Raw genomic sequence first — 114,111 nt, forward strand, 5'->3', positions numbered from 1 at the left:
CTGCTGGCCACAACCGCCAGCACCTGCGCCGCAAGGTTTTCGGCGATACCGTCCTTCAACGATGCGCCGTCGGCGTGGACGACCCTGGCCACGCCAGCAATCTGCGCGGCCGCCCGAGCAGCGGCTTCGGCGCCTTCACCGGCCACCAGCACATGGATGTCGCCGCCACAGGCTGCGGCTGCTGTAACCGTGTTCAGGGTGGCGCTCTTGATGGAGGCGTTGTCGTGTTCTGCAATTACGAGTGTGGTCATTTCCATCGGCTCCTTAAATCACTTTGGCTTCGTTTTTGAGCTTGTCGACAAGCGCGGCCACATCGGCTACTTTGACGCCTGCCTTGCGACCTGCGGGCTCGGTTGTCCTGAGCGTCTTCAGGCGAGGCGCCACGTCGACACCGAGGTCCGCGGGCTTGACGGTGTCCAGCGGCTTCTTCTTCGCCTTCATGATGTTGGGCAGCGTCACGTAGCGCGGCTCGTTCAGGCGCAGATCGGTGGTAACGACTGCAGGCGTGGAAAGCGACAACGTTTCGAGGCCGCCGTCTACTTCGCGGGTCACATCGACCCGGTCGCCGGCGACTTCAACCTTCGAAGCAAAGGTCGCCTGCGACAGGTCGGCCAACGCCGCAAGCATTTGGCCGGTCTGGTTGGCGTCGTCGTCGATGGCTTGCTTGCCGAGGATGATGAGGCCGGGCTGCTCCTTATCCACAAGGGCCTTCAGAATCTTTGCAACGGCCAGCGGTTGCAGTTCGACATCGGTTTCGACCAGAATGCCGCGGTCCGCGCCGATAGCCATGGCCGTGCGCAGGGTTTCCTGGCAGTGCGCCACACCGGCGGAAACGGCGATGACTTCCGTGGCCACACCCTTTTCCTTCAGGCGCACAGCTTCTTCGACGGCGATTTCATCGAAGGGGTTCATGCTCATTTTGACGTTGCCGATGTCCACACCAGTGCCATCACCCTTGACGCGGACTTTGACGTTGTAGTCCACCACGCGCTTGACGGGTACGAGAATCTTCATTGCTCAGTATTCCTTTTCAGTGTTAGTAGGAACGCGGAAGCTGCAGCACGTGTTCGGCCACATGTCCCAGAATCATGTTCGTGGAGATGGGCGCGACCTGGTACAGGCGCGTTTCGCGGAACTTGCGCTCCACGTCGTATTCGCAGGCAAAGCCAAAGCCGCCATGTGTCTGCAGGCAGGCGTTGGCAGCTTCCCAGCTCGCCTTGGCGGCGAGGTACTTGGCCATATTCGCTTCCACGCCCGCGCTCTGGCGCGTATCGATCTTCTCGCAGGCACGCCAGCGCATCAGGTTGGCCGCTTCGAGTTCGATAAAGCATTCGGCCAGCGGGAACTGGATGCCCTGGTTCTGGCCGATGGGGCGGCCGAACACCTTGCGCTCGCTCGCATAGTCGCGCGCCTTTTCGAGGAACCAGTAGCCGTCGCCGATGCACTCGGCGGCGATCAGCGTGCGCTCGGCATTCAGACCGTCGAAGATCACTTTCAGGCCCTTGCCTTCGGTGCCCAGCAGTGCATCTTCGGGCAACTCCAGGTTGTCGAAAAACAGCTCGTTGGTCTCGTGATTGACCATGTTGAGAATGGGTCGCACCGTGAGGCCGTTGCCGATGGCCTTGTCCAACTCGACGATGAAGCACGAAAGGCCGTCGCTCTTCTTCTGCACCTGGTCGATCGGTGTGGTGCGCGCTAGCAGGATCAGCAGGTCGCTGTGCTGCACGCGAGAGATCCACACCTTCTGGCCGTTGACGACCCAGCGGCCGTCCTTTTTCACTGCCGTGGTCTTGAGCCTGGTGGTGTCGCTGCCCGTAGTGGGCTCGGTCACGCCCATGGATTGCACACGCAACTCGCCCGCAGCGATACGAGGCAGATAACGCTGCTTCTGTTGTTCGGTACCACTAAAGACGATGGTGTTCATCACATACATCTGGCCGTGGCAGGCGCCCGAGTTACCGCCCGAACGATTGATCTCTTCCATGATGACCGAGGCCTCGGCCATCGAAAGCCCCGGGCCGCCATAGTCCTGCGGGATCAACGCGGCGAGCCAGCCGGCCTTGGTGAGTGCGTTGACGAAAGCCTCGGGGTAGCCGCGCTCCTCGTCGATCTGGCGGTGGTAGTCGGACGGAAACTGGCCGCACAGAGCACGTACCGCGTCGCGGATCTCCTGGTACTGGTCGGGGGCAGAAAAAATGGAAGCGCTCATGAAGGAAGTCTCGTTAGTTGCCTGCGTGATTCCATAGTAATATTTGATGGATAGAGAGAAAAATAGAATTCTTTGATTGATGCATCAGTTTTCGGTATCGAGGTATCTGCGATGGATCTCAAGCAACTCCGCGCCTTTGTCACCGTGGCCGAGACCGGCAACGTCACGCGTGCCTCCAGCCTGCTGAACCTCGTTCAGCCCGCCGTGTCCCGCCAGTTGCGCCTGCTCGAAGAGGACATGGGCACGGAACTGTTCGACCGCAGCCGTCACGGCATGCAGCTCACGCCTTCTGGCAAGACCATGCTCGAATACGCGCACCGCATCCTCAATGAGGTGGCGCGCGCCAAGGCCGAGATCCAGCCCACCGAAGGACCGGTCGCGGGAATCGTGAGCATCGGGCTCCTGGCCAGCACGTCGGATCTGCTTGCCACGCTGCTGGCTGGCGAGGTGGCCAGGCGCTACCCGCATATTCGGCTGCGGCTGACCATCGGCTACGCGGGGCATCTGCAGAACTGGCTCGAAGCAGGGGACGTAGACGCCGCCCTGCTCTATGGCCAGAAGGAAACGCCCGCGCTGCATGTCAAGGCACTGATCGAGGAGAGTCTATGGGCGGTAGCCGCGCCATCGGTGGGGTTGTCGCACAAGCGAGCGCTCGCGCTCTCGCGCGTCGCGCGCGAACCGTTCGTTCTGCCCGCCGCCCCACAGGGCCTGCGCGCCATGATCGAACACGCCGCGGCCGAGGCCGGCGTGACGCTGCGCGTCTTTGCCGAAACCAATTCGCTCAGCGTGCAGAAAGAACTGGTCGCACAAGGCCATGGCTGGACGATTCTTCCCGCCGTAGGCGTCACGCACGAGGTCGAACAGGGGCTCCTCAGTGCGGCACCGCTAACGTCTCCTGGGCTGCGGCGCACCATCGTGCTGGCCGCGCCCACCAGCCGGCAAGCCACGGCGCCGGTACGCTGTGTAGTCGGTGCGCTACTGGACTGCGTCAGGAGTACGTTCGAACAGGGCCGCTGGCCCGATGCGCGCTGGCTGGGATAGAGACGCTCCGACTCCATACGAAATCCTAAACAATTTCCCGCAGCCGCAGATCGGCAATGACTTGCGGGTCGAGCCCGATACCGGCCAGGATTTCGTCGGTATGCTCGCCGGCAAGCGGCGCACGCGTATGGATCTCCGGCGGCGTGCGTGACAGCGACACGGGCGTAGCAAAAATCGGTACCTTCTTTGGTGCACCTGGGTAGTCAATCCAGTGAATCAGGTTGGCGGCCTTGATGGTCTCGTCGTGCAACGCCTGGCGCGGCGAGTTGACGGGAGCGGCGGGAATGCGCGCCTCCTCCAGTTGCGCCAAAGCCTCGGCCTGCGACAGGTTCCGGCACCACGCCGACATGACGTCGCTCAGAAACTCGCCGTTCTCGCCGCGCAGCCTGTCGTCGGCGAAGCGCGGATCGTCGACCAGTTCGGGGCGCCCCACGAGTCGCGTCCAGCGCTTGAACATGGGGCGGCCGATTACCTGCGTGATGAACCAGCCGTCGTTGGCCTTGAAGATATCGGAAGGGGCATAGCTGGGCGCGCGGTTCAGCATCGCCGCGCGGTCGAGGCCCAGCAGCGCTTCCTCGATAAGCGCGCCGCTGGCCATGTTCAGTCCTGTACACAGCAGCGATGCGCTGACCTCCTGACCCACGCCGCTGCGCTGCCGCTCGTAGAGTGCGAGCATGGTGCCCAGTGCGCAGGAAAAGGCCGTGGCGAAATCCACCACGGGCACCATGGCTTTTTGCGGTTGTTCCGGTGTACCGGCGATGTGCACGGCTCCACTCAACGCCTGGCCCACCCCATCGAAGCCCAGCCGGTCGCGCACGGCCTCGCTGTTGCCGAAAGCGTTGGAGGCCACGAGAATGATGTCGGGCTTGATGCTGCACAGGCTCTCATAATCGAGCCCCAGACTTTTGAGCGTACGTGGCGGCATGTTGGCGATCACCACGTCGGCTTCGGCAACCAGCTTGCGCACGATCTCGCGCCCTTCTGGGCTGTCCAGGTCCAGCGTCATCGAACGCTTGTTGCGGTTGACCTGCAGAAAGAGCGCGCCCTCGCCCTGCTCCGTCACGGGCACGATGAAGCGGTCTTCGCCGCCGCCCACGCGGTCTACACGGATCACCTCGGCGCCATAGTCCGCCAGCAGCGCCGAGCAGAATGGACCTGCGATGAAGCGGCCGAAATCGAGGACCTTTATACCTTCAAGCACTTTCATTTTTTTCTCGCATGAGAATCGATCGAACGCGTTGTCACTGACCGATCACGTTGAATTCCGATTGCAACTCATAGGCCATCGCCAGCAGGCGCGGCCCCAGTTCGCGCTCCAGGCGCGCGCGCGTCATGGCATGGCTGCCGCCGATGCACACCAGCACGAAGGGTGCATTGCCTTCCAGCAGCACGGAAGCGGCAAGGATTCCTAAATCCGGCTCCCATTCGCCGATGGCGGTGCAATACCCCTTCTCGCCAACCTGCGCCATGCCTTCCAGGACTCGGCGGCGCAGCCGGCCCCAATCGCGCGACATGCGCCGCTCGACGTTCTCGAGCAGATAGGTGCGCTCCAGATCAGGCAAAGCCGCGAGCAGCGACCAGCCCATCGGCGAGAGCGCGATCCCTACCCGCATACCCACGCGCAGCGGCAGCGTCACGGGCGATTCGAGGCTACGGCGACATTCGAGCACAACGAGGTCGAGCCGGTCGCGCACCGCGAGGCACACGTGCAACTTGTGCTGGCGCGCAAAGATCGCCATGCGCTCGCCCGCCAGACCCTGAATGGCCGAATGGGCGATGGCTGCGTAGCCGAGGCCCAGCACGGCCGCGGAAAGCCGGTATTTGCGTTGCACCCCGTCGTACAGCAGATAGCCGAGATGCACTAGCGAGCGTGCGATGCGCGACACCGTGGACGGCGGCAGCCCTGTGCGCTGCGCGAGTTCGCCGTTGCCGAGCCAGCGCTCCTCGGGCGCAAAGGCCGAAATCAGCGCTAGCGCACGCACCAACGGGGTAACCATCGTTGCCCCCGGCTCAGGCCGCAGCGAAGCGGCGAGCCGCCCTGCAGCCCGCTCCGGCGGCTCGGGATGGACAGCAGCAAGCGAGCGGGCGGTGGTCATGACAAGGGGCGCGTCAGGCAGCGGGCGCGACAGCGCGCACTTCGTCAAGCGCGGCAGGATTGTCCAGCGACGACAGATCGCCCGGCGGCAAGCCGCAGTACACGCTGCGGATCACCCGGCGCATGATCTTGGAGCTGCGCGTCCTGGGCAACTGCTCGACCACGTGCACATTGCCAGGCCTGAAGGGACGCCCCAGTCGCTTGTCCACATGGCCGGACACGGCGGCCGCCAGATCGGCGCCCTCCACCGTCGATCCGGGCCTGGGCACCACGAAGACCACGAGCTTCTGCCCCTTCTCGGCATCGGCCACGCCGATCGCAGCGGCTTCGGCCACGTCGTGCAGTTCAAGTACCACTTCCTCGACCTCGGCCGGCCCCAGCCGCTTGCCGGCGACCTTAAGCGTGTCGTCGGAGCGTCCCATCATGAAGTAGTCACCCTCGGGCGTGCGCAACGCCAGGTCGCCATGTACCCAGATGCCGGGAATGGTCTGCCAGTAGGTTTCCAGGTAGCGCTCGTCGTCGCGCCAGAACGATTGCGTCATGCCCACGAAGGGCGCGCGAATCGCCAGCTCGCCGATTTCGCCGGTCACGCTGTTGCCCGCAGGATCCACCACGTCCGCCGCCACGCCCGGCGAGACGGTGTTGAAGCCGCTGGGCGGAATCGGTCGGATCGGCACGCTGGCCAGCAGCGCGCCCGAAGCCTCGGTGCCGCCCGTGTAGTTGATAACTGGCGCCGTACCGTCACCGAAGCGCTGCAGAAACCAGTTGAAGTGCTCGGGCGCAATGCCCTCGCCCGCCGTGATGAGCAGACGCACGGTGGAGCGGTCGCCCGCGAGCGCCAGTTCTTCGTGGCTCGCCATGCCGCGAATCAGCGTGGGCGCGGACCCGAAGTGCGTGACCTTGTGGCGCTCCACCACCCGGGACATGCGCGACCAGTCGGGGTAGTCGGGCGCGCCGTCGTAGCACACGAGCGTCGCGCCGCGCAGCAGCGCGCAGCCCAGCACCAGGGTGCCCGCGATCCAGCCCATGTCCGCGGGCCAGCAGTACACGTCGCCGGGATGCACGTCGAAGTGGATCAACGAGTCGTGCGCGATCTTGATCGGGAAGCTGCCGTGCGTGTGCACGACACCCTTGGGCTTGCCCGTGGTCCCCGAGGTGTAGATCACCATGAAGGGCGTGTCGGGCGTAGCGGACACGGGCGCCGTGCCCTGGCCGCGGGCCATGGTAGCGGTTTCCTGCCAGTCCAGGTCGCGCACATCCTGCGCGGCTTCGCCTTCGGCGCGCTTCCAGATCACGTGTTCGACGAGCGGCAACTGGCGCCACGCGTCGCGCAGCGCGCCCTCCACATCGACGCGCTTCGTGCGGCGCGAAAAGCCCGTGGAAGCGATAACCATGCGTGCCTCGGCGGCCGACAGACGGGCCACGATGGCATCGACCCCGAAGCCGCTGAAGAGCGGCACGACCAGCGCGCCCAGATGCACGATGGCCAGCAGCGAAATGGTGGCCTCGACGCCGTTTTCCATCAGCAGGCCGATGCGGTCTCCCTGCTTGAGGCCGCGCTGCGCGAGACCCGCCGCGAAATCGCGCACACGCGCTTCCAGCTCCGCATAGGTCAGTGCGCTTACGCTGCCGTCCTCGCGCTCTGCTACCACGGCCTTTTGCTGTGCGGTGGCCGGATTACGGGCCCACGCATAGATGGTGTTGACCCAGTTGAGTCTGCCGCCGGGGAACCAGCTGGGAAACTGCGGGCCGCGCGACAGGTCCGCGTAGCCCGTGGGCGGCTCGTCCCAGGCAATGGCGCATTCGCGCATCACGGTATTCCAGTAGCGCTCGGGTTCGTCTATCGACACGCGCATCAGCTCTTCATACGACGCCACATCCAGCGCGCGCATCAGCTTCACGATGCCGGCGCTCTGTAGTTCACGCTGGCCGGGCCGCCACACCTGGTTTAACTCAGGATTGCTCATTATCTGTCTCCGGTCTTCCATGTCTTATGCGGCGCGTTCGAAAATCATGGCGATGCCCTGGCCGCCGCCGATGCACATTGTCTCCAGACCATAGCGGACCTTGCGACGCTGCATCTCGTGCAACAGCGTGCTCATGATGCGCACGCCCGTGGCACCCACCGGGTGGCCGAGCGAGATACCCGAGCCGTTGACGTTGAGCCTGTCTTCCAGCGCTTCCATGGAACTGCCCCACCCCTCGACGCATGCCAGCGCCTGACAGGCGAAGGCTTCGTTGAGTTCGATCAGGTCCATCTGGTCGAACTTCAGGCCCGTGCGCGCCAGCAGCTTCTGCACGGCTGGCACGGGACCGATGCCCATGCGCGCCGGATCGCAGCCTGCGGCGGCCCAGCCGACGACCCAGCCCATCGGCGTGAGGCCCAGCTCTTCGACCTTGTCCTCGGCCACGATCAGGCAGGCCGCGGCGGCGTCGTTCTGCTGGCAGGCATTGCCTGCCGTGACCACGCCATCCTTCACGATTGACCTGAGTTTTGCCAGACTCTCGGCCGTCGTTTCGCCGCGTACCCCCTCGTCCTTGCTCACGAGCACCGGGTCGCCCTTGCGCTGTGGCACGGAAACCGAAACGATTTCTGCGTCCAGCCGGCCCGCCTCTTGCGCCGCGGCGGCGCGCTGGTGGCTGCGCGCGGCAAAGCGGTCGGACGCCTCCCGCGTGATGCCATACTCGCGCGCCAGTGTCTCAGCGGTTTCAATCATGCCGCTGATGCGGCCAAAGCGCGCCTCGGGCTGTGAGCGCTCACGGCCTCGGTCCAGACGGTCGTGCATCTTCACGGTGCCCGCGCGTTTGCCCCAGCGCATATCAGTGGTGTAGTACTCGACGTTGCTCATGCTTTCCACGCCGCCCGCCAAAACAACGTCGGCCGCGCCGGTCTGCACCATCATGGCTGCCGTGGCGAGCGCCTGCACGCCGCCGCCGCAGCGCCGGTCGAGCTGCATGCCCGCGACCTCGATCGGAAAGCCTGCCTGCAGCGCCACCCAGCGGCCTGTGCAAGGCGTTTCACCACTCGCGTAGCTTTGGGCGAAGACCACGTCGTCGATACGCGCCGGGTCGAGCCCCGTGCGCTCCATGATGGCGCGCGCCACAGTGGCGCCCAGCTCTTCGACGGGAACCCCTTTCAACACCCCGCCGAATGCCCCCACCGGTGTGCGAAGCGGCGAGACGATGGCTGCTCGTTTCATTTTGAATGCCTCTTGAACTTCATGAATAGTCCGCCGCCGCCATCGCCTGTCTGTCACGCGCTGGCAGCGATCACCTATGATTCCGCCCTGGAATCAGCCGTAGCGCCCGCCCGTCACATGGAGGACTTCACCGCTGATGAAGCCGGCGCGCTCGCTGGCCAGGAACGCGACGGCATCGGCGATGTCCTCAGGACGCCCCACGCGCTTGACGGGCTGTGCATTCACGGCGCGCTCCTTGATGGCTTCGTAAGTTGGCAGTGCCTGCACCATTTCGGTTTCCATGAAGCCCGGCGCCACGCAGTTCGCAGTAATACCGTAGCGGCCCTCCTCCATGGAAAGCGCCTTCGCCATGCCGATCAAGCCCGCCTTCGCGGCCGAATAGTTGGCCTGCGTGGGATTGCCGAAGTGGGCGCGCGAGCTTATGTTGATGAGCCGGCCCCAGCCGTGGTCGATAAAATGCGGCATGACAGCCTTGGCCGCCAGGAAGGCGCCCTTGAGCATCACGGTGATGACGAAGTCCCAATCGTCCTCGCTCATCTTCACGAGGTACTTGTCGCGCGGCGCACCGGCATTGTTCACGAGAATGTGCACGCCGCCGAAGTGGGCCACGGTCTCATCGACGAGGCGCTGCACGTCCGCGGCTTTGGTTATGTCGCCCACCACACAGTGCGCGGCCAGCCCCTCATCCTGCATCGTCATAGCAGTAGCTTGCGCCAGTTCGGCGTTGATATCCGTGATGACGACTTTGGCGCCCTCTTGCGCGAGCCGGCGTGCCGTAGCGGCTCCCAGGCCGCGTGCCGAGCCGGTGACGATGGCAACCTTGCCGGTCAAACCCAAATCCATTTTCTACTCCTGATAAATTGAAGTTCAGGTCAGATCGACCCGCGCATTATTCAGAACCACCACGCCGCGCTCCATCGCCGTAGTGCGCAACGACACCGTGCTGCCGCGCACCCACATCTCAGTGCGCAATGTGTCGCCGGGCCAGGCCGGCGCCGTGAAGCGCACGCGCATGCCCGTGAAGTGGGTGTTGTCGTAAGCCAGCACCGTGCGCAGCACGGCGTGCGCTGCCACGCCCATCAGGGCCATGCCGTGCAGAATGGGACACGAAAATCCCGCCGCGGCCGCAACGGCCGGATCGGCATGCAAGGGGTTGAGGTCGCCGCTCAGCCGGTAGATCAGCGCCAGTTGCGCAGGCGTTGTCAGATCGCACACGAAGTCGGGCTCGCCCTCGGGCACAGCGTGAGGTGCGGGCGGCGCGCCAGCGCTCCCCCCTTCGCCAAAGCCGCCGTCGCCGCGTAACAGGCTCAGTTGCGTCACCGTGGCCAGCAACTGACCCGTTTCGGCATCGGTGATCTCCCGCGTTTGCTGCAGGAAGGCGCCCTTGCCCTCCCCTTTGTCCCATAGGCCGGTGATGCGGGTCGCGCCCTTTACGTGGCCGCTAGCGGGCAACAGCGTATGGATACGAATCTCCTGCTCGGCATGCAAGAGTTTTTGCCACGTGATGCCCGTATCTGGTTCGCGTGCCCAGAAGCCGGGGTACGCCAGCACGTTCGCCATGGTCGGCATGGCACGCAGCAATTGACTGTCCGTCCCCTCATAGACATAGCGCAATTGCCCCGCATCGAGCGGGTCGCTTCCCAGGCCGAGGCCAAGGGCGTAAAGCTGCGTATCGCGCTGAGAAAACGCGTGGTCGATGACTGGAAATGGACGTGCCAGCAGTTCAAAGGGATTGATGGGCATGGCGGGCATGAGGCTGTGATGACTAGCCCACACGATGAAACCAGCCTTGCCCCCGGTCAACGGATTTGCGTAGCCTGTTCCGTACCTTGGCAGGAACTGCTTCATCGGAATTATCGGTGTGTGCCTATGCCTGTCGGCGAGCGCCAACGGCATCCAGATAAACGGAATTCCATTTTCCGGAACGCGCGAAGCAAATCCGTTGCTTCACGCCTCGGGCTGACGCAGCATGGGCCATCTTCATCGACTGATTGACACGCTGACATGATTCGCGACCAGGAAACGCTCAACGGATTACTCGACTCCATCTCCCGCTTCGTGCGCGAACGCCTCGTGCCTAACGAGGAGCTGGTCGCAGATACCGACGAAATCCCCGACGACATTGTGGCCGACATGAAGGCCATGGGCTTGTTCGGCCTCACGATTCCCGAGCGCTTCGGGGGGCTCGAGTTGACCATGGAAGAAGAGGTGCTGGCCGTCTTCGAGTTGTGCCGCGCCTCGCCCGTATTCCGCTCCCTGCTGGGGACCACGGTGGGCATCGGCTCGCAGGGCATTCTGTTCGACGGCACCCCCGAGCAGCAGGAAAAGTACCTGCCGCGGCTCGCAACGGGCGAGCTGATCGCTTCGTTCGCGCTGACTGAGCCCGGGTCCGGCTCCGACGCCGCCTCGCTGCTCACTACAGCCGTCAGGGACGGCGACGACTATGTGGTCAACGGCACCAAGCGCTTCATCACCAATGCGCCGCATGCCGGCATCTTCACGTTGATGGCGCGTACCAATCAGGACGACAAGGGTTCGGGCGGCATCTCGGCATTCATCGTCGATGCCAAGACGCCTGGCATCAGTTTCGGCAAGCGCGACAAGAAGATGGGACAAAAAGGCGCCCACACTTGCGATGTGATCTTCGATAACGTGCGTGTACCCGCCGCCAACCTCATCGGCGGCAGAGAAGGCCAGGGCTTCAAGACTGCGATGAAGGTGTTGGACAAGGGCCGCATTCACATCGCTGCCGTCTGCGTCGCCGTGGCCGAGCGCATGCTCTCCATGGCCCTTTCCTACGCCATGGAGCGCAAACAGTTCGGCGCGCCCATCGCCGACTTCCAGCTCGTGCAGGCCATGCTGGCCGACAGCAAGGCAGAGATCTACGCGGCCCGCAGCATGGTGCTGGACGCCGCGCGCCGGCGCGACGCCAAACAGCCCGTAAGCACCGAGGCTTCGTGCGCCAAGCTGTTCGCTTCGGAAATGTGCGGACGTGTGGCCGACCGCGCGGTGCAAATCTTCGGCGGCGCGGGCTACATGGCCGAGTACGGTATCGAGCGCTTCTACCGCGATGTGCGCCTGTTCCGCATTTACGAGGGCACGACGCAGATCCAGCAGATTGTCATTGCCCGCAACATGATCCGCGAGGCACAGTAGCCCGCCGCGTGAAACCGTTGATCATCGGGCCCTTACAGCGGTCACGGCCCGGCGTCCAGCCAGGAAGGCGTAAACCCCAATCGACATGGATCGGCGCTCGAATTCTAATGATCGTTAGTTTGGTGAACGTGTTTCGTCGAGACGCCCCATGTATCGTTCGTACTCCCCCGACGCCAGTGCATTGCCCAAAGCGGGGGCTGTCAAACACGGCCCGGTGGTGACACCCTTTGCTCGCGCCCTTGCCATTCTTTCCGCGTTCACAGCCGACGATCGCTGGCTCTGCAACAGAGACCTCTCCGAGCGCGCGCGCATCCCGGCATCGACCGTGACACGCCTCACGCGCACCCTTGTCGCATTAGGGTATCTGTGTTGTGACAGCGGCAAACGGCGCTTTCGCCTTGGCCCTTCGGCGCTGGCGCTGGGCTACCGCGCAGCGGCCGACATCGAAATCCACGACGCCGCGCATCAGCGCATGCATCTCTTTGCCGAGCGCCATCACGTGCACGTTCATCTCTGTACCCGAAACCGGCTGGACGTGGTCGTCATCGACAGTTGCTGCACCAGCACAATCCCCGCCTCGCTGCAGCCTGCGATTGGGACTCGACTGGGTCTCGCATCGTCCGCCGCCGGTTGGGCGCTGCTGGCCGGCCTGCCCGAAGCCGAGCGCGACTATCTGCTTAGAAATGCTGAACGTATGCCATCCTGTGACTGGAGCGAGAAGTGGGGACACCTGGGCCGCCGCCCCAGCGAGGCCATCGGGCAAGTGCGAGAGGGCGGATTCTGTGTGGCGCTCGGGCAATCGGGCCAACCCATGACCATAGTGGCCGCCCCGGTGCCGTTGCCCGGAGAGGCGCCCCTGGCCGTAAGCTGTATGGGGCCGGCCATGCTCGTCGGCCGTGCGCGCAGCGAGCGTGAACTGGGGCCGGCGCTGGTGCGCATGGCGCAGGAAATCCAGCATTCGAGGACGCTGTCATGAACCTGTCTGGAGATCCTGCATCCGATAATGCGACGCTGATGACCGTGGAGCGCGGACTGGAGGTCTTGCGCGCGTTCCGGTCGAATCGTGCGCCGCTGACCAACGCGGAACTCGTGCGGCGCACCGGACTCTCCAAAGCCACGGTCTCGCGTTTGACCTCCACCCTGATACAGGCGGGTTTCCTGCGGCTCGTCCCCGGCAAGCGTGAATTCGAGCTCTCCATCGGTGCGCTCGGGATAGGTCACGCTTACCTGGCGACCAACGACCTGCTGCAAGCGGCGCAGCCCCTCCTGCAGAACCTGGCCGACCGTCTCGATGTTTCGGTCGCCCTGAGCATCCAGGACGGCATCGACATGCTCTACGTCGATTACCGTGTCAGCCGCAAGGTTGCCACGCTGCGGCTCGGCATCGGTTCCGTGCTGCCGATGAGCACCACTTCCATCGGGAGAGCTTATCTTTGGGGATTGCCCGATGAAGAACAGCGGCGCTTGATCGAAGAACACAAGCGTCGTGCGGGACCGCAAGGCGAGGCACTGGAGCACTCCATTCGCGCCTCTTTCGACGAACTCGAAGCCACCGGCACCTGCGCGGTGCTGGGCGGCTTCCAGCGCAGCACCTTTGGCGTGGCACTGCCTGTGCGCCTTGGCCGCGAGGGCACGCTCATGAGCATGAGTTGCGGCAAAGCGGACGTCGATTTTGATCTGCAGGCCGAGCGCGAGCGCATCGCGCCTGCGCTCAAGGAAGCGGCCGCGCGCCTGCAAGTGGAGTTGGCAGATTGCGCGAGCGGTCTCTAGCGGTTATCGGAGATGCCGCTTCGCAGAGCGGCTGAACCTCAGTCCCCGCCAGTCCCGACAAAACCATGCACGCCCGCCTCCAGCGACGGCGACCGCGTGCGATAGCAGTGCTGCATCCAGCGCTCATAGCGCAGTCCATCGGAGAGGGGCAACTCCATCGAGCGTCGCGCCAACTGCTTCATGGAGGCGAGCGCCAGCGCATCGGCCTGGGCGATTTCCCCCGCCAGTTCCAGCGTGGCAGTCTCCAGTTGCAGGGCAGGCACGGCCTGCACGGCGAGGCCCATTTCCACCGCCTCGCGGCCGGTCATGCGCCTGCCCGTGACGAGGTAGTACAGCGCGCGCTGCAGGCCCAGCCTGCGCGGCAGCCGCTGCGAGCTGCCGCCGCTCGGCAGCAGGTTACGGCGAATGTGCTCGTCGCCCATCTGTGCCGCTTCATCGGCGATGATCAGATCGCAGGCCAGCGCCAGTTCGAAGCCCCCCGCCAGGGCGAAGCCGTTGACGCTGGCCAGGACAATCTGCGGAGCGGCCTCGAGGCGCTCGTAGGTGTCCTGCATCAGGTCCTGGTGACGCATATGGGCGCAGCGGTCCGCCAGCACGCCGCTCGCGAGCCACTTGAGGTCGTTGCCCGCGCAGAAAGCACGCCCACGGCCGCTGATCACGAGCACTTTGACCTCGCTGCCCGCCGCCACGCAGTCGCGCACCGCGTCGTTGAGGGCCTGCAAGGTGTGCCCGTCGAGCGCATTCATCCGCTCCGGGCGATTCAGCGTGAGGCGGCGCACGCGCGGCGCTGGTTGGTCGATCAGCAATGTCATGGCGCTCCCCTCCTCGTTTGTCTGCCTGCAACCGTCAGGCGAAGCGCGCCAGATCGTCTACGCCGGCACGCGTGGTACGGAACTGGTTGACGGGATGCTCGACCTCGGCGTAGCCAAACGAGATGCCGCAGATCATGTGCTGCGTATCGGGAATGCCGAAATACTCGCGCACGAAATGCGCGTGGCGGGAAAGCGCCCCCTGCGGCGTGGTGGCCACGCCGTGGGCGTAGGCCGCGAGCAGGAAAGAGGCAATGAAGCCGCCCGCATCGACGAGCGCATAGGGTCCCAGTTCCGCCGGCACCGAGACGATGGCGACGTGCGGCGCATCGAACATGCGGAAGTTGCGCAACGCCTGCTGCGTGCTGCGCTCGGTGTCCTTCGGGCCGATGCCAAGCGACGAATACAGGGCAATGCCTGCGCCGCGCCGACGCTCGCCGTACACGCCCTCATAGCTTGGCGGAAACGGCAGATCGGACTCGTTTTCCCGGTGGCTGCGCGCGCGCTCCATCAGCGCCTCGCGGAAACGCTCCGTGCTCTCCAGCGTTTCGGTGATGACCAGTTGCCACGGCTGTACGTTGCACCAGGAAGCCGAGCGGCCTGCCATGGAGACGATGCTTCGGATCAATCCCGCATCCAGTGCCTTGTTTTGGTAGGCGCGGCAGGTGGAGCGGCCGTTGGTCAGGCGATCGAGCGCGGCAAGATCAGGTGTTTGCGATGTCATTTCAGAGGAATCCTTACTTATTCTTCAATCCTTGCCCGACGGATATTTGTGCCCGCGGCCTCAGATGAAGGTGCCCTGAGCGCGCCAGGCCTCGATGCGCTCCTCGGGCAGCCAGCCTTGCAGCGCGGCAATGGCGTTGTCGGTGCTAAGTGCGGCGGGCGGTTCGGGCATCGCGGCGGGCGTGCGCGAAAAGCGCGGACCGGGAGCGGGATGCGACACGCCGTCGAGATCGATAAACGTGCCGCGCGCCTCGAGATGCGGGTGGCGTGGCGCCTCGTCGAAGTCGAGCACTGGCGCGAGGCACACGTCGAGTTCGCCGAGTTGCCGCGCCCATTCGTCGCGCGTGCGCTCCTTGAATTTGGCGGCCAGCACCTGCTTGGCCTCGGGCCAATGCATACGGTCCATCTGCTTTTGCAGCAGCGGGTGGTCCTTCAACTCGAGCTTTTCGAGCAGCAGCCCGAAAAACTTGCTCTCGATGGGAGCGACGCTGACGTACTTGCCGTCTGCGCAGGCATAGACTTCGTAGAACGGCGCGCCGGTGTCGAGCAGATTGGTGCCGCGCTCCTTGCTGAGCATACCCGCCGCATGCAGGCCCAAGGTGACCGTCATGATGGAGGCCACGCCGTCCACCATGGCGGCGTCCACCACCTGGCCGTAGCCGCTGCCGCGTGCTTCCAGAATGCCCGCGAGCAGGCCGAAAGCGAGGTATAGCGAGCCGCCTGCGTAGTCGCCCAGAACATTGAGCGGCGGTGTGGGCGCCTGCCCTGCGCGGCCCATAGCATGGAGGGCGCCGGTGATGGCGATGTAGTTCAGATCGTGCCCGGCCACTTGGGCGAGCGGCCCGTCCTGTCCCCAGCCGGTCACCCGGCCATAAACGAGACGCGGGTTGTGCGCGAGGCACACATCGGGCCCGAGGCCCAGACGCTCCATCACGCCAGGGCGAAACCCTTCGATCAACGCGTCGGCCTCTCCGATCAGCTCCATCACCATTTCGACGGCGGCCGGATCTTTCAGGTCCACGCGGACGGACTTGCGATTTCGCAGCCCCAGATCGAATTGCACCGGCCTCGGCGCGCCGAGGCCCGAGGGCTCCTTGCGGTCGACACGGATTACGGTCGCGCCGAGATCGGCCAGAAACATCGCGGCCAGCGGCCCGGGGCCGATGCCCGCGATCTCGACGACCTTGATGCCCGCGAGCGGGCCGCGGCGGGAGGGTGCGGTGGACATGATCAGATCACTCCCTCGTCACGCAGCCGCTGCAACCGCTCGTCCGGCAGCTTGAGCAGGCTGCGGTAGATCTCGTCGTTGGAGGCACCCAGTTCCTGTGCGGGCTGGTCGAACTGCACTGGCGTCTTCGAAAACTTGATCGGCAGCCCCATGCCCATGGCGTCGACGTCAGCGAGTCCAGCGTGTTCCAGCTTCACCACGGCGCCGCGCGCCTGCAGCACCGGGTCCTTGAGGACATCGAGCGGCGAACGAACAGGCGCGGCAGGCACGCCACGCTTTTCCTGCAGTTCGCAGATGACCTCTTCCGTGCTGCGTTGCCGCGTCCATTCCTCGATGATGGCGTTGATCTGCGCCGCGTGCTTCATGCGCGGGCCGCGCGTGGCATAGCGCGCATCGCTGGCCATCTCCGGCCGGCCGACCGCTTCCATCAGGTTGCGGAACCAGTCGGGCTGGAACGCCACCATGGCCACGTAGCCGTCGCGCGTGGCGTACACGCCGAACGGCACGAGGCGATCCTGGAAGTTGCCCGAGCGCTTCGGATATCCGTGCCCGAGGAAAACGTCAAAATGCTCCTCTGCCACCATCGAGGAAAGGCAGTCGAGCATGGACACCTGCACCAGTTGCCCCTCGCCCGTCTTGCCGCGATGGATTAGCGCGGCAAGGATGCCGTTGACGGCGTACAGCGGCGCGATCAGGTCGGCCATCGGAAGGCCCGAGCGCGTGGGCGGGCCGTCGGCGAAACCGGTCACGTCCATGATGCCCGACAGCGCCTGTACGATGATGTCCATGCCCTTGAGATTGGGGTACGGACTGGGTTCCCCAAACGCCTTGATCGAGGCATAGACGATCTTCGGGTTGGCGCGGCGCACGCTCTCGTAGTCCACGCCGAGGCGCGCCGTAGCACCCTCGCTGGCGTTTTCGATGACCACGTCGCACTCCTTGGCGAGTTCCATGAACAGCGCCAGGCCTTGCTCCGACTTCAGATCGAGCGTAATGCTCTTCTTGTTGCGTGCGCGATTGAGAATCGTCAGCGATACTTCGTCCTCGCGCTTGACGCCGAAGTGCACGCCCTCCTTGCCGACATAGGGCGGGTTGTTGCGCGCGATATCGCCGCCGCCGGGCGATTCGACCCGAATGACTTCGGCGCCCAGACCGCCCAGCAACAGCGACCCGTAGGGTCCGGCGAGCGCCACGGTCAAATCGAGAACCCGAATGCCTTCCAGGGGTCTTGTAGCCGACATGCCTGTCTCCTGAATCTTCTCTGCCTCAATATGACTTCGGCAAGCCAAGCTTGCGCTCGGCGATGTTCGACAGAATGAGCTGTGGAGTGACCGGCGCGATGTAGCCGATCCAGGCCTCGCGCATGAACCGCTCCACGTGATACTCCTTCGCGTAGCCGAAGCCGCCGTGCGTGAGAATCGACGTCTGGCAGGCATTCATACAGGCCTCGGATGCCAGCAGTTTCGCCGCGTTGGCTTCGGAACCGCAAGGCAGCCCCTTGTCGTACAGATCCGCTGCCGCGAAGATCATATGATTGGCCGCCTCCAGCTCCGCCCAATTGCGCGCCAGCGGGTGCTGAACGCCCTGATTCTGGCCGATCTGACGACCGAACACCACACGCTCCTTCGCATATTGCGTGGCCAGCTTGAGCACGGCGCGGCCGATACCGACCTGCTCGACTGCGACCAGCACGCGCTCTGCGTTCATGCCGTGGAAGATGTAGCTCAGGCCCTTGCCTTCCTCGCCGATCAGCGCGTCCTTCGACACCGGCAGGTTATCGATGAAAAGCTCGTTGGTATCGACGGCGGCGCGGCCCAGCTTGTCGATCTCACGAATGTCGACGTAGTCGCGGTCGAGCTTCGTGTAGAACAGGCTCAAGCCCTCGCTATGCTTCTTGACCTCCTCGATCGGCGTGGTGCGCGCGAGGATCAGCATGTGGTCGGCGACCTGCGCGGTCGAGATGAATACCTTCTTTCCCGAAATGAGGTAGTTGCCGTCGGCCTGTTTCTTCGCCACCACCTTGAGCTTGGTGGTATCGAGCCCCGTGTCCGGCTCGGTGACCGCGAAGCACGCCTTATGCTCGCCGCGCGCAAAGGGCGGAAGCCACGCCTTCTTCTGTGCGTCCGAGCCGAAATGCACGACCGGCTGCAAACCGAAGATGTTCATGTGGATGGTGGACGCGGCCGCCTGTCCGCCGCACTCGGCAACTGTACGCATGAAAAGCGCCGCCTCAGTCACGCCCAGGTTCGCGCCGCCCACATCCTCGGGCATGCAGATGCCGAGCCAGCCGCCGCTGGCAACGGCTTCGAAGAACTCGTGCGGGAACGCGTGGTTCTTGTCCTTGTTGCGCCAGTATTCGAGCGGAAAGTCCGCACAGATTTTTTCCGCTGCATCAACGATGGCATGTTGATCGGCGCTCAGTTGGTAGTCCATGGCTTCGCTCTTCCTGCAAATAGGTAATCAGGCCGCCTCGGCGGGACGCAGCATCATCAGGCCGGTGCGAACCGCGGTGCACACGATCTCGTCGCGCTGGTTCTTCGCAACGTGCCGGAAAGTGACGATGCCCGAATCCTTGCGGCTCTTCGAGAGACGCGTCTCGAGAATCTCGGTCTCGACACGGATGGTGTCGCCGTGGAACGTGGGCTTGGGGAAGGCGATTTCGCCGAAACCCAGGTTGCCGAGCGTGGTGCCCAGCGTGGTTTCATACACGGTGATGCCGGCCACCAGCGCGAGCAGGAACATACTGTTCACGAGGCGCTGGCCGTAGAACGTGTTCTTGCTGTACTCGGCGTCGATATGCAGCGGCGCGCAGTTATAGGTCATGGCCGAGAACAGGACGTTGTCGGTCTCGGTCACGGTGCGGCGGATGGCATGCTCGATCACCATGCCGGGCTTGAATTCTTCGAAGTAAAGGCCTGCCATTTGTCTTCTCCAGAGATTTTGATTAGCCGTTGAACGACTGCGCGAGTTCGATGATTTCACGCGCCGTCTTCACGTGAGCAATGTCGATGTGCTCGCCGTCGTAGATGCACGAGGCACGGCCTTCGGCCTGGGCCTTGTCCAGCGCGTCGATCATCCCCTGGTAAAAGGCCACTTCGTCCTCGGTGGGGCTATAGGCCTTGTTGACGATCTCGACGTTGGAGGGATGTAGCACCAACTCGCCGCTCATGCCCAATTGGCGATCGTTGGCCGTCGAGACCTTGAGGCCGTCGAGATCGTGTACCTGCTGCCAGACACCGCCGATGGGCAGCTTGCCCGCGGCGCGTGCGGCCATGACGACACGCGACTTCAGGTACTGGGTTTCACGACCGTTCAACGACCAGACAGTCTTCAGCGCACGGGCCACGTCGGCGTTCTTCGCTGTCGCACCCACGATGGCGGGCACGCGCTCGTGCTGGGCAATTTCGTAGGCCAGTTGCAACGAACGGGCGGTCTCCAGCAGCGGGATCACTTTTGTATGTCCCACCTCGACGCCCGCGCGGTACTCGGCCTCGGCCAGCATCGACGCAACGGTATGGATATCTTCGGGACCGCAGGGCTTGGAGATCACGATGCCCTCGACCACAGGGCTCACGATCGCGAGGATGTCGTCGAAGTCGTACAGGTGCGCGCTGCGGTTGATGCGCACCCAGACGCGCTGCTTCTGTTCGGCCAGCCAGGCCAGCTTCGACTTGACGATCTCGCGCGCCTCCACTTTCTGGGGCGGCGGCACGCTGTCCTCCAGATCCAGGATCAGCGCATCGGCCCTGGAGGTGATGGACTTCTCGATCCAGGTTGGCTTGTTTCCCGGAACAAAGAGGAAGGAGCGTATGGGTTTCATCTGCGTCGTCATGTCTATCCAGGCCTGTCGATGGTTTCAACTGAAAGCCGTCAGGTTTTACCTAACAACTGGTAGTTAGTTTCTGCGCAAACAGCAGCGCTGTCATTGAGGGTTTACGCCAACACGGAAACTGGCGCGAAATTTGCATCACGTCCGCTACGTGCCGCGCATTTTGTCGGCTCATGGATAACACTCATGGAACAACACCTTCTCTCGCACCAAACTACCTCGCAAACCTATCGAACATTAGGTAGTTAATGTCGCACGATATCCGAACAACCGTCCCGGAGGAGAAATGAGCAACACCATGAACGACATGCCGTCCAAGGGCGCCTGCCCCAGCGAACAAGCGCTAGCGCAGGGCGCCTCCCTTCGGGTAGTCCACGATAGTGGGCGGGCCTGGTACATACTGGCAGTGCTAACGCTCGCCTATTCTCTCGCTTACATCGACCGGCAACTCCTCAACCTGCTGGTGGAGCCCATCAAGCATTCGCTGGTCATCTCCGACACGCAACTCAGCCTCGTCCAGGGTATCGCGTTCATTTCCGCGTACCTGGTCGCATCGCCGCTGTTCGGCCGGCTCGTCGATCTGACCAACCGGCGCAACCTTCTCGTGATCTGCATCTGCCTGTGGTGCGGTTTTACTGCGCTGTGCGGCACGGCCAATACGTACGAAGGGCTCTTCATCGCCCGCCTTGGCGTGGGCGCCAGCGAAGCGTGCGTATTCCCCCTCGCGCTCTCGATGATCGCCGATTGCTTTTCGGCGGGAAAAATGGCGCGCGCGATGAGTATCTTCATTCTCGGGCCGATGCTCGGCGGCGGGCTCTCGCTCGTGGCCGGCGGCTTCGTGATCGAGTTTGCGCGCGCGCTTCATCAGCAACTCCCGATCCTCGCGCAGTTCCAGACCTGGCAGCTCGCATTCGTACTGATCGGACTGCCAGGTATTCTCTTCGCTCTACTGGTGGTGGCCACCGTGCGCGAGCCCGTGCGCAGCAGCGTGATCAGCGAGCGCGAGGACGACCGGCAATTCACGACCGGCGATTCAGCCTCGTATATCTGGCAGCGACGCGGGTTCTATCTCCGGATCCTGCTTGGCGTCGGCATGCTGGCGATCGTCGTGCTCGGCATGCCAGCGTGGATGCCCACGTATCTGATCCGCACGCGCGGGATGCCGACCGCACTCGTCGGATTCCGCTTTGGCGTACTGGTGGTCAGCTTTGGCATTGCTGGCGCGCTCACCGGACCCTGGATTGCCCGCCAGCTCGAGAAGCGCGGCTATACCGATGCGCCGCTGCGCACCGCCGCGTTCGCCACGATTCCGATGCTGCTCTGTTGCGCGAGCATTCCGTTCGCCCCCGGCGCGACGGGCGCGCTGGCCGCGGCTTCAGGTACCGTCTTTTTCTTCAGCCTGCCCACGGGCTGCATGGGTGCCGCACTGCAGCTCGTCGCGCCGAGCCGGATGCGTGGCACCGTAGGCGCGCTCTATTCGTTCGTCGCCCAATTAATCGGTTTCGGCGCGGGCCCCACGCTGATTGCGCTGATGACCGACCACGTGTTCAGTAATCCGAAGATGGTTGGGCAATCCATCGCCATCGTGTGCACGATCGCGTCAGCACTCGCAGCGTGGCTGCTCTTTACCGCGCTGCCTCACTATCGGCGCTTGCTGGCAGAGGCTGCATAAAAGCTTGCGTAGAAGCTTGTGGGAGTGCGTGCAGGAACGGAAATCGGCCTGCGCGCCGCTCTCGCGGCGTACAGGTCCGGTGTGCGTGCCTACAGATCGAGTACCAGCCGCGCCGACTTCGAGCGCGAACAGCACGGCAGGAACTGATCATTTGCCGCCCGTTCATCGGGCGTAAGGTAGGCGTCGAAATGTTCCGGCTCGCCGGTCAGCACGCGCGTCAGGCACGTGCCGCACACGCCCTGTTCGCAAGACGTTTCGATCCGGATACCGGCCTTCGCCAGCGCCGCTACGACGGACTCATCTTTCCCGACAACGACCACCTGCCCCGAACTCGCGACCTCCACTTCGAAACGCTCGTCGCCAGTCGTTTCGCGCCCGTCGACCGCGAAGAACTCGTAATGCAGTCGAGCGTCCGGCCAGCCGGCCTTTCGTGCAGCACCCAGCACGACGTCCATGAAACCCTTGGGCCCACACACGTACAGATGTGTGCCCGAGTCCGGCTGCGCGAGCAGCGCCGCGAGGTCGAGTTTCTGGCTCTGGGTGCCGTCGTCGAAATGGAACTGGACACGCTCCGAGTACCGCGCATGGCCAATGCGTTCGGCGAACGCTGTGCGCGCGCGCGAACGCGTACAGTAGTGCATCGTGAACGACGCGCCGATCGTTGCCAGCCGTTCGGCCATGCAGAGGATCGGCGTCACGCCGATACCGCCCGCGAGCAAGAGGTGATGCCGTGCCTCATGCGCGAGCTGGAAATGATTCTTTGGATGGCTTATCGTCAGTTCGTCTCCGACCCGCAGGCGATCGTGCATCCCGGCCGAGCCACCGCGCGATTGTGGATCCCGTAGCACCGCGATCTGATAGCGATGGCTTTCGTTTGGGGCGTTACACAGCGAATACTGACGCGTCGGGCCACCCGGCACAGCGACGTCGATATGCGAGCCCGCCGAGAATGCCGGCAGCGACCCACCGTCCACGCAAACCAGCTCGAAGCTGCAAATATCCACGGCCTCGTCATGCTTCGCCGCCACGCGGACCTTCAACCTTCCCAACCCACTCGTCATCGTTCCTCCCGCACCGAACGCGCGATGCGCGCGTGATCGATCAATTTCCTGCGGCTTGCGGCGGCGTCGCCAGACAACAACGACGCCGCGCCCGCAGCTAGCCCAATGCGTCCTTCACCGACGTCGCCGAAGTCCACTTGACGACCTGCTCCAGGCCGTGACGGCACAGGATTTCGCTCTCGTTGAAATGGACGAACGGCTTGGCGCCCGTTTCCATCCCGACCTGCATGGACTCGATGTTCCCGAGATCCTCGAGCATCCCGTCTGTGATATGCGCGGTGAAATGTTCGAGCTGAAGGCGTTCTCGCACCGAGCCCGGCTTCTTGTTGTAGAAGCGTGCTTCCCACAGCGTCGTATTCGCCGAGGTTGGCCAGAACTCGTGTGTCCAGAACTGGTTCGCCGAGATTTGCAGGTGCCAGTTCGGGAAGAACCAGTTGACGTCCTGCGACCACTCGGCGAATTTTTGCGGATTCACCGACTTGTGCTCGACGATCGAATTGGTTTCCGTCCCTTTACGCGTACCGGTGACCGTGTGACCCGCCGCGTAGAGCCAGCGCGTGACCTTCGCGTTTTCCGGGGGCTGATTTTCCTGATTCAGCCACAGAGAAAACGAGCGGTGAATACCATAGAGATTCGCACTGAGTGGCCGGCCGAACGGATTCGCTTTACCCGTGTAGATCGGCCCGAAGGTCTTAGGGTGAATCGACGCGATGTGATAGATCTCGCTAAAGTTCTCGGCAACCGCTTTCCAGTTTGCCTTGAACTCGCCGCGCAACACGATCGCGTTGTCCGGGTTCGGATAGTCGATACCAGCCAGCGCATCTGCGACCGGTCCGAGAAATTCCGTGAGGCCGACTTCCGGCACCGGCGCCGTGTTGATGAAGATCCAGCCCTCCCAAACGTCCACGGCGACCGGCGTCAGCCCGCACTTCCTTTTGTCGAGATGGAAGAAGGCGGCTTCGTCCGGCACGTGCGCGAGATCGCCCTCATTGTTGTAGCCCCAACTGTGATAACGGCACACGAAGCGCTTCGCGTTGCCACTCGGACGATGCTCGACGATGTTCGCGCGGTGCGAACAGACGTTGTGGAACGCACGGATCTTGCCGTCGTCGGAACGAGCAACGATCACCGAAGCCTTGAAGATTGCCAGGTCCTTGACGAAGAAGTCACCCGGTTTCGGAATGCGCTCGACTCGCCCAACCATCAGCCACGCGCGGCGGAAGATTCGCTCACGTTCGCGCTCGTACTGGGTGGGATCGGTATACAGGGAAGTCGGCATCGGCTCGGTGGACAGGCCGATGGACCCGGTAAGGCTCACTTTGACTTCGGACGGATGATTCATATGACCTCCGGCACATCGCAATTGGAGAACGTGGGTATTCGTGGCCTGCGGTTCAGCCGTGCGGCTGGAAACCAACCTCGATTTTCAGCGCATGCTGGGGCGGTGCATGACGGATCGTCGGCGCCTGGTGCATTTCGACGGCGATCGCCGCCTGGCACATCGCCAGTAGCAACTTGAACAAGTTTTGCGCCTGATCCGGCATGTCATTCAGTGGGAACTGTTCCAGATAAACCGTCGCTTCTTCCGCGCGCGCAAACATCGCCTCGTAAAACTCGACGATCTCGGGATATGGGGTGAGCGCGCGGCGCATCCACCGCTCGTGAGATGTCGCCGCGCTCCATTGGTCGACGAAGGGTTCGAGTTCTTCGAAGCCCGCGGGCAGGCGGCCCGAACTGCTTGAAACATCTTGAATCATCGCGCTCCTCCAGATTGGCTCGTCAAAAATGCAATTCCGCATCGCTGAAAATTCGTGGCAACGCACCTAACGAACGGTAGATTGGTTTACAAGATGCATTATCTCCATCCGGTCTAACCCGAATGCGGATGCGGACGTCATGCCAGCAGCAAGACGCGGCGCAGTGCGTAAGAAGCGGGATTCAAGACGATCGCGGCCGGCGCGATGAGGCACGGCGACCGGCGCGGGTCACCGTGCTGCAATCAGGATCAGTGCGGAGGGGCAGGCGTCGCCCGAAGAATCTGAGCGACGCGAAATACGACAGCCGGTCAGGACGAAGCGGCCAGTTCTTTCTTGCGGCCACTGCGCCGCGGCTTGGCCGCTGGCGCGGCACCCTCAAAGAACATCGTGATGAATTGATCGGCGATCTTCTCGAGCGATCCCTTCTTCGGATCGAACCAGGTCTGCACCGAGTTGATGAAGCCCAGGACGTAGACGCGGGCGAGCGCCATATCGACGTCCTCGCGCAGATAGCCCTCCGCACGCAAATCGTCGAACACGGTCGTCCACATCCGCTGGTGCCGCTCGCGTCGCTTGATCTGACGCTCGCGCACCTTGTCCGGCAATTGGGTCAGAAGCCGATTGTGGGCTAGCGCGTAGTCGCCGAATTTGATCAGGGCGCTCATCTGGCCGACCAGTGCCGCTTTGAAGCGGTCTTCGGCATTCGCAGTCGCGGGCAGCGCGTTGAAGTGCTCGTTGATGTGCTGAACGATGCTCTCCGCGCCGTGCTCCATGACGACGTCGACGAGTTCTTCCTTCGACGAAAAGTGATAGTAGATGCTCGCAGCCTCAATACCGGCCTGGTCGGCGATCACGCGCATTGTCGTGGCCGTATACCCCTGCGTTGCAAACGAGCGCGCGGCGAGCCGCAGCAAGGTCTCGCGGGTATCCGCACTAGGATTTACATTTCGCTTTCGCACTTGTGTTTATCAGCCTTTTGCTGCCCTGTCTTTCGCACCCGGAGCGCGAGTGCGCTGCGCAATCTAACGGTTATTTGGAAGGTTACCGTATTTTTTCCGCCTGGCAAAGCAGGGGCTGCCATTGTACGGAACCCGGCGCCGGGACGTGTTGACACGGCGCGCCCCTTCGGCGAAGTTCGAAACTGATGTTCCGTACGCCGCAGCGCGGTCTTCGCGCACGGTATCCACCCGCAATGAGGCCCCGATGAAAGCAGCAAGCCGCCTGCCAGGTACACCGCAACCCATGCACATGTGGAAAGGTTCCAGCGGGGTTCGGTTAGCCGGCGATACATGGGGCAATCCCGCCGGTTCGCCCGTCGTCTTACTGCACGGCGGCGGCCAGACGCGTCACGCGTGGGGTGGCACAGGCGAGCGGCTCGGCCATGCCGGCTATTTCGCCGTCGCCTACGACGCGCGAGGACACGGCGACTCGGATTGGAGCGCCGATGGCGACTACAGTCTCGACGCGCTTGCCGCCGATCTCCGGTGCGTGCTCGCGGCAATCGGCATAAGGCAGCCCGCGCTTGTCGGGGCGTCGCTAGGCGGCGCTACGAGTCTCGTTGCCATCGGCGAACGACAGGTGGACGCGCGCGCACTGATCCTCGTCGATATCGTGCCGTACACGGAACCAGCCGGCGTCGATCGGATCCGCGCGTTCATGTCACAAAACCCGGACGGATTCGCTTCGCTCGACGAAGTAGCTGACGCGATTGGCCGCTATCGCCCTTCGCAAGCGCGCCCACGCAATCTGCAAGGTCTCGCGAAGAACGTCCGGCTAGGCGCCAACGGCCGCTACCGCTGGCATTGGGATCCACGATTCCTCGCGGGGCAGATCGATCTGCACGGACGCCATTCACGCCTCGGCGCCTGCGCCCGCAACCTGACGCCGCCGACGCTGCTCGTACGCGGCGGCAGTTCGGACGTCGTCAGCGAGGCTGGCGTGCAGGAGTTCCTCGAATTCTGCCCGCATGCGGAATACGTAAACGTCGCGCAGGCTGGCCATATGGTGGCCGGCGACCGCAACGACGTGTTTGGCGAAGCGGCTTTGCAGTTCCTCGCGCGTCATGTGTGCGCGACGTGAGTCCGCGCATGGGCCGGGTCGCCACGCGTTAGATGGGCGGAGATTCCGGCGTAGACGAAAAATGGTGTTGGCGGATCTTCCATTCGCCTTGCTGCAGCGCGACGACGAGCGTCGTGCGCAAACGAGAGCGTGACTGCCGGTCACCACTCAAGACGAACGAGAATTCGCCGTAACCTTGCGCAAGAAAGCAGTCGTCCGTGAGACGGATGAAGTGCTGCTCCACGAGCGCCAGCGTGGCCGATTCGATCACGCCTTCGTACGAAGCAAAATACTCGCGAATCGCGCCCGCGCCGACCGAATGACCTGGCCGGCCGCCGAAAAACAGCGCGTCGTTCGTGTACACAGCCGTCAACATGCCCGCATCCCAGCGGCGCGCGGCCGTGTTCCACGCAAGCTGGACCTGGGCGAGCGCAGCACAGGCTGCATCGGTCGTTCGGTTCATCGAATGCTTCCTCATCGGTCAGGACAGACCCGCACGGGCCTCTCTCGCGTCGTCGCGACATACAGCACCACCTCATCCTAACATTCGTTAGCCTTCAATACAAATAGCCCCTGCGGCGCGAAAATTCGATTAGCTCTACGAGCATAGGGATTAATACGCATGGTGATTCACTACACCTTCCATAAAACTAACATTCGTTAGCCTAAATCAGTTTTGATGCTTTCAACTTCGACGACCGCGCAGCGTGTGAGGACGCCTTACCTGCGTCCGAAACGGTCACGCGCCAACCGCCGACCGCCGCTCTTCAGACGCGTTCCATTCAGGACCCTGCCATGCCCGCCACCATCGTCGAACAGCTTGCCAGTTTCACCATTGATACCCAATTCGACCGAATGCCTCCGCCCGTTGTTCAGGAATGCAAACGGATTCTTCTTGATTCGATCGGCTGCGCCGTGGCTGCCACCGGTGAGCCCAAAGGTCGCATCGGCATCGACTACGCACGCGCGATGGGCGGCAATGGCGACGCGACCATCATCGGCACGGGGGAGAAAGCGTCGATTTTCGGCGCTGCGTTCGCGAATGGAGAACTGATCAACGCTCTCGACATGGACGCGGTCGTGCCTCCCGGCCACGTCGCACCCTATGTGCTGCCCGGCGCCCTGGCCGTCGCAGAGGCGCACGGCGCGTCCGGCACGGCGCTGCTCGAAGCGATCGCGCTTTCGCACGAAATGTCGTATCGCCTCGGCAAAGCCATGGACTATTTGCGCGACACCCGGGACGGCAAAGTCTCGCCGCCGCCCGTCTATGGCTACAGCAGCACCGTGTTCGGCGCGACCGCTGCGATCGTCAAGCTCAAGGCGCTCCCGAGCGCCGTGCTCACCAACGCGCTTGGCATCGCGGGCAGCATCTCACCCGTGAATTCGCAGGTCGCGTGGTTCCAGCATGCGCCCAGCTCCACGATCAAGTACCTGCTGGCCGGCGCGCTGGCGCAGACGGCGATGACTGCCGCCCATATGGCCGAATTCGGCCATCGCGGAGACGTTCAGATTCTTGACGACCGTGAGTACGGTTTCCCGCGCTTCATCGGCACGCGCCGCTGGGAACCCGAGCGCATCACAGCGGGCCTCGGCGTCGACTGGCTCTTTCCCGCCGAGCAAGCCTACAAACCCTACCCGCACTGCCGCATCCTCCATGCACTGCTCGACAGCCTCACCGAGATCGTCGACGAAAACGATATCGCGCCCGCGGAGATCGACGGCATCAAGGCCTGGGTCGAAGGGTTTGTGGAGCAGCCCGTGTGGCTCAATCGCGAGATTGCGCACGTTCACGACGCGCAGTTCAGCATTGCACACGGGCTTGCACTCGGTGCGCACCGCGTACCGCCGGGCAGAGGATGGCAGGACCCCGAACTCGTCTTCGGCGCGTCGGTGATGAACCTGATGAGCAAGGTCACGCACGAAGTGCATCCGAACTACGTGGAATTATTGAACGGTCACGCCGCCAGTCGCCCCGCGAAGATCGAGGTGCAGGCGCGCGGCAGGACGTTCATCGGCGAGCGGCGCTATCCGAAGGGCAGTCCGTCACCGGAGCCGTCCAGCTTCATGACCAACGACGAGCTCGCCGCCAAATTCCGCCGCAACACCGAAGATGTGCTGTCCACCGCGCGGATCGACGACGTAATCGACACGGTCTTTCATCTGGAAAAGCTCGGCAATGTCGCGGCGCTCATGCGCTTGCTAGGTCGGACGGCCGACCGGGCAAGCCCGCACATGGCCGACGAGGCACTTTGAAGCGACCGGGCAGTTCAACCACCTTAAGAAGCAAGGCTGCGCTCCTCACGCTAAGCCGCCAGATGGCACACGAGTGGGCGGCATATGGCGTGCGCGTGAACGTCGTGCTGCCCGGGGTCATCGACACGCCCATGGCGCGCGGATCGGTACCGCGGAAAATCCTCGACCAGCTCGCTTCAATGCTACCGATGAGCCGCATAGGACAGCCCGAGGAAGTGGCGGATCTGATCGTGTACCTCGCGTCACCCGCGGCAGGCTACATCACCGCCCAGTCCATCGCGTGCGATGGCGGCATGTCGCACATGATGTTCGCGAAGCCCATGGGAAAGTGAGGTAGCAGCGCTCACGCCCCCTCTTTGTCGGCTCACCCGTTCGGAGTACGGAACGTGGGGGCCGTCTGCATTGACGCAATCCGGCCACGCGCGGAATCTATGCTGAAGCTTCCGCACCCTGATCTTGACGCAGCGTCGCGGAAAGTCCGAATTGACGGGTTGCGATACTCCCGCAGCATAAGACAGGTTCGATCGTGATGACTTTGACGCAAGCCCCAGCGCGTGTGCGCGACATGCCAGTCCCCATGTGCGTACGTAATAGCGCAGACGGCACACGCCTCGCCGGTGAAGTCTGGGGTGACCCGGATGCAACGCCAGTGATCCTGCTGCACGGTAGCGGCCAGACCCGTCACGCATGGAGTCGGACAGCCCGCGCGCTGGCCGCTGCAGGGTTCTACGCAATTACCTTCGACGCAAGAGGACACGGTGATTCTGACTGGTCGCCCGTTTGCAACTACAGTCAAGGCGCAATGGCCCGCGATCTCGAATGCGTCGCGGCCATGCTCGACGGACGCACGCCGGCGCTCGTGGGGGCTGGCATGGGGGGCAGCACGAGCCTGCTCGCAGTAGGCGAACGGTATTTAGACGCGCACGCCCTCGTGCTCGTCAACATCGCGCCGCAAACCCAAAGCGCGGCTGTCACACGGCTCCAATCGTTCATGCGGCAGCCCGGCGGATTTACTGCGCTAGACGATGTGGATGCCGCACTCCAGGGCATTCGAGACCGTCCGGCGCGATCCTTGAACGCCGAGGGCCTCATGCGGAGCGTGCGCCGATGCGACGATGGGAAATACCGCTGGCACTGGGATCCGGGCTTCGCCGCATGGCCGCGCGACCTCGCGCGCCGCGAGTCGCGCCTCTCAAAGTGCGCGCGCAACCTGAGCCTGCCGACGCAACTCGTGCGTGGCCAAGGTTCGGAGGTCGTTAGCGAAGCGGGCGTGCAGGCCTTTCTGCGCCTATGCCCGCACGCGGAATACGCTAACGTGAGTGGCGCCGGACACCCAGTCGCTGGGGAGACCAACGACGCGTTTGGCGACACGGTGCTGCGCTTTCTGTTGCGGCATGCGCGTACCGACTGGACGCCTTCGTATCGCACAACGGCCTGCGCGTAGTTGCCGGATTTCCAGTTAGCACACCGAAACTCCAGACTGATTTGCGCCATTTTTCAAAGCACGGAACCTTCACCGTGCCGCGCTTGCGTACGTCAAGGCCGACGCAGTACAACGGCTGGACAAACACCACACACTGGAGACACGTCAATGAAGCCCTTTCCCCTTCCCTTCGTGCGTCCGCGGATCGGCTCCGCGCTGCTGGCTCTATCGTGCTGTTATGCCAACGTCAACGCACTGGCCGCGCCGCCCGCGAAGATCGTCGCATCGCTCGACCTGAGCGGCCCCGCCTCCGCGCTCGGCCAGCAGTCGCTCGCCGGTATCCAGTTCGCGCTCGACAGCCTGAACCAGCACGGCGGCGTGCTCGGCCAGCCCGTGACGTTCGACCAGCAGGACAACGGCACGAACCCGCAGCGGGCGATCACACAGGCCAGCGCGCTCGTGCAGTCGGGCGCTTCGCTGCTGCTCTCGCCGATCACCTCGGGTAGCACGCTAGCCGTGAGCAAGATGGTCTCCGCGAAGTTCAAGGTGCCAATGTGCGTTGCCGTTTCGGCGGCCGAAGAGATCACGATGAAGGACTACCAGCCCTACGTTTTCTCGATGGCGCCGACAACCTACATGCTGATGCGCGCCGTCACCACGCGTCTCGCGAAAGCGCCGTACAAGCGCTATGCCCTGCTGGTGCCCGACTATGCGGGCGGACGCTCGGCGGCCGAGCGTTTCAAGACGTTCATGAAAGAGCTGAATCCGCAAGCGCAGATCGTGGTCGAGGAATATCCGAAACTGGGCGCAATCGACTACACGGCCAGTATCAACAAGATACTCGCTGCCAAGCCGGACTACGTTTGGGCACAGATATTCGGCGCCGATCTGGTCACGTTCTCGAAGCAGGCCAACGCGGTGGGCTTCTTCAAGCAGATCAACAACCACTTCATGACAGTGCTCGACACGACCACGCTGAAAAATCTCGGCAGCGACGCGCCCATCGGCACCGAGGGGTATCAGTACGCGCCTTTCAACGAGATCGAGAAGACGCCGCAGGGCAACGCGTTCGTCACCCAGTTCAAGGCGCGCACCGGCAGCTATCCATCCGACTGGGCCAGCGTCGCCTACGACTGCGTTACGACCTGGGCCCAAGCGGTGGCCGCTGCGCACTCGACGAGCCCCGACGCAGTGATGCATGCGCTCGAAACGAATACGTTCGACACGCTACGCGGCAAGCTGCGCTTCGGCCACGATGACCACGAGGCCGAGGTGCCGGTGTATATCGGCAAGATCGCGAAGAGCGCGCAGTACGGACAGCCCGTGCTCGACGTCGACGACGTGGTGTCCGCCAGCGTGACGCAACCGTCCAGGGCCATTGTCGACGCCGCACGCCAGTAATCGCCGCACGCGCCCCGATGCCGACACGCCAGGGCTGTCGGCTTCTCGATGCCCGAATCCGCCCGACGGCGGATTCATGGTCCGCGCGTCCGTTGCGACAACGATCAGGTCTTGTGCGGCCGGTGGAAATCCGGCCAGCGCTGCAAAACGAGCTCGCGCGAGACGCCGTAGGCATAGCAACTGTCGATCTTGAGCGGCTTGCCGTTCGCATCGGTTGCGTCCAGCAGACTTTGTGACCGTAGCGGATTGACGGCCTGAATCGCCGCCGTCGCCAGCGGAATCAGAATCTCCCGCAGGTGTGTACAGGTCTCCCCGGCAGGCAGACGCTTGCGGACTTCGCCGCTCCACCCCGAGCCGATACGCAGCCCCACGAGCGCCTGCAACGACTCGCCACCGCCCGAGCAGTCGCGATACGGATACGCGCGCATCGTGGTGGTGACGGCGTGGATGACCATGTCGAGATCGAAGAGGACATGCACCGCGATGTCATGAATCGGCTCGTTTGCTGGTACCACGCGCGGGCCGCTCGGCGGGGCAAAGTCGTACGGCTTGCGGTCGGCAAGCTGGCCGACTATCTCGAACAGGCCATCGCTGCGCCGGAAGCCCTCGAAGCTGATGTGTCGGGTATGTATTGGCTCGCGGGTCACTTCATCCGTCGCGATCGGTAACGTTTCAGTCATACTCTCCAACCCTCGTGTATACGCAGCGCGAATTTCAGGGCGCCGCTTCGTCGCGCGGCCGGTCCAGCAGTTGCCGTATCAGCGCGGACGCAATGGGGTTCATCTCGCGACCACGCGCAGTCGCAATATGAATATGCCGTATCGCCCAAGGCTCGGCGAGTTCCAGCACGGTGACGCGGCCGAACAGTTCGTGACTCACCAGACATTCGGGCTGAATGGTCACCCCCAGGCCGGCCTCGACGAGACTCACGGCTACACCCGCGCTGCTCACTGTGTAAGGCGGCTGGAATTCGGCGCCAAGACGCCGCGCCGCGACCCGCAACGCGCTCTGCATGGCGTTGACCGCGATGAGGTTCTCCGGCAGCAGGTCAGCGAACGAGACACTCGTGAGGCCGCTCAGCCGGTGTCCTTGCGGAACAACGGCGATCAGGCGGTCGGTGCGGTACGGCGTCACGTCCACTCCGCCCAGATCGAACTCATGCGCGGCTGCGAACACGCCAACGTCGGCCTCGCCGCGCGAGACCGCCTGCACGATGTCGGCGTTCTCCATTTCGCGCACCACGAGATCGACAAGCGGATAGTCGCGCTTGAAGTCGCCAAGCTCGCGCGCGATGAACGGCACGATGATCGTACGCGCCGACGCGATCGCCAGCTCACCGCGCATCCCTTCGGTAAACGCCGCGACTTCGGCACGCATGTCGTCGAGATTCTCGAAGATCCGCCTGATGTAGCGCACGAGCACGGCGCCCGCCGGACTCGGCAGGACGCCTTTCGGGCCACGCTCGAGGAGCTTGATGCCAGCGATGTCTTCGAGGTCCTGAATGCGCTTGGTTGCTGTCGATGCGGCGATGTTCTCGCGAATGGCGGCCAAGCCGATCTGCTGCTCCTCCACAGCCGAAACGAAAAGCTTCAGCGTGAACAGATCGACCTGCCGGATCAGATGCAGCCGGTTGAAGGTGCTCATGTCTCCTCTCTTGCCCGCCCTCCCTGGCTCGCTTCGCGACGTCGCACGGGCCGGACGGGTTCATCGTACACCGTCTGCCCCTGTGCGGCGCCCGGGGTCGAGCCTGCCGCGGCTTCTAATGTGGCAACTTCAGCAGGCGTTCGAGCTGGTCGTTGTCGGCGCCGATCTCCCGCGCGGCATGCAGCGGCGGTGGACGCTTGCCGTCGAACGACAGCGGCAGGCCGACAAGGCCGATCTCGTCGTCCGATGGCGTCTCGATGATACCGAGCGCGCACGTCTGCTCGTGCCCGACGAGCTCGGCCGTCGTCTGGATAGGCGCGACAGGTATGCCGGCCGCCTGCAGCCGCGCCTGCCAGACCGCGCGCGTGTCCGTCGCAAGGCGCTCGCCGATCAGGCGGTCGATTTCCGCGCGGTACTTCAGTCGTCCGGCGTTCGTGGCGAAGCGATCGTCGTTTGCCCATTCGGGATGATCGAGCGCCGCGCAAAGCTTCGCGAACAGCACGTCGTTGGCCGCGCTGACGATCATATGACCGTCAGCAGCGGCATACGCGCGATGTGGGACGATGAACGCCACGCCCGACCCGTGCCGGCCGCCCTCCTCGCCATCAGCGCTATAGTTCGCGATGCCAACCGACATCCACGCGATCGCCGTCTCCAGCAGCGAGCTGTTCACGGTTGCGCCGCAATGCTTGATCTGCCGGCGATACAGCGCGGAGAGAATGCCGATCACGGCCCACATGCCGGTGCCGAAGTCGACGATCGACACGCCCGCGCGCACCGGCGCCTGCCCCTCCTCGCCGGTAATGCTCATGATCCCCGAGAATGCCTGCATGAGCGGATCGTAGCCCGGCAGCGTATTCATCGGCCCCGTATGGCCGAACGCCCCCACCTCGCAGTAGACGAGTTCGGGCTTCGTGACACGCAGGCTGTCCGCGTCGAGTCCGTACCCGGCACTGGAGCCAGGCCGCAGATTGTGGATGAACACATCCGCGTGCTCGGCAATCAGCCGATGAAGCGTCGCAAGTTGCTCCCGGTCCTTGATGTCGAGGCAGATCGTGCGCTTTCCGCGATTGAGCGCGTGATACGCGGCGCCGCTGCCTTTCCATTTGCTCGGGCCCCAGCCGCGCGCCGAATCGCCCGCTGGCCGCTCGATCTTCCATACTTCTGCGCCCAGCGCTGCGAGTATGCGCCCGCTGAACGGCGCCGACGCGCTGTCGCTCAGTTCCACCACCACGACGCCCGCCAACGGTAAATCACGCAACATGGTTGTTCTCCCTTGCATAGTTTTACGCGGCATCCGTGCCGGGCGTCCATGCGCCGCCCGAGTGGATCATCGCATCGATCTCGTCGCGGCCGAAGCCGTACTCGGCCAGCAACTGCGCCGACTGCTCGCCGAGCCGCGGCGCCGGATAGCGCAGCTCCGGCGCGCTTTCGCTCCATTGCTGAGGAATCCCTAGTGTGCGGATGGTGCCTTCCGACGGATGCTCCTGTTCGGCGAAGAAGCCCACCGCTTTCATATGTGGATCGTCGAGCAGCGTTTCCGGCGTGTTCATCTCGATGACGGGAATGTCCGCCCCGGTCAGAAGCCCGAGCCATTCCGCCGATGTCTTCGTTTCGAAGACTTGCGCGAGAAACGCGTACAGATACGCGATATGCTCGGTGCGCGCACCGATCGTCGCGAAACGCGGGTCGTCGGCCATTTCGGAATGCCCCGACAACAAGAAGAAACGCCGCCAGTGATGATCGGCATACACGTTGACGCCGATATAGCCGTCGCGCGTGCGATAGGGGCGGCGGTCCGGATTCATCATGCGCGCATAGCCCCAGTCGCCGATGGGAGGCACGAACGTATGACCGTAGAGGTGGTCGCCGAGCACGAAATGCGCGAACGTCTCCATCATCGGCACGAACACCTGCTGGCCCACGCCGCTCTTCTCGCGCCGGTAAAGTGCCATCGCCACCGCGTTGCTGGTGGCCATGCCGACGACGCGATCCGCGACTGCCGTCGCGACGTAATTGGGCGGCCCCGACTTGCGGCTTTGCAGCACCGGCATGCCGACCGCCGCCTGGATCAGGTCGTCGTAGGCGGGACGCGTCGCATAGGGGCCGTTCTGGCCAAAGCCGAACGCACCGCAATAGATGATGCGCGGGTTGAGGCGCCGAACGTCTTCGTACGCGATACCGAGCTTCGCCATCGTGTGCGGACGCATGCTGTACAGCAAAACGTCGGCACGCTCCGCCATGCGCCTGAGCGCGCCAATCCCGTCTGGATGCTTGAGATCGAGCACGAGGCTGCGCTTGTTGCGATTCAGGTGCAGGAAGATCGGCCCCATACCGGGATGGCGGCTCGGCCCGATATTGCGCGTCGTGTCACCCTCGCGCGATTCGATCTTGCAGACGTCGGCGCCCATGTCGGCCAGCAGCAACGAGGCGAATGGCCCCATGAAGTTGGACGTCAGATCGAGAATACGAACGCCATCAAGCGGTCCGGCCACGATGCCTCCCGCTGGCGCGTACGCCTTGAATAAGTCTCACGGTGTCTCCTCCGCTTTTTACGGCTATGCCGGCACGTGGCCGGCTCACCACCGATTCTTTACCGGTCGCACGGCACGAACAGCGGCAGTTTCTGCTCACCGCGTTGCACGAAACGCACTTCCACGCGTTGGCCGATCGCAATGGCATCCGGATCGGCGTCGATCTGCGAAAACAGGAAATAGCCTTCGTCCATCTGGATGAAGCCGACCGTGTAAGGCACGATAGCCGCCCATACCGGGGTCGGGCCGCGCATGATCGTGCTGTACGACCACACTGAGCCGCGGCCGCTCGACTGCCGCCAGTCGAGCGATCGTGACCCGCAGTGGGTGCAGAACGAGTGCGCGGGCCACACGGCCTGCGCGCATTCGTTGCAGTGCTGGAAAGTCAGCCGGTTTTCCGACAACGCGGACCAGTAGGGCTCGGCATCCGGCAAGCGGTAAGGCTGCGGCCAGCTATTGAGCGAATGAGTGTCTGTCATGGAATGCTCTCAATCGGATTTCATGTCGCGGACGACAACAGGAGCACCGCGCCAGCCGCCAGCATCCCGCCCGCACCTTGCACGAGCACTGTCTGCGGGCGACGCACAGGTGCGAGTCCCAAAGGTTCACCGCGCAACTGGCGCACGGCCTCGACGATGCTGTCCATATTGCACGATATGCCTGGCTGTCCGAAAGACAGCCAGCCGCCATTGGTATCGGTTGGCAGATCGCCGTCCACGCCCGTTCGGCCTTCGCGATAGAGGTCGATGCCGCGCCCCTTCTTCGCGAAGCCCAGATCCTCCATCACCATCGGCCCCATGTGGGCGAAGTTGACCGAGATCTGCGCCATGTCGATATCCTCGGGACCGAGACCCGACATCGCATAGGCCTGACGTGCCGCCTCCGCAGTCGCCGTGGTGGTCAGGTTCGGAAACGCGCCGAGACTGTCGAACCGGCACTGACGCATGTTCATGCGGTCGGTCAGGTATTCGTGCGTAGTGGCCGATCCGTAGCCCATCAGGTACACCGGACTGCGCGCGGCGCGCGCGTTCTCCGGCGACGTGATGACGAGGGCACCGCCCGTACCACCGCCCCATGTGGAGCACATCCAGCGGCGCAGCGGCGTCGCCACATACGGCGACGACAGCACCTTGTCGCGGTCGATCTCACCGAACTTCGCTTTCGCCGCGTGAGGATGATGACGCCCCCAGCGCTGATTCGCGACGGCGACATCGGCAAGATCCGCTTCGGTGATGCCGAATTCGTGGAAGTATCGATGCGCGGCCTGCGCGTAGAGGGCCGGAATCGTCGGACCGTAGGGAATCTCGAACTGCGGGTCGGCGTCGGCCTCCGCACCCATCGCGACCGCGTCGACGAACAACTCGGTTGCGTCGCTCTGCAGGCATAGCACGTACTCGGCGCGTCCCGCTACGATCATCTGCGCCGCAATCGCCAACGTAGAGGTCAACCCCGCGCCGTGCATCGTCAGTTCGCTCGTTATCGTCACCGGCATCTGCATGTGCGAGATGAAGATGTTGCTCCACTGCGAACGCTTGTCGGCCCACGGCGAGCGGCCCGTAAACACCGCATCGACCTGGTTCTTGCGTATGCCCGCGTCGGCAAGCGCACCCTGCGTCGCCTCCGCGGCCAACTGCAACGGATCTTTCCTGTTCGCGAGCGAGGCGTACGCATCGCCCATGCCAATGATCGCCGCTACCGGTTGGGGACTCATGCCGGTGCTCCTCAGACCTTGAAGTCGGGCTGCGCTTCGGCGACCAGCGCTTCGAGGTCCGCGCGACGGCGCAGCATCAGCAGGCTCCATTCGCTACGCTGCACGACTTCGCCGCGCTGGTTGTATGCCTGGATCAACATCGTTCCCACGCCAAACTTGTCGTCCTTTTCCTTCTTCGCGATCACTTCGGCGCTCGCGTAAACCGTGTCGCCGATCTTCACCGGATTCAGGAAGCGCATCTTGTCCACGCCGTAGTTCGCCTGGATCGCCGGGCCGAACTGCAGCAAGCCCGAGATCAGCGAGAACGTCAGCATGCCCTGCACGATGCGCTCGCCCCAGCGGGTCTTCTCGGCGTATTCCTTGTTCGAGTGGATCTCGATCCAGTTGCCGGTGAACATGCAGAACATCACCACGTCGCTTTCCGTCACTGTGCGGCCGGGCGAGCGAAATTTCTGCCCGACTTCGAGTTCGTCCAGCGGGATGTTGATGCTGTTGTTGACTACGCTCATTGCCACGTCTCCTGAAAATTTCGTAAGCGAGACGGCGTTCCCTGCCCGTCTCGTTGCTGTGCCCAAGTGGGACCGCGCACCCTTATTGGCGCATCGACTTCGCGATGATCGTGCGCTGGATCTGGGAGGTGCCGCCGCCGATGGTCGACTGGATGCTCTCGCGCAGATAGCGCTCCATGTCGGCTTCGGGCAGGTTCGCGTAGCCGCCCAGGATTTGCATGCCCGCGAGCGCGCACTCCTTCAGCGTTTCGGAGCCGTACAGCTTCGCCATCGACACTTCGCGGCTGCATGGCACGTGCGTCGCGGCCATCTGCGCGGCGCGGTAGCAGAGCAGGCGCGCGGCATCGACCTTGGTCTGGCAATCGGCCAGCAGGTGGCGAATCACCTGGAAGTCGTAGAGCTGATGGTCGAACTGGATGCGCTCGTGCGCGTAGCGTGTGGCCGTCGTGACGGCCTGCTGCGCATTGCCCGTATAGGCGGCTGCCACGGCGCAGCGCTCGAGTTCGAGGTGCTCGGTGATGATCTTCCAGCCCTGGCCCTCTTCGCCGAGCAGCGCGTCGCCCGGCACGCGCACTTCGTCGAGGAAAATTTCCGTCGTGCCCGTGGCGTGCCGCGAAAGCGTGGGCAGGCGATTGATCACCATGCCGGGCGTGTCGTTCGGGATAAGCAGGACAGAGAGGCCCTTGTGCTTGTCGTCGGTGCTCGTGCGCACGAGCATCGCGATGACGGTGTCGTTCGCCGCCGCGCCGCTGCACCAGAGCTTCTGGCCGCTCACGATCCAGTCGCCGTTGCTGTCCCGGCGCGCACGCGTTTTCGTATTCGCGGCATCCGATCCCGCATCGGGTTCAGAGATCGACACCGAGAAGCGGATCTTGCCGTCGATGAACGGCTGCACGTACTTCGCCTTCTGTTCGGGCGTGCCGAACTTGATGATGTTCATCGCCGTGAAGGTCGGCACAAGGACCGAGCACGCGAAGTCAAAGCCGAACTTGCCGAGTCCTTCGGCCATCAGCGAGTAGTCGAAAATATCGCCGCCCGAACCGCCCTCTTCTTCCGGGATCAGGATACCCAGCCATCCCTGTTTCGCGATCTTCTCGTAAGCCTCGTACGGATAGTCGCGATTCATGTCGCACTTGCGCACGTACTCAACGGTGATCTCGTTGTCCATGAACCGGTTGACGGTGTCGAGCCACATCGTCTGCGATTCGTCCAGAAAATTCGCTTGCATTTGTCTTCGCTCCAGTTGACGTGTTTGCCTCGTTCTTCTGCCGGGCATCACTGTTTGTAGATTAGGGCGATGCTTTTCTCGATCCAACTGGTCAATTACGAAACGACGATTCGAATATTTCGAAGATCGATTCCGCGTTCGTAACCATCAGCACTCCGATTTAAAATACTAGCTGCGATGCCGCGCACGGCATCGATTCACACGATGACCCGCGACTCGCGCAAAGCGTCGAGTTCCGCCACGCTGAATCCCCAGTCCCGCAAAGCCTCGTCGGTGTGCTCGCCGGGTTTCGCGGGCGGGCGCTGGATCGCGCCGGGTGTGCGGCTGAAGCGAGGCGCTGGCGCCGGCTGGACAACGCCATCGCGCTCGACGAATGTGCTCCGCGCGCGCAGGTGCGGATGTGCAGGCGCTTCCGTCATCGAAAGCACGGGGGCGAGGCACACCTCGCGGCCCTCGGCCAGCGCGCACCATTCGTCGCGCGTGCGTGTGCGGAAGATCGCGGCAAACCGTTCGTGCACCTCGGGCCAGCGTGAAGCGTCGTGCTGATCGGGCATGTCGGCTTCGGAGAGTCCCAGCAGCGCGAGCGTGTTGCGCCAGAAGCGCGCCTCATTCGAGGCAACGCTGATCCAGCGCCCGTCCTTCGTCTCGTACACGTTGTACCAGGGTGCACCCGAATCCAGCCGGTTGCTCCCGCGCTGGTCCTTCCAGTAGCCGCTCGCGAGCAACCCGTAGCACAGCGTCATCAGCGAGGCCGACCCATCGACCATCGCGGCATCGACGACCTGGCCTTCGCCGGAGCGGCGGCTCTCCAGAATTGCCGACACCACTCCGAGCGCGAGATAAAGTGAGCCGCCGCCAAAGTCGCCGGCGAGATTGAGCGGAATGGCGGGCGGCCCGTTGATCGGGCCGATGGCATGCAGCACGCCCGTCAGCGAGATGTAGTTGAGGTCGTGCCCCGGCGCCTGGGCGAGCGGGCCGTGCTGCCCCCAACCCGTCATGCGGCCGTAAACCAGCGCGGGATTCGCCGCGAGGCAGGCGTCGGGGCCGAGGTTCAGCTTTTCGGCCACGCCGGGTCGGAATCCTTCGACAAGCGCGTCGGCCCGGGCAACTAGCTTGAGCACCGCGGCTGCAGCCTCGGGCTGCTTCAGGTCGAACGCGGCGCTTCGCCTGCCGCGATGCAGCAGGTTGAAACGCGGGTCGACAGATACTCCGCCATCGTATCCGGCGGGCCGGTCGATGCGGATGACGTCAGCCCCGAGATCCGACAGCAGCATGCAGCAGAAAGGCACCGGGCCGACACCGCCCAGTTCGACAATCCGTACGCCCGCAAGCGGGCCTTGAGTCTCGCGCATAGTCTTTACAGTCCCTGATCGGAATCGCCTCAGGTTACTGCTCGCCAGCCGCGCGTCCAATGTCGAAAATTCGAATCGCCACTTCGCTTTCCGCGAAGCGCTCCAGCATGGTTACCGTCGGCCCCTCTTCCGGGTTCCGGAACGAACAGCACCGCAACGTTGACAGCGCACGGCGCGCCGCCATAGGGTCTGAATATCAGATGGACGTGCGAACCTCAACGCACAGGTCCAGGGGAATCAAGGGTTCGCCTCGCTCCCCGACAAGGCGCGCAGGAGACAACAATCCCAATCAACGACAGCGTGCATGCGTTCACGACGCAGGCACACGTCGACCGCATGCAGAATCGCCATGGATCCGCTCTCGGACGTTCTATCGCTTCTGAAGCCGCGCAGCCAACTCTTTGCCGCGTTTGACACCGCTGGTGCGTGGTCCTTCTCTTTCCCGGCCTATGACGGCATCAAGATCGCCGCCGTCCTGCAAGGTGGATGCTGGGGGATCGTCTCCGGGATGAACCGCCCCGTTCGTCTGGAAGAAGGCGACTGCTTTCTGCTGAACAGCGGCTACGAGATCGTTTTGTCGTCCGATCTGTCGCTGTCTCCGCAAGATTCTTCGCTCATCATGGATGGGATCGCTCGTGACGGCATCGCCGTGCACAACGGCGGTGGCGAGGTCCTGCTGATAGGCGGCTTCTTCACGTTCTCCAGCGAACACGCGGCGTTGCTGCTTGATGCATTGCCGCCGTTCGCCAATCCGCCTCGCTCGTCGAATCAGGCGGACGTGCTGCGCTGGTCGCTCGATCAGTTGAGGTCAGAATTGCGTGACCCGATGCCGGGAGGAGTACTGGTGTCGAACCACCTGCTGCATCTGATGCTGGTTCAAATATTGCGCCTTCATATGACGGCGGCGTCCACGGAGTGTCCCGCGGGATGGCTCGCCGGTCTCTCCGATCGCAGGATCCGGGCCGCAATCAGCGCCATGCATGCGGAACCTACCCGTCACTGGTCGCTGGAGGAGTTGGCTCGTATCGCCGGGTTGTCACGAACAATTTTTGCGCAGCGTTTTAAACGACTGGTCGGAGAAACGACCATGAACTATCTGATGCGCTGGCGCATGCTGATGGCAACGGATCGCCTTCGCCACAGCGAGGAAAGTATTACATCGATCGCTTTCGCGCTCGGCTATGAGTCTGAAAGCGCATTCTGTACCGCATTCAAACGGGCAATGTCCTGTTCGCCGACACAGTATCGGCGGCGCTCGTCTGTGTCGGCGGAAGATACACAATCCGTACGCCCTATAAGAAAAACCGAACTCGTACGAAATACCCGTTCCCCGACGCAGATCTAATATTTTGCTGCATCCAGCGCCATTGCCGAAGCGGGTCGCCATCGACGATCTGCTGGCAGATCACCGCTCGTTGTCGATTCGTGATCCACGCAATCGTCGCCGAAGTCGGCTGCCATCGTCGCGCTTGTCGGCGATGCCTGTAGCGATACAAGGCGATGGGATGGATGCTATGTTGCCGACCCACAAGAAATGACGTCTGCGTATTCACCAGGCGAAGACATATTGGAGGAGCACAATGACTCAGGCTGTATCCGTCAAATCCGGCCGGCTGCCGGAAGGTTTTGAAGAACTCGAACCCTACCTCGACAGTTGGAGCGCACCGACTTCTCATGAGCGGTGGATCAATCGCGCTGCGACGCCGTACCCGGAAATCGTGAAGTTCTATGACGCGATGTTCGCTCGCGCCGAAGAAGCGACCGTCTACCTCGAAAAGCTCCCGCTCGACGACATGCCCGAACCGGCACAGAACCTGTTTCGGCTTCTGCTTTCGATGTGTCATGCCGCGATCGCGGTGGAAATGCATCAAGCGCCAACCATCCGCCATGCGCCGCCGGTTCATGCGCTGAAAATCGCGACTGGCTTTCAGCCGCACGGCTAGGCGCCGACGCTTCGACACCGATCGATTTGCAATCCTACCCATTCGCAGGAGCCGGCATGAACCACCCTTCCGAACTACCCGCCCAACTGACCGAGTCTGCAGGCCTTAACACCGAAGCGATGCCCGTTTCGCTCTATACCAATCCGGCGCAATACGAGATCGAACGCGAGCGGGTCTTCCGCCGCGCGTGGTTGATGGTCGGCCGTGTCGAACGGATTCCAGAGCGCGGCGACTTCTTCGTCAAGGATATCGCAATGCTGAAGACGTCCATCATCGTCGCGCATTCAGAAGACGGGGAAATCCGCGCATTCCACAACGTTTGCGCACACCGTGCGAACGTCGTCGAGCATCGTTCGAGCGGCAACGCAAAGCGCTTCGTGTGCCGCTACCATAGCTGGGGCTATAACAACTCCGGCGAACTTTCGCACGTACCCGACGAACCTGGCTTCTTTCATCTGAACAAGAAGAAGTGCGGGCTGACACCGGTTACAGTAGCGCTCTGGGAAGGCTGGATCTTCATCAACATGGCGCCGGCGCCGGAGGTCAGCCTGAAGGAGTTTCTCGGGCCAATGGCGGACGCGCTCGCTGGCATCGAATATCCGAATCCGGACCACGCGCTCGTGCTACGCGGCGAGTTCAGGGCAAACTGGAAAGCCGTGGCCGAGAACTTCAGCGAGGCCTATCACATCTCATCGATTCACCCGAAAACGCTCGGCCCCATTTACGCCGGGCCGCTCAATCCGTTCAGCAGGCCGATCAGCGCGAATGTTTACGGCGCACATCGATCGATGTCGACATGGCTGAATCCGGCCGCGGCGCCGTTCGCAAGCGCAAAAGTCGCCCAGTGGCTCTTCACGGCCGATCACTCGGTCACCGGCACGCGCAAGGAAGGTCAAACCAATTCGCTCGTCGAGCACAAGGCGATCAACCCGACAAAGAGCGATCGCTGGGCAAGCGACGTCAACTGGTTCTTCCCGAACTGGCATCTGCAGATATCGGCGAACCAGTTCTGGACGCACGAGTTCTGGCCGACGTCGGCAACGTCGACGATCTGGGAAGCGCGCTTTTACTTCAAAAAAGCGGAGACGGTGCGTGAGCGTCTGCAGCACGAGCACTTCACATCGCATATCACCGACACGATGCTTGAGGACCTGGGCAATATCGAAAGCATGCAGCGCGGCATGGAATCGGGCGCCAAGCCATTCATCCACTTCAACGAAAGCGAGATCCTGTGCCGTCATGGGCTCGAGCAGGTCATCAAGTGGTCGGCAGCGACGACCGCCAGAGATGCACTGATCTAAGCGGCGCGGCCGATCCCGTATCCCGCTGAGCAGTCCGGCAGACAGCCCTGCTATTTTTACATCGAGGCGTCCATGACCCACGAATCTCGCGCGGCGCTGCCGCGCTACGAACATCTGTATATCAATGGAGAATGGGTCAAGCCGCTCGACGGCGAACTCATCGAGAGCATCGATCCGGCAACCGGCAGGCCGTGGGCCATCGCGCCGATGGGCGGCCCCGCGGACATCGACCGTGCCGTGGCGGCCGCGCGTGCAGCCTTCAACGGCCCGTGGCGACGCATCCCCGGTCACGACCGAGCAGCGTTGCTGCGCCGCTTCGCCGATCTCTTCAGCGCGGCAATTCCTGAACTCGCGGTGATCGAATCGCGCGACAACGGCAACCTCGTGCGTGAGCACCGCGCCAGCCTCACCGCGCAGGTCCACTGGTATCAATGGTTCGCCTCCCTCGCGGACAAGGCGCAGGGCACGACGATCCCGATCGACGATTGCGTGCATGCGTTCACGTCGCGCGTACCTGTGGGTGTCGTCGGAGCGGTCATCCCGTGGAATGCGCCGCTGCTCGCGACCTGCCTGAAGATTGGCGCCGCACTGGCGGCGGGCTGCACGCTGGTCGTGAAGCCCGCCGAGCAGACGCCGGTATCCGCACTTGAGCTAGCGCGCCTGATTCATGAGGCCGGATTCCCGCCGGGGGTGTTCAATGTGGTACCGGGCTTCGGCCGCACGGCCGGCGCGCATCTCGTGATGCACCCCGACGTCAACAAGATTTCATTTACGGGCTCGACCCAGACGGCGAAGCACATGCTCCGCGATGGTGCCGACAACCTGAAGCGTTTCACGTTCGAGCTCGGCGGCAAAGCACCCCACATCATCTTTGCAGACGCCGATCTCGAGAACGCGATAAACGCCGCGACGGCGTCCGCCTGGCGACTCACGGGACAAAGCTGCGCACTCGGCTCGCGCGTGCTGGTCGAGCGGCCCGTGTACGAGCGCGTGGTCGAGGCGTTTCGCACGCGCGCGCGTTCCGTGCGCGTAGGCCTGCCTTCGGTCGACACGAATCACATGGGCCCACAGGCGCACAAAGAACAACTGAAGAAGACGCTTTCGTATATCGAATTCGGCAAGGAGGACGGCGCCGAACTCGTCACCGGTGGGCATCGTATCGCGACGCCGGAGCTCGCCTCGGGCTACTTCGTCGAGCCGACCGTGTTCGCGGGCGTGAACAACGGCATGCGGATCGCGCGCGATGAGATCTTCGGGCCGGTCGCATCGCTGATTCCGTTCGACGGCGAGGACGAGGCCGTCGCCATTGCGAACGACACGCCGTACGGCCTCACCGCCGGCCTGTGGACGCGCGACGTAGGGCGCGCCCACCGTGTCTCGAACCGCATCGATGCCGGTATGGTTTGGGTCAACACCTACTCGTTCCTGCGCTGGTCCACACCTTATGGCGGATTCAAGTCGAGCGGCTGGGGCCGCGAGAACGGCATCGACGCGCTCGACCCGTACCTCGAGACCCGCACGACCGTCATCAGCACAACCGGGCAATTCCCGAATCTTTACGCGAGCTGAACGCGTTGGACGCGGGCTCTGTCGCAAGGGGCGGCTCGGCATCAAGCCCGAGCGGCTCTTTACCGAGCGGCTCGATCTCCCCCTTGTCGATCGAATACCAGCGCTGGCAGATCAGATCGGCAAACTTCGCGTTCTGCTCGGCAATCAGCATCGCCATGCCGTTCGCACGCAGCCTGTCGATGGCCTTCGCGAGCCTCAGCACGACGACGGGGGCGAGCCCTTCGCTGGGCTCGTCGAGCAACAGCAGGCGCGGCTCGAGCATCAGCGCGCGTGCGATCGCGACCATCTGGCGCTCGCCGCCGGACAGTTTTCCGGCGTAGCGCAGCCGCAGCTTGTGCAACTCCGGGAAGAGATCGAACACGCCTTCAGGCTGGCCCGGTGCGGACGTCTTCACACCGATGGTCAGGTTCTCCATGACCGTGAGCGACCGGAACAGACGGCCGCCACTGGGCACGAGCGCGAGACCCGCCGCCACGCGCCGGCTCGGTGCGAGCGTGGCGATATCCATGCCGTCCAGCACGATCCGCCCGGCGGTCGGCATGACAAGTCCCGCTACCGATGAAATGAAGGTCGTCTTGCCAGCGCCATTACGCCCGATCAATCCGACTACCTCGCCGTGCCTGACCGAAATCGCGCCGTCGCGTATCACTCTCACGTGGCCATATCCCGCATCCAGTCCCGCGACGCACAGGGCTTCGTCAGATCGCTTCTCCAAAATAGGCCTCCTTGACGCGCTCGTCCGCCCGCACCGTGTCCGGTGTGCCGTCTACCAGCACGGTCCCGGCCACCAGCACCATCACGCGGGTCGCAAACGAAAAAACGATATCCATATCGTGCTCGACAAACACCATCGGCATTTTCTCTTCGGCGGCGATCATGTGGATCAGGCTCAGGCAGTCGCGCGACTCGTCGCGCCCCATGCCGGCTGTCGGCTCATCGAGCAGCAGCAGTCGCGGGCGGGTCGACAACGCCACGGCCAGTTCCAGCTTGCGCTGGTCGCCGTACGAAAGCTCGCCGGACAGTACCTCGCGTTTGCCCGCGAGCCCCACCTTTTCGAGCAGAGCGTGTGCTTCGTCCCGCTTCGTGCGCGTTGCCGGCCGCAGCAGGTTCCACGCATGCCCCTGAGCCAGCATCAGCCCAATCTGCACGTTTTCGAGCGCGGTGTAGCCCGGGAACACGCTGCTCACCTGAAACGAGCGTCCGATGCCGTGCTTGGCGCGCAGCCACGGCGGCTGACGCGTAACAGGCGCACCGAACACACGCACCTCGCCGCTATCGGGCAGCTTGCGTCCGGTGAGCAAGTCGAAGAGCGTGCTCTTGCCCGCGCCGTTCGGACCGATGATCGCCACGGCCTCCGCCGCGCCGATGGAGAACGACACATCGTTGACGGCTGTGAAGCCCGCAAACGACTTGACGAGGTTCGACGCCTGCAGCGCCAGTTCGACGTTCTCTTTCATCGTTGCCCCTCGACGCCCCGTTGCGACGAAGAAGTCGTGCCGGGCATGCCGCGTCTTGCGCGCAGCGGCGCGGCCAGCATCGCGGCGAGCTTCGACGCGATACCCTCGGGAAAAGCCAGCGCGCAGAAGATCACGAGCGCGCCCACCACGAGGTCCGCGTTCGACGAGTGGATCTGCACGTAAGCGCGTGGAATCTCGAGTACCAGCGTGCCCACGACCGGCCCGAGAAAGACCGAGCGGCCGCCCAGTGCGATCATCATGAGCAGCATCGCGCTCGTGATCCACGAGAACAGATGGGGATCCACGCTGCCCTCCACTGCCGCCAGAACCGCACCGAACAGCGCGCCGAACGCGCCAGCGATCACAAAGGCGACCAGCTCGAAGCGTTTGGGATTACCCCCGAGCGAAGCAACGCGATCGGCATTCTCGCGCACAGCGCCTAGCATCGCGCCGAACGGCGAAGAAACAATCTTCAGCAGTACGAGGCAAGCCGCAATGCTAACGATGGCCGCGAAGCGAAACTGCGCCGCGCCGCTGCCGAGCCAGTCGGGCAGCGTCACGCCCACGAGACCGTCGTCGCCGCCCGTGAGGTTGTAGCTCGACACGACGAACACGAATGCGACCTGGCCGATGGCGAGCGTCAGCAGGCCGAAGAACAGATGCCGCGCACGCAGCGAAATCAGCGCGCTCAGCAACGACACCGGCACGGACAGGACGATCGCGAGCGCCGCCCCGCTCCAGTATGAAAGGCCATAGCGGATCGTCCCGATCGCCACGACGTAAGCGCCGAGTCCAAAGAAAAGCCCCTGCCCGAGTGACAGCAGCCCCGTGGTACCGACCAGCAGATTCAGGCTCATCGCCGTGCCGGCCAAAATCACGAGGCGCGTGACTTCGGGCATGTACGCTGCCGAAATCACATAAGGGAGTAGACATAGCACGCCGGCCGCGAGCAACGCCACCAGAACGGTTTTTGCGGTGAACTGCTTCATCTCACTCCCTCCCGACAATCGTGCGCAAGCCTGTCGGCCTGAGCATCAGCACGACCACCATCACGGCGAAGATCACGATTTCGCTGCCATGATCGAGCACCATCGTCGAAAGCGCTTCGGCCACACCGATCAGGAGTGCCGCTGCGAGCGTGCCCCAGATCGCCCCGAGGCCGCCGACGACGATCACCGCGAACGCAATGACGACGATCTGCACGTCCATACCGGTATTGATCGCGCCACGCGGCACTGCCACGACACCCGCGATGCCAGCCAGCAAGGCGGCAACGCCCATCACCGCCGTGCGCAGCCGCTTCACGTCGATACCAACCGCTTCGAGCATCTGCGGATCGTCCACCGCCGCGCGTATCAGCCGCCCTGTGCGGCTTTTCGCGAGCAGCAGCCACAGGAACACAGCGACGGCGCCTGTCACGCCCAACACCGCGAGCTGATAGCTGGCGAGGCGCACGCCGCCGAATTCGACGAAGCCCGTTAGCTGCGCAGGCACCGACATCGAGAGCGGCTCGGTGCCGAACACGATGCGAGCGATATTATTCAGCACCAGCATGAGCCCGAACGAGACGAGCAGTTGCCCCCACATTCCCGCGGCATAGACGCGGCGAAACAGCGACAGTTCGAGTGCCGACGCAAACAGCGCGACGACGACCGGCACGGCAACGATCGCCACGACGAAACCGGCTCCTGGACCCAGCAGCCGGATGCAGGTTGCGCCGGCAAACGCGGCGAGCATGAAAAACGAGCCGTGCGCGAGGTTGACGACGCCCATCGCGCCCCACAGCAGCGTGAGCCCCGATGCGACAAGAAAGTAAAGGCCGCCGTTCGCGACGCCAGCCAGGAGCTGCGCTCCCAGTAATTGCCAGTTCATTGACCGTGCTCCTCCAGATCTCCATGTTGCGGCCCGGTTCGGCGTGGTCTTGTTATATGTTCCGGCGCGCCGCTGTTATTCCTCCTGTCACCGCTTATCGATTCATGCGCGACTCCTGCTCAAGGCGCTCGCGATGAGCGGGATGTGCGATGGCAATCATTCTCGGGACACGTTGCGCGAGCGACAGGCCGCGCAGGTCCGCCACGCCGTATTCGGTGACGATCACGCAGGCGTCGCTTCGCGGTACGGTCACGGGTCCCGAAACGCGCGAGACGATGCGGCTGTGCGCACCCGCCTGCGAAGGCAGCGCCACGATAGGCACGCCGCCGGGGCTCGACTGCGCCGCACGCAAAAAATCGCCTACACCGCCAACGGCTCCCACGTAGGTACCCGCCACCATCTCGGCATTCACCTGGCCGGTCAGGTCGACTTCGACTGCCGAGTTGATAGCAACAAAGCGCTCGATCCTGCCGAGCACCGCAGGGTTGTGCGTGTATTCGGTGCCGCGTAGTTCAAGCGCGGCGTTGCGGTGCGCGAACCGGCGTATGCGCTCCGAACCGATGATGACGCCGCCTACCGTGATGCCGGCGTCGATTGTCTTTCTCGCATTCGTGACGACGCCTGCCTCGCACAGCGCAGCAATGCCGTCGCCGATGCTGCCCGTGTGGACGCCAAGATCGCGCCGGTCGCGCAACTGCGCCAGTACGGCGTCCGGAACCGCGCCGATCCCCGTCTGCAGCGTCGCGCCGTCCTCCACGAGCGTCGCGACGTGCCGGCCGATAGCCTGCTCGGTCTGGCCCGGTGCCGAAACGGGTAGATCGGCAAACGACGAGCGGGATGCTACGAGCAGATCGATATCGGCGGCCTGGAGCCAAGGACCGCCATAGGTCCAAGGGACATCCGGATGCACTTCCGCGATGATGGTGCGCGCATGCTTCACGGCTTCGGTGAGATATTCGCGCGCTAACCCGAGGCTGTAGCGGCCGTGTTCGTCGGGCGGCGAAACCTGCAGCATCACAACGTCAATACGCAATGTGCCGCCGCCTATCATCGCCGGCAGTTGCGAGTAATGCGCAGGAAGAATGTCGAGCACGCCGGCGCGGGCGAGCTTGCGATTCGTGCCGCTGCCGCAATATGCGAGAAAGTCGAACGCGTCTGAGTGCTCCGGCTCAAGCACATCGGCAAGACCGATGCCGAGAAAGAGACGGACACGCCGTAGCCGCTCGCGCTGCGCCACCAATGCACGCATGAGCGTCACAGGCTCGGCGTGGGACTGGCCCCACATCACAGTGTCGCCAGGACAGATCAGGCCGGACAGGTCAGGGACGTGGGCCGTCGATTCCGAAGCGCCAGCCTCTATCGAGGATTCCAGAGGCGAGAATTCGTCTTGTTTCATGCGTGCGGGGAATTGGAGGGCGCGGTACAGCGAGTAATTACACAGGAATCCGATTTATTTAGATCGATCCGGAGTAGTGTCGCGACCATTGCATCATCGGTCGACGCGAGCGTCAACGCGGTCTCGACGGTCGTTCCGTACTTCGGCCAGACCGCCGATTCGGCCATCCAGAGATTCCGTCAGCGCGCACGGAGACGTCAAAAGGCTCGGCAAGCCGCTACTTGCTCCGCGTGGGCGAGTAATGCAGATCGTCGAACTGCGACGCGGTCGGAACAGGAACGCCGATTTCGAGCGCGAGTTCCTGATCGCCGAGCACGGGTCACACGGCGAACCGCCGCGAGAATCGCAAGGCAAAGTGCGAACGGATTGACGATCGCGCCGCTCACGCCACGCGCATCGTCAGACGGCGCGGCAACGGCGGGAAAACTCGCCATATACCATCTTCATGTCTGAAGAAGCAAATGGTGATATCGCCGCGCGGTGCACGCGCCTCTACCCGAACACAGCGGCCACGCCCCGCATTGCGCAGCGGGCGAACCCGGAACGGCACCGCGTGGCCAGGCATCAGCCAACGCTCCACGACCTCGCGCAATGACATTCGAACCGTTTCCATCTACGTCTCCCTGCTCTCCACCACCCTGCCAAAACCGCAGGTTCGTTGATGGGTTCATCGTGCGATTTGCCACCTGCCAACGTCAATGCTGTTCGCGCAGCCGTTCCGTACTTCGAAAGGAGCACGGGGCGCTTCCCACTGCCGGTAATTGCACCCCAAGCCCACGCAAGTCAGACGTCCGCATAAGACATTCGCGATGGCGCTGTCTCCTGAATCTGCGCGACAACTACGGCCGCCAGCACCGCAGGCACCGCGAATGCATAGAAGTTCCATTGCGCCCCCAACTTCGCACCGATGATCCAACTGCCGACCATCGGTCCCAGAATCGACCCAATACGTCCCAGGCCCTGTGCGATGCCGATGGCCGAGGCCCTGCACGACGAGGGGAAGTAGGCGGCGATATAACCATAGCTGAGCGTAGTGGACCCAATGGAACCCAGTCCTGCACCGAACACACCGAGCATCAACCATACGTAGGGCGGCTTCTGACTCAGCACGAGCAAGGACAGCCCGCAGACGAGGAAGAACGGAATCAGAACCTTCCTCGATCCGACGCGGTCGGCCAGCCATGCGCCGAACAGGTTGCCCGACACCGCGCCGAATTGCATCACCAGCAGAAACTGCAGCGAAGAGCCCAACGGATAGCCGGCTTTGCGCATCAATAGTGGCAGCCATACATTGAGCCCATAGACGACCAGTTGCACACAGAAGGCCATCAGCGCAAACAACAGCACCGCCGTACGCCATTCCGACGACATCATGAGCCTTAGGCCGCGCACGCGAGGGACGGCCGTATGCGAATGTGGCGCAAGCGATTGTTCCTGCAGAACCTGCTCGAAGTCGACGGCATAGCGGTACGCCAGTGCACGCGCCTCATCAGTGCGGCCGCGATCGACGAGGTAATTGATGGACTCGGGCAAGAGGAAATACATCGCCGGCAGGATCAGAACGTAAAGCGCACCCACGGCGTAGAGAATGCGCCATCCGTGGCTTTCGAGCAGTGCGATGGCGAGCAGCGCGCAGATCACGCCGCCAACTGCGTAGCCCGTAAGCGCAAGCGCGTTGTAGATCTGCCGGCGATTGCGTGGCGCGTACTCGACGCAGAGCGCTACCGACGACGGCACCACGCCGCCCAGCCCTACGCCGGTCGCGAACCGTGCCACGCCAAAGTCGAACGGCATACGCGCGAGCGCGCAGAAGAGCGCACCGGCGGAAAACCACAGCACGCCCAACATAATGAGCCTGCGACGGCCGATGCGGTCCGCAAGCGGGCCGGCGCCGACGAGGCCCACCATCAGCCCCGCCAGCGTCCAGCTACCGATCATGCCAACGCCCCTTGCGTCGAGTCCCCAGCCGGGTTCCGCCAACAGGCGCGGAACGGTCGCACCGTAGACGATCAGATCGTAACCATCGACGGCAATGGTCATGAAGCAAAGTAGCACTACTAATAAACGTCTTCCGGTTTGCACTGACGAATCGCTCACGTTGTCTCCTTGCCTTTGACGGCCGCGCCGGCCATCGGGCTTTAATGGTTGTAGGCCGCCCCACTATAGGGAGACGAAATCGCCCGACCAAGTGACGGATTTCGAACCGGCGCTTTCCAGATTTCGAATTGCGCGTTGAGAAGCACAGTCAAGAAAAGCTGCGCCGCCTGCTAGAGATCCGTCAACCGCGCAATGAACGCACGCGCTGCGGCGCTCGGCGACTCGCCGCGCTTCGTCCCTATACAGAGCCGGCGTAGCGCCCAAGGCTCGTCGAGCGCCACAAGGACCACCTTGTTGAAGTCCTCGGTGGGCAGCATGCTTTCCGGCTGGATCGTCACACCCAGCCCCGCCTTGACGAGACTCCGCGCCACCTCGATCGTGTTCACCCGGAATTTGACGCGCAGTTCGCCGCCGAGCGCGGAAGCGGCGTTGCGCAACTGCGTCATCATCGACGTATGCGGCGCAATGCCGATCAGGTCCTCTTCGAGGAGATCCCGCGTCGTTATGCTCGCGCGCCCAGCCAGCGCGTGGGTACGCGGCACGATCGCAACGAGCCGGTCGGTCCGGAACTCCACGATGTCCAGCGATTCACTGCGGATATCATCGGTGGCGTAAAACATCGCCACATCGGCTTTGCCGGACGCCGCGGCGTGCACGACGTTCGCATTCGCGTCTTCCTGCAACTCGATATCGACGAGGGGAAAATCCCGCGCGAATTCGGCGATCTCACGCGCGAGAAACTGCACGATGATCGTGCTCGTGCTGCTGATGATCACCTGCCCGCGTACGCCCTGGGAGAATTCGGCCATCTCGCGGCGCATGACGTCCAGATTCGCGAACAGGAGACGCACGTGACGCGCGAGTACATCGCCGGCCGGAGTCGGGGTCATGCCGCCCGGGAGACGGTCGAAAAGATCGACGCCCGCAACCTCCTCCAGCTCCTGTAACCGCCGCGTCGCCGCAGACGGCGTAATGTTCTCCCTCAACGCCGCGCGCCGCATCTGCTGCTCTTCAACTACGGTGAGAAACAGTTTGAGCGTAAAGAGATCGACACGGCGCGTCAGATTGTGAACACTTAACTCGGTCATGGTGAGGTTCCATCCTAACCGCCCAGCGCGCAGGTCGGCCGGACTCACCTTCGAGACTAAGCCGGGCTTCGGGCGCCGTCAATTCCTCGTACCGTGGAGCCCGAAGACCCCGGTGAAGCGAGCCATCGTGTCGGCCTGATGCGTCATTGTCAAGCATCGCAACTAGAACCTGTGGAGGATGCCTATCCCACCGCCGACCGTCGTGCCTTCGACCCCTTGCATCGCGCCGTCCACGTCGAGACCGAGCGTGGACCTGCCGTGGTTGTTCGTCACGCCAAATTGTGCGTACAAGGAGGTGCGCTTCGATATCGAATACTGTGTGCCCAACGCGAAAAGCAGCCCGTGCGTGCTCGAGTCGTGCGGGTCTCGCAGGTACCAGACGCCCGAATTGACGTTAAGCGTCGGCGTAACGAAATAATTGAAGCCGAGATTCCAGACGTCGTGATCGCCTCCACCCACGAGACCATTGAGCGTAGTCTCCGGCGCCTTGTAGTTAGTGTACGAGCCCTTCACCGTAAAGGACGAGATGGTGTAGCCCAGACCAAAGCTCTTCGCGATCAGCGGTACCTCGAACAGCGAGTTGCCCAAGGTCGCATCGTTGCCCGCGCTGGCGTCGTAGACTGCCGCGTTAACCAGCAGCCCCGCGCCCTCGTACTTTAAGCTCGCGGAATACTGGCGCCCGGCGTTGAAATCACCCGGCACCCCGCCGAGTGCATACATGAGGCTCGCGGTAAACCCTACGATCTTCGGCGAGGTATAGCTGATCGCGTTCGAAACGAACGTCCCCGTGAAGGTGTTGTTGGCATAGACAGAGATGTTGCTCCCGAATTGCGCCATACTGCGCGGATCGGAATCATAGAGCGCGAGAATGAACGGCGAGAACTGCAGACCGGCCTTCAATTCGCCAACATTGCTTGCGAGGGAGACCCATGCCTGACGGCCGAACAGGCCGCCGTTGGTGTTGTCGAAGCCACCGTTGGCGAGACTGATGCCGCTTTCCAGCTTGAACTTCGCCCTCACGCCGCCTCCCAAATCCTCCTGCCCGCTCAAGCCGAACACGGAAGGCTCCAACCCGCTGCTGATCATCTCGAACTGCTTGCCGCCATTTTTCCCCGTGGCCGGATCGAACGACTTGTTCGTATAAATCAGGCCTGCGTCTAGCACGCCATACAGCGTCACGTTTGACTGCGCCCACACAGTGACCGGCAGCGACGATACAGCCACCAGCACGGCAATTCGCTTGACCGCGAACCTGAATACGCCGTACGAACCCATGTCTACCTCCTTGATATAGATATCGTTTTGTTCTTTTCGTTGACGCCATCGAACCGGAAATCCCCTATGCGAGGGCTTCCGGTTCCATCGCGATTGCTCCAAACCCGTAGCACGGGAGCACAAGCCGTTGCAGTCTGGTGTAGAACCTCCGCTCGAATGCGCGCGAACGCCTGCATTGCAGTTGTCCGCGATCTGAAATACAAATAGGATTTCTAATCAAATAATCTAGAAATGACCGGTCCTTCCCGGGGCGGATATTCCGGAACAAAATTCAAATGTTCCGGTCCGCGTCATTTCCGTCGATTAGAGCAATCGAAAACGCGAGGGTCAACGACGCCGATCGAAACGTTCCGTACTTCGGGGAGCAGGCGACAACCCGCTTCGGGAATAGTGGAAGGAGCGCTCGCACGGACCCCGGGGCTGAGTGCCGTGCGGGGATGAAGCATCCGTTGCGGCGTCAGGTGATTTCCGTGCAATACCCCGGTGCGCTAAGCGCGGCCTCATCGGCGGCAAGCACCTCAGGAATGCTTTCCTTGAGGAAGTCGACGAAGGTTCTGATCTTTGCATCGAGAAATTGCCGCGATGCGTACATCACATACACGGTGAGCGTCTGAAGCCGATACTCCGGCAGCACCCGCAGCAGCGAGCCGCTGCGCATGGCGGGCAACGCCGTCGACATGGGCAGCGCGCCTATGCCGACGCCCTCCCGCATTGCGCCCCCCAATGCCTCAGCGACGTTCACCTGTAAGGTGGCCGGCGGCAATTCGAACGTTTCGACTCCGTGCGGTCCTTCCAGTCGCCATTTGTCGCGTGGGAACACCGGCGTAAAGAGTTGCAGACAATCATGTCCCGCGAGTTCCGCAACGCTGTGAGGGGTGCCGCGCTCACGCAAATACGCGGGCGCGGCGCAGAGCACGCTGTGCAGGGTGCCCAGCGCGTGCGAGATGAGCCCGGAATCGGGCAGATCCGTAGCGCTCAGTTGCAGCGAGACGTCATAGCCTTCGTCGAGAAGATCGGGTACATGCTGGGATAGCGTCAATTCGACCGAAACCGAGCGATGGCGTTGCTGATACTGCACGACGGCGGGCACTAGGTAAGCCTGTCCGAAGCCCGTTGTGGCATGCACGCGCAGCCGTCCCGACGGCAGCGCCTGCGCGTTGCCGGCCTCAGCTTCCGCCTGGTCGATGTAAGCGAGAATCTGCTCGCAGCGCCGTAGATAACGCTCGCCGGCTTCTGTCAACACTACGCGCCGCGTGCTGCGATTGAGCAACCGAGCCTGAAGATGCGTTTCCAGACTCGCCACAGCGCGTGACACGGCGGCAGTCGTCATGTCGAAGTGCTGCGCGGCGGCGGTAAAGCTGCCCATATCGGCAACGCGCGCGAATACGCGCATGGAATGCAACCTATCCATCTGACAAATGAAACGCGTATTTCCAGGTATGGCGCTACGTATCGCAGAGCGCGTGTTCGAGGTCTTTCATACCGGCCTTCGACCGCCTGCGCTTTACCTTACAAACGTTCGATTTCGCCGCGTGCGAAGTTTAACACGTGCCCCAGCGCGACGTGGTAGAGCGAGCGACCTCGGGCTCGTGCCAGGCGCTTCCCTCTTGCGCCAGTGGCGCGTCTTCGTTACGAACAACGAAACCCGAAATCATCGCGACAAGGCGCTTGCTCTGGTCGTCCAGTGACTGAGATCCGCCTCGCGGAGAGAAGTCCGATCGCGTGCATGCAACCCAGCCCGCTGAAGAAAGCGGGATTTGGCGTAGACGAAAAAGGATTTCAGAACGCGAGAAGCTATCGTGAATGGCAATTCAGCCTCATTCCGTGAGGACGCGATGGTAGGTTTAAAGGTTGTTCTAGTATCGATATAAGCCCACTTTTTTCATTTCCATCCCTTTTGTCCTCCACCAGCGCCGCACTCCGTAATCGCGCTATAAACGAGCGTGCGCAACTGGCGGCGAATCGGATACGCGGTCGAAGGCAGTAGCTGGGTGAGGAACAGCACGATCATGTCCTCGCGCGGATCGACCCAGAAGAAGGTGCTAGCCGCGCCGCCCCAGAAGAAGTCGCCCGCGCTGCCCGGAATGAGCGTCGACGCAGGCGCAATCGTCGTGGCAAAACCGAGCCCGAAGCCAACGCCTTCGTAGGCCGCTTCGGTGAACATCGAGCGCGACAAACGCGGCAGGTCCACGCCGCCAGGAAGATGGTTCGCGGTCATCAGCGCGATGGTCTTCGGCCCCAGCAGTCGCACGCCGTCCAGTTCGCCGCCCCGCAGCAGCATGCGCGAAAAACGCATGTAGTCCGCCGCCGTGGAAACCAGGCCGCCGCCGCCCGATACAAACGAAGGCGGCTCGCGATAAGGGCTCGTTTGCGGATCGTCCTGCAAGACGGGGCCTTTTGCCGAAACAGTCTTCGAGCCGAGCGCGCCGATGGCGTAACACGCGCACAAGCGCGGCACCTTCTCTTGCGGCACGTAGAACGCCGTATCGACCATGCCGAGCGGGTCGAAAATCCGCGTTTTCAGAAAGTCCTCGAAGGCCATCCCGCTAACCTTGCCGACGAGATAGCCGAGCACGTCCGTGGAAACCGAATAATTCCAGGCATCGCCCGGCGAAAATTCAAGCGGCAGCGTGGCGAGCTTTTCGACCATTTCGTCGAGCGTACCCGTGGTCGCGATGTCGCCCAGCTTCAGCTTCCGGTACGCCGCATCGACATTGGTGTTCTGCTGGAACCCGTAGGTCAGGCCGGAGGTATGGCGCAACAGGTCGACCACGCGCATCGGACGCGCGCTCGCACGCGTCTGGAAGCTTTCCATGAAACCGCCCGCGTACACCGCCAGCTTTTCCCACGCGGGAATGTATTTGCTGACCGGGTCGTCGAGCGCGATCTTGCACTCCTCGACCAGCATCATGATCGCCACCGACGTAATAGGCTTGGTCATCGAGTAGATGCGGAAAATCGAGTCCTCGGCCATCGGCGTTTGCCGTTCGTGATCTGCGAGACCGAGCACCGAGTTCAACGCGAGTTCGCCATGCCGCCACACTTGCGTGACGGTGCCGGCGAGCGTGCCGGGGGCGACGTAGTTCTCGTCGAGAAAACGTTCGATGCGCGCGAGACGCTCATACGACATGCCCTGCTTTTCCTGACCTTCCCTACCCATGACGCCTCCTTTGATGGATTGACCGGGCGTATCCCGAACCGATGGATTGCACGCGATGCGCGCCACAGTATCGGTCATCCGGCGCGAACTTGCGTCATGCCGCGTTACATTGCGCCTTCACCGGACGCTTGTGGCTCATGCAATCCGCATCGGGGGAATACGCGGTGAATTTCGTATTTTTAGCGCCTCGACATGCAATATGTGTGGGGTACACTACCGGGCGACAAAATACAGCATTGCAGCGGGGGTGGCAGCCATGGGCGAAACGGAAACACATTCCTGGCCCGGGAAGGCGTTGTTTCGCGCATTTCCGAAAGACCCCGAAAAAGAGCAGGCCGTACTGCGCATTACGCTCGGGTCCCTCGTGCTTCTCGCTTACCTCGTGGCCTGCACGATCTATCGTTCGACCCACATCTACGCGACGCTTCTGGCGATCACCGCTTATGTGGCGTTCGGCGTCGTCACGTATGTGGCGGTAACTGTCGCGCCGGAGCGCTCGCTCGTGCGGCTCACGCTCTCCACGGTCGCCGATCAGGCGATCGTCGCCGCCGCGCTGGCCGTGGGCGGCACCGCTGCGCTACCGCTGCTGTGGGTGGCGTTCTGGTTTCTAGTCGGCGCGGGTTGCCGCTATGGCCAGCGCATGCTGGGCCTTTCCTGTGTCGTGGCGCTCGTCGGCATCATGGGCCTGATGCACTGGCAGCCGTGGTGGCGCGCCAATATCACGGCGGCGCTCGGCATCGCGCTCAGCATTGTGGCGACGTCCATTTATCTGGCGGTGCTCGTCCACCGGCTGGAGCGCCAGGCATCGACCGATCCGCTCACCGGGCTCTACAATCGCGTGCGGCTCGAACAGGCCATCGGGCGCACGCTCTTTACGCGCGTGGGCGAACTCGATCGCACCGCCATGCTGCTCGTCGATCTCGACGGTTTCAAGGAAGTGAACGACTCCTTCGGTCACGCCGTGGGCGACGAGTTGCTGCGCAGCTTCGCCGGCGCGCTCGTGCGCCGTATGCGTCGCGGCGATACGCTCGCACGCCTGGGCGGCGACGAATTCGTGGTGCTGGCCCGCCACGTCTACGACAAGAACGATGCGATCACCGTCGCCAACAGCATCCACGCGATTCTTGCCAACATGCGCACCGTGGGCGGTTATCCCGTGACTGTGTCGTGCAGCATCGGCGTGTGCCTGCTCACGGAAGGCACCGGCAGCCGCTCGCTCGACGCGCGAACCTTGATGCGGGCCGTAGACAGCGCCATGTACCGCGCCAAATCGCGCGGCATGGGAAAAACGGAATTCGTCGATACGGTCGGCGTCGCGCCCAGCATGGTTTGAGCCCGGCCATGCCAGTATTGTTCTGTCGATGGAAACAGTGAATTCGTTTATTAGGTATTTACCCTGATAGTCGCACCTCCTAGACTGGCTTCACCTGCTGCAAACAACCCCGTAGGCAGCTAAAGAAGAAAGTAAATCCCGGAGGTTATGCCATGAAATCGCTCGTCAAAGCCGTTGTTATCGCTGCTGCCCTCGCCGCACCCGTTGCCGTATTCGCTCAGTCGAACCAGCCGGTAACGCGCGCGCAAGTCCGTGCAGACATGATTCAGGTCGAAAAGGCCGGCTTCAATCCGGCGCGCTCGAATCCTTACGAATATCCGGCGAACGCTCAAGCCGCCGAGGCTCGCGTCGCTGCGCAAAACAGCGCAGTCGGCGGCGTGAACAACGGTTCGTCGCAGGCAGGTCAAGCGGCGCAGTAAGTTTGCCTCGCTGAACAAGCCGTTCCCGCCAGCCCGTCATCGCAGTGTGTTGCGATGGCGGGCTGGTTGCATTTTTGGCGGTCGCGCGAATCGGTGAACCAGGCACGCTCCATGCGCCCGCTCGAACGGCGTATTCCAGTCGTGACGATGCGTGACGCCCGGCTCTGGAGGCTCGATGAAAGGCAGGCGGGTACGGATAGCGAGCGTGACCGCCGTGTTTCTTGCTCTCGTCGCCGCACAGGGCGGCCACGTTGCACGCGCCTGGGAGCGAGACCTCTCGCCAGTGGCCGCGCCCTCGCCGCCCGCGGGCGAGGCCCAGGCCATCGCGCGCGGCGCGAAGCTCGCGGCAATTGGCAACTGCATCACGTGCCATACCGCGAGAGATGGTGAGCCGCTCGCGGGCGGCCTTCCGTTGCACACGCCCTTCGGCGTGATCTACTCGACCAACATCACCCCGGACAAGGACACCGGCATTGGCGACTGGTCGCTCGACGCATTCACGCGCGCCATGCGGCGCGGCGTGTCGCGCGACGGCCATCTGCTCTATCCCGCGTTTCCGTATCCGCATTTCACCCACATGAGCGACGCCGATATCGCCGCGCTCTATGCATGGCTGATGAGCCGGGCGAGCGTCGACGCGCGTGCGCCGCGCAATGCGCTGATTTTTCCGTTGGGGTTTCGGCCGTTGATAGCCGTGTGGAATCGGCTCTACCTGCCCTCTGAACCTTCCATCTCCTCTACGTCTTCCACGCCTTCGGCGACTTCCGCCATGCAAACGCCGCAAGTCGCGCGCGGGCGCTATTTCGTCGAAAGCCTCGGTCATTGCGGCGCGTGCCACACGCCGCTGAACCGTCTCGGCGCCGAGCGCAACGACCACGCGTTGCAGGGCGGCACACTGGAGGGCTGGGACGCGCCTGCGCTGACCGACATCGCGGCACGCCCAAAACCCTGGACACAAGCACAACTAACCAGTTATCTGCGCACGGGCTACGCAAGCGAGCACGGCGCGGCAGCGGGTCCAATGCGCACGGTGACACGCTCGCTCGCCGACGCCTCGCCCGAGGACGTAGAAGCCATCGCCGCCTATCTGCTGACGCTGCAGTCCGCGCCGAACGCCCCCGTGCCGCCCGCTGCCGCCGGTATGCCGATCACGACCGCGCGCGCCGCAGGCGGCACCCTCTTCGCCGCGGCCTGCGCGTCGTGCCACAGCGAAGGCGCGGCGATGTCGCTCGACGGCTATCGTCCATCGCTGTCGCTCTCGACCGCCGTCAACGCAGACAGCCCGCGCAACATGGTGCGCCTCATGCTCGATGGCATCGACTGGCACGAAAGCGACGCCGCGCCTTTCATGCCGCCGTTCGCCGGCACCTTCACGGACGCGCAGATCGCCGAGCTTGCCAACTACACGCGCACGCGCTTCACCGCGCTCGGTTCGTGGCCCTCGCTCGATGCGGGGGCCGTCGCGCGTTTTCGCAAGGAAAGCCCATCACGATGATTACGCTTAACGTCAACGGCGTCAGCCATACCGTCGATGCCGATCCTTCCACGCCGCTGCTCTATGTGCTGCGCAACCAGCTTCGGCTCAACGGCGCGAAGTTCGGCTGCGGGCTCGGCCAGTGCGGCGCGTGCACGGTGAGCGTGGGCGGCGAGCCGGTGTTCTCTTGCCTGCTGCCGGTCGTGGCTGTCGGCGAGCGGCCCGTGCGTACCGTCGAAGGACTGGGCAGCGCGGATCATCCTGGGCCGCTGCAACAGGCTTTTATCGACCAGCAAGCCGCGCAATGCGGCTACTGCATCGCCGGCATGATCATGCGCGCGCAAACCCTTTTGGAGCGCACGCCGCGCGCCACCGACGACGAGATTCGCCGCTATATGCAGCCCAATTTGTGCCGCTGCGGAACGCACATGCGCATTCTCGCGGCGATACGGCAAGCGGCGACGGGCGCGAAGTCATGAACCGCGTTCCCTCGTCCTCCTCGTTCGACGGCATCGGCCCGGAAGACGCCGGCCGCCGCCGTTTCCTCGTGGGCGGCTCGCTGGTGGTGAGCTTCGCCATCGTGCCGGGCATAGCCGCGCTCGCGCAAACCACCACCGAAGCGGGCTCGTTCACCGCGCGCGCCCCGAAACTGCCGGGCAGCCTCAAGACCACGCCATCGCTTGACGCCTGGATCAAGGTCGAACCCGACGGTCACGTGAGCGTGTTCACGGGCAAGGTGGAACTGGGCACCGGCGTTCGCACGGCGCTTTTGCAACTCGCCGCCGAAGAACTCGACCTCGCGCCCCATGCGATCGAGTTGATTACCGCCGACACGGCGGCCACGCCAAACGAGGGCTACACGGCGGGCAGCCACACCATGGCGGACAGCGGCACGGCCATCCTCAACGCGGCGGCCCAGGTGCGCACGCTGCTCGTGGCGAGCGCGGCGTTGCAGCTAGGCGTCGATGCCTCCGCGCTCGTCACGCGCGACGGCGCGATTATCGCTGCCGACGGCAGGCGCGTGACCTATGGCGAAGCGGTGCAGCACGCGAATCTCCACCAGGACGCGCAGCCCGACGCCGCGAAAAAGCCGCCGGCAAAATACGAAGTGATCGGCCACCCGCTGCCGCGCGTGGATATTCCGGGCAAGGTAACGGGCGGCGCGAGCTACGTTCAGGACATGCGGCCAGCCGGAATGCTGCATGCGCGCGTCGTGAGACCGCCCTCTTATGGCGCGCGCCTCATTTCCGTCGATAGCGCGCGCGTGGCGGCGCTGCCGGGCGTCGTCAAGGTCGTACGCAACGGCGATTACCTGGCCGTGGTCGCCGACGACGAATGGCGCGCCATCGTCGCCATGCGCGAACTCGCGCTCGCGGCGCAGTGGCAGCCAGGTCCGCCACTGCCCGACCCGGAAACTATTCACGCGTATCTCATGAGCCTGCCCGCGCAGGAAATCGTCGTGGCCGATCAGCGCGCGCCCGCAGGCTCGCCCGCGGCAACATTGAAAGCCCGCTATTCGAAGCCCTATTTGACACACGGTTCGATCGGGCCTTCGTGCGCGCTCGCGCAGCTCGACAACGGCGTCATGACGGTCTGGACCCATACACAAGGCGTCTACCCGCTGCGCTCCGGCATTGCGGAGATGCTCGGCATGCCGCGCGAGAACGTGCGTTGCGTGCACGTGGAAGGTTCGGGCTGCTACGGACACAACGGCGCGGACGACGCCGCGGGCGACGCCGCGCTCATCGCGCGCGAACTGCCCGGCCGCCCCGTGCGCGTACAGTTCATGCGCGAGCAGGAGCACAGTTGGGAGCCGTTCGGACCGGCAATGACCGTGGATGTGAGCGCGTCGCTCGACGCCGGCGGTTCGATCATTGCCTGGCAATACGAACTATGGAGCAACACCCATAACAATCGCATTGAGAATGCGGGACGACTGTTGCCCGCGCAACTGCTGGCGCAACCGTTCACGCCCGCGCCGCCCAAGCCGATTCCCATGCCCGAAGGCGGCGGAGACCGCAACAGCATCCCGCTCTACCGCGTGCCGGGCGTGCACGTGCAACACCACTTCCTGCCCGACATGCCGATACGCGTTTCGGCCATGCGCTCGCTCGGCGCGCACATGAACGTGTTCGCTATCGAGAGCTTTATCGACGAACTTGCGAGCGCCGCGCAGGCGGACCCAGTCGCGTTCCGCCTGAAGCATCTCGACGATCCGCGCGCCCAGGCCGTCATTCACGCGGTGGTCGATCGATCCGGCTGGCAATCGCATACCGCGAGCACCGTGCGTGCAACGCATCCCGACTCGCGCGCAAAAGGCACCGGCTTTGCCTTCGCCCAATACAAGAACCTGATGGCGTATCTCGCTCTCGCAATGGACATAACCGTTTTGCGCGACACCGGCGAAGTGCATATCGAGCGCGTGGTCGCGGCCATCGACTGCGGACAGATCGTGAATCCGGACGGCGTACGCAACCAGGTCGAAGGCGGCATTTTGCAGTCTACGAGCTGGACGCTGTACGAAGAAACGCATTTCGACCGTGAACGCATTACGAGCTTCGACTGGAGCACTTACCCGATCATGCGCTTTGCCTCCGTGCCCAGACGCGTGGAAGTTCTGCTGATCGACCGCCCCGGACTGCCGTTTCTCGGCGTGGGCGAAGCGGCGCAAGGACCGGCCGCGGCGGCGCTCGCAAACGCAATCGCCGACGCGACCGGGGTGAGAATCCGCGACTTGCCGCTGCTCGGGCCTAAGTCGCGGAATGCGCTAAAAGCCTGATTCTTATTCGTGCTTTTTCGGCGGCAGCGGCTGGTCCTGGCCGGGCTCGACCGGCGTAGGCACCGCGTCGCCAAGCGGTTTGGAAATATCGTTCTGCGGCGCAGCATCGGACTCGTCAGCGCTTTCGTCCCCCTCCTGCGCGGGCGGATCCGCGGGCAAATCGGGCGTTTTTGGCGGCAATGGTTGATCGAGACCCGGCTCTGTCGGGGCGGGCACGGCATCCCCAAACGGCCGGGACAAATCCGTGCCGCGCGGGTCCGCTGCGTCTTCGGGCTGTTCGGGCTTCTCGGACTGATGGCTCATCGTTTCGACCTCCCTTTGCGATGAATATCGCATGGTCCAATTCGTTGACGCAGGGAACGTGCCAGCGCGCATGACAAAGCGGGTATGCCAACTTCAGTAGAATGAGGGACACGGCGCGCCGACTCTCGCCGCAGAGAAAGAATTACACCCAGCAATATCCACGAATAAGCCTGATGCCGCCCGCCCTCGATCGCCGCACCGCCGTCGCATTCCTTGTGGCCGCAACGTTCTTCATGGAGAACCTCGACGCCACGGTCATCACCACGTCGCTGCCCATCATCGCGCGCGACTTTCACACCGCGCCCGCCTATCTCTCGATTGGCGTTTCCGCGTATCTCGTCGCACTGACGATGTTCATTCCCGTGAGCGGCTGGTTCGCCGAGCGTTTTGGCGCGCGGCGCGTCTTCGCCACGGCCATCGCGGTGTTCAGCGTGGCTTCGCTGCTGTGCGCGATGAGCAACGGTCTCTTCGCCTTCACCGCCGCGCGCGTGCTGCAAGGGCTGGGCGGCGCGATGATGGTGCCGGTGGGCCGCCTCGTCGTGCTGCGCGACACGCCCAAGCACGAGATCGTGCGGGCCATCGCCATCCTCACGTGGCCCGCGCTGGTCGCGCCGATTCTCGGGCCGCCGCTCGGCGGCTGGATCAGCACGCACTGGAGCTGGCACTGGATTTTCCTGCTCAATCTGCCGCTCGGCGTGGCCGCGCTCGTGGCCGCGCTGCTGCTTCTGCGCGACGAGCATACGCAACCGCGCCGCTTCGACACCGTCGGCTTCGTGCTGAGCGGCCTTGGCTTCGCGTTCGTCATGAGCGGCATCGAGATGGCGAGCCGCTCCGACGTCGCCGCATTCGTGTCGATCGGCACGTGCGTAGCGGGCGGCGCGCTATTGGCGGCGGCGGTCGTGCATCTGCGGCGCGTGCCGCATCCGCTGTTTGACCTCGCACCCGTGAAGATCAACACGTTTCGCGTGACCGTGTTCGGCGGCTCGCTGTTTCGCACGGCCATCGGCACGGCGCCGTTTCTGCTGCCGCTGATGTTCCAGGTCGCATTCGGATGGAGCGCCGTGGCGTCGGGCGCGCTGCTGCTGTGGCTCTTTGCCGGCAACCTGTGCATGAAACCGGGCACCACGTGGGTCATGAACCGATTCGGATTCCGAACCGTTCTGATTGTCAACGGCACGCTCGTCGCGCTCGGTTTCGCGGGCTTCACGCTGCTCGGCGCGGACACGCCGCGCGTGATCGTGGCGGCGTTGCTGTTTTTCAGCGGCCTCGTACGCTCCATGCAGTTCACCGCACTGAACACCATCGGTTTCGCCGATGTGCCCCAGCCGCAGATGCGCGACGCGACGACGCTGTTCTCCGTTTTGCAACAGATGAACGCCGGCATGGGAATCGCGGTGGGCGCGCTGGCGCTTTCGATTGCCGAGGCGCTGCGCGGCACGCACGCCGGAACGGCCGGCGCCGCCGACTTCCACCTCGCGTTCTGGTTCATCACGGCGCTCGCGGCGCTGGGCGTGGTAGACAGCGTGCTGCTGCCGCGCAGCGCGGGCGCGCATATCCTTGCGCGACGCTAGTGCGATTCCGGTTCCCGACTTTCGTTCTTTCGGTCAAAACGATGCTTACCGTTGCGCGGCTCGTCTTCCCGGCGTCCAGGATGCAATACCGCGCACATCGGCGCGGTCAAACGAGGCGGGCAGCACGCAGGCTCGCCGCGCCGCTCACACGTCCCGCTTGCTGCGACCATACAGCAGCAGCATCGCCGCAATTACCACGCCGTAGATGATTTGCCGTCCCGCCTCCGGCATTTGCGCGACCGAGAGAATCGACTGCAGCAGCGTGATGAGAATCGCGCCGGCCACGGTTCCGAGGTACGAGCCGCGCCCGCCCAGAATGGAGGTGCCGCCGAGCACGACCGCGGCAATCGCGGGCAGCAGATATGCGTCGCCCATCGACTGCGCGGCCTTCGACGCATAACCGGCGAGCAGCACGCCGCCGAACGCAGCGAATGCACTGCACACGGCGAACGCGGCCACGGTCACGCGCCGCGTATCGATGCCGGAAAGATACGCGGCGCGCTCGGTGTTGCCGATTGCGTACAGCGTGCGGCCGAAGGTCGTGCGCGAGAGCAGGAACATCGTCGCGGCCCCGATCACCACCCACAGCGCGACGGCGTTCGGCACGCCCGGTACGAGCCAGCCCGCCGCAAGCCAGCGCATGACGTGCGGCGCGGAATCCTGCGGCGACGATCCGCCCGTGTAGACGATCATGATGCCCTGCGCGACCGCGTTGGTCGCGAGCGTCGCGATCATCGAAGGAATGCGCAGGAGTGCGACGAGAATCCCGTTGACGATGCCGATCAGCACGCCGCAACCGATCCCGACCGGAATCGCGAGAATCTGGCCGAGTTCGCCATGCCCCGCCATCGCGCACGCCATCATCGCGCCGACCGTGATCGTCCACGGCAAAGACAGGTCTATGTGGCCAAGCAGGATCACCATCATGAGCCCAGTCGCGATAATGCCGAGAAACGCGCCGACCTTCAGTTGCAGCAGAATGTACTCCGGCGACGTGAAGTTGCGCGAATACATCCCGCCGACGAGCAGCAGCGCAACGATGCAGCCGAACGAGATCGCGATCGGCTTGTCGATCCTGCGCGTGAGCCTCGACACGAAGGTCGTGCGGGTGCTTGCCGAAACGCCGCTCATTGGAACCACTCCAGACGGTTGCGCACCCTGAACAGCCCGCATGCGCCAATCGCGACCGCCAGCAAAAGAATCACGCCTTGAAACAGCGGCTGCCACAGCGCGTCGACATTGAACACAAACAGCAGATCGCCGATGGAACGGAACGCGAATGCGCCGAAAATTGCGCCAATCGCACTGCCCTTGCCGCCGAGCAGCGACACGCCGCCGATCACCACGGCCGCAATCGAAAAGAGCGTGTACGAATTGGCGCTGCCCAGGCTCGCTTCGCCGGTGTCCGTGAAGAAGGTCAGAAAAAGGCCGCCAATTGCGGCAAGCAGGCCCGCCAGCGTATAGCTCGCGAATTTGGCGCGGCGAATCGGCATGCCGGAGAGAAAGGCCGCGGGTTCGGACGATCCGGTCGCATACGCCGCGCGTCCCACCGCCGAGCGTTTGAAAGGAATCCAGACGATTATCACCGCCGCGATCAGGATCAGCAGGCTCGCCGGCACGACGCCCGCGACCTTGCCGGTCAGTGCGTCGGCGAGATCGTCGTTGATCGTTCCGCCGGGAACGGGGCGCAGCAGCAGCGCGATGCCGTAGTAGACGGCGCCCGTCGCGATCGTCGTCACGATCGGCTGCAAACGGCCGAAAATGATGATCACGCCATTGAGTGCGCCGCACAGCGCGCCCGCCGCGAGCACGCCCACGATGCCGAGCGCGCTGTGCAGCGCGTCGCCCGTGACGATCCACGAGCCAATGCAGTTCGTCAGGACGAGCATCATGCCGATCGAAAGATCGATGCCGGCCGTGAGCACGACGAGCGCCTGGCCCATCGACACCAGCGCGAGCAGCACCGCCTTGTTCGCCGCGGTCTGAAACACGTTCGCCGATAAATTCGACGGATAGTTGAACAGATAAATGGCGAACATCAGCACGAACAGGCCGAACGCAAACGCCGTTCCGCGATTTTCCGCATACCAGTAACGCAATCCGCTCATGGCGCGGCTCCCTTCGAAGGCGAAACCGGCGCGCGTTGTCCGGGTTGCCCGACTTGCCCGAGTTGCCCGAGTTGTCCAACCGGTAGATCCAGTGCGCTGGCGATCAGGTTCTGCTCCGTGATCGCCGGCCCGACCAGCTCCTTCTTGATCCTGCCTTCGTACAGCACGAGCACGCGGTCGCAGCAGCCGATCAGTTCGTCATAGTCGGTCGAATAGAACAGGATCGCGGCGCCTTCGTCGGCAAGGCGCCTGAGTAGCTGATAAAGCTCCTGCTTGGTGCCCACGTCGATGCCGCGCGTCGGGTCGCTGAGAAGCAGGATTCTGGGCTTGCGGATCAGCCACTTCGCGATCACCACCTTCTGCTGGTTGCCGCCCGAGAGCGACCCCACCGGCGCGTCCACGCCGTGCGACTTGATCGCGAGAAGCTCCATCATTCGGTCTACGAACGACTTCTGGCGATCGCGATCGATCACGCCCGCCGTGGACATGCGATCGAGCGCGGCAAACGAGAGGTTTTCGCGCACCGACATCGGCAGCATCAGGCCTTCGGTCTTGCGGTCCTCCGGTATCAGCGCCATGCCGATTCCCTTCGCCCGCGCGGCAACGGGGCTGCCGATCGACACCGCCTTGCCGTCGATCTCGATCTTGCCCGCGCAACCGCGCAGCACGCCGAACAGCGCGAGCAGCAGTTCGCGCTGCCCTTGCCCGTCGAGTCCTCCCAGCCCGAGAATTTCACCGGGCTGCAGCGCAAAGCTGATGCCGCGCAGCGTGTCGCTCCACGCGAGATCGTGACACGCGAGAATCGGCGCTTTCACGTGCTTTTCCGCCGGTTTATCGGGGAAAGCGTGCTGGTATTTCCGGCCGATCATCATTTCGATGACCTCATTATCGGAGCATGTACCCGCCTCGAAGCTTTTCACATGGCGGCCGTTGCGGTAGACGGTGCATTCGTCCGCGAGCGCCTTCACCTCGTGCATGCGGTGCGAAATGAACAGGATCGCCAGTCCCTCCGCGCGCAGGCGTTTAAGCACCTCGATCACGCGCGCCACGTCGGCGGCGGTCAATGCAGAGGTGGCCTCGTCGAGAATCAGAATGCGCGGTTCGTGCGCCAGGCCCTTCGCAAGCTCGACCATCTGCTGGCGCGACAGCGGCAAATCGCGCACTTTCGCGAGCGGGTTGATATCGGCCGCGCCCGCGCGGGCAAGCGCTTCCGCGGCCTGGCGGCGCTGCGCCCGGCGGTCGATCATGCCGAAGCGGCGCGGCGGGTTCGAAGCGAAGATGTTGTCGGCCACGCTCAGGTCGGGAATCAGCGACAACTCCTGATACACGCAGACGATGCCCGCCGCGTTCGCCTGTGCCGGCGAGGCGAACGACACCTCGCGGCCGTCGAGATGCATCACGCCCTCGTCCGGCTGCACCACGCCGGACATCACCTTGAGCAGCGTGGACTTGCCCGCGCCGTTCTCGCCGAGAATCGTGTGAATGCGGCCCCTGCGCACCGCAAGCTCCGCCTGATCCAGCGCGACGGCGCCGCCGTAGCTTTTCGACACCCCGGACATCTGAAAGAACGGCTGCTCCGCGCCCTGCTGCATGCTTCGTCTCCCGTCACGTCACAGGCAATCGCGCCAATACGCGTTCACTGGTTGCCCTGGCTCTGCTTCATGATTTCCTGCGCGGAGAAATTGATGCCGCAAGTGGGAAACGAATTGCCCACGAAAAAGTTGTCAGACTCGCCCGGGAAATAATTGGCGCCTGACTTCAGCTTCGAGTCGTCGGTGACGTCGAGCGGCAGCTTGATCGCGACGGGAACCGTCTGGCCATCGAGCGCCGCGAGCGCCGTCTTGATCGCCACGGCCACTTGCGCGGGTCCGCTGCCCGCCGACGTGCACTTCAAGCCCTGGCCGCCATATTGCGCGCAGAACTTGCGAAAGCCGTTTTCCGTCTCGCCGCCGAACGGCACGAACGGATGTTTCGCATCGATCATCGCGCGCACGACGCCCGTGTCGCCGCCCTGCGCCGAGATGCCGTCGAAATGGCCTTGCACGGCAATCGCATCGGCGGTGGCCTTCTGCGCGACCGCGTCGTCCCACTTGCCGTAGACCTGCACGACGTTCCACTTCTTGCCGGTGTCGTCCAGCGTTTTCGTGAAGCCATTGTGCCGGTCGGTGTCGACCGAGGTGCCCGCCACGCCGCGCACTTCGAGCACCTTGCCGCCGTTCGGCAGATGGCTCGCGAGCCACTTGGCCCACAGCACGCCAAGCCCGTACTGGTCGACGTCCACGTTGATCGCGTCTTCGCTGTCGAGCGTGTTGTCGAACGCGACCAGCACGACGCCAGCTTTCTTCGCGCGGCGGATCGCGGGGCCGAACGAAGCGGGATTCTGCGCATCCACGATGATCGCGTCATAACCGGCGTCGATGAAATTGTTCACGGCCGAGATTTGCGCGGGCACGTCTTCGCCCGTCGAAACGACCTTGAATTCCTTGAGTTTGGCGGCGACGGCCGGTTGCGCCGTATAGGCCTTGGCCGTCTTGATCATCTGGATGCGCCAGGTGTTCGCAATATAGCCGTTCACGAGCGCAATGCGGTAAGGTCCGTTTTTCTTGGGATATTTGATGAATTTCGTATCGGTCTTCCAGGGGACCATGCACGTTGGGTCGCTGGACGGCCCGGAAACGATCGATGCCTGCGCGAAAACCGAGCTTGCGCACAGCGCCATTGCCGCGGTCGCCGCCGCTCGAAGCACCTGGATTCCTGAAAGCATGTTTGTCTCCTTTGTATCGGATAGAACTTACCGGTAGCGGCGCACCGTACTCGTCGTGAATGGCCGACACCGTGTGCGTAACGCGGGGAATCTTGCTGAATGTGCTGCAGCGGGACCGGTTCGGACACCGAACCAGTGCAATGACTTCTTCAAAGGCGTCCCCTCGAAGCAAAACGGCGGGCATGCGTGAACGCCACCCCGCCTGACAGTACTGGCATACCAATCCGCGCGCGATAGTGGTTTACCAGTGGGGGCCGGCGCCCAGCCCGATTGGCGGGAAATCCGGCGAAACCCGCGCCGCCTCTGTGCGCGGCGACGCGGCAACTGGTGTACCATTCTGCCGAACTTCAGCCGCTGCCCGCCGGCTTCGACGCTTTCGAGAATCCCGCATGGCCGATCTTTCGCACACGCCTGCCGCTCGCCCCGCCGATGCGGACGCGGCCGATCGTTCTTACGTCGGGCTCGCGAAACAGATCTACGACCTGATCGCAGCGGGCGACTTCGGTCCGCGCGCCCGCCTGCCTTCCGAGCGCACGCTCGCCGAACGCTTCGGCGTGAGCCGCACACAGGTGAGAGAAGCGATCATCGCGCTGGAGGTGCAAGGCGTGGTCGAGGTGCGCGTGGGCTCTGGCATCTATGTAGCCGGGACGACCGAGTCGCGCTCCATCGCGTTCGACCTGCCGCGCGGACCGGGCCCGATAGAAACGTTGCGCGCGCGGGAAGTGATCGAAAGCGGAATCGCGGCGCTCGCCGCGACCGAACGAAAAGACTCGGATCTCGACCGTATTTTCGCCGCGTTGCGCGCAATGCGCGAGAACATGGACGACAAGGCCGCGAACGAGGCAGCCGACCGCGAATTCCATCTGGCGATTGCGGGCGCAACAGGAAACGACATGCTGCGGAACGTGGTGGGCGCGATGTGGGACAACTCGCGCGCCGACCCGTTATGGAAAAAGATCGAGGAGCATTTCCATACGCCCGCGTTGCGCGCCGCTTCGCAGGAGGACCATCAGCGAATTTTTTCGGCGATCATGGCGCGCGACGCGAGCGCTGCGCGTGCGGCGATGCAGGCGCATCTCGCCCGCGTGATCGGCGAGTTCACGCGGGCCTGGCGTTAATACCTCATGCGACGGCTACCAGCGCATGCGCGGGCAGCGCGCCTTCCTCGCGCGCGGTTGAAATCGTCAACGGCGCCGCAACCAGCGTGTCCGCCGTCTCGCTCACGCGGAACGTCGCGACCGCTTCGGCCATCTGGCTCGCCTGCTGTTCCAGCGACTCCGCGGCAGCGGCCGCCTCTTCCACGAGGGCCGCGTTCTGCTGCGTGACCTGATCCATCTGGCTCACCGCCGTTTCGACCTGTTCGATGCCGGCGCTCTGCTCCACGGTGGCCGACGCGATCTCCTTCATGAGGCCGGACACCTTGTCCACCGAAGCGACGATCTCGGCCATCGTCGCGCCCGCCTCGCCCACGAGCGTGCGGCCGTTGCGCACGTCGTGCACCGAGGCGTCGATCAGCGACTTGATCTCCCGCGCCGCGGCGGCGCTGCGCTGCGCGAGCATGCGCACCTCGCCCGCGACGACGGCGAAGCCGCGCCCCTGCTCGCCCGCGCGCGCGGCTTCGACCGAAGCATTGAGCGCCAGAATATTGGTCTGAAACGCAATGCCGTCGATGATGCCGGTGATGTCCGCGATCTTGCCCGAACTGCGGCTGATCGCTTCCATCGTCTCTATCACCTGCTCGACCACGCGACCGCCGCGTTGCGCGACGTCCGCTGCGCCCGTGGCGAGCGCGCTCGCGTCATTCGCATGCTGCGCGTTCTGGCGCACGCTCGACGTCAATTGCTCCATGCTCGACGCCGTCTGTTCGAGCGACGCAGATTGCTGTTCCGTGCGGCTCGACAGATCGAGATTGCCCGCCGCGATTTCGCGTGCGCCCGTGTTGATCGCGTCGCAACTCGTTCGCACGCTGCGCACCGTGTGGCTCAAGCCGCTCTGCATGCGCCGCATTGCGCCGAGCAACTGACCGATTTCGTTGCGCCCGCCACCTTCTATGCGGACCGCGAGATCGTTCGCAGCAATCTGGTTCAGCACTTCCACCGCCTCCTTGAGCGGCGTAGTCACGAGGCGGCGCAGCGCCATATGGGTCGCGACGACGAGCGCCAGCGCGCCCAGCAGGCCCACCGCCACCATCGCCATGACCCAGTTGTGGTCGCGCTCGCCGCGCTCGAGCGTCGCGCGCATGGCGGCATCGGCGTTTGCGCGCAAAGCGGCCGCGGCCGCCGAAAACCGCGTGTTCGCGTCGGCGACCTCGCCGGCGGCAAGCGTGGCATAGGTTGCCGTGTCGCCCACTTCGAGCGCCGTGGCCGCGCGACGCAGCGAATCCGCGAGCATGCTCCACGCGCCGAGCAACGCGTCGCACTGCGTGGCGGCCGCCGTGTCGAACCGTGCACTCGCGCGCAGCGCGGCGGTATGCTTCGCGGCCTGGTCGAAGAGATCGCGCGCATCCTGCTGCGCGCGCTTTTGCGCTTCGGCGCCGCCGTTCTCCTTCGCAGCTTGATAAGCTCGCGCCAGTGCGGTTTGCACAAGCGCGGCGTCCTCACGCAAGGCGAGCGCGAGCGCATCCTGGCGCGCAACTTCGTGAACGAAGCGCGCCGAATCGTCGGCACGCCCAATCATCAGGACACCTACGGCTGCGCCCGCCCCCAGCATCGCCGCGAACGTGCAGAGCACGAGCAACAGCCCTTTTCGAATCGTCAGATTACGCATTGCCTTCCTTCCACTTCAGTGCCTCGACATGGTTGGGACAGCGTCGCTGCGTGAGATGTCATGTCGTCCCCCAACCGCACTTCGATGTCTTTATGAGATAGCGGGAAGCTAACAGCGGGGAGACGGCCTTCAGTTGACGTAAATCAAGGTTTTGAGCGCGCGAGATCGCGCAAACGTTTGCGTCTCGCCAAGACGGAATAAGGGGACAGCATCATATGTCGCAGCAGTGCAACAAAACTTGATGCGCATAAACTTTTTTACGCCGCATCACAAAATCTAGTTTACTGGATTTTTTTATCCATTAAACTGGATTCCATGGATATCCACACCCATATCGCCCGTCGCCTGCGGGAACTGCGAGACGCCAAGGGCTGGTCGCTCGACGCGTTGGCCGAGCGCAGTTCGGTCAGCCGCTCGAACATTTCGCTCATCGAACGCGGGGAAAGCAGCCCAACCGCCGTTGTGCTCGACAAGCTCGCCACCGCCCTGGGTGTTGCGCTCGCATCGCTCTTCGAAGCGCCGGGCGACGACATGCAACAAGCCCCTTCCCCGCACGCCGCGGCCCGCGATCAGGCGGTCTGGACCGATCCCGAATCGGGCTACGTGCGGCGCAATCTCTCGCCGCCCGCGTGGTCGCCAATCCAGTTGGTGGAGGTGCATTTCCCGCCCGGCCAGCGCGTGGCCTACGACACGAGCATGCGCGACGCGGAAATCCATCAGCAGGTCTGGATCATGGAAGGCACGATGGAGATGACCGTTGGCGAGCGCCTGTGGCGGCTCGAAACCGGCGACTGCCTCGCCATGCGCCTGGATTGCCCTATCGTTTATCGCAACCCCACGGATGAACCAGCACGCTATGTCGTCGCGCTCTGCAGGACCACTAACTAACCGGAACCGCATTCCCATGAGCGAAGCAATCACCATACGCCGCCTTAACGCCGAACAGGCGCAAGCCTGCGCGCCCGCGCTCGCGGAGGTGCTCATCGATTGCGTCGAGGGCGGCGCCTCAGTGAGCTTCATGTTGCCGATTTCACGCGAGACGGCACTCGCGTTCTGGCACGCGGTGGCGCAAGACGTAGGGCGCGGAGAACGCATTCTGCTCGCAGCCGTGGACGCGCAGCAGCGCATTGTCGGCACGGCGCAGCTCGTGACGGCGCAACCGGAAAACCAGCCACATCGCGCCGATGTCGCGAAGGTTCTCGTGCATCGTGCCGCGCGCGGCCACGGCGTGGGGCTGCGCCTCATGCTGGCGATCGACGAAACAGCGCGGGAGGCTGGAAAAACGGTACTCGTGCTCGACACGGTGACGGGCGGCGCAGCCGAACGGCTCTACGCGCGCGCGGGTTGGGAACGAGTGGGCGCCGTGCCGAATTACGCGCTGATGCCCGACGGAACATTTTGCGGCACCACGTTCTATCACAAGCAACTGGCGAGCAATTAGTCCCTTTTAGGCGCAGAGGGGAGGCGCAGCGGTCCGTCACGCGCCCTTCTTCAGATTCAGAATACGGCTGATGGCGAGCGCGAGACCATCCGGATTGTCGTACGCCATCATATGTTCGGTGTTCGCGACGAGTTCGACGATGCAGCCGGCGTGCTCGAATTTCGCAATTTCATCGCTCGCGATCGTATCCGGAAGGATCACCGCCTTGGTCAAATTCAATGCGGCCAGGTCTTCGAGCCAGTTTTGCGCGTTATCGTCCAGCGCGGATTTAGCCCACTGATAAATGGCATACGGCGACGCGACGGAAAATGGGCCCAGCCACGCCTCGTTATCGCTCGTGGATTTCAACTGTTCCAGAAGCCGCGAAAAACCGGTGCTCACGAATTGCGCTTCGCTCATCGACGTTATTGCCGACAGCATGGCTTTGCCGTAATCGTTCAGACCGGGCGCACATAGAATCAGGGGGCCTGTCTGGTCAGGCAGGCATTTTGCGAGCTTCAACGCGACGAACGCACCCGCGCTGTGGCCGAAAATGTTCACGCGCGTGAAGGGCTCGCTCTTTACGAACGTGGAAAGGATATTCGCCTGGGAATCCGAATGATATTCCCCGTCCTCTGGCTTGTCGCTGAAACCCGCGCCCATGAGATCGATGAGAATGGACCGGGTTTTCAAATAAGAATCCGCGCCCACCACGGGCGGATAATCGCTGCTGGACGCGCACCCCAAACCATGAACAAACAGCAGTGGCTCGCGGGCACGGCTGCCGGAATATAAATCGACGTAACGCAGAACGTTGCCTCTGTCGTCTATGGCGAATGATTTCATCATGCAGGCGACGGTAGCCGGTCCGGCTCACCACCGGGCAGCATCGCGTCGCTCTCGTCCTTCAGTTCGATGCCGGTCAGCCCGCGCCGCCGCGCGTGCGTGAGGAGGTAATGGAGCTTGTGCGCGGCAGCCTCATAAGGCAGTCCTTCGGGCCGCACGTTCGAAATACAGTTGCGCTGCGCGTCATGGCAGCCCACCTTCGGCGCGTAGGTAAGATAAACGCCGAGACTGTCGGGCGAGCTAAGCCCGGGCCGCTCGCCGATCAGCATCGCCACGAGTTTTGCGCCCAGCAGTTCGCCTATCTCGTCGCCGAGCGCCACGCGCGCCTGACGCGCGACCACCACCGGGCCGATGCGCCAGTCCGCAAGGCGCGCGCGCACGGCAAGGAGCAGCGGCACGGCCTGTTTCGCGGCGGCGGTCGCCGAAAGGCCGTCGCCGATCACGAACACGACGTCGGGCGGCTCGCCACGCGCGCCAGTGGCCAAGCCCGCCGCTTCCGCCAGCGCTGCGCGGCTTCTCTCCGACAAGCGCCGCCCCAGATCAGGCCGACGCAAATAATGCTGCCGGTCCGGCGCAGCGCTTTCTACGCCGAGCGTGGCGAACCCTTCGGCTTCGAGCGTACGCTGCAACGCTTGCGCGTCGAGCGGGTGATGCACGGCGTCGCGCGCTTGCGCGTGCGAGAGATCGAACGCGAGCAGCGGCGCCGTGGGCAAGCCGTTGCCCGCCCGCCCGAGCGCAATGCGCGCGTTCGTGAACGCCTTGAGGCCGCCCCACGGATTCTTTTCGACGGCGTCGCTCATGCATCGATCCCTATCCATTCGTGCGCGCCTGCGAGCAGCGGCACGCGCGCGGAGCCGGGAAGGAGCGCGCCTTTCGCGTCGACGATTTCCATCGTTTCCAGCCACTCCTCGAACTCCGGCGCGCGGCGTAAGCCGAGCAGATCGCGCACATAGAGCGCGTCGTGAAACGAGGTGCTCTGGTAGTTGAGCATGACGTCGTCAGCGCCCGGCACGCCCATGATGAAGTTCACGCCGGCCGCGCCCAGCAGCGTGAGCAGCGTATCCATGTCGTCCTGGTCGGCTTCGGCGTGGTTCGTATAGCAGATGTCGCAACCCATGGGCACGCCCAGCAGCTTGCCGCAAAAGTGATCTTCGAGACCCGCGCGAATGATCTGCTTGCCGTCGTACAGATATTCGGGGCCGATGAAACCAACCACCGTATTGACGAGAAACGGCTCGAACTTGCGCGCGACCGCATAGGCGCGCGCCTCGCAGGTTTGCTGGTCCACGCCGAAATGCGCGTTCGCCGAAAGCGCGCTGCCCTGCCCCGTCTCGAAGTACATGAGGTTGTTGCCCACGGTGCCGCGCGCGAGCGATAGCGCGGCCTCGCGCGCCTCCTTCAAAAGCGCGAGCGAAATGCCGAAGCCGGCATTTGCCTTTTGTGTGCCCGCAATCGACTGGAACACGAGATCGACTGGCGCGCCTTTTTCGATTGCCGCGATGGTGTTCGTGACATGCGTGAGCACGCAGGACTGCGTGGGTACGCGATAACGCTCGCGAAAACCATCGACCATCGTGAGCAGCTTCACGATGGCCGCAAGGCTGTCGGTTGCGGGATTTATGCCGATCATCGCGTCGCCGCAACCGTACATCAGGCCGTCAAGCATCGAGGCGGCGATGCCCTTCACGTCGTCGGTGGGATGGTTCGGCTGCAGGCGCACCGACATATGGCCGGGCAGGCCCACGGTGTTGCGAAAGCGCGTGACCACGGGGCGCTTTTTCGCCACTGCGATCAGGTCCTGATTGCGCATGAGCTTCGACACCGCGGCGACCATCTCAGGCGTGAGGCCGGGCGCGAGGCGTTCCAGCGCCTCCGTATGCGCCGCGCCGGAAAGCAGCCAGTCGCGAAAGTCGCCCACCGTAAGATGCGAAATGGCGGCGAACGCAGCCGCGTCGTGATCGTCGATAATCAGACGCGTAACTTCGTCGTCCTCATAAGGCACGAGCGCTTCCGAGAGAAACGCCTTGAGCGGCAATGCGGCGAGCGACATTTTCGCGGCCACGCGCTCTTCTTCGCTCGCCGCCGCCACGCCCGCAAGCTGATCGCCGGAGCGCAGCGGGCTCGCCCTGGCAAGCAGCGTCGCGAGGTCCGCGAAGCGGTATGTGCGCGCGCCGATCGTCTCCGTGTAGCTCATGTGCCGGACTCCTGCAAATCGCGACGCTGCGCCTCGCAGGCTGCCCGCGGGGCCGCCTGAAAAGCGCTGCCATGCCGACAATGTACATCACGATCGCGCCGAACAGCGGTTCGCGCGATGTCATCTCGCCTGGAGCAACGGGTCCATCAGCGCGACCTGCTGCGCGAAGCGCTGCTTGTCCTCGCCCTGCAAGGGGTCGCGATGCGGCAGGTCCACCGTGAGCGGGTCCTGCGCAACCTGATCCACGTGCACCTCGTAGTGAAGATGCGGTCCGGTCGCCCAGCCTGTCGCCCCCACATAGCCGACTACCTGCCCTCTGGTCACGGTCTGTCCGACCTTCAGATGCTTCGCAAAGCGCGAGAGATGCGCGAAGGTCGTGGAGTAAGGACCGAAGTTTTCGAGCTTCACGACCTTGCCGTACCCCGTCTGCCAGCCGGCGAACGTCACGGTGCCGCGCGCGGTTGCGTGAACGGGCGTGCCAACGGGCGCCGCGAGATCGACGCCTTCGTGCGGCTGCACGCGATGCGTGACCGGATCGAGCCGCCGCAGCGAGAAGTGCGAGGAGACGCGCGTAAATTTCAGGGGATAGCGCGAAAACGACGGCGCAGCCGCGCGCCCATCGGCGGAATAATAAAAGGCCTTGCCTGCAAGGTTGCGGTACAAAAAAAGATCGTGCGAGACGTTGCCGTTCGAGATGCGGATCGCTACGGGTGTGTCGAGCGAAGCGTTTGTATCCTGCGTGGCGGCGGCATTCGATGCGTTGACGGTGGAATCTTTCGCCGCGCTCATATCATTCGCATCGTTGGGAAACACGAAGCGGACTTCGCTGCCGCGTTGCAGATCGCGCCGGAAATCGAGCCGGCCCGAGAATGCGCGTGTCAGCCGGGCCGTGGTCGCTGCGTCCACGCCGAGACGCTGGGCCGCGTCCCGGAAGCTGTGCTCGACCACGGCGGTTTCCACACGAAACGCCGGTGCGCTTTCGCTCGCGGGCGCTGCGCTGGCCGCCGCCTGCGACGCCGCGTCATGCGCCGGCGCCACGGACGTCGCCGTTGCCGCGTCGGTAAACGCATCGTCGGTTGCGATGTCCGCCTGTCGATGCGCGAGCCACGCGGCGCTCGTCAAACCGATTGCGGACACAACGATAAGTTTCCCCGCGAAGCCCGGGGAGGCCGCTATTGCACGAAAAGCCATGAATCGAATGACGGATTGCAGAGCAGAGAGGCGCAAGCGGGCGCCGCGCTACTCGAAGTGAATTCGGAATTGAATCGATGGCCGCTTCGTTCAATCGGCGAGCCTCGATGATGCGAAGCGCTTCAAAATAAATGGCCATTCTTAAACGAAACTTAAGATCGGTCAAAGCGCGGGATAAGGGTCCGCATCGCCATGCAATCACTACCGGGAACGTCACTTGCTTAAGTGGCGATGCCGAAAATGCGTACCTGTACGTCCTTTTCTGTCACCTGTAAAAGCGGGAAATGCTACCGAAACGATTTCATCTGGATACCTGATCAATTTCCCGATATGACACACCGAATGCCAGCAAGCGCTTTATGCATCCGCGAGCGATCGCTCCCCAAAGTAGACGCACCCAATCGAATGACTTATACTCATTCCGTTTCGATTACAACAAAGTCGTTCTCGTGCGCATCGAGATACCACGTCCACACAATTGGGCCGCTGTATCGCAAGTGCCATTCAAACGGGCCTCCGGCCCTCGCGTAGCGGCTCACGCCCTCGCATCCATGCCGTCATAAGGCGGTTTCCTGCTTCAGCGCGCATCGATCTGCTCGGCGCCGTTGGGCTGAAATGACAATCAGAAGAACGCGAAAAGCGCGTTCATGCGACCGCCGCCACGTAGCCATCGTGCGCGGGCGCACCGGTTTTTGTCGCTTTTTTCATGGCTTTATCCGGTTCCAATCGCGGCCATGCCGGGATCACGAACTTCCTTCGCGGCGCCTTGAGCCCGGCTCAGAGGCGTCCCCACTGCGCAGCGTTGCGCCGCGCGGCACAAATAAAAGGAGGCGTACCTTCATGACTCGACGCTCTGCCCTGCTCGCAGGCAGCCTCATCGCCCTCGCTGTCATCGCGTGGGCGCTCTCGCGCGCCATCGGCGCCGATACGTGGCACAGCCACGCAGGCGACCTCGCCTACTACACCGGCCGTCACCTGCTGCTCGTCGGCTATTCGATGGCGCTCGCCATCGTCGTTGGCGTGCCTGCCGGCGTCATGCTGAGCCGCCCGCGTTTCGCGCGCCAGGCCGAACGCTTCATGCAGATCTTCAACGTGGGCAACACGATTCCGTCGCTCGCGGTGCTGGCCATCGCGCTCGGCGTATTCGGCATCGGCGACATTCCCGCGATCGTCGCGCTCTTTCTCGCGTCGCTCCTGCCCGTCACGCGCAATACCTATGAAGGCGTGAAGAACGTGCCGGGCGCGCTGCGCGAAGCCGCGCGCGGCATCGGCATGACGGGCTGGCAGTCGCTCACGCGCGTGGAATTGCCCAATGCGTTACCCATCATCGTGGGCGGCGTGCGCACCGCGCTCGCCATCAACGTGGGCACCGCGCCGCTCGCTTATCTGATCGGCGCGGACAGCCTCGGCTCGCTCATTTTCCCCGGCATCTATCTGAACGATCAGCCCTTGCTGCTGCTCGGCGCGGCGTTTACCGCCGCGCTCGCGCTCGTGCTGGACGGCGTGGTCGCGGCCGGCAGTCATCAGTGGCTCTCGCGCCACGGAGGGCTCGCATGATGCTCTCTTCATCCTTCAAATACCTGCGCCGATTCGTTCAGGCCTGCTTGATAAGCACCGCACTCGTTGCCGCCGGCACGCCCGCATTCGCGCAACCCAAGCTCGTACTCGGCGCGAAGAACTACACCGAGCAATACGTGCTGGCCGAAGTCACGGCTCAATATCTGCGTTCGCGCGGCTACACCGTGGAAGTGCGCTCGGGCCTCGGCAGCACGCTCATGCGCAGCGCGCTCGAGAACGGCCAGTTCGACCTCGTGTGGGACTACACCGGCACGGCGGCGCTGGTCTACGACAAGCTGACGGAAAAGCTTTCGCCCGACGCGATGTACGAACGCGTCAAGGCGCTCGACGCGCCGCGCGGCCTGGTCTGGCTCAACGCGTCGCCGCTCAACGACACCTATGCGTTAGGTCTGCCGAGCAAATTCGCGGCGCAAACGGGCATCACCACGGTCTCGCAGCTTGCGCAGAGATTGAAAACCGATCCCAACGCAAAGCGCTACGTATTCGGCATGGACGCCGAATTCGCGAATCGACCCGACGGCCTCAAGCCGCTGCTCGCGACCTACGACATGAGCTTCCGCCGTTCGCAGATGAAGCAGATGGACCCCGGCCTCGTCTACACGGCCCTGCATAACGACCAGTTGAAAATCGGCCTCGTGTACACCACCGATGGCCGCGTGAAGGGCTTCGGCATCGTGCCGCTCGAAGACGACAAACACTTCTTCCCGCCGTACAACGCCACGCCCGTGGTGCGCAAGGAGGCGCTCGAACGCAATCCCAAACTGGCCGCGCAGCTCAACGCGCTATCCGCCGCCCTCAACAACGACGTGATGCAGGACATGAACAAGGCCGTCGATCTCGACGGCAAGTCCGCCCAGCAAGTGGCGGCGGATTTCCTGCGCACGCATTCGCTCCCTTGAAGGAGGCCGCATGAACGTATTCGACTATCTCGCCTCGAGCTGGCCTGAATTGCTGCAACTCACGCTGCAGCATCTGTATCTCGTGGGCATCGCCGTGGGTTGCGCGATTGTCGCGGGCGTGCCGCTCGGCGTGCTCATCAGCCGCCATGACTGGCTCGCCGCGCCGCTGCTGGGGCTTGCGACCATCATCCTCACGCTGCCTTCCATTGCGCTGTTCGGCCTGATGATTCCGGTGTTTTCGCGCTTCGGGCAGGGCATCGGCGCGGTGCCGGCCATCACGGCCGTGTTCCTCTACTCGCTGTTGCCGATCATGCGCAACACGTATCTTGCGCTGCGCAACGTGGACGCGGGCATCAAGGAGGCGGGCATCGGCATCGGCATGACCTCGTGGCAACGCCTGCGTCTCGTCGATTTGCCGCTGGCCGTGCCCGTGATCCTCGCGGGCGTACGCACGGCGGTCGTGATGAACATCGGCGTGATGACGATTGCCGCCGTGATCGGCGCGGGCGGACTCGGCACGCTGATCATTCGCGCCATTGGCCAGAGCAGCATGATGAAACTGCTCGTGGGCGCGGTGATCGTGAGCGTGCTTGCGATCGTCGCCGACTTGCTGTTGCAGATGCTTCAACGCGCATTGACACCGAAAGGAGTACAGAAGACATGATCGAACTCGACCAACTCACGAAGACTTTCACGCAAAAAGACGGCCAGGCCGTGCGCGCCGTCGATTCGGTGAGCCTTTCGGTGGCCGAAGGCGAGATCTGCGTGTTCCTCGGCCCTTCGGGCTGCGGCAAGACCACCACGCTCAAGATGATCAACCGGCTGATCGAGCCGACCTCGGGCCGCGTGCTCATCAACGGCGAGGACACCACGGGCCTGAATGAAGTGGACCTGCGTCGCCGCATTGGCTACGTGATCCAGCAGATCGGTCTCTTTCCGAACATGACGATCGCGGAGAACATCACGGTCGTGCCGCGCCTGCTCGGCTGGGACAAGAAGCGCTGCGCCGAACGCGCGGCGGAACTGATGTCGATGGTCGCGCTCGACCCGAAGCTCTATTTGAAACGTTACCCGCGCGAACTTTCGGGCGGACAGCAGCAACGGATCGGCGTGATTCGCGCACTGGCCGCCGACCCGCCCGTGCTGCTCATGGACGAGCCGTTCGGCGCGGTGGATCCGATCAATCGCGAGACCATCCAGAACGAGTTCTTCCAGATGCAGCGGCAACTGAAGAAGACCGTCATCATGGTGAGCCACGATATCGACGAGGCGATCAAGCTGGGCGACCGCATCGCCGTGTTCCGGCGCGGCAAGCTCGTGCAATACGATCATCCCGATACGCTGCTCGCGCGCCCGCACGACGATTTCGTCGCGCAGTTCGTGGGACAGGACAGCACGCTCAAGCGCCTGTTGCTCGTGAAGGCCGGCGACGCCGCCACGCAGCCGGAAACCGCGCGCCGGGACACGCCGCTTTCGCACGCGTTCGCCGTGATGGACGAAGCGGATTGCCGCTACCTCACCGTGCTCGACGACGCGCAGCATGCGCTCGGCTTCGTCGCGCGCCGCGCCGCGCGCGGGGCCGAGGGCGTGTGCGGCGATCGCGTCACGCCCTTCCCGGCCACGGTTTCCGTCGACGACAATCTGCGCATCGTGCTCTCGAAGATGTACCAGTTCCGCGCCTCGTGGATGCCGGTGCTCGACGCCGAAGGCGCCTACGTGGGCGAGATCACGCAGGATTCGATCGCCGATTATCTGAGTTCGGGCCGCTCGCGGCAGCAGACCGGACAACCGCCGAGCGCGGCGGTGCGTCCGGTGGCTGCCACTGTGTGATCGGCGGCCGCAATCCGCGCGATGACACCGCGCCCTGGAGCGCGGTGTCGTGCACCCCAAACCACGAACTTGCACGATGCTCCCCGTGCGCGCATATTCCCCCTACCGTCAAACCGACACAACGGGATGCGCCATGGATAACCGGACCCGGCTCAAAAGCCTTTCCATCGCCCTGTACGTAGTCGGCGCGATTGCCACGTTCACCATCTACCCGCTGATGGTGCTCTGGCCATCCGGCTGGACCTGGCATTCGGGCCATTCGGACTACCCACTAATGATCGTCGGCATCTACGCCACGCTCGGCGTGTTTCTCATGCGCGCCGCGCGCCGTCCGCTCGAGCATTTGAGCCTGATCTGGTTCACCGTGTGGTCGAGCCTCGTGCACGCCGCGATCATGGCGGTCCAGTCGCTGATGTCGCCCGGCCATCTCGGCCACCTGCTCGGCGACGTGCCCGCCCTCTTTATCGTCGCCGCCGTGCTGGCCGTGCTCACGCCGCACCGGGCGGAAACTTTGGCTCCGGCGCCGGGCGACGGAGCCCGCCCTCGCGGCCACTTATAATCGGAAGTCGAATCCGCGGCGGGACGGAACACACGCTCGATTGCGCCGCCGCGCCCAACGATTTTTCATACGCGAAGAGGAACGCCGCATGTATATCGCCATGAACCGCTTCAAGGTTGCGCCGGGGTCCGAGGCCGCATTCGAGGAAGTCTGGGCCACGCGCGACACGCACCTGAAGGAAGTGCCCGGCTTCATCGAGTTTCATCTGCTCAAAGGCCCGCAGCGCGACGACCACGTGCTCTACGCGAGTCACACGATCTGGGCGAGCCACGCGCACTTCGAAGACTGGACGCGCTCCGACGCCTTTCGCGCGGCACACCGAAACGCGGGCAACGCGGGCGGCGCAAACCGCCCCGTCTATCTGAGCCACCCCGAGTTCGAAGGCTTCGAAGTGGTGCAAACCGTAAAGTAGGCGGCGCACGCGAAGTTACGCAAAAGTATCGGTAAATCTGTGCACGCGCTGCGCCAAAGCTACACGCTCGCGGCGCGCGTCAACGTCTCGCTCGCTCATACGCAGCACGATCCGCGTGCCCGTGAACGGCTGTAAAAATGCCGCCCGGGCGCACTTCCCGCTTTTTTCTTCCGGGCTTCCTCCGCGCCGCGCGGGTTGGCGCGCACTCAGGCCCAAACCTTGCTTGATGGAACCCGCCGCCCTTGCGCGTAACGGCGTGGGAGGCGCGCGCCATCGCGTCCCCAACCGACGAGCCCATGAAGAAAAAAACCGCTACCCGCATCGTAGAAGGACAGCCGTTTCCGCTGGGTGCCACCTGGAACGGCCGCGGCGTGAACTTCGCGCTATTCTCCGCCAACGCAACGAAGGTCGAGCTATGTCTGTTCGACAAGCAAGGCCTGCGCGAAGTCGAACGCATTACGTTGCCCGAATACACCGACGAGGTGTGGCACGCGTACCTGCCCGAACTCGAACCTGGCGCCATCTACGGCTACCGCGTGCATGGGCCGTACGAGCCGCAGGCAGGCCATCGCTTCAATCCGAACAAGCTGCTGCTCGATCCCTATGCGAAGGCGCATGTGGGCGCGCTGCGCTGGCATCCATCCGTATTCGGCTACACGATCGGCAGCCCCGACGGCGATCTTTCGTTCGATACGCGTGACAGCGCGCGCTATGTGCCGCGCTGCCGCGTGGTCGATCAGGGCTTCACGTGGCACCACCCGTTGCGCGAGCGCGTGCCGCGCGAGCGGACGATCATCTACGAGACGCACGTGCGCGGCTATACGATCCGCCATCCCGACGTACCGCGCGAAGAACGCGGCACCTTCGCGGGACTCGCGCAAACGCCGGTGCTCGAATATATTCGCGGCCTTGGCGTGACTTCGGTGGAGTTGCTGCCCATCCATACTTTCGTGAACGATTCGCACCTGCTCGAACGCGGCCTCACGAACTACTGGGGGTACAACACGATCGGCTTCTTCGCGCCGGACCCGCGCTACTCGGTGGGCGAGCACGGCTCGATCGACGAGTTCAAGAACATGGTGGACAGGATGCACCAGGCGGGTCTCGAAGTGATACTCGACGTGGTCTACAACCACACGGCCGAAGGCAGCGAACTGGGGCCGACGCTGTCGTTTCGCGGCATCGACAATGCTTCGTACTACCGATTACCCGAAGACAAGCGCTACTACATCAACGACACCGGCACGGGCAATACGCTCAACCTCTCGCATCCGCGCGTGCTGGAGATGGTGACGGACAGCCTGCGCTACTGGGTGATCGAAATGGGCGTGGACGGCTTTCGCTTCGATCTCGCGACGATCCTCGGGCGCGAGCCGTATGGCTTCGACGAAGGCGGCGGCTTTCTCGACAGTTGCCGCCAGGACCCGATTCTCTCCAGCGTCAAGCTGATTGCCGAGCCGTGGGACTGCGGGCCGGGCGGCTACCAGGTGGGGGGCTTCCCGCCTGGCTGGATGGAATGGAACGACCGCTTTCGCGACACCACGCGCGCGTGGTGGAAAGGCGACGAAGGCAAAGCGCCCGACCTCGCCACGCGCCTGTGCGCGTCGGGCGACAGCTTCAACCGGCGCGGGCGGCGTCCCTGGTCGAGCGTGAATTTCGTCACCGCGCACGATGGCTTCACGCTGAACGACCTGGTGTCGTACAACGACCGTCACAACGAGGCCAACGGCGAAGAAAACCGCGACGGCCACGGCGACAATCTCTCGTGGAACTGCGGCGCCGAAGGCCCGACCGACGACCCCGAAATCCGCGCCCTTCGCGAGCGCCAGAAACGCAACTTCCTCGCCACGCTGCTGCTCTCGCAGGGCACGCCCATGCTGCTGGCAGGCGACGAGTTCGGCCGCACGCAGCACGGCAACAACAACGCGTATTGCCAGGACAACGAAGTGAGTTGGGTAGACTGGGAGGGCATTGACGACACGGGCCGCGCGCTCGCCGATTTCGTGCGCAAGCTCACCGCGCTGCGCCATGCGCTGCCGGTGCTGCGCCGCAACCGCTTTCTCATCGGCGAGCACAACGACGAGCTGGATGTCACGGACGTTCAATGGCTTTCGGCCGCGGGCGTGCCGCTCACCCAGGACCAGTGGGACGATGCAACCATGCATTGCTTCGGCATGCTAATCGACGGACGTTCGCAAACGAGCGGCATCATGCGGCTCGCTTCGGATGCGACCATGCTCATCGTGCTCAATGCCTATCACGACATGGTGGAATTCACGCTGCCCTCCGTGCCGGGCAACGATCAGTGGAACTGCCTCATCGACACGAACATGCCCGTGCGCGACGAGTTGCCCGAATTCGAAGCGGGCGATATCTACCAGGTGACGGGGCGCTCGCTGCTGCTGTTCGCGCTCCATGCGCGAGGTGCGACGCAGCGCGTGTTCGACCGGCTGGAGGAAGACCTCACGGGTTGAACGGCATGTTTTTTCGCGGACGGGCGGCGAAGCCGCCGGTCCGTTCGGAGACGCCCTGCGGGGCTGACAGTTAGTTGCACAAGCTGAAAAACCCTCGCCGCCTTAGCGAAGCACAGCCGACATCGCCGACAAGCTGTTTAGCGTGCGCACAAGGTGCTCGGCCGTGGGCGCCGAAAACCGGATTGCGCAACCCGCCACGCGCTCCACGCCGGGCCACTGCGCAAAGAGATCCGCAAGCGCAGCGCTCTGCGTATGCAGTTCGCACATGCGCACACGCGGCGCCGCGCACGCGCGGTCCCACCACGCGCCGTCGCGCGCGACCTGCCCCACGGTTTCGCGCGCCGCGTCGCGAATCCGTTCTCGACTCGCGGCGGGCGTCAGCAGGTCGCCGCTCGCGTAGCCGCCGGCGCGCTTCACCACCACGAATTTCGCATCGGGAAAAGCAGGTCGCGTTTCGCTTTCGAAGACGTCGTCGCCGCTCAGCAGCGCTACGCGAGCGCCATATTCGTGCGCAAGCGCGCCATACAGCCCGGCCTCGCCCGTCGCGACGCCATCCACGAGCACGCGCGCAAACGCAAAGCCGTTGATGGTGTGCGCAAGCATGCCGCGGCTTTGCGCCATGGCGTGATAGCCGATCATGAAAACGAGCGCGGGCCGGTGTTCGAGCCCCGCCATCATGCCCAGCGTGCGCGGCTTGCCGAGTATGATGCGTGCGCGCGCATCGATCTCGTCGAGCAGCAGATTGTTAAAGCCGCCGTGCGAATCGTTGATCCACACTTCGCTCGCGCCGCCAGCGAACGCGCCTTCCGCGGCCGCGTTCGCTTCGAGCGTCATCCAGCGGCGCGCCTCTTCGTACTCGGGGTTTCCCGCGCGCGTTTGCTGAACGTTGAAAACCCCGCCTATGCCTTCGATATCGACGGAAATCAGGACTTTCATGCCCGCGTTCCGCCTGCGAGCAAAGCGGCAAGATCGGGCACCGCTTCGCGCAACGCGAGACGCACGTGGCCATCGCGGCCTTGCACGGTGGTGGCGCTCCACAACGCGTCGAGAATCGCCTGCTCGATGCAATCGGCGCTGGCCTGAAACAGCGGGTCGAGTTGCGAATCGGCGAGCAATGGCGGCAGCGCGTGGGTCGGCGCGTCGTGCGCCAATGTGTACGCGGTGCTGAACGCCATGGCGATATCGCCGCTGCCATGTCCATATACGGAGCCCGTGCGTGCGAGACCCGCTGCCGCGCGCATCGACATGCGGCGAAGCTGACGCGAGTCGAGCGGCGCATCGGTGGCGATGAGCATGATGATCGAACCCTTCTCGGGCTCCTGCGTCGCTTCTCGCAACGCCGCCCGCGCCGCCAGTTCGCGCCCCACGGGCATGCCGCCGATCGTCAGCATGGGCAAGCGGCCGAAGTTCGCCAGCACGAGCGCGCCCACCGTATATTGCGCGCTCGCCGCCTGTACCCCGCGCGACGCCGTGCCGATGCCGCCTTTCAGGTCGAAACTCGACATGCCCCGGCCCGCGCCCGCGCTGCCGCGTGCGAACTCGCCGCTAGCGGCCGCGCAGGCAGAGAAGTAGTGGTCCTCATGAACCGCCAGCGCCTGAATATCGTTCAGATAGCCGTCGTTGCACTCGAACACGAGCGGATTGACGGTCGGCAGGCCGCGCCCGATTTGCGGATTCGCCGCGACTGCCGCGCGAATCTGCGCTTGTGCGAGCGCGCCCACGCCAAACGTGTTGGTCAGCGCAATCGGTGTTTCGAGCGCGCCCAGTTCTTCGAGTTGCATGAGCCCGATGCTCTTGCCAAAGCCGTTGATTACGCAGGCGGCGGCCGGCACCTTCTCGCGGAAGACGTCGCCCGCATGGGGCGTCACCACGGTCACGCCCGTTTGCACGCCGCCCGCGTCGAGCGTGCAGTGCCCCACGCGCACGCCGCTCACATCGGCGATTGTTCCCGTCGCGCCGCTTGCCAGCGTGCCGATATGCGGCGCGGTATCTGCGCGATGGATACTCATGCGCGGTCCAGCTTCGGGTCGAGCGCGTCGCGCAGGCCGTCGCCGAGAAGGTTGAACGCGAGCACCGTGAGGAAGATGGCGAGGCTCGGGAACAGCGCGATATGCGGCGCCGTGACCATGTCCGCGCGCGCTTCGTTGAGCATGGCGCCCCACTCCGGCGTGGGCGGCTGCGCGCCCAGACCGATGAACGACAGGCTCGCCGCCGTGATGATCGACGTGCCGATACGCATGGTCAGATACACGATGACCGAGGACACCGTGCCCGGCAGAATGTGCCGCATGATGATGGTCCAGTCCGACGCGCCAATGCTGCGCGCGGCCTCGACATACGTGAGGTGCTTGAGCATGAGCGTATTGCCGCGCACGAGCCGCGCAAACGCCGGAATGCTGAACACGGCCACCGCGCACACCACGTTGATCATGCCGTTGCCGAGAATCGCCACCACGCCGATGGCGAGCAGAATACCTGGGAATGCGAACAGTACATCCGCGACACGCATCGTGATGCGGTCCCACCAGCCTTCATAGTAGCCCGCAAGCAAGCCGAAGAAGGTGCCGACCACGGCGCCCAGCGCCACCGAAAGAAAGCCCGCCGCGAGCGAAATGCGCGTGCCCGCGAGAATGCGGCTGAAAATATCGCGGCCGAGCGCGTCCACGCCGAACCAGTGCGCCGCCGAGGGACCCGCATTGAGCGAATCGTAGTCGAAATAGTTTTCCGGGTCGTACGGCACGAGATGCGGCGCGAACACCGCGATCACCACCAGCAGCAGCACGAAGGCGCCCGCGCCGAGCGCGACGTGCTGCTTGCGGAACTTGCGCCAGAATTCGCGCCACGGCGTGCGGATCGTTTCGTCCTGTGTGCGTACATCGGCGTTGAGGGTCGTGCTCATGGCGTGCTCACCTGAATCGAATGGTCGGATTGATGACCGCGTACAGCACGTCCACGATCAGATTGATGACGATGAATTCCAGCGAGAACAACAGCACTTCTGCCTGAATCACGGGGTAATCGCGCATGGCGACCGAATCGACGAGCAGCCGCCCGAGGCCCGGCCAGTTGAACACCACCTCCACGACGATCGAGCCGCCCAGCAGGAAGCCGAACTGCAGGCCCATCATCGTGACGACGGGAATCATCGCGTTGCGCAGGCAATGCTTGATCACGACCCATTGTTCGGCCACGCCCTTCGCGCGCGCCGTGCGCACGAAGTCCTCGTTGAGCACTTCGACGAACGAGGCCCGCGTGAAGCGCGCCATCACGGCGGCCACTGCCGCGCCGAGCGTGATCGACGGCAGCACGTAGCTGCGCCACGAACCGTCGCTCACCACCGGCAGCCAGCCGAGGCGCACCGAAAACAGCTCCATGAGCGCCATGCCGAGCGCGAACGCGGGGAACGATATGCCCGACACCGCGAGCGCCATGCCGATGCGATCGGGCCATCGATTGCGCCACACTGCCGAGACGATGCCGATCGCCATGCCGAACACCACGGCCCACACCATGCTGGTGAGCGTGAGCATCAGCGTGGGCATGAAGCGCTCGGCGATTTCGGTGGTGACTGGGCGCTTGCTGCGCATCGAAACACCGAAGTCGCCGTGGGCAATGCGCACGAAGAAATGGAGGAACTGCTGCGGCAGCGGCTGATCGAGGCCCAGATCGGCGCGCACGAGTGCGACCGTGGCGTCGTCCGCTTCGGGACCGGCCGCGAGGCGCGCCGGGTCGCCGGGCAGCAGGTGCACGAACAGGAACACCAGGATCGCGACGATCAGGAGCGTAGGCAGCAAACCTGCAGAGCGTTTGACAATGAAATTCAGCATGAGCGCGTTACTGCATTCAGGCGCGCGCGCCGCACCGGACTCGAAGGTTCCGGCGCGGCGCGCAACGCATTAGCGAATCGAGATCTCGTCGAAATTGAACGAGCCGTCCGGCGCCACGTACGCGCCCGCCAGGCGCTTGCTGCGCGCGTACACGACTTTCTCCTTTACGAGGAACACCCACGGCGCGTCGGCCCAGATGCGCTTTTGCGCGTCGGTGTAGAGCGCCGTTTTTTGCGCGCGGTCCGTGGTTTCGAGCGCCTTCGCGAGGTCCTGATCGACGGCCGGATTCTTGTAGTACGCGGTGTTCATGAGCTTGGGCGGCCACGATGCCGAAGCGAGCAGCGGCGAGATGCCCCAATCCGCCTCACCCGTGGACGACGACCAGCCGATGTAATACATGCGCACGCCCGCCGTTGCCGGGTCCTGCGCGCTTTCCACGCGCGCGACCGCGGTGCCCGTTTCCAGCGCTTCCACGTTCGCCTTCACGCCCACTTGCGCAAGCTGCTGCTGCACGAACTGAATGGCCTTTTGCGCGGTCGAGTTGTTATACGCCGACCACAGCGTCGTTTCGAAACCATTCGGGTAGCCGGCCTGCTTGAGCAGTTCGCGCGCCTTGGCCGGATCGTACGGCCACGGACCGAGCTTGACCGAATAGTCCACGCCTTGCGGCAGCACGCCGTCCGAAGGCAGCGCGTAGCCCGAGAACGCCACCTTCGCGAGCGCGTCCTTGTTGATCGCGTAGTTCAGCGCCTCGCGCACGAGCGGATTGTCGAACGGCTTTTTCGCGGTGTTCAGGCTGATATAGCGCTGAATGATCGAGGGCGTGGCGATCAGATCCACCTTCGGGCTCGACTGGAACGCGCTCGCCTGCTCGAACGGAATGCGGAACGCGAAGTCCGCTTCGCCCGTGCGCATGAGCGCGGCGCGCGTGTTGTTGTCGGCCACCGGCTTCCAGTCGATCTCGTCGATCTTCGGGTAGCCCTTCTTCCAGTAGCCGTCGAACTTGTGCACGACGAGGTCGCCCGCCGGGTCCCACTTCACGAACGCGAACGGACCCGTGCCCACGGGATGCAGGCCGATGTCCTTGCCCCACTTCTTCATGGCCGTGGGCGAAATCATCACCGCCGACGGGTGCGCGAGCACGTTGACGAACGCCGAGAACGGCGCATTGAGCGTGACCTTCACCGTGTACGGATCGACCACTTCGGTCTTCGCGATACGGCGGAACATGTTGTAGCGTTTCAGATGATTCGCCGGGTCCGTCACGCGGTCGAAGTTCGCCTTCACGGCCGCCGCGTTGAAGTCGGTGCCGTCCTGGAACTTGACGCCCTGGCGCAGCTTGAAGGTGTAGACGAGGCCGTCGCCGCTCACTTCATAGCTCGTGGCGAGCACGTTGGTGAGCTTCAGGTCCTTGTCGAAACCGAACAGGCCCTGGTAGAACGACTTCGAAACGGCCTGCGAAAGCGTGTCGTTGGCGTCGTACGGGTCGAGCGTCGAGAAGGTCGAATCGACGGCCATCACGGCGCGCTGTTCGGCGGCGTGCGCGGCCGTCGCGCCGGCGATCAGCGCCAGTGCGAGCGCGCTGCCCTTCATCCATGTTTTGACTTCTTTCATCAATCAGGTCTCCATACCAATGAATCTTGACGACTCGGCGAAATGAACCAGCTAAAAAGCGAACGATTGGTGCGGCACCGCGGCGCGGCAATGCGGCGTGTTCAGTAAGCGCCGCCCACCCGATGCTTCGCCGCGAAATGATTGGGGCCAACCGCCACGAGCGGAGACACTAGCGGCTCGTCGCCCATCGCGCGAATCGGGCTCGGCAGTTCGTCGGCGGCGAGCACGCGCCTGGCGTGGCGGCGCGCCGGATCGGCGATCGGCACCGCGCCCATGAGCTTTTTCGTGTAGGCGTGCTGAGGGTTTTCGAACACGGCGCGGCGCGGCCCGATTTCGACGATCTGCCCCAGATACATCACCGCGACGCGATGGCTCACGCGTTCCACCACGGCCATGTCGTGCGAGATGAAGAGGTACGCCACGCCTAGCTCCTGCTGCAAATCGAGCATGAGGTTGACGATCTGCGCCTGCACGGACACGTCGAGCGCCGAAACCGATTCGTCGGCGATCACGACTTTCGGGTTCATCGACAACGCACGCGCAATGGCGATACGCTGACGCTGGCCGCCCGAGAATTCATGCGGATAGCGCCCCGCCGCCGACTTCGGCAAGCCCACGCGGTCGAGCAACCATTCCACGCGCGCCTGCGCCTCCGCGCCCTTCGAAATGCCATGCACGAGCAGCGGCTCCATGATCGAGAAACCGACCGTGAGGCGCGGGTTGAGCGAGGCGAACGGGTCCTGGAAAATAAACTGGATATCGCGGCGCAACGCTTGCAACGCGGGCCCCGTGAGGGTGCTGATATTCTGGCCGCCGAATTCGATCGTACCGCTCTGGCTTTCCACGAGACGCAGCAGCGAGCGGCCTGTGGTCGATTTTCCGCAACCGGACTCGCCCACCAGCGCGAGCGTTTCGCCGGCGTGAAGATCGAAGCTGACTTTTTCGACCGCATGCACGCGGCCCGTGACCTTGCCGAACAGGCCGCTGCGCACGGGAAAACGCGTGACGAGATCGCGCACGCGCAGGACCGGCGCGGCGTCCGTCTTCGGCGCGTTCGCCGGGATCTTCGTCGCAACTCCCGGGCGCGCCGCATCGTTCATCGAAAGCAGTTCGAATTTCTCGGGCAGGTCCGTGCCCCGCATCGCACCGAGCTTCGGCACGGCGGCGAGCAACGCCTGCGTGTAGCGATGCGAAGGCGCTGCGAAAAGCGCATCGGATGCGCCCTCTTCCACTTTTTCGCCGCGATACATCACGAGAATGCGGTCCGCCACTTCGGCCACCACGCCCATGTCGTGCGTAATGAACACGACGCCCATATCCATCTCGTCCTGCAAGCCGCGAACAAGCTGCAGAATCTGCGCCTGGATTGTCACGTCGAGCGCCGTGGTCGGTTCGTCGGCGATCAGGAGCGCGGGCTTGCACGAGAGCGCCATCGCGATCATCACGCGCTGACGCATGCCGCCCGAAAGCTGATGCGGGAAGCGGTCCATCACGCGGCGCGCCTCGGGAATACGCACGAGGTCGAGCAGCCGCAGCGTTTCAGCGCGCGCCTGCGCGGCGTTCATCTGCTGATGCAGGGCAATCGCTTCGCTGATCTGGTTGCCCACCGTGAACACGGGGTTCAGCGAGGTCATCGGCTCCTGAAAGATCATCGCGATGTCCGCGCCGCGTACCGAACGCATGGTCGATGCCGTCGCCCGCGTGAGATCGAGCACGCTGCCGTTGCGCCGGCGCAGGTCGATGCTGCCGCCCGTAATGCTGCCGCCGCCATGCTCGACGAGCCGCATCAGCGAAAGCGACGTGACCGACTTGCCCGAACCCGATTCGCCGACGATGGCGAGGGTTTCGCCGCGATCGACGTGGAACGACAGGTTGCGCACGGCTTCGAACGTGCGCGCGCCGCGCCTGAACGACACGCTGAGATCGCGAACGTCGACCACGCGGTTTGCCGGCAGCGCCGAGCCGCCCGTGGCAGACGCGGTATCAAGAGAGTGCGGGGACATCTGCACGATGAGGATTCCTTCGTTTGATGCGCAAAGCGATGCGCCTCTTAAGCGTAGATCGACGCAACGGGCGTTTCGCCCACGCGCGCGTAACCGCGATACATGCCTTCGGTGTTGAACGGCAGAACCACGTTGCCTCGTGCGTCCACGGCAATCAGGCCGCCGCGGCCGTCGATGCGCGGCAACTGCTCCATCACGACATTCGTCGCTGCTTCGGAGAGCGAAACACCGCGATATTTCATTTGCGCCGCCACGTCGTAGGCCGCGACCATGCGCATGAACATTTCGCCCGATCCCGTGGTGGATACCGCACAGGTGGCGTCGTCGGCATAGCAGCCCGCGCCGATCAGCGGCGCGTCGCCCACGCGGCCCACCTGCTTGTTCGTGATGCCGCCTGTGGAGGTCGCCGCCGCGAGGTGGCCGTGCATGTCGAGCGCCACGGCGCCCACCGTGCCGTATTTGCGGTTCGGGTCGATCGGCTCGTGCGGCAGGCTCTCTTGCGCGGCTTGCGCTTCGAGCGCGGCGCCGTCGTGATCGAGCATTGCGCGCGCTTCGGTGCGGGCGATCTGCCACTGGCGATAGCGCGCATCGGTATGGAAATAACCGGCATCGGCGAATTCGAGGCCCTGCGCCGCCGCGAACGCTTCGGCGCCTTCGCCCGTGAAGAGCACGTGTTCGCTCTTTTCCAGCACGCGGCGCGCGGCCCGCACGGGATTGCGCACGCGCTTCACGCAGCACACGGCGCCCGCTTCGAGCGTGCGGCCGTCCATGATCGAGGCGTCGAGTTCATGCGTGCCCGCGGACGTGAACACCGCGCCGTGGCCCGCATTGAAAAACGGGCAGTCTTCGAGCAGGCGCACCGCTTCCTCGACTGCGTCGAGCGCGCTGCCGCCCTCGGCCAGGATGTGCTGGCCAGCCGCGAGAATGCGGCTCAGCGCATCGAGATACTGGGCTTCGACTTCGGGCGCCATCGAAGCGCGCAGGATCGTGCCCGCGCCGCCGTGAATGGCAATGACTGCGTTCGATTTCATGACTTCTTTTTCGTTGGGGAAGACGGAGCGCCCGGCGCGGCAGCCGCCTGCGCCGAGGTGAGCCACGGCAGCACCGATTCGGTGATGGCCGCCGCGGCGACGACGGAATCTTTCGCGCGCAACGCCACGGCGTCGCACAGCGCTTCGATGACGGCCAGCACCGCGGCTTCCGAATTCGCCGCGAGACGCCGTTCGGAGCGGATCAGCAGCGCGAGATCGGCGAAGCGCGCGAGCGGGGAATCGATGCTGTCGGTGAGCGCGAGCACGCGCGCGCCGAGCTTCGCGGCGTGGCGCGAGAGCTTGATGGTGTCGTCCACGTAGCGCGGAAACGCGATGCCGATCACCAGATCGTCCTTGTTCGCGCCGAGCAGCCTGCGCGCCGAATGCGTGGGGCCGCCGACCGTGGAAAGCGCCTGCACGTTGTCCAGATACGGCAGCAGCGCGTTCTCCATGAGCCCGGCGAGAAACGCGCTCGTGCCCGAGCCGATCACGTACACGCGGCGAGCCGAGAGAATCGCGTCCACGGCTGCGGCGGCCGCTTCGCTGTCGATCGACTGGCGCGAGAGGCGCAGGTTCGATTCGGCCTGCTCGAGCGACGCGCCGAACAGCCCGGCGCCGCTGGTGGGCGACTCCTGCGCGCTGCGCAGCCGCTCGACCGGCGCAAGCGTGGCCTCGAAGCCGCGCACGAGCGCCTCACGAAACTGCGGATAGCCGTCGAAACCGAGCGAGCGCGCAAAGCGGTTGGCCGTGGCCACCGAAGCGCCCACGGCGCCCGCCAGTTCGTCGATGCGCATGGTCGCGGCGTGGAACAGGTTCGCGAGCACGTACTCGGCCATGCGCCGGTGGCCCGGCGTAAGAACGGGCATCGCAGCGGTGATGCGCGCGACGATCTCGGCTTCGGGCGTGTCGGGAGTGAGCGGTCGGGTTGGCATGCGTGGGCCGGAATGGAGACGGCAAGTCCGTAAATGAAATTACATGGACGGATCTTAGTGAAAATTAATTTTCATCGCGCCCGGGGTTTACCCTATTCAAGGTAAACAAAAGGGAAATTGACTCCCCGCGGCCCGGGGTGCCTCGAGTAGATTGCGGGATTTTTGGAAGGAGAAGCCGGCAGAAGCCGTAAAGCGCCGCGCAGAGAGGGGCAGCACTTGGGGGCAGTACTTGCCGCCAGCAGGGCGCCAGCGGCATTCGAATCAGTCACATGAAAACGGAAGGCGCAACGTCACACCGCCGCCATCGCCTCGGCGCCCGGGGCCAACCGCCAGGTGTTGCGCCCGGCGCGCTTGGCTTCGTACATTGCCGCATCGGCAAGACAAAGCGGGTCTTCGGCCAGCGTCTGGTTCCCCGCCTCGGCCGAAAGCACCGCGCTCGTTGCGTCAACGACACCCGCGGCGCCCATCAGCACGACGCCCACGCTCGCGCTCGTTTCGATCACGCGCCCCGCCACGACGAACGCCTTCGACACCTCGCGGCAAATGGCGGCCGCGATGCGCTCGCCGGTACGCGCGTCGCTTACGCCGCGGCTCGCGACCACGAATTCGTCGCCGCCCAGGCGGCTCACCACGTCGCCGGTACGCACGGTGGCGACGAGCCTGCGCGCGATCTCCCTGAGCAAAGCGTCGCCCACATCGTGACCGTAGCGGTCGTTGACGGCCTTGAAGTCGTCCATGTCCATGAAGAAAAGCGCGAACGGCTCGCCGCCCGCGCGCAATTCGCACAGCGTCTCCTGCAGCGCGCGCCGGTTCGCGAGTCCCGTGAGCGGGTCGATCAGCGCGCCCTCGCGCAGGCGCTGCTCGGTGCGGCGCTGCTCGGTCACGTCGTGCGCCATCACGTAGAAGCCCGTGACCTTGCCCTCGCGCTTCGCAGGAATGTAAGTGGCCTGCCATACGCGGTCGGCGTCGGCCCGGTAGCGCACCTCGTCGCAGGTCACGCGCTCGCCTGCCAGCGCGCGCGCAAAGAGCGGCTGCAACTGCGCGAACACTTCGGGGCGCAGCGTTTCGCTCAGGCTGCGCCCGCGCAACGCGGCCGGCTCCGCGCCGAACACGCGCCTGAAGGTTTCGTTGTTGAACTGGTAGCAAAGATCGCGATCGACCACGGCAATCAGCGCGGGCACGTTGTCGGTGATGGTTTGCAGCGCGTCGCGGCTGCGCCGCAGTTCCGCCGTGCGTTCGCGCACACGCTCCTCCAGTTCGACGTGATAGTTGCGCAGCGCCTCCTCGCTCTTCTTGCGGCTCGAAATATCCTGGACTGCCGCGATGAAATGCAGCGGCGCGCCCGACACGTCGCGCACGAGCGACACCGCGAGGTTGACCCACACGGCATGGCCGTCGGGCCGCAGATAACGCTTTTCGATTGCGTACGAAGCCTGGCGGCCCGCGAGCAGTTCGGCCACTTGCGCGAGATCGGCGGCAACGTCGGCGGGATGCGTGACCGAGGCGAACGTGCGGCGGCGCAGTTCGCTTTCCTCGTAGCCGATGATCTCGGAGAACTTCTGGTTCACGTCGAGAAAACGGCCGTCGAGATCGACCACGGCCTTGCCGATCGGCGTTTGCTGGAACACGGTCCGAAAGCGCGCCTCGCTGATGGCAAGCGAGCGGCGGTCGCGCTCGTGCGCCGTGCGCGAGCGGTTCAACTGCCGGCGCAATTCCAGTTCGCGTTCGACGAGATGCGCGAAGTCCGCGAGCATCGCGCCCTGGGCTGCATCGAACGCGCGCGGCTTTTCGTCGATGAGGCAAAGCGTGCCGACCACCTGGCCGTCGGCCAAGCGCAGCGGCGAGCCCGCATAGAAACGGATGTTCGGCGCGCCCGTGACGAGCGGATTGTCGAGAAAGCGCTCGTCGTCGAGCGCGTCTTCCACCACGAGCATGCGCTTGCTCAGCACCGCATGCGCGCAGAACGACACGCTGCGCGGCGTTTCGCAAGCCGCGAGCCCATGGTGCGACTTGAACCACTGGCGGTCTTCGTCCACGAGCGAGATGAGCACGATCGGCGTACCGAACGCGAACGCGGCCAGGCGCGCGATGCGGTCGAACGCCTCCTCGGGATCGGTGTCGAGTATGTCGAGTTGCCGCAGCGCCAGCAGGCGAACGTCCTCATCAAGAGGAAGCGGAGCAGTGATCATCGTGGGAAGTCCCGGCAGGGCGGATACGGTTGCATGGCGCTTTCCGCACCGGCGCGCCTTACCCGGGTTTACGGCCGCATCGGGCAAAAACTGAAGCGCGGGCCTTCCCCGTCAGGCATTTCCCTTAGGCGGAAGCCGCAGGTCAAACGCACGAACGTTCGGTATACACGGGCTGCTCTCCGGAATCGAGGCGTAGTCAAGTGCATTCAAATTAGTTCGATATCCGAATTATGTGCCGCTTTTAACCGATAGATGAACGTGTTGCGAAATTCGATCAAGCCCTCAAAAAAAAGCAAGCGCGACGACTTCAGCAACGCTTTTGCACCGCCGTAAAAAGGGCAAAGCTCCACCCCTTCCGGTGTCACCATGAGAACCCTTGCGCAAACACTGCGACTGAAACAGACCACTGGCGTCGCCACCGCAGCGCGTATTGCCGCCGGCCGTGGCGCCAGCACGCGCATGAGCGCGGCGCCCCGCACGCGTCGCGCACCCTCGCGCCGCGTTCAAGCGCACAACGGCACGTCGCGCCACTACGCGGTACGCCGCCTCGCGGCGCAGGCGCGCACGCGCAAAATCTAACGCCACGGACATCGAGACATGAGTCAGGAAACCGTGGCGGCCATGCCCGATCCCACCACCGCCTTGAAAACGACGGCGGCGCTGCCCTGGATAGTCCGTGCGCGCGCTGCGCTGCGCGCTTCTATCCGCGTTCGCACGAAGTTCTTTATCGGTCTTTTCTTTGCGTTGTTCGCCGCGCAAACCGCGCTGCTTGCAAGCCAGTTGATCGCGTTTGGCCAGGCTTTCGAGCACGTGGACACGACCTGGCACGACGAAAGCGCCGCGCGAAAGAGCGAATCGCCGCATAAACAAGCCGCTTCCGCTTCGCCTCGCGCGCTTGCCGTCGAGAATCTGCATAGCCAGATGCAACGCGGCATCCTCAGTGTGCATCACACGCTCGAAGCGGCGCTGGCGATCGCGTTTGCCACGTTCGCATTTGGCTTCGCGCTGCTGCACTACCTCGAACGCACGCTGCTGCGCCCGCTGCATACCTTGACCGATTCGCTCGTGCGCCTCGCGCACGGCGAAGACATGCGAGCATTGCCCGGCATGAATCGCACCGACGAGATCGGCGCGATGGCGCATGCCTTCGATACGTTGTGCGAAAAGTCTCGCGAGCTGCATCTCGCGCACGAGGCCACGCGCGCGGCCGAGGCGCACGCCCAGGCGCTCGCGCGCCACGATCCGCTTACCGGTCTGCCCAACCGCCGTCTGCTCGCGGCCGAGATGAGCGCGGCGCTGGAGCGCACGCAACATCGCTCGCCCGACTACCTCGTGTTCGTCATCGACCTCGATCGCTTCAAGCCCGTGAACGACTTTCACGGCCACGCCGCGGGCGACACCGTGCTGTGCGAGATCGCCGCGCGTTTGCGCCGCGTGGTGCGCGACGGCGACACCGTCGCGCGCCTGGGCGGCGACGAGTTCGCCGTGCTCGCCCGCGTGCATCGCGACGACCATATCGAGGCCGCGAGCGAGCTGGCGCAGCGTCTGCTCGCCGCCACGCGCGCGCCCATCGACATCGGCAAGCTGCGCATCAACGTGGACGCGAGCATTGGCATTGCGTGCTGCCCGCGCGACGGCGGCGATCCGGACGCGCTCCTGCGCGCCGCCGACATCGCCATGTATCGCGCGAAATGCGAGGGCAAGGGCACGTACCGCTTCTTCGAGCAAAAGATGGACGACGAGCTGCGCCTGCAAGCCTCGCTCGAATCGGACTTGCGCCGCGCGCTCGCGGGCGGCGAGATCCGTCCGTTCTACCAGCCGCTCGTGCGACTCGCCGATGGGCAAACCACCGGCTTCGAGATTCTCGCGCGCTGGCACCACGAGCAGCGCGGCTGGATCTCGCCCGAGGTGTTCGTGCCGCTCATCGAGCAGATGGGCATTTCACCCGCGTTCACGGCCTCGATATTGCGGCGCGCGTGCCGCGACGCGCTCAGTTGGCCCGCGCGCTACCACCTCGCGCTCAATCTCTCGCCCGCGCAATTCAAGGACACGCAACTCGCGGCGCTGCTTCTCACGATCCTCGCCGACGAAGGCATGCCGCCCGAGCGCATGGAGATCGAGATCACCGAATCGGCGCTGATGTACGACTTCGACGCCGCGCGCGCCGTGCTTGCGGATTTCCGCAACGCGGGCCTGCGCATGTCGCTCGACGATTTCGGCACCGGATATTCGAGTCTCCAGCATCTGCGCGAGCTGAAGGTGGACAAGCTCAAGATCGACCGTTCCTTCGTGCTCTCCATGGCTTCGTGCGACGAGAGCGCCAAGATCGTCGACGCGATCATCGCGCTCTCCACCAACCTCGGCATGAGCACGGTGGCGGAGGGCGTGGAGACCTCGGAACTCGCGCGCACGCTGGCGGCGAAGGGCTGCCATTACGCGCAGGGCTATTTCTTCGGCAAAGCGATGGCGGCGCGCGAAATCGACGCCTTGCTGAACGTGGATCGCGCGGCGAACGAGGCGCGGGTTCAGCGTCTGGTCGAGCCGGCCTGAAGAGGTTGGCAGGTATTACTTCAAGAATGAAAAGGTAGACATCATGTTTGTAGCAATTGGCTGGATCGTCGTGCTCGGATCGGTGATCGGGAGCTTCGTGGGCGTGGGCGGCCATCTGCCCGCGCTCGTTCAACCGTTCGAACTCCTGTGTATTTTCGGCGCGGCGCTGGGCGCGTTCGTGGTGAGCAATCCCACCGCCACGCTCGGCAAGACGCTCAAGGCGCTGCCCACCTGCTTCAAGGGCGGCGGCTACACGAAGGCGCAATACCTGGAGCTGATCGCCCTTCTCTACGAGTTGCTGCAAAAGGCGCGCAAGGAAGGGATGATGGCGCTCGAAGCCGACATCGAATCGCCCGAGAACAGCCCGATTTTCCAGAAGTACGCGCGCGTGCTTTCCGACCATCATCTGCGCGACTTTATCGTCGATTATTTGCGCATGATGTCGAGCGGCAACGTCAATCCGATGGAAATGCAGGACCTCATGGACGAAGAACTCGACACGCACCACTCCGAAGTCTCGATTGCGCCCAACGCCATCCAGAAGATGGCCGACGGCCTGCCCGCCTTCGGCATCGTCGCGGCCGTGATGGGCGTCGTGCACACCATGGGTTCGGTCGGGAAACCGCCCGCCGTGCTGGGCGAAATGATCGCGGGCGCGCTCGTGGGCACGTTCCTCGGCATTCTGCTCGCCTACGGCTTCGTCGGCCCCATTGCCGACCTGCTCAACGCCAAGGGCCGCGCCGCCAGCAAACCGTTCCAGTGCGTGAAGGCCGTGCTGCTCGCCTCGCTGGCCGGATACGCGCCGCCGGTGGCCGTGGAATTCGGCCGCAAGGTGCTCTTCACCTCCGACCGCCCGAGCTTCCAGGAGCTGGACGAAGCGGTACGCGCCACCAAAACGCCGAAGGCTGCTTAGGAGTCCGGACATGGCTGAACGTACGCCTGGGTCGCGCGCCGCGCGCGACGTCGAGGGCAGCAAGACCACGCTCGTGGTGCGCCGCGTGAAAAAGAGCGCCCACGAAGGCCACCACGGCGGGGCCTGGAAAATCGCCTACGCCGATTTCGTGACCGCGATGATGGCGTTTTTTCTGCTGATGTGGCTGCTCGGCTCGACGTCGCAGTACGACCGCGACGGCATCGAGAAGTACTTCAACACGCCGCTTTCGGCCATGCTCGGCAGCAAGCCCAACGCCTCGAACCCCAACCCGAGCGTGGTGCAAGGCGGCGGCAGCGACCTCTCCAGCAAGACGCCCGCCGTGGGCGGCTCGAACGCGCAGCCAACGCTCTCGCACGCGGCGCCCGTGGAAGCCGCGGACAGGTCGCGCCTTTCGCAACTCAAGGAAAAACTCTCGGCGCTCATCGAACGCAAGCCGGAATTGCGCGCGTACCGCGATCAAATTCGCATGTCGATCACGGATGAGGGCCTGCGCATCGAACTCGTCGATTCGCTCAAGCGCCCCATGTTCGCGACCGGCAGCGCGAAACTCGAAGACTATGCGTACGAGATCCTCGTGCAGATCGGCAGCGCGCTCAACGACGTGGACAGCGGCGTGTCGATCGCCGGGCACACCGACGCCGTGCCCTACTCGGGCGGCCTCGCGGGCTATTCGAACTGGGAGCTTTCGAGCGAACGCGCCAACGCCGCGCGCCGCGCACTGGTAGCGGGGCATCTGGGCGAGGAAAAATTGCTTCAGGTGCGCGGTCTCGCCGATGTGCTGCCGCTCGACCACGACACGGCGGACAGCCCGCTCAACCGGCGGATCAGCATTCTGGTGATGAACAAGGCCGCGGAGCGCGCGTTCTTCGAACAGGCGAAACGCTACGACGTCGACGCGCCGCAAAAGGCCGCCACGCCCGCCTCGTAAGGCTGCGGGGACGGTAGCGCGGCGCGGCCGCTAGGCTCAAACGCTGCCTTCCCATCGGCAGAAGCGCCGTTCGCTGCGCCTCGCACTGGCGCAGCGCAGCAACGCTTGTCACGCGGTACGCCGCTTGCTGTGTTTCACGACAGGCGGCCAGAACCGCCGCGGCATCGCGTGCCGCATGACATGGGAATCGTCGGGAGTCTGGCCGGACTCAACGTTGTTCCCCTCATATGGGAGACCAGCATGCCCACCTTCACACCTCCGCCCATGCCGACCGGCAATGGCGTGCGCATCGTAGGCAAGGGCCGCATGACGGCCGCCGGACCGGGCCCCGACGTGATGGCCGCCAGCACGCTCGACAGCGACCGCGTACTGAGTTCGGACGGCCAGGAAGTCGGCAAGATCAAGGAAATCATGCTCGACGTGCAGAGCGGCCGCGTGGCTTACGTGGTGATGTCGACCGGCGGTTTCCTCGGCATTGGCGACAAGCTGCTCGCCATTCCCTGGGGCGCGCTCATGCTCGATACGAGCCGCAAGTGCTTCCTGCTCAATGTGTCGTCGGAGCGCGTGAAGGAAGCGCCGGGCTTCGACCGCGATAGCTGGCCTTCCATGGCCGACGCAACCTGGGGCAGCACCCTGCACGCGTATTACGGCGCCGAGCCTTACTGGGCCGCGGTCGAACCGGTAACGCCGCGCCACTAAACGGATTTCCCGCGCCTGGCGGCTCCGCACAACGAACGACGAGGACGAGCGCGCGTTCGGAGCCTTCAGCGCGGCGTGGTCCCGATCTTCGCGGCGATGGACGGCGATTCTTCGCAAGCGCCCATAGCCTCCAGCGCCCACGTGTCCACCGTGCGCCGCAGCGGGCAGGCAATCACCGTGGCCACGCGGTTGTCCTGCGCGGCCTCCGGCACGCGCCAGCCGGCATCCGCCAGCGCCCGTACGCGTTGCCTGAACGCGATCTGCAAGGCATCCGATTTCACCGACACTTCGTTCTGCCAACTCTCCGGTACGCGAACCGGCCGAATGCGCCGAAGCACGGCGTGGTCTTCCTCGAAAATGCGCAGATTGCGCGCGCGAAAACGCCCGTCCAGCAGCGGATTGCGCAGAAAGCTGCGGCCCATCATCCAGAATGTTTGCGTGCGTCCCGCGTCCACCGGCACATGCGCCGATGCGATATGAATGCGCCAGCCGTTGGCCAGCTTCAGTTCGAGCGTCGCGCACGGGCCGCTCAGATGAAAGCCCGTTTGCGTGATCACATCGACATGTTCGCCCGTGGGCACGCGGCGCAGCCAACCCTTGCGCACGGGCCGCCGCATCACGAGTTGCGCGCGGCCGCTCCAGGCGTCGGCGTCCACGTTGACGGCGTCGATTTCGGGGCGATCGGGCGCGCCGAACGAACTACCATGCACGAACGGCGCATGCGCGAAATCGAGTCCGTTTTCGATCACGCGTTCCCAGTTCGCCTCCCATGCATAGGTGCCGTACACGACGCGCACGCCCGGATCGTCGGCCCAGCCGAGATCGGGCAGCGGCGGCCGCTCCGCTTCAGGCAGGTCGCCCACGAACGCCCAGATCCAGCCGTGACGCTCCACCACGGGGTAAGCGTCCACGCGCGCACGCGCCGGAATGCGCGCCTGCGGCTGCGCGGGAATGTGGGTGCACACGCCGTCGCCGCCGTAACGCCAGCCATGGTATGGACACTGCACTTCCCCGTTCGCGCGGCGTCCGGCCGCGAGCGACGCGCCGCGATGCACGCAGATATCGGAGAGCAATTGCGCGTGGCCCTGTGCGTCGCGAAACGCGACGAAGCGGTGGCCGAGCAGTGTGACCGGCAGCAACTGGTCACGCAGGTCCGCGGTGGCGGCTACGACGTACCACAGGTTTTTCAGCATGGCGAATGAGACGATCGAATGGGAGGGGTTAATTGGACCAGATTTTGGTCCCTCACAGGCGCTGATTACTTCGTCGCCGGCATCGAGCCAGTCTCGCACCCATGCCGCGAACTGGACGCCATATCGCGCCCTGCTCGGCCCATTGTCCGCCGAGCCCCGGTCATAGACTGGTCCCGCAGTCGAACGAAGCACTGCGAACAACCTTTGGGAGCGGCGATGCGGATCACGAACTGGATTCTGGTGCTGGAATGCGCGTATATGGAGTTTTCCAGTTGGCGCGGCAAGAACGTGTATCGCCGTACGGTGGCGTACGACAACGTGGTTTGGTGCTAGACCGAAGCCTCAAACCATCGACGCGAAGGCAATCCTCCCTTACAGTCGAAGACTCCGGAGGCGCCTGCCTCCCGTCATCGTTGCCGGAATCGAGGATTCGAACATGCTGTTCCCCGCCGTTGCCACCGTCGCTTTGCTGATCGTGGTGTATGTCCACGCGAACATTCCACGCTTCACGGAGCGAGGGCCGAAGCGCATCGTCGCCCACGCCACGCTGTTGCTGGCCGGCCTGTGCTTCGGCGTGGTCGGCGGCATGATGGCCGGTACGATCGCGCCACCGTGGGCCGTGATCGCGTGCGGGCTGGGCGTCGTGCATCTGCCGGCGCTCTGCGTGCTCGTGCTCAAGCGCTTGAGGCATTCGGAGCGCAGTTGAAGCGCCCGCCCCATGGGCTAGTGCGAACACCCTCGCACTGCCTGCGTAACGGCGTTCCCGGCGGCCGGATACTGGAAGAACGCTTCCTGCAACGTTTGTTCGTCTGCCACGTTCCGCTCGAAGCATTGACGGTCTACGTTGCGCGGCGCCGTTACGACGGCTAGCCCGGCGATGAAAAGCAGCGTCAACAGCAGTCCGGTGAATACCAGCGCGCCGACCCATAGCTGCGTTTCGGCATCGCTATCGGGTACCTGGGTTTCCTCAGTACCTTGAATCCCGTTTCTGACATCAACCATTTTCCCTCCCCTGATGGCTCCCTTGGTGTAACCACGCACCCAATGTACGAGGCGGAGTAAGATTCGAAAAGTTGCATTTGGCGACCATAACCTTCAGCTTTTCTGAATCTGGGTGAGCAGATGAGAGAAATCAGTCTGGACCGCTTGCGGACTCTCGTGACAATTGCGGACCACCGTTCATTCGCAGAGGCCGCGCGCATCCTGCACCTCGCTGCGCCGACAATCAGCCTTCACATCCGGGAACTGGAGGAGCGTATTGGCGCGCCGCTGCTGTCACGCACGCGAGGCCGCATTTGTCCGACATCGATTGGCGAAACCCTGCTGGCGCGCGCCCGCCGCCTTCTGGCTGACGCGGACCAGGCAATCGAGGAAGTCCATCGGCAGGTTCAGGGAACGGAGGGCCGCGTGCGGTTGGGTGCGTCGACGAGCGCTTTCGCGCATCTGCTGCCGCAGGCACTCGAAGTGTTGGGACGGCAGCATCCTGGGATCGACATCCAGATTACGGTGCTCAAGTCGCAGGACGCGATTGCGCGCCTCGCAGAAGGCGCGTTGGACATCGGACTGGTTGCATTGCCGCTTACCGTGGCGGCCGGCCTTGTGGTTAAACCGTGGCGGCGAGATCCTGTTATGGCGTTTCTTCCGGCCGGGTGGGAATGCCCGGCCTACGTGACGCCGAAATGGCTGGCTGGCCGGCCGCTCATTCTCAACGATGCAACGACGCAGCTTTCGCGTCTGACCGAGAAGTGGTTTGCCGGTCGTGGACAACGGCCGGCCGCGCGAATCGAGCTTAACTATAACGATGCGATCCGGAGTCTGGTTGCGGCCGGCTATGGTGCAGCGCTTCTTCCCTACGAGGGAGACGGACATCAAGACGCGCGCATGATCACGCGCCCGCTTCGCCCGGCGTTATGGCGCCAGCTTGGTATCGCGCATGCCAGGCAGGTGGATCGCTCGACACGGGTTGCGCTTGATGTTTTAACGCGGGCCGCGTAACTGTTGTCTCGCGTACGGCCCGATACAGGAGTGCGTAGTGCTCAGCGGGAAAGCGGGATGTAGTCGTCGTGCAACGCGGGCGCCACGGGCGCCATTTCTGCGGCCGCCAATGCATGCGGCGACAAGGCTGGATCCTGCACGGGCGCACCGCCGCCTGGCGACTGCGTTCTCCTTGCTGCCAGCGGCATTGCAGGCTCGCTTTGCGCCCGGCGCGACAGATTTGCGTCGCTGCTCGCCGGCGTCGCAACGCTCATTGGCTTTGGCTTCGCTCGCACCGCCGTCTCACCCGCGTCAAAGAGCTGGGTATTGATACGTGCAATTTCGTCCACATCCAGCGTTGCAGTCTGGGATAGAAGCTTGAGCAAAGCGAGGACAACATCGTAGCGCGCCCGGATCAAATCTCGGCGGTTGGCGTAGAGCGTATCGGTCGCCTGCAACACATCGTGGCTCGAACGGCTTCCCACGCGAAAGCCGGTCCGTGTCGCGTCTAGCGCCGCCTGCGTCCGTTGCACGACCTGCTCCAGCGCAGTCACCCGCGCCGCCCCCGAAGTCACGCGCAGCCACGCGTCGCGCGCTCCCTCGCCTGAATCGCGCCCGGCCACCGCGAGTTCGTCGCGAGCCTTGTCTTCCAGAGCCTTCGCCTCTTCGATTTTGGCGGAGACCTCGCCGCCGGACAGCAGGGGAATGGTCACGGAAAGCATGCCCGTCGTCGTCGTGGTCGGCCTTGAATAGCCTCCCGCAGCCCCCGCCGGTGTATGCGTGATCTGAACATCGACACTCGGGTAACGCTCCGCACGTGCCTTTTCCGTATCGAACTTCGCAATTTGCAGCGCGACTTCTCCCATCTGTACGGCGTAGCCGTGCGTGCGCGCCTGCGTGACCCACGGTTCGGCCTCGGCAGGCTGCAGCGTCGGCGCGCGGCCCGGCAGCAACGAAGCGAGCGACGCGGTCGGTCGGTTGGCCAGGCGCTCGAGCGCCACATGTGCGAGACGCGCTGCGCTCTGCGCATCGAGCAACTGCAACCGCGCCTGCGCCCGGCTCGCCTCTACGTCCTGGACATCGATAAGCGTGGCCTCGCCTGCCGCCTTTGCGCGAGCGATGAGCGCGGCGTGCTCGTCGAGCGCATGCAGATAGTCCGTCGCACGCACGACTTCATCTTGAGCCGCCAGCGTATCGAAATAGGCCTGCGATACCGCGAGTATGGTGTCCTGTTCGAAACTCGCGGCCTGCAGGCGCGCGCGCACGACCTGGTATTCGGCCTGACGATACGTAGTCCAGCTCGCCCAGTTGTATATCGGCTGGGTCAAGCCGACCGTCCAGCCGTTCTGCCAGTAATGCTGGGCTGGAATACCATCCATCGAGATACTGTTGTACGCGCGGCCCCAGCCGCCCGTGACATGCGGCAGTAGCGCGGCCCGCGCCTTGGGGACCGCCTGCATGACGGCACGCGACGCGTCGTGAGACGCCGCGAGTGCGGGGTCGTTCTCAAGCGCGTCTTCTACCACGGAGAGCAGGTCCTCCGCATGTGCGCTGTTCGCCAGCAACAGCCAGAAAAGCGCGAACGCGCGCGCCGTGTACCGGGACGCCGGGCCGCTCATTCTTCGACCTCCATCGCTGCTTGCCTCGGCTGATCCTCGACATTCACGAACGCACCGTTCGTCAGCCGATAGTGTTTCTCGAACCCATCCACCATGGCGACATCGTGCGTGATGACCACGACCGTACGATCAACGCCGAGGAGGAGCGCCGAAATTCGGCGCACGGCAACCGGGTCGAGATTCGAGGTCGGTTCGTCGAGCAGCAACAGTTCACGCTGCTGATAGAGCGCGCGGGCGAGCAATAGCCGCTGCCGCTGCCCGGCGGAAATATTGGCGAGCGTATCGCTGATGATCGTGCGTGTGCGCATGGGCAATCGCATCACGTCTTCGAGAAGACCGACGTCCTCGAGCAGGCGCAGAATACGTGCTTCATCGGGATTGCCTTCGAAAAGGGAGATATTTTCGGCAATCGAGCCATGAAATATGATGTCGCCCTGGCGCATATGCACCGTATGGCGTCGGACCTCATCGACGCTCAAATTGCGCAAGGCGATGCCATTCAGGGTGATTTCGCCTTGCTGGGCTGCCTCCACTGCGCCCAGCAACTTGAAAAGCGTCGATTTTCCGGCACCCGACGGGCCGGTGATGACGATCTTGTCACCGCGCGCGATGTCGAGGCTCGCATTCTCAAGCACTGGCTGATCGGAAACACCATATGCGAATGTCACGCCGGACACTTCAATACGCTCGAACCGGCTTACCTCGACGGACTTTCTGACATCGGCAAACGCTGTGTATCGTTCTGGTTCGCACTCCACGATATCGTCTACCCGATCGACAGGAACACTTAACATGAAGTACGAAAAGCCCGCGTTGATGACAGTCGCAATACGCGCGGAGAAAAGCGATTTGTAGATCATGAACGAGTAAAACGCGCCCACGGACAACGTACCGACCAGCATTAATTTTGCCGCGAACCACATAACGGCGAGCGTTTCCGCGTGCGAGAGCAATTTAAGCGCGGCGTCGCGCGCCGCCTTGAGCCGGCTGGTGTGAAAGAGGGCCGACGCATAGGTGCGAAACAGTTCCATGAAACGCGCCACGCGGCGCGTTTCGCCTTGCGAAAGCTTGATGAGCGACGCACCACGCACGGTTTCGAAAAGCACATCGTCGCAACGCGCACTTTCCTGAAGCACGCGGGCGTGCATGTCGCGCATCGACGCAAACATGACTCCGGAAACGACTATATAGGCCGCAAATATCAGGACCACGATGACCGACAACTTCGCGTTTTGTGCGAACATCAACAGGAGCGCGAGCAATCCGACTATCAGGTCGATGCAAAACGATACCGCTGTGCGCGACGCAAAGGTGTTGATCTCCTCCTGCGCCTTGAAGCGCGTGAAGACGTCACCGACGTTGCGCTTCTCGAAGTATGCGACCGGGACACTGAGCAGGTGTGCGAACAGTCCTTCCGTGACGTTCACGCTCACGTGAGCGTACAGCAAATCAACGAGCACGCCTTGCGCGTACTCGCTAAACGCGCCGACAACGAACATCGTTCCGAAAGTGAGTACGAGCACATTGAGAAGATTGAGATTGTCCTCTGCAACGACGTGATCGAGCAACAGCGAGCCGAAATACGGCTGCGCGAGTATGGCGAGCTGGGCCCCCAGCGCAACGAAAAGGATCTTCGCAAACTGCCCGCGCAACTGCGGATTGAGCAAGCGCAGGCGCGCGAGCGCGCCAGGCACACGCGAGCGCCGTTTGATGCGCGCCAGCGAAGGGGATGCCGCACATTCGATGAGATAGCCGGATACGCACGACACGAACATGTCCATCGCAATGCGCCGGCGCCCCACCGCCGGATCGATCAGGTGAACGTAGTGTCGTGTCGCACGCTCGAAGACGACGAAATGCGCGCCGCCGAAGTGGATGATCGAGCCGCGTTTGATCTGCCCGACATGTGACGCTTCGAAGCGGAACGCCTGAACCTCGGCGCCGAAGTCCGTCGCCGTGTCGTACAGATCCATCAGCGAAAGGCCGTTTGCCGAAATCGGCCTGAATGCCGACAACTCGCGCACTTCCGTCGCACGACCGAGATGCGTGAGTACCATCGCAAGACACGCGTAACCGCACTCGGAAACTTCGTTCTGGTAGATCACTCGCATCTCAACCTCGCACGATCCTGAATAGCGGCTCCAGGACCCATTCCGCAAGCGTGCGCCGCTCCACCACAACGCTCGCTGTTGCCTGCATGCCTGGCAGGATGTCGAAATGCTGGGATCCGTAATCGAACGTATGCCCGCGCAGCGTTACCCATGCGACGTATTCGTCGCCCTGATTCGAAAGGGCTGCCGCTGCGTCCGGGCTTCCAGCCGGGCCGCCGGACGGCGCGGATTCGGCGACTGTGGTTCGTGAAATCGAGTCGATGTGTGCCTCGTAAGAGCCGAAACGCGCGTAAGGAAATGCGTCGAATTTGAGGCGGACTGTCTGTCCCTCGTGCACGAAACCACGACGCCGGGAAGGAATGCGTAGTTCGGCGCGCAAGGGCTGTGCTGTGTCGGTGACAATCACCATGGCAATATCGGTCGATTGCAGCGCGCCGCCTGAAACCAGCCGCGAAAAAGCGACCATGCCCGCCTTCGGCGCGGAAATCGTCACGTCGCGACGGGTTTGTTCGAAGCGTGCATCGGCTTCCCGCAAGTCGCGCGCGTGGCGCGCTTCGAGTTGCTGAAGCTCCGCGTCCAGTGATGTCCTGGTATTTTGCAGCTCTGTCACCGCCGCAAGCGCCTGCTGGCGCCGCGAAGCCGTTTCGGCCCGCGCGATGAGGGCCTGATGCACTTCCGTGCGTGCCTGTTCGATACGGTCGGCGGTCACAAAGTCGGACACGGACTCAAGACGCTTAAGCTTCTTTTGCGCTTCGCCCACCAGCGATCCGTTCTGTCCACCCTGAACATCCAGTTCAGCCAACTCAGCGCGCCGGCTGGCTTCATTGGTTCGCGCCGTGGAAAGTTGGCCCGTAAGATCGACGTGATGTTGTGTGTACACGGCATCAGCGGCTCTGCGCTCCTCGTCGCGCAGTTGTGCATCAAAAGCAGCGTGGCGCATGCCGTCGCTCGTAAGCGACGAATCCTGTTCGACACGGAAGAGCGGCTGACCAACGCTCACACGTTCGGGCGGTTGAACATAGATCCCGGCCACGATACCGTTTGCGCCCCGCACCTTGATTTCCGCCGACGACACGATCTCGCAGCGCACGTCCTGCTTCAATTCGATTTCGTGTGTAAATGCAAAGACCACACCCACTATCGCGCCAATCGAAGCGACATAGGCGATCCAGCGCCAGCGGATGTCCTGAAATTCTGGAAGATAGATGGGTTCCAACTTTCTATAGATCTCTAGCAGGCTGTTGAAAGGGCTGCGCTCGATGAACAGGGCCTGGCTCACGACGTCTGCGCATGCGATTCGCTGCCGGGTTGCGGTTTATCTCCATGCTTTTTTTGCAAGGCCACGCGCTACGCAGCCCCGATAGCAAGGCGACACTCCGCGGATGACCGCTTGCCTGCCAGAGCATGCTGCGCCGACAAACTGCATGTTTTCCAGCGGTGTGCACTACGGGTCTTGTCGCGCCCGTGCTTTCCAGCCATCGCCTACCGGGCGGCCGCAAAATGATAGGCAGAAGGATGGCCAGCGTAGAGCCAATGTGGATAGTTTTCCCTGAGCGCGGCTTCGATATCGTTGGCAAGCCGCTGAGGCGCGTCGAAGTCGCGAAGCGCGATGGGCTCGAACAGCCGTATGTTGAATCGGCCATTCTCGAAGCGCAGATAAAATGTCAGCAGCAGCGCATTGACCGTCGCGCCCAGCCTGAACACCCCGTTATGCACACGGGCGCTTCGGCCAAACATCGTCACGTCTACCGTTTCCATCGGGAACTTCATGAGCGTGAACGGCGGTACGTCCGAGAAAATAACCACTACGCCGTCACGACGGAGCGCGCGCACAACTTGCAGCCCCAATCCCCCGCGGCTTTCACTACCGCTTTCGTCGTAGGTATGGAGGACGCGGATCGACGGAATCATTGCAGCATCTTCGCCGTAGATATCTCGCGGAACACCGGAAACGACAGACATCGATGGAAGTGCCAGCTCGCGACGGACTTCGTCCACGACATAGATGTTCGCGTATTGGGATACGTAGTGAAATGGTGAAAGCACCACAGCACGATCCCGCGCGCTGGCCTTGATTTCCCGGATCTTTCCGGCCAACTGCAACGCGACATCCCTCAAATCGGAGCCGAAACGGTACTGGAGCGCACGACCGGCATATATCCGCTCGTCGAGCAACGATTCACGCACATTGGCGCTCATCGTCAACAGGGCATTCCCGCGCGAAAGTCCGACGTCAATGCGGCCCGCCTCGTAGCGTGCGACGCCGGAGGCGCGAACGCGGCCATCATGTACAGCACGGATCAACCAGGCCAACTTCGCGCTATGTTCAATGGCGGAAAAAGGCAAACATCCAATGAAGCGGCGGCGCAGCGTGAATTTCCAGAACATGAATGTGGCGCGAAGCCGCTTGATAAACGACAGTAAGCCAGCCATAGCCAAACTCAAGACTCAACGATTTCGTAACGGATGAGAACCCTGAGGAGAGAAGAAGGGGAATCCCCCTTGGAGGAATTCCCCTCGTTATCACCTGTAACTACTCAGGCGACTCAGCAAACTGGCTTGACCGGTTGCGGAACCGGTGCCGAGTTCGATTTGCACGAGCACTTGCAGCAGCCGCCCGCAACATTCACATTCGCAAGATTGCTGCGATCAATCTTTTCCATCATTTTTCTCCTATTCTGGTTAATTGCCGCCCGATTGTGACGACAGAAAAAAATGTTATCAGTCCCCAGTTAGTCTCGATAAAGAATACTCGTCATTTTTTTTATTTTTTACAGATCATCCTTAAAAATGAACATTCCATCGCAAGCGTTCGGATTAGGCTGTAGGAAGGCCTTCAAAATGTTTACCGCAGGAGTGTGATTCTTACCATTGCAGGCAGACGAAGAATTAATTGCGGCGCATGGCAAGCATTCTCGCAGCGGCCGCGCGGTGATCGAGTTATCGATGTCAGCGACCATTACAATGACGAACGCGGACACCAATGAACCGCACCGGGAAATCGTGGAGGCGGGTTGGTTTAAGTTAAGGCAATCACGTCAGCGGTATTTCTGAGTTGGCTGTAATGGTTTGCCTCGGCTTCAGCGGGCGGGATAGCCGGTAGGTTCCGATCAGCCGACGAGGGTTGTACCAGGGCATCCATCGCAGCGTTGCTAGTTCGACGGGTTCCGTCGCGCTCAAGCGCGATCTGGTTGGCGGCCCCGAGGCCTCGTTCTCCGCTTGTATCGCCGTTGTGAGAAGCAACGTGGTCCACCCCGGGCAATCGGTGACCGGCGGCTCAGCCGTGAGGCCCTCCGTCCTCATGCCGCGCCGGTACCCGGCTCGCCCTGTATTCACACGGACGAGTTCCACATCGCCCGCTCACCCACTGAAATCGCATCGCACCCCGGAACGGAGCCCAAAGCGCCTGCCGCCACGGCTTCCTCAGGGTCCGCCCCTGAAACAGTTACAAGTTAGATATTGACTCCGGAGCGCCTGACGGGTAATGTGGTGTTCGAAATTCAAGAAGTTCGATTGCTGTTCATCAATTGCTCGCTTCCCAGCGGTATTCGTTGTCCCTCTCCCTCCTTGAAGTTTCGAGCGCTCCTAAGAGCAACAATCTTCATTTTTTTCTCAAGGATTCTTCATGGAAACCGGTACCGTCAAGTGGTTCAACGACAGCAAAGGCTTTGGCTTCATTACCCCGGACAAGGGCGGCGACGACCTGTTCGCTCACTTCTCCGAGATTCGCGCCGACGGCTTCAAGACGCTGGCTGAAAATCAGAAG

Annotated in this window: 104 protein-coding genes and 1 pseudogene (2 of these 105 cut by a window edge); 37 read left to right on the forward strand and 68 right to left on the reverse strand. The window is 63.6% G+C overall.

Features of this window, described 5'->3' with window-relative positions; all coding sequences use genetic code 11:
• The 3 genes in view from U5768_RS04815 to U5768_RS04825 are tightly spaced (at most 22 nt apart) and all read right to left on the reverse strand, a layout consistent with a single transcriptional unit that may run on beyond the window.
• Positions 1–251 carry the 5' end (the start) of an electron transfer flavoprotein subunit alpha/FixB family protein gene (locus U5768_RS04815; RefSeq protein ID WP_322029235.1) on the reverse strand. It extends 694 nt beyond the left edge of the window, so the window shows 251 of its 945 coding nt (coding positions 1–251); its start codon is at positions 249–251; its stop codon lies beyond the left edge, outside the window.
• 13 nt (positions 252–264) lie between these two features.
• Positions 265–1,014, reverse strand: coding sequence for an electron transfer flavoprotein subunit beta/FixA family protein (locus U5768_RS04820; RefSeq protein ID WP_322029236.1), 750 nt, complete (start codon positions 1,012–1,014; stop codon positions 265–267).
• Positions 1,015–1,036: 22 nt separating this feature from the next.
• Positions 1,037–2,209, reverse strand: coding sequence for an acyl-CoA dehydrogenase family protein (locus U5768_RS04825; protein ID WP_322029237.1), 1,173 nt, complete (start codon positions 2,207–2,209; stop codon positions 1,037–1,039).
• A 111-nt stretch (positions 2,210–2,320) separates the two neighbouring features.
• On the opposite strand from U5768_RS04825, the gene U5768_RS04830 reads away from it, so the two are divergent.
• Positions 2,321–3,250 carry a LysR substrate-binding domain-containing protein gene (locus tag U5768_RS04830; RefSeq protein ID WP_322029238.1) on the forward strand — a complete coding sequence of 310 codons (930 nt, stop codon included), beginning with the start codon at positions 2,321–2,323 and terminating at the stop codon, positions 3,248–3,250.
• Positions 3,251–3,275: 25 nt separating this feature from the next.
• Here the strand turns inward: U5768_RS04830 and U5768_RS04835 are convergent, their stop codons facing one another.
• From U5768_RS04835 to U5768_RS04860, 6 genes are all read right to left on the reverse strand, one after another.
• Complete coding sequence (locus tag U5768_RS04835) at positions 3,276–4,457, reverse strand: CoA transferase (protein WP_322029239.1); 1,182 nt, start codon at positions 4,455–4,457, stop codon at positions 3,276–3,278.
• Positions 4,458–4,491: 34 nt separating this feature from the next.
• The gene (locus U5768_RS04840; RefSeq protein ID WP_322029240.1) at positions 4,492–5,346 is read right to left on the reverse strand and encodes an IclR family transcriptional regulator; all 855 of its coding nucleotides are present in this window, start codon (positions 5,344–5,346) and stop codon (positions 4,492–4,494) included.
• 13 nt (positions 5,347–5,359) lie between these two features.
• Positions 5,360–7,312 carry an AMP-binding protein gene (locus tag U5768_RS04845; protein WP_415913851.1) on the reverse strand — a complete coding sequence of 651 codons (1,953 nt, stop codon included), beginning with the start codon at positions 7,310–7,312 and terminating at the stop codon, positions 5,360–5,362.
• Positions 7,313–7,336: 24 nt separating this feature from the next.
• Positions 7,337–8,545: an acetyl-CoA C-acetyltransferase gene (locus tag U5768_RS04850; RefSeq protein ID WP_322029241.1), complete on the reverse strand. Its 1,209-nt coding sequence runs from the start codon at positions 8,543–8,545 to the stop codon at positions 7,337–7,339.
• 93 nt (positions 8,546–8,638) lie between these two features.
• Complete coding sequence (locus tag U5768_RS04855) at positions 8,639–9,388, reverse strand: 3-oxoacyl-ACP reductase FabG (protein WP_322029242.1); 750 nt, start codon at positions 9,386–9,388, stop codon at positions 8,639–8,641.
• 24 nt (positions 9,389–9,412) lie between these two features.
• A complete protein-coding gene (locus U5768_RS04860) occupies positions 9,413–10,288 on the reverse strand; it encodes a MaoC/PaaZ C-terminal domain-containing protein (protein WP_322029581.1) in 876 nt (291 codons plus the stop codon).
• A gap of 261 nt (positions 10,289–10,549) precedes the next feature.
• Here U5768_RS04860 and U5768_RS04865 point away from each other — a divergent pair, with 261 nt between their 5' ends.
• From U5768_RS04865 to U5768_RS04875, 3 genes are all read left to right on the forward strand, one after another.
• Complete coding sequence (locus tag U5768_RS04865; protein ID WP_322029243.1) at positions 10,550–11,701, forward strand: acyl-CoA dehydrogenase family protein; 1,152 nt, start codon at positions 10,550–10,552, stop codon at positions 11,699–11,701.
• A 148-nt stretch (positions 11,702–11,849) separates the two neighbouring features.
• Entirely contained in the window at positions 11,850–12,677 is an 828-nt protein-coding gene (locus U5768_RS04870) for an IclR family transcriptional regulator (protein WP_322029244.1), read from the forward strand.
• A complete protein-coding gene (locus U5768_RS04875) occupies positions 12,674–13,471 on the forward strand; it encodes an IclR family transcriptional regulator (protein WP_322029245.1) in 798 nt (265 codons plus the stop codon). The genes U5768_RS04870 and U5768_RS04875 overlap by 4 nt, the downstream gene beginning before the upstream one ends.
• 38 nt (positions 13,472–13,509) lie before the next feature.
• On the opposite strand, the gene U5768_RS04880 is transcribed toward U5768_RS04875, so the two are convergent.
• From U5768_RS04880 to U5768_RS04910, 7 genes are read right to left on the reverse strand one after another with little or no spacing between them, the layout of a single operon-like run.
• Entirely contained in the window at positions 13,510–14,283 is a 774-nt protein-coding gene (locus U5768_RS04880; protein WP_322029246.1) for an enoyl-CoA hydratase/isomerase family protein, read from the reverse strand.
• Positions 14,284–14,317: 34 nt separating this feature from the next.
• Positions 14,318–15,004: a nitroreductase family protein gene (locus U5768_RS04885; protein WP_322029247.1), complete on the reverse strand. Its 687-nt coding sequence runs from the start codon at positions 15,002–15,004 to the stop codon at positions 14,318–14,320.
• 60 nt (positions 15,005–15,064) lie between these two features.
• Complete coding sequence (locus U5768_RS04890; RefSeq protein ID WP_322029248.1) at positions 15,065–16,231, reverse strand: CaiB/BaiF CoA-transferase family protein; 1,167 nt, start codon at positions 16,229–16,231, stop codon at positions 15,065–15,067.
• A gap of 2 nt (positions 16,232–16,233) precedes the next feature.
• Positions 16,234–17,472 carry a CaiB/BaiF CoA-transferase family protein gene (locus tag U5768_RS04895; RefSeq protein WP_322029249.1) on the reverse strand — a complete coding sequence of 413 codons (1,239 nt, stop codon included), beginning with the start codon at positions 17,470–17,472 and terminating at the stop codon, positions 16,234–16,236.
• Positions 17,473–17,497: 25 nt separating this feature from the next.
• Positions 17,498–18,664: an acyl-CoA dehydrogenase family protein gene (locus tag U5768_RS04900; protein WP_322029250.1), complete on the reverse strand. Its 1,167-nt coding sequence runs from the start codon at positions 18,662–18,664 to the stop codon at positions 17,498–17,500.
• Positions 18,665–18,691: 27 nt separating this feature from the next.
• Complete coding sequence (locus U5768_RS04905) at positions 18,692–19,153, reverse strand: MaoC family dehydratase (protein ID WP_133197169.1); 462 nt, start codon at positions 19,151–19,153, stop codon at positions 18,692–18,694.
• A 22-nt stretch (positions 19,154–19,175) separates the two neighbouring features.
• Positions 19,176–20,063 (reverse strand): CoA ester lyase, encoded by an 888-nt coding sequence (locus tag U5768_RS04910; protein WP_322029251.1) that lies wholly within the window; start codon positions 20,061–20,063, stop codon positions 19,176–19,178.
• A gap of 283 nt (positions 20,064–20,346) precedes the next feature.
• Between U5768_RS04910 and U5768_RS04915 the strand changes: the two genes are divergently transcribed.
• Entirely contained in the window at positions 20,347–21,732 is a 1,386-nt protein-coding gene (locus U5768_RS04915; RefSeq protein WP_322029252.1) for an MFS transporter, read from the forward strand.
• An 89-nt stretch (positions 21,733–21,821) separates the two neighbouring features.
• Here U5768_RS04915 and U5768_RS04920 read toward each other — a convergent pair whose 3' ends face one another.
• The 4 genes from U5768_RS04920 to U5768_RS04935 all read right to left on the reverse strand — a co-directional run bounded on the left by U5768_RS04920 (position 21,822) and on the right by U5768_RS04935 (position 25,464).
• Positions 21,822–22,793, reverse strand: coding sequence for a PDR/VanB family oxidoreductase (locus U5768_RS04920; RefSeq protein ID WP_322029253.1), 972 nt, complete (start codon positions 22,791–22,793; stop codon positions 21,822–21,824).
• Positions 22,794–22,890: 97 nt separating this feature from the next.
• Positions 22,891–24,210 (reverse strand): aromatic ring-hydroxylating oxygenase subunit alpha, encoded by a 1,320-nt coding sequence (locus tag U5768_RS04925; RefSeq protein WP_322029254.1) that lies wholly within the window; start codon positions 24,208–24,210, stop codon positions 22,891–22,893.
• Complete coding sequence (locus U5768_RS04930) at positions 24,188–24,550, reverse strand: hypothetical protein (protein WP_322029255.1); 363 nt, start codon at positions 24,548–24,550, stop codon at positions 24,188–24,190. The genes U5768_RS04925 and U5768_RS04930 overlap by 23 nt, the downstream gene beginning before the upstream one ends.
• Positions 24,551–24,858: 308 nt before the next feature.
• Positions 24,859–25,464: a TetR/AcrR family transcriptional regulator gene (locus tag U5768_RS04935; protein ID WP_322029256.1), complete on the reverse strand. Its 606-nt coding sequence runs from the start codon at positions 25,462–25,464 to the stop codon at positions 24,859–24,861.
• A 289-nt stretch (positions 25,465–25,753) separates the two neighbouring features.
• On the opposite strand from U5768_RS04935, the gene U5768_RS04940 reads away from it, so the two are divergent.
• On the forward strand, positions 25,754–26,629 hold the full coding sequence (locus tag U5768_RS04940; protein ID WP_322029257.1) for an alpha/beta hydrolase: 876 nt from the start codon (positions 25,754–25,756) through the stop codon (positions 26,627–26,629).
• Positions 26,630–26,657: 28 nt separating this feature from the next.
• On the opposite strand, the gene U5768_RS04945 is transcribed toward U5768_RS04940, so the two are convergent.
• Positions 26,658–27,071 (reverse strand): YybH family protein, encoded by a 414-nt coding sequence (locus U5768_RS04945; protein ID WP_322029258.1) that lies wholly within the window; start codon positions 27,069–27,071, stop codon positions 26,658–26,660.
• A 332-nt stretch (positions 27,072–27,403) separates the two neighbouring features.
• Between U5768_RS04945 and U5768_RS04950 the strand changes: the two genes are divergently transcribed.
• The 4 genes from U5768_RS04950 to U5768_RS04965 all read left to right on the forward strand — a co-directional run bounded on the left by U5768_RS04950 (position 27,404) and on the right by U5768_RS04965 (position 31,685).
• Complete coding sequence (locus tag U5768_RS04950; RefSeq protein WP_322029259.1) at positions 27,404–28,861, forward strand: MmgE/PrpD family protein; 1,458 nt, start codon at positions 27,404–27,406, stop codon at positions 28,859–28,861.
• On the forward strand, positions 28,858–29,193 hold the full coding sequence (locus tag U5768_RS04955; RefSeq protein ID WP_322029260.1) for an SDR family NAD(P)-dependent oxidoreductase: 336 nt from the start codon (positions 28,858–28,860) through the stop codon (positions 29,191–29,193). Before U5768_RS04950 ends, U5768_RS04955 begins: the two co-directional genes overlap by 4 nt.
• A gap of 245 nt (positions 29,194–29,438) precedes the next feature.
• On the forward strand, positions 29,439–30,305 hold the full coding sequence (locus tag U5768_RS04960; RefSeq protein ID WP_322029582.1) for an alpha/beta hydrolase: 867 nt from the start codon (positions 29,439–29,441) through the stop codon (positions 30,303–30,305).
• 147 nt (positions 30,306–30,452) lie between these two features.
• A complete protein-coding gene (locus U5768_RS04965; protein ID WP_322029261.1) occupies positions 30,453–31,685 on the forward strand; it encodes an ABC transporter substrate-binding protein in 1,233 nt (410 codons plus the stop codon).
• A 104-nt stretch (positions 31,686–31,789) separates the two neighbouring features.
• On the opposite strand, the gene U5768_RS04970 is transcribed toward U5768_RS04965, so the two are convergent.
• The 9 genes from U5768_RS04970 to U5768_RS05010 all read right to left on the reverse strand — a co-directional run bounded on the left by U5768_RS04970 (position 31,790) and on the right by U5768_RS05010 (position 40,663).
• Positions 31,790–32,365 carry a DUF2889 domain-containing protein gene (locus U5768_RS04970; RefSeq protein WP_322029262.1) on the reverse strand — a complete coding sequence of 192 codons (576 nt, stop codon included), beginning with the start codon at positions 32,363–32,365 and terminating at the stop codon, positions 31,790–31,792.
• A gap of 34 nt (positions 32,366–32,399) precedes the next feature.
• Positions 32,400–33,329, reverse strand: a complete 930-nt coding sequence (locus U5768_RS04975) for a LysR family transcriptional regulator (protein WP_322029263.1) — start codon at positions 33,327–33,329, stop codon at positions 32,400–32,402.
• Between the two features lie 115 nt (positions 33,330–33,444).
• Entirely contained in the window at positions 33,445–34,593 is a 1,149-nt protein-coding gene (locus U5768_RS04980) for a CoA transferase (RefSeq protein ID WP_322029264.1), read from the reverse strand.
• 22 nt (positions 34,594–34,615) lie between these two features.
• The gene (locus U5768_RS04985; protein ID WP_322029265.1) at positions 34,616–35,824 is read right to left on the reverse strand and encodes a CoA transferase; all 1,209 of its coding nucleotides are present in this window, start codon (positions 35,822–35,824) and stop codon (positions 34,616–34,618) included.
• Positions 35,825–35,922: 98 nt separating this feature from the next.
• Positions 35,923–36,342: a Zn-ribbon domain-containing OB-fold protein gene (locus U5768_RS04990; RefSeq protein ID WP_322029266.1), complete on the reverse strand. Its 420-nt coding sequence runs from the start codon at positions 36,340–36,342 to the stop codon at positions 35,923–35,925.
• A 20-nt stretch (positions 36,343–36,362) separates the two neighbouring features.
• A complete protein-coding gene (locus U5768_RS04995) occupies positions 36,363–37,574 on the reverse strand; it encodes a thiolase family protein (protein ID WP_322029267.1) in 1,212 nt (403 codons plus the stop codon).
• Between the two features lie 11 nt (positions 37,575–37,585).
• Complete coding sequence (locus U5768_RS05000) at positions 37,586–38,083, reverse strand: MaoC/PaaZ C-terminal domain-containing protein (protein WP_322029268.1); 498 nt, start codon at positions 38,081–38,083, stop codon at positions 37,586–37,588.
• An 82-nt stretch (positions 38,084–38,165) separates the two neighbouring features.
• Positions 38,166–39,311 carry an acyl-CoA dehydrogenase family protein gene (locus tag U5768_RS05005; RefSeq protein ID WP_322029269.1) on the reverse strand — a complete coding sequence of 382 codons (1,146 nt, stop codon included), beginning with the start codon at positions 39,309–39,311 and terminating at the stop codon, positions 38,166–38,168.
• Between the two features lie 197 nt (positions 39,312–39,508).
• Positions 39,509–40,663: a CaiB/BaiF CoA-transferase family protein gene (locus tag U5768_RS05010; protein ID WP_322029270.1), complete on the reverse strand. Its 1,155-nt coding sequence runs from the start codon at positions 40,661–40,663 to the stop codon at positions 39,509–39,511.
• 349 nt (positions 40,664–41,012) lie between these two features.
• Here U5768_RS05010 and U5768_RS05015 point away from each other — a divergent pair, with 349 nt between their 5' ends.
• The 4 genes from U5768_RS05015 (at position 41,013) to U5768_RS05030 (ending at position 45,476) form a co-directional block, all read left to right on the forward strand.
• The gene (locus tag U5768_RS05015; protein WP_322029271.1) at positions 41,013–42,008 is read left to right on the forward strand and encodes an AraC family transcriptional regulator; all 996 of its coding nucleotides are present in this window, start codon (positions 41,013–41,015) and stop codon (positions 42,006–42,008) included.
• Between the two features lie 235 nt (positions 42,009–42,243).
• Positions 42,244–42,606, forward strand: a complete 363-nt coding sequence (locus tag U5768_RS05020; RefSeq protein ID WP_322029272.1) for a hypothetical protein — start codon at positions 42,244–42,246, stop codon at positions 42,604–42,606.
• A gap of 56 nt (positions 42,607–42,662) precedes the next feature.
• On the forward strand, positions 42,663–43,907 hold the full coding sequence (locus tag U5768_RS05025; protein ID WP_322029273.1) for an aromatic ring-hydroxylating dioxygenase subunit alpha: 1,245 nt from the start codon (positions 42,663–42,665) through the stop codon (positions 43,905–43,907).
• 72 nt (positions 43,908–43,979) lie between these two features.
• A complete protein-coding gene (locus U5768_RS05030) occupies positions 43,980–45,476 on the forward strand; it encodes an aldehyde dehydrogenase (RefSeq protein WP_322029274.1) in 1,497 nt (498 codons plus the stop codon).
• Here U5768_RS05030 and U5768_RS05035 read toward each other — a convergent pair.
• From U5768_RS05035 to U5768_RS05085, 11 genes are all read right to left on the reverse strand, one after another.
• Positions 45,436–46,131, reverse strand: a complete 696-nt coding sequence (locus U5768_RS05035) for an ATP-binding cassette domain-containing protein (RefSeq protein WP_322029583.1) — start codon at positions 46,129–46,131, stop codon at positions 45,436–45,438. The two genes, U5768_RS05030 and U5768_RS05035, sit on opposite strands and share 41 nt — an antisense overlap.
• 43 nt (positions 46,132–46,174) lie before the next feature.
• Positions 46,175–46,933 carry an ABC transporter ATP-binding protein gene (locus U5768_RS05040; protein WP_322029275.1) on the reverse strand — a complete coding sequence of 253 codons (759 nt, stop codon included), beginning with the start codon at positions 46,931–46,933 and terminating at the stop codon, positions 46,175–46,177.
• On the reverse strand, positions 46,930–47,922 hold the full coding sequence (locus U5768_RS05045) for a branched-chain amino acid ABC transporter permease (RefSeq protein WP_322029276.1): 993 nt from the start codon (positions 47,920–47,922) through the stop codon (positions 46,930–46,932). The genes U5768_RS05040 and U5768_RS05045 overlap by 4 nt, the downstream gene beginning before the upstream one ends.
• A gap of 1 nt (position 47,923) precedes the next feature.
• Entirely contained in the window at positions 47,924–48,805 is an 882-nt protein-coding gene (locus U5768_RS05050) for a branched-chain amino acid ABC transporter permease (RefSeq protein ID WP_322029277.1), read from the reverse strand.
• Positions 48,806–48,899: 94 nt separating this feature from the next.
• Positions 48,900–50,090 (reverse strand): acetyl-CoA hydrolase/transferase family protein, encoded by a 1,191-nt coding sequence (locus U5768_RS05055; RefSeq protein ID WP_322029278.1) that lies wholly within the window; start codon positions 50,088–50,090, stop codon positions 48,900–48,902.
• Positions 50,091–50,583: 493 nt separating this feature from the next.
• Positions 50,584–50,814: a hypothetical protein gene (locus U5768_RS05060; protein WP_322029279.1), complete on the reverse strand. Its 231-nt coding sequence runs from the start codon at positions 50,812–50,814 to the stop codon at positions 50,584–50,586.
• 170 nt (positions 50,815–50,984) lie between these two features.
• A complete protein-coding gene (locus U5768_RS05065) occupies positions 50,985–52,241 on the reverse strand; it encodes an aromatic acid/H+ symport family MFS transporter (protein ID WP_322029280.1) in 1,257 nt (418 codons plus the stop codon).
• Between the two features lie 227 nt (positions 52,242–52,468).
• Positions 52,469–53,386: a LysR family transcriptional regulator gene (locus U5768_RS05070; protein WP_322029281.1), complete on the reverse strand. Its 918-nt coding sequence runs from the start codon at positions 53,384–53,386 to the stop codon at positions 52,469–52,471.
• 162 nt (positions 53,387–53,548) lie between these two features.
• A complete protein-coding gene (locus U5768_RS05075; RefSeq protein ID WP_322029282.1) occupies positions 53,549–54,661 on the reverse strand; it encodes a porin in 1,113 nt (370 codons plus the stop codon).
• A gap of 457 nt (positions 54,662–55,118) precedes the next feature.
• Positions 55,119–56,072: a LysR family transcriptional regulator gene (locus U5768_RS05080; RefSeq protein ID WP_322029283.1), complete on the reverse strand. Its 954-nt coding sequence runs from the start codon at positions 56,070–56,072 to the stop codon at positions 55,119–55,121.
• 471 nt (positions 56,073–56,543) lie between these two features.
• Entirely contained in the window at positions 56,544–57,821 is a 1,278-nt protein-coding gene (locus U5768_RS05085; RefSeq protein ID WP_322029284.1) for a serine hydrolase domain-containing protein, read from the reverse strand.
• Between the two features lie 256 nt (positions 57,822–58,077).
• Between U5768_RS05085 and U5768_RS05090 the strand changes: the two genes are divergently transcribed.
• The 5 genes from U5768_RS05090 (at position 58,078) to U5768_RS05110 (ending at position 63,826) form a co-directional block, all read left to right on the forward strand.
• A complete protein-coding gene (locus U5768_RS05090) occupies positions 58,078–59,154 on the forward strand; it encodes a GGDEF domain-containing protein (protein WP_322029285.1) in 1,077 nt (358 codons plus the stop codon).
• A 152-nt stretch (positions 59,155–59,306) separates the two neighbouring features.
• The gene (locus U5768_RS05095; RefSeq protein ID WP_322029286.1) at positions 59,307–59,573 is read left to right on the forward strand and encodes a DUF4148 domain-containing protein; all 267 of its coding nucleotides are present in this window, start codon (positions 59,307–59,309) and stop codon (positions 59,571–59,573) included.
• A gap of 175 nt (positions 59,574–59,748) precedes the next feature.
• The gene (locus tag U5768_RS05100) at positions 59,749–61,068 is read left to right on the forward strand and encodes a cytochrome c (protein ID WP_415913852.1); all 1,320 of its coding nucleotides are present in this window, start codon (positions 59,749–59,751) and stop codon (positions 61,066–61,068) included.
• Positions 61,065–61,526: a (2Fe-2S)-binding protein gene (locus tag U5768_RS05105; RefSeq protein WP_322029288.1), complete on the forward strand. Its 462-nt coding sequence runs from the start codon at positions 61,065–61,067 to the stop codon at positions 61,524–61,526. Before U5768_RS05100 ends, U5768_RS05105 begins: the two co-directional genes overlap by 4 nt.
• The gene (locus U5768_RS05110) at positions 61,523–63,826 is read left to right on the forward strand and encodes a xanthine dehydrogenase family protein molybdopterin-binding subunit (RefSeq protein ID WP_322029289.1); all 2,304 of its coding nucleotides are present in this window, start codon (positions 61,523–61,525) and stop codon (positions 63,824–63,826) included. Before U5768_RS05105 ends, U5768_RS05110 begins: the two co-directional genes overlap by 4 nt.
• A 3-nt stretch (positions 63,827–63,829) precedes the next feature.
• On the opposite strand, the gene U5768_RS05115 is transcribed toward U5768_RS05110, so the two are convergent.
• Complete coding sequence (locus tag U5768_RS05115) at positions 63,830–64,129, reverse strand: hypothetical protein (protein WP_322029290.1); 300 nt, start codon at positions 64,127–64,129, stop codon at positions 63,830–63,832.
• Positions 64,130–64,302: 173 nt separating this feature from the next.
• Here U5768_RS05115 and U5768_RS05120 point away from each other — a divergent pair, with 173 nt between their 5' ends.
• On the forward strand, positions 64,303–65,700 hold the full coding sequence (locus U5768_RS05120) for an MFS transporter (RefSeq protein WP_322029291.1): 1,398 nt from the start codon (positions 64,303–64,305) through the stop codon (positions 65,698–65,700).
• Positions 65,701–65,844: 144 nt separating this feature from the next.
• Here U5768_RS05120 and U5768_RS05125 read toward each other — a convergent pair whose 3' ends face one another.
• Genes U5768_RS05125 through U5768_RS05140 form a run of 4 tightly spaced genes read right to left on the reverse strand, consistent with a single transcriptional unit; the run spans position 65,845 to position 70,572 of the window.
• Entirely contained in the window at positions 65,845–66,831 is a 987-nt protein-coding gene (locus tag U5768_RS05125; protein ID WP_322029292.1) for an ABC transporter permease, read from the reverse strand.
• A complete protein-coding gene (locus tag U5768_RS05130) occupies positions 66,828–67,808 on the reverse strand; it encodes an ABC transporter permease (protein WP_322029293.1) in 981 nt (326 codons plus the stop codon). Before U5768_RS05130 ends, U5768_RS05125 begins: the two co-directional genes overlap by 4 nt.
• On the reverse strand, positions 67,805–69,400 hold the full coding sequence (locus U5768_RS05135; protein ID WP_322029294.1) for a sugar ABC transporter ATP-binding protein: 1,596 nt from the start codon (positions 69,398–69,400) through the stop codon (positions 67,805–67,807). Before U5768_RS05135 ends, U5768_RS05130 begins: the two co-directional genes overlap by 4 nt.
• Before the next feature lie 44 nt (positions 69,401–69,444).
• Positions 69,445–70,572: a sugar ABC transporter substrate-binding protein gene (locus tag U5768_RS05140; RefSeq protein WP_322029295.1), complete on the reverse strand. Its 1,128-nt coding sequence runs from the start codon at positions 70,570–70,572 to the stop codon at positions 69,445–69,447.
• A gap of 389 nt (positions 70,573–70,961) precedes the next feature.
• On the opposite strand from U5768_RS05140, the gene U5768_RS05145 reads away from it, so the two are divergent.
• Positions 70,962–71,690 carry a FadR/GntR family transcriptional regulator gene (locus U5768_RS05145; RefSeq protein WP_322029296.1) on the forward strand — a complete coding sequence of 243 codons (729 nt, stop codon included), beginning with the start codon at positions 70,962–70,964 and terminating at the stop codon, positions 71,688–71,690.
• A 4-nt stretch (positions 71,691–71,694) separates the two neighbouring features.
• Here the strand turns inward: U5768_RS05145 and U5768_RS05150 are convergent, their stop codons facing one another.
• A complete protein-coding gene (locus U5768_RS05150) occupies positions 71,695–73,338 on the reverse strand; it encodes a methyl-accepting chemotaxis protein (RefSeq protein WP_322029297.1) in 1,644 nt (547 codons plus the stop codon).
• Between the two features lie 315 nt (positions 73,339–73,653).
• Here U5768_RS05150 and U5768_RS05155 point away from each other — a divergent pair, with 315 nt between their 5' ends.
• Positions 73,654–74,226 carry an XRE family transcriptional regulator gene (locus tag U5768_RS05155; protein ID WP_322029298.1) on the forward strand — a complete coding sequence of 191 codons (573 nt, stop codon included), beginning with the start codon at positions 73,654–73,656 and terminating at the stop codon, positions 74,224–74,226.
• A 16-nt stretch (positions 74,227–74,242) separates the two neighbouring features.
• Complete coding sequence (locus tag U5768_RS05160; protein ID WP_322029299.1) at positions 74,243–74,779, forward strand: GNAT family N-acetyltransferase; 537 nt, start codon at positions 74,243–74,245, stop codon at positions 74,777–74,779.
• A gap of 36 nt (positions 74,780–74,815) precedes the next feature.
• On the opposite strand, the gene U5768_RS05165 is transcribed toward U5768_RS05160, so the two are convergent.
• The 4 genes from U5768_RS05165 to U5768_RS05180 form a co-directional block, all read right to left on the reverse strand.
• Positions 74,816–75,607, reverse strand: coding sequence for an alpha/beta hydrolase (locus U5768_RS05165; protein WP_322029300.1), 792 nt, complete (start codon positions 75,605–75,607; stop codon positions 74,816–74,818).
• Positions 75,604–76,404, reverse strand: a complete 801-nt coding sequence (eutC, locus tag U5768_RS05170) for an ethanolamine ammonia-lyase subunit EutC (protein ID WP_322029301.1) — start codon at positions 76,402–76,404, stop codon at positions 75,604–75,606. Before eutC ends, U5768_RS05165 begins: the two co-directional genes overlap by 4 nt.
• A complete protein-coding gene (locus tag U5768_RS05175; protein WP_322029302.1) occupies positions 76,401–77,798 on the reverse strand; it encodes an ethanolamine ammonia-lyase subunit EutB in 1,398 nt (465 codons plus the stop codon). The genes eutC and U5768_RS05175 overlap by 4 nt, the downstream gene beginning before the upstream one ends.
• A gap of 120 nt (positions 77,799–77,918) precedes the next feature.
• Positions 77,919–78,935, reverse strand: coding sequence for a M23 family metallopeptidase (locus U5768_RS05180; protein ID WP_322029303.1), 1,017 nt, complete (start codon positions 78,933–78,935; stop codon positions 77,919–77,921).
• A gap of 894 nt (positions 78,936–79,829) precedes the next feature.
• Here U5768_RS05180 and U5768_RS05185 point away from each other — a divergent pair.
• The 7 genes from U5768_RS05185 (at position 79,830) to glgX (ending at position 86,741) form a co-directional block, all read left to right on the forward strand.
• Positions 79,830–80,546 carry an ABC transporter permease gene (locus U5768_RS05185; RefSeq protein ID WP_322029304.1) on the forward strand — a complete coding sequence of 239 codons (717 nt, stop codon included), beginning with the start codon at positions 79,830–79,832 and terminating at the stop codon, positions 80,544–80,546.
• Positions 80,543–81,466, forward strand: coding sequence for a glycine betaine ABC transporter substrate-binding protein (locus U5768_RS05190; protein ID WP_322029305.1), 924 nt, complete (start codon positions 80,543–80,545; stop codon positions 81,464–81,466). Before U5768_RS05185 ends, U5768_RS05190 begins: the two co-directional genes overlap by 4 nt.
• A 10-nt stretch (positions 81,467–81,476) precedes the next feature.
• The gene (locus U5768_RS05195) at positions 81,477–82,130 is read left to right on the forward strand and encodes an ABC transporter permease (RefSeq protein ID WP_322029306.1); all 654 of its coding nucleotides are present in this window, start codon (positions 81,477–81,479) and stop codon (positions 82,128–82,130) included.
• Positions 82,127–83,296: an ABC transporter ATP-binding protein gene (locus tag U5768_RS05200; protein ID WP_322029307.1), complete on the forward strand. Its 1,170-nt coding sequence runs from the start codon at positions 82,127–82,129 to the stop codon at positions 83,294–83,296. The genes U5768_RS05195 and U5768_RS05200 overlap by 4 nt, the downstream gene beginning before the upstream one ends.
• 133 nt (positions 83,297–83,429) lie before the next feature.
• A complete protein-coding gene (locus U5768_RS05205) occupies positions 83,430–83,855 on the forward strand; it encodes a DUF6632 domain-containing protein (protein ID WP_322029308.1) in 426 nt (141 codons plus the stop codon).
• Positions 83,856–83,943: 88 nt separating this feature from the next.
• Positions 83,944–84,267, forward strand: coding sequence for an antibiotic biosynthesis monooxygenase (locus U5768_RS05210; RefSeq protein ID WP_322029309.1), 324 nt, complete (start codon positions 83,944–83,946; stop codon positions 84,265–84,267).
• A gap of 296 nt (positions 84,268–84,563) precedes the next feature.
• Positions 84,564–86,741: a glycogen debranching protein GlgX gene (glgX, locus tag U5768_RS05215; protein WP_322029310.1), complete on the forward strand. Its 2,178-nt coding sequence runs from the start codon at positions 84,564–84,566 to the stop codon at positions 86,739–86,741.
• Between the two features lie 102 nt (positions 86,742–86,843).
• Here glgX and U5768_RS05220 read toward each other — a convergent pair whose 3' ends face one another.
• The 10 genes from U5768_RS05220 to U5768_RS05265 form a co-directional block, all read right to left on the reverse strand.
• Positions 86,844–87,677: a M55 family metallopeptidase gene (locus U5768_RS05220; protein WP_322029311.1), complete on the reverse strand. Its 834-nt coding sequence runs from the start codon at positions 87,675–87,677 to the stop codon at positions 86,844–86,846.
• Positions 87,674–88,750: a P1 family peptidase gene (locus U5768_RS05225; RefSeq protein WP_322029312.1), complete on the reverse strand. Its 1,077-nt coding sequence runs from the start codon at positions 88,748–88,750 to the stop codon at positions 87,674–87,676. Before U5768_RS05225 ends, U5768_RS05220 begins: the two co-directional genes overlap by 4 nt.
• Positions 88,747–89,640 carry a glutathione ABC transporter permease GsiD gene (gene gsiD, locus U5768_RS05230; RefSeq protein ID WP_322029313.1) on the reverse strand — a complete coding sequence of 298 codons (894 nt, stop codon included), beginning with the start codon at positions 89,638–89,640 and terminating at the stop codon, positions 88,747–88,749. The genes U5768_RS05225 and gsiD overlap by 4 nt, the downstream gene beginning before the upstream one ends.
• A 7-nt stretch (positions 89,641–89,647) precedes the next feature.
• Complete coding sequence (gene gsiC / locus U5768_RS05235) at positions 89,648–90,568, reverse strand: glutathione ABC transporter permease GsiC (protein ID WP_322029314.1); 921 nt, start codon at positions 90,566–90,568, stop codon at positions 89,648–89,650.
• 69 nt (positions 90,569–90,637) lie between these two features.
• The gene (gsiB, locus tag U5768_RS05240; protein ID WP_415913853.1) at positions 90,638–92,182 is read right to left on the reverse strand and encodes a glutathione ABC transporter substrate-binding protein GsiB; all 1,545 of its coding nucleotides are present in this window, start codon (positions 92,180–92,182) and stop codon (positions 90,638–90,640) included.
• Between the two features lie 101 nt (positions 92,183–92,283).
• Positions 92,284–94,185 (reverse strand): dipeptide ABC transporter ATP-binding protein, encoded by a 1,902-nt coding sequence (locus U5768_RS05245; RefSeq protein ID WP_322029315.1) that lies wholly within the window; start codon positions 94,183–94,185, stop codon positions 92,284–92,286.
• 47 nt (positions 94,186–94,232) lie between these two features.
• Positions 94,233–95,216 carry an isoaspartyl peptidase/L-asparaginase gene (locus U5768_RS05250; protein ID WP_322029316.1) on the reverse strand — a complete coding sequence of 328 codons (984 nt, stop codon included), beginning with the start codon at positions 95,214–95,216 and terminating at the stop codon, positions 94,233–94,235.
• Positions 95,213–96,148: a MurR/RpiR family transcriptional regulator gene (locus U5768_RS05255; RefSeq protein WP_322029317.1), complete on the reverse strand. Its 936-nt coding sequence runs from the start codon at positions 96,146–96,148 to the stop codon at positions 95,213–95,215. Before U5768_RS05255 ends, U5768_RS05250 begins: the two co-directional genes overlap by 4 nt.
• A 290-nt stretch (positions 96,149–96,438) precedes the next feature.
• The gene (locus tag U5768_RS05260; RefSeq protein ID WP_322029318.1) at positions 96,439–98,337 is read right to left on the reverse strand and encodes a PAS domain S-box protein; all 1,899 of its coding nucleotides are present in this window, start codon (positions 98,335–98,337) and stop codon (positions 96,439–96,441) included.
• 206 nt (positions 98,338–98,543) lie between these two features.
• Entirely contained in the window at positions 98,544–98,798 is a 255-nt protein-coding gene (locus U5768_RS05265; protein WP_322029319.1) for a hypothetical protein, read from the reverse strand.
• A 136-nt stretch (positions 98,799–98,934) separates the two neighbouring features.
• Here U5768_RS05265 and U5768_RS05270 point away from each other — a divergent pair, with 136 nt between their 5' ends.
• From U5768_RS05270 to U5768_RS05285, 4 genes are all read left to right on the forward strand, one after another.
• Positions 98,935–100,887 (forward strand): putative bifunctional diguanylate cyclase/phosphodiesterase, encoded by a 1,953-nt coding sequence (locus tag U5768_RS05270; protein ID WP_322029320.1) that lies wholly within the window; start codon positions 98,935–98,937, stop codon positions 100,885–100,887.
• A 43-nt stretch (positions 100,888–100,930) separates the two neighbouring features.
• On the forward strand, positions 100,931–101,800 hold the full coding sequence (gene motA / locus U5768_RS05275) for a flagellar motor stator protein MotA (RefSeq protein WP_322029321.1): 870 nt from the start codon (positions 100,931–100,933) through the stop codon (positions 101,798–101,800).
• Positions 101,801–101,810: 10 nt separating this feature from the next.
• A complete protein-coding gene (gene motB, locus U5768_RS05280) occupies positions 101,811–102,749 on the forward strand; it encodes a flagellar motor protein MotB (protein ID WP_322029322.1) in 939 nt (312 codons plus the stop codon).
• A gap of 240 nt (positions 102,750–102,989) precedes the next feature.
• Positions 102,990–103,448 carry a PRC-barrel domain-containing protein gene (locus U5768_RS05285; protein ID WP_322029323.1) on the forward strand — a complete coding sequence of 153 codons (459 nt, stop codon included), beginning with the start codon at positions 102,990–102,992 and terminating at the stop codon, positions 103,446–103,448.
• A gap of 65 nt (positions 103,449–103,513) precedes the next feature.
• Here U5768_RS05285 and U5768_RS05290 read toward each other — a convergent pair whose 3' ends face one another.
• The gene (locus U5768_RS05290) at positions 103,514–104,641 is read right to left on the reverse strand and encodes an aromatic ring-hydroxylating dioxygenase subunit alpha (RefSeq protein ID WP_322029324.1); all 1,128 of its coding nucleotides are present in this window, start codon (positions 104,639–104,641) and stop codon (positions 103,514–103,516) included.
• 436 nt (positions 104,642–105,077) lie between these two features.
• Here U5768_RS05290 and U5768_RS05295 point away from each other — a divergent pair, with 436 nt between their 5' ends.
• A complete protein-coding gene (locus U5768_RS05295; RefSeq protein ID WP_322029325.1) occupies positions 105,078–105,347 on the forward strand; it encodes a hypothetical protein in 270 nt (89 codons plus the stop codon).
• A 17-nt stretch (positions 105,348–105,364) separates the two neighbouring features.
• On the opposite strand, the gene U5768_RS05300 is transcribed toward U5768_RS05295, so the two are convergent.
• Positions 105,365–105,643 (reverse strand): hypothetical protein, encoded by a 279-nt coding sequence (locus tag U5768_RS05300; RefSeq protein WP_322029326.1) that lies wholly within the window; start codon positions 105,641–105,643, stop codon positions 105,365–105,367.
• A 120-nt stretch (positions 105,644–105,763) separates the two neighbouring features.
• Here U5768_RS05300 and U5768_RS05305 point away from each other — a divergent pair, with 120 nt between their 5' ends.
• Positions 105,764–106,636 (forward strand): LysR family transcriptional regulator, encoded by an 873-nt coding sequence (locus U5768_RS05305; RefSeq protein WP_322029327.1) that lies wholly within the window; start codon positions 105,764–105,766, stop codon positions 106,634–106,636.
• A 41-nt stretch (positions 106,637–106,677) separates the two neighbouring features.
• Here the strand turns inward: U5768_RS05305 and U5768_RS05310 are convergent, their stop codons facing one another.
• The 5 genes and pseudogenes from U5768_RS05310 to U5768_RS05330 all read right to left on the reverse strand — a co-directional run.
• A complete protein-coding gene (locus U5768_RS05310) occupies positions 106,678–108,234 on the reverse strand; it encodes a TolC family outer membrane protein (RefSeq protein WP_322029328.1) in 1,557 nt (518 codons plus the stop codon).
• Positions 108,231–110,345 carry a peptidase domain-containing ABC transporter gene (locus tag U5768_RS05315; protein WP_322029329.1) on the reverse strand — a complete coding sequence of 705 codons (2,115 nt, stop codon included), beginning with the start codon at positions 110,343–110,345 and terminating at the stop codon, positions 108,231–108,233. The genes U5768_RS05310 and U5768_RS05315 overlap by 4 nt, the downstream gene beginning before the upstream one ends.
• Position 110,346: 1 nt before the next feature.
• Positions 110,347–111,624, reverse strand: coding sequence for an HlyD family efflux transporter periplasmic adaptor subunit (locus tag U5768_RS05320; RefSeq protein WP_322029330.1), 1,278 nt, complete (start codon positions 111,622–111,624; stop codon positions 110,347–110,349).
• Between the two features lie 203 nt (positions 111,625–111,827).
• Positions 111,828–112,778 carry a hypothetical protein gene (locus tag U5768_RS05325; protein ID WP_322029331.1) on the reverse strand — a complete coding sequence of 317 codons (951 nt, stop codon included), beginning with the start codon at positions 112,776–112,778 and terminating at the stop codon, positions 111,828–111,830.
• Between the two features lie 586 nt (positions 112,779–113,364).
• Positions 113,365–113,513: pseudogene (locus U5768_RS05330) on the reverse strand (IS3 family transposase); the annotation flags it as partial.
• A 457-nt stretch (positions 113,514–113,970) separates the two neighbouring features.
• Between U5768_RS05330 and U5768_RS05335 the strand changes: the two are divergent.
• Positions 113,971–114,111: the 5' portion of a cold-shock protein gene (locus U5768_RS05335; RefSeq protein ID WP_133186543.1), read on the forward strand. 63 nt of this gene lie beyond the right edge of the window; the window shows 141 of its 204 coding nt (coding positions 1–141); the start codon lies at positions 113,971–113,973; the stop codon falls past the right edge of the window.

The organism is Paraburkholderia sp. J76 (assembly GCF_905220295.1).
Lineage (GTDB): Bacteria > Pseudomonadota > Gammaproteobacteria > Burkholderiales > Burkholderiaceae > Paraburkholderia.

Excerpts from the sequence above, each read along its gene's own strand:
- U5768_RS04820 (WP_322029236.1), bottom strand. The coding sequence starts at position 1,014 with ATGAAGATTCTCGTACCCGTCAAGCGCGTGGTGGACTACAACGTCAAA.
- U5768_RS04825 (WP_322029237.1), bottom strand. The coding sequence starts at position 2,209 with ATGAGCGCTTCCATTTTTTCTGCCCCCGACCAGTACCAGGAGATCCGC.
- U5768_RS04830 (WP_322029238.1), top strand. The coding sequence starts at position 2,321 with ATGGATCTCAAGCAACTCCGCGCCTTTGTCACCGTGGCCGAGACCGGC.
- U5768_RS04835 (WP_322029239.1), bottom strand. The coding sequence starts at position 4,457 with ATGAAAGTGCTTGAAGGTATAAAGGTCCTCGATTTCGGCCGCTTCATC.
- U5768_RS04840 (WP_322029240.1), bottom strand. The coding sequence starts at position 5,346 with ATGACCACCGCCCGCTCGCTTGCTGCTGTCCATCCCGAGCCGCCGGAG.
- U5768_RS04845 (WP_415913851.1), bottom strand. The coding sequence starts at position 7,312 with ATGAGCAATCCTGAGTTAAACCAGGTGTGGCGGCCCGGCCAGCGTGAA.
- U5768_RS04850 (WP_322029241.1), bottom strand. The coding sequence starts at position 8,545 with ATGAAACGAGCAGCCATCGTCTCGCCGCTTCGCACACCGGTGGGGGCA.
- U5768_RS04855 (WP_322029242.1), bottom strand. The coding sequence starts at position 9,388 with ATGGATTTGGGTTTGACCGGCAAGGTTGCCATCGTCACCGGCTCGGCA.
- U5768_RS04860 (WP_322029581.1), bottom strand. The coding sequence starts at position 10,288 with ATGCCCATCAATCCCTTTGAACTGCTGGCACGTCCATTTCCAGTCATC.
- U5768_RS04865 (WP_322029243.1), top strand. The coding sequence starts at position 10,550 with ATGATTCGCGACCAGGAAACGCTCAACGGATTACTCGACTCCATCTCC.
- U5768_RS04870 (WP_322029244.1), top strand. The coding sequence starts at position 11,850 with ATGTATCGTTCGTACTCCCCCGACGCCAGTGCATTGCCCAAAGCGGGG.
- U5768_RS04875 (WP_322029245.1), top strand. The coding sequence starts at position 12,674 with ATGAACCTGTCTGGAGATCCTGCATCCGATAATGCGACGCTGATGACC.
- U5768_RS04880 (WP_322029246.1), bottom strand. The coding sequence starts at position 14,283 with ATGACATTGCTGATCGACCAACCAGCGCCGCGCGTGCGCCGCCTCACG.
- U5768_RS04885 (WP_322029247.1), bottom strand. The coding sequence starts at position 15,004 with ATGACATCGCAAACACCTGATCTTGCCGCGCTCGATCGCCTGACCAAC.
- U5768_RS04890 (WP_322029248.1), bottom strand. The coding sequence starts at position 16,231 with ATGTCCACCGCACCCTCCCGCCGCGGCCCGCTCGCGGGCATCAAGGTC.
- U5768_RS04895 (WP_322029249.1), bottom strand. The coding sequence starts at position 17,472 with ATGTCGGCTACAAGACCCCTGGAAGGCATTCGGGTTCTCGATTTGACC.
- U5768_RS04900 (WP_322029250.1), bottom strand. The coding sequence starts at position 18,664 with ATGGACTACCAACTGAGCGCCGATCAACATGCCATCGTTGATGCAGCG.
- U5768_RS04905 (WP_133197169.1), bottom strand. The coding sequence starts at position 19,153 with ATGGCAGGCCTTTACTTCGAAGAATTCAAGCCCGGCATGGTGATCGAG.
- U5768_RS04910 (WP_322029251.1), bottom strand. The coding sequence starts at position 20,063 with ATGACGACGCAGATGAAACCCATACGCTCCTTCCTCTTTGTTCCGGGA.
- U5768_RS04915 (WP_322029252.1), top strand. The coding sequence starts at position 20,347 with ATGAGCAACACCATGAACGACATGCCGTCCAAGGGCGCCTGCCCCAGC.
- U5768_RS04920 (WP_322029253.1), bottom strand. The coding sequence starts at position 22,793 with ATGACGAGTGGGTTGGGAAGGTTGAAGGTCCGCGTGGCGGCGAAGCAT.
- U5768_RS04930 (WP_322029255.1), bottom strand. The coding sequence starts at position 24,550 with ATGATTCAAGATGTTTCAAGCAGTTCGGGCCGCCTGCCCGCGGGCTTC.
- U5768_RS04940 (WP_322029257.1), top strand. The coding sequence starts at position 25,754 with ATGAAAGCAGCAAGCCGCCTGCCAGGTACACCGCAACCCATGCACATG.
- U5768_RS04945 (WP_322029258.1), bottom strand. The coding sequence starts at position 27,071 with ATGAACCGAACGACCGATGCAGCCTGTGCTGCGCTCGCCCAGGTCCAG.
- U5768_RS04950 (WP_322029259.1), top strand. The coding sequence starts at position 27,404 with ATGCCCGCCACCATCGTCGAACAGCTTGCCAGTTTCACCATTGATACC.
- U5768_RS04960 (WP_322029582.1), top strand. The coding sequence starts at position 29,439 with ATGTGCGTACGTAATAGCGCAGACGGCACACGCCTCGCCGGTGAAGTC.
- U5768_RS04965 (WP_322029261.1), top strand. The coding sequence starts at position 30,453 with ATGAAGCCCTTTCCCCTTCCCTTCGTGCGTCCGCGGATCGGCTCCGCG.
- U5768_RS04970 (WP_322029262.1), bottom strand. The coding sequence starts at position 32,365 with ATGACTGAAACGTTACCGATCGCGACGGATGAAGTGACCCGCGAGCCA.
- U5768_RS04975 (WP_322029263.1), bottom strand. The coding sequence starts at position 33,329 with ATGAGCACCTTCAACCGGCTGCATCTGATCCGGCAGGTCGATCTGTTC.
- U5768_RS04980 (WP_322029264.1), bottom strand. The coding sequence starts at position 34,593 with ATGTTGCGTGATTTACCGTTGGCGGGCGTCGTGGTGGTGGAACTGAGC.
- U5768_RS04990 (WP_322029266.1), bottom strand. The coding sequence starts at position 36,342 with ATGACAGACACTCATTCGCTCAATAGCTGGCCGCAGCCTTACCGCTTG.
- U5768_RS04995 (WP_322029267.1), bottom strand. The coding sequence starts at position 37,574 with ATGAGTCCCCAACCGGTAGCGGCGATCATTGGCATGGGCGATGCGTAC.
- U5768_RS05000 (WP_322029268.1), bottom strand. The coding sequence starts at position 38,083 with ATGAGCGTAGTCAACAACAGCATCAACATCCCGCTGGACGAACTCGAA.
- U5768_RS05005 (WP_322029269.1), bottom strand. The coding sequence starts at position 39,311 with ATGCAAGCGAATTTTCTGGACGAATCGCAGACGATGTGGCTCGACACC.
- U5768_RS05010 (WP_322029270.1), bottom strand. The coding sequence starts at position 40,663 with ATGCGCGAGACTCAAGGCCCGCTTGCGGGCGTACGGATTGTCGAACTG.
- U5768_RS05015 (WP_322029271.1), top strand. The coding sequence starts at position 41,013 with ATGGATCCGCTCTCGGACGTTCTATCGCTTCTGAAGCCGCGCAGCCAA.
- U5768_RS05020 (WP_322029272.1), top strand. The coding sequence starts at position 42,244 with ATGACTCAGGCTGTATCCGTCAAATCCGGCCGGCTGCCGGAAGGTTTT.
- U5768_RS05025 (WP_322029273.1), top strand. The coding sequence starts at position 42,663 with ATGAACCACCCTTCCGAACTACCCGCCCAACTGACCGAGTCTGCAGGC.
- U5768_RS05030 (WP_322029274.1), top strand. The coding sequence starts at position 43,980 with ATGACCCACGAATCTCGCGCGGCGCTGCCGCGCTACGAACATCTGTAT.
- U5768_RS05040 (WP_322029275.1), bottom strand. The coding sequence starts at position 46,933 with ATGAAAGAGAACGTCGAACTGGCGCTGCAGGCGTCGAACCTCGTCAAG.
- U5768_RS05045 (WP_322029276.1), bottom strand. The coding sequence starts at position 47,922 with ATGAAGCAGTTCACCGCAAAAACCGTTCTGGTGGCGTTGCTCGCGGCC.
- U5768_RS05050 (WP_322029277.1), bottom strand. The coding sequence starts at position 48,805 with ATGAACTGGCAATTACTGGGAGCGCAGCTCCTGGCTGGCGTCGCGAAC.
- U5768_RS05055 (WP_322029278.1), bottom strand. The coding sequence starts at position 50,090 with ATGTGGGGCCAGTCCCACGCCGAGCCTGTGACGCTCATGCGTGCATTG.
- U5768_RS05060 (WP_322029279.1), bottom strand. The coding sequence starts at position 50,814 with ATGGAAACGGTTCGAATGTCATTGCGCGAGGTCGTGGAGCGTTGGCTG.
- U5768_RS05065 (WP_322029280.1), bottom strand. The coding sequence starts at position 52,241 with ATGACCATTGCCGTCGATGGTTACGATCTGATCGTCTACGGTGCGACC.
- U5768_RS05070 (WP_322029281.1), bottom strand. The coding sequence starts at position 53,386 with ATGACCGAGTTAAGTGTTCACAATCTGACGCGCCGTGTCGATCTCTTT.
- U5768_RS05075 (WP_322029282.1), bottom strand. The coding sequence starts at position 54,661 with ATGGGTTCGTACGGCGTATTCAGGTTCGCGGTCAAGCGAATTGCCGTG.
- U5768_RS05080 (WP_322029283.1), bottom strand. The coding sequence starts at position 56,072 with ATGGATAGGTTGCATTCCATGCGCGTATTCGCGCGCGTTGCCGATATG.
- U5768_RS05085 (WP_322029284.1), bottom strand. The coding sequence starts at position 57,821 with ATGGGTAGGGAAGGTCAGGAAAAGCAGGGCATGTCGTATGAGCGTCTC.
- U5768_RS05090 (WP_322029285.1), top strand. The coding sequence starts at position 58,078 with ATGGGCGAAACGGAAACACATTCCTGGCCCGGGAAGGCGTTGTTTCGC.
- U5768_RS05095 (WP_322029286.1), top strand. The coding sequence starts at position 59,307 with ATGAAATCGCTCGTCAAAGCCGTTGTTATCGCTGCTGCCCTCGCCGCA.
- U5768_RS05100 (WP_415913852.1), top strand. The coding sequence starts at position 59,749 with ATGAAAGGCAGGCGGGTACGGATAGCGAGCGTGACCGCCGTGTTTCTT.
- U5768_RS05105 (WP_322029288.1), top strand. The coding sequence starts at position 61,065 with ATGATTACGCTTAACGTCAACGGCGTCAGCCATACCGTCGATGCCGAT.
- U5768_RS05110 (WP_322029289.1), top strand. The coding sequence starts at position 61,523 with ATGAACCGCGTTCCCTCGTCCTCCTCGTTCGACGGCATCGGCCCGGAA.
- U5768_RS05115 (WP_322029290.1), bottom strand. The coding sequence starts at position 64,129 with ATGAGCCATCAGTCCGAGAAGCCCGAACAGCCCGAAGACGCAGCGGAC.
- U5768_RS05120 (WP_322029291.1), top strand. The coding sequence starts at position 64,303 with ATGCCGCCCGCCCTCGATCGCCGCACCGCCGTCGCATTCCTTGTGGCC.
- U5768_RS05125 (WP_322029292.1), bottom strand. The coding sequence starts at position 66,831 with ATGAGCGGCGTTTCGGCAAGCACCCGCACGACCTTCGTGTCGAGGCTC.
- U5768_RS05130 (WP_322029293.1), bottom strand. The coding sequence starts at position 67,808 with ATGAGCGGATTGCGTTACTGGTATGCGGAAAATCGCGGAACGGCGTTT.
- U5768_RS05135 (WP_322029294.1), bottom strand. The coding sequence starts at position 69,400 with ATGCAGCAGGGCGCGGAGCAGCCGTTCTTTCAGATGTCCGGGGTGTCG.
- U5768_RS05140 (WP_322029295.1), bottom strand. The coding sequence starts at position 70,572 with ATGCTTTCAGGAATCCAGGTGCTTCGAGCGGCGGCGACCGCGGCAATG.
- U5768_RS05145 (WP_322029296.1), top strand. The coding sequence starts at position 70,962 with ATGGCCGATCTTTCGCACACGCCTGCCGCTCGCCCCGCCGATGCGGAC.
- U5768_RS05150 (WP_322029297.1), bottom strand. The coding sequence starts at position 73,338 with ATGCGTAATCTGACGATTCGAAAAGGGCTGTTGCTCGTGCTCTGCACG.
- U5768_RS05155 (WP_322029298.1), top strand. The coding sequence starts at position 73,654 with ATGGATATCCACACCCATATCGCCCGTCGCCTGCGGGAACTGCGAGAC.
- U5768_RS05160 (WP_322029299.1), top strand. The coding sequence starts at position 74,243 with ATGAGCGAAGCAATCACCATACGCCGCCTTAACGCCGAACAGGCGCAA.
- U5768_RS05165 (WP_322029300.1), bottom strand. The coding sequence starts at position 75,607 with ATGATGAAATCATTCGCCATAGACGACAGAGGCAACGTTCTGCGTTAC.
- eutC (WP_322029301.1), bottom strand. The coding sequence starts at position 76,404 with ATGAGCGACGCCGTCGAAAAGAATCCGTGGGGCGGCCTCAAGGCGTTC.
- U5768_RS05175 (WP_322029302.1), bottom strand. The coding sequence starts at position 77,798 with ATGAGCTACACGGAGACGATCGGCGCGCGCACATACCGCTTCGCGGAC.
- U5768_RS05185 (WP_322029304.1), top strand. The coding sequence starts at position 79,830 with ATGACTCGACGCTCTGCCCTGCTCGCAGGCAGCCTCATCGCCCTCGCT.
- U5768_RS05190 (WP_322029305.1), top strand. The coding sequence starts at position 80,543 with ATGATGCTCTCTTCATCCTTCAAATACCTGCGCCGATTCGTTCAGGCC.
- U5768_RS05195 (WP_322029306.1), top strand. The coding sequence starts at position 81,477 with ATGAACGTATTCGACTATCTCGCCTCGAGCTGGCCTGAATTGCTGCAA.
- U5768_RS05200 (WP_322029307.1), top strand. The coding sequence starts at position 82,127 with ATGATCGAACTCGACCAACTCACGAAGACTTTCACGCAAAAAGACGGC.
- U5768_RS05205 (WP_322029308.1), top strand. The coding sequence starts at position 83,430 with ATGGATAACCGGACCCGGCTCAAAAGCCTTTCCATCGCCCTGTACGTA.
- U5768_RS05210 (WP_322029309.1), top strand. The coding sequence starts at position 83,944 with ATGTATATCGCCATGAACCGCTTCAAGGTTGCGCCGGGGTCCGAGGCC.
- glgX (WP_322029310.1), top strand. The coding sequence starts at position 84,564 with ATGAAGAAAAAAACCGCTACCCGCATCGTAGAAGGACAGCCGTTTCCG.
- U5768_RS05220 (WP_322029311.1), bottom strand. The coding sequence starts at position 87,677 with ATGAAAGTCCTGATTTCCGTCGATATCGAAGGCATAGGCGGGGTTTTC.
- U5768_RS05225 (WP_322029312.1), bottom strand. The coding sequence starts at position 88,750 with ATGAGTATCCATCGCGCAGATACCGCGCCGCATATCGGCACGCTGGCA.
- gsiD (WP_322029313.1), bottom strand. The coding sequence starts at position 89,640 with ATGAGCACGACCCTCAACGCCGATGTACGCACACAGGACGAAACGATC.
- gsiC (WP_322029314.1), bottom strand. The coding sequence starts at position 90,568 with ATGCTGAATTTCATTGTCAAACGCTCTGCAGGTTTGCTGCCTACGCTC.
- gsiB (WP_415913853.1), bottom strand. The coding sequence starts at position 92,182 with ATGAAAGAAGTCAAAACATGGATGAAGGGCAGCGCGCTCGCACTGGCG.
- U5768_RS05245 (WP_322029315.1), bottom strand. The coding sequence starts at position 94,185 with ATGTCCCCGCACTCTCTTGATACCGCGTCTGCCACGGGCGGCTCGGCG.
- U5768_RS05250 (WP_322029316.1), bottom strand. The coding sequence starts at position 95,216 with ATGAAATCGAACGCAGTCATTGCCATTCACGGCGGCGCGGGCACGATC.
- U5768_RS05255 (WP_322029317.1), bottom strand. The coding sequence starts at position 96,148 with ATGCCAACCCGACCGCTCACTCCCGACACGCCCGAAGCCGAGATCGTC.
- U5768_RS05260 (WP_322029318.1), bottom strand. The coding sequence starts at position 98,337 with ATGATCACTGCTCCGCTTCCTCTTGATGAGGACGTTCGCCTGCTGGCG.
- U5768_RS05265 (WP_322029319.1), bottom strand. The coding sequence starts at position 98,798 with ATGCGCGTGCTGGCGCCACGGCCGGCGGCAATACGCGCTGCGGTGGCG.
- U5768_RS05270 (WP_322029320.1), top strand. The coding sequence starts at position 98,935 with ATGAGTCAGGAAACCGTGGCGGCCATGCCCGATCCCACCACCGCCTTG.
- motA (WP_322029321.1), top strand. The coding sequence starts at position 100,931 with ATGTTTGTAGCAATTGGCTGGATCGTCGTGCTCGGATCGGTGATCGGG.
- motB (WP_322029322.1), top strand. The coding sequence starts at position 101,811 with ATGGCTGAACGTACGCCTGGGTCGCGCGCCGCGCGCGACGTCGAGGGC.
- U5768_RS05285 (WP_322029323.1), top strand. The coding sequence starts at position 102,990 with ATGCCCACCTTCACACCTCCGCCCATGCCGACCGGCAATGGCGTGCGC.
- U5768_RS05290 (WP_322029324.1), bottom strand. The coding sequence starts at position 104,641 with ATGCTGAAAAACCTGTGGTACGTCGTAGCCGCCACCGCGGACCTGCGT.
- U5768_RS05295 (WP_322029325.1), top strand. The coding sequence starts at position 105,078 with ATGCTGTTCCCCGCCGTTGCCACCGTCGCTTTGCTGATCGTGGTGTAT.
- U5768_RS05300 (WP_322029326.1), bottom strand. The coding sequence starts at position 105,643 with ATGGTTGATGTCAGAAACGGGATTCAAGGTACTGAGGAAACCCAGGTA.
- U5768_RS05305 (WP_322029327.1), top strand. The coding sequence starts at position 105,764 with ATGAGAGAAATCAGTCTGGACCGCTTGCGGACTCTCGTGACAATTGCG.
- U5768_RS05310 (WP_322029328.1), bottom strand. The coding sequence starts at position 108,234 with ATGAGCGGCCCGGCGTCCCGGTACACGGCGCGCGCGTTCGCGCTTTTC.
- U5768_RS05315 (WP_322029329.1), bottom strand. The coding sequence starts at position 110,345 with ATGCGAGTGATCTACCAGAACGAAGTTTCCGAGTGCGGTTACGCGTGT.
- U5768_RS05325 (WP_322029331.1), bottom strand. The coding sequence starts at position 112,778 with ATGGCTGGCTTACTGTCGTTTATCAAGCGGCTTCGCGCCACATTCATG.